General features: G+C 42.4%; 75 protein-coding genes (1 of these 75 running past the window's edge). 38 read left to right on the top strand and 37 right to left on the bottom strand.

Features of this window, described 5'->3' with window-relative positions:
- The 5 genes from DW862_RS07910 to DW862_RS07890 form a co-directional block, all read left to right on the top strand.
- Positions 1–514: the 3' portion of a PKD-like family lipoprotein gene (locus DW862_RS07910; protein ID WP_008023805.1), read on the top strand. The gene continues 1,160 nt to the left of window position 1, outside the view; only the last 514 of its 1,674 coding nucleotides appear in the window; its start codon lies beyond the left edge, outside the window; the stop codon is at positions 512–514.
- Positions 515–596: 82 nt separating this feature from the next.
- Positions 597–2,921 carry a DPP IV N-terminal domain-containing protein gene (locus DW862_RS07905; protein WP_008023807.1) on the top strand — a complete coding sequence of 775 codons (2,325 nt, stop codon included), beginning with the start codon at positions 597–599 and terminating at the stop codon, positions 2,919–2,921.
- Between the two features lie 18 nt (positions 2,922–2,939).
- Positions 2,940–5,297 carry a DPP IV N-terminal domain-containing protein gene (locus DW862_RS07900; protein WP_008023812.1) on the top strand — a complete coding sequence of 786 codons (2,358 nt, stop codon included), beginning with the start codon at positions 2,940–2,942 and terminating at the stop codon, positions 5,295–5,297.
- On the top strand, positions 5,281–7,998 hold the full coding sequence (locus tag DW862_RS07895) for a prolyl oligopeptidase family serine peptidase (RefSeq protein ID WP_117683653.1): 2,718 nt from the start codon (positions 5,281–5,283) through the stop codon (positions 7,996–7,998). Before DW862_RS07900 ends, DW862_RS07895 begins: the two co-directional genes overlap by 17 nt.
- A gap of 13 nt (positions 7,999–8,011) precedes the next feature.
- The gene (locus DW862_RS07890; protein WP_004298034.1) at positions 8,012–8,416 is read left to right on the top strand and encodes a lipocalin family protein; all 405 of its coding nucleotides are present in this window, start codon (positions 8,012–8,014) and stop codon (positions 8,414–8,416) included.
- 157 nt (positions 8,417–8,573) lie between these two features.
- On the opposite strand, the gene ybeY is transcribed toward DW862_RS07890, so the two are convergent.
- The gene (gene ybeY / locus DW862_RS07885; protein WP_008023817.1) at positions 8,574–8,990 is read right to left on the bottom strand and encodes an rRNA maturation RNase YbeY; all 417 of its coding nucleotides are present in this window, start codon (positions 8,988–8,990) and stop codon (positions 8,574–8,576) included.
- 16 nt (positions 8,991–9,006) lie between these two features.
- Positions 9,007–10,239: a nucleoside recognition domain-containing protein gene (locus DW862_RS07880; protein WP_008023819.1), complete on the bottom strand. Its 1,233-nt coding sequence runs from the start codon at positions 10,237–10,239 to the stop codon at positions 9,007–9,009.
- Positions 10,240–10,366: 127 nt separating this feature from the next.
- Between DW862_RS07880 and ruvB the strand changes: the two genes are divergently transcribed.
- The 5 genes from ruvB to DW862_RS07855 all read left to right on the top strand — a co-directional run bounded on the left by ruvB (position 10,367) and on the right by DW862_RS07855 (position 17,283).
- Complete coding sequence (gene ruvB, locus DW862_RS07875; RefSeq protein WP_004313748.1) at positions 10,367–11,398, top strand: Holliday junction branch migration DNA helicase RuvB; 1,032 nt, start codon at positions 10,367–10,369, stop codon at positions 11,396–11,398.
- A gap of 62 nt (positions 11,399–11,460) precedes the next feature.
- Positions 11,461–12,237 (top strand): dienelactone hydrolase family protein, encoded by a 777-nt coding sequence (locus DW862_RS07870; protein WP_207895138.1) that lies wholly within the window; start codon positions 11,461–11,463, stop codon positions 12,235–12,237.
- A 30-nt stretch (positions 12,238–12,267) separates the two neighbouring features.
- On the top strand, positions 12,268–13,764 hold the full coding sequence (locus DW862_RS07865) for an oligosaccharide flippase family protein (protein WP_120067676.1): 1,497 nt from the start codon (positions 12,268–12,270) through the stop codon (positions 13,762–13,764).
- A gap of 2 nt (positions 13,765–13,766) precedes the next feature.
- Entirely contained in the window at positions 13,767–15,122 is a 1,356-nt protein-coding gene (locus DW862_RS07860; RefSeq protein ID WP_004313751.1) for a TIGR00341 family protein, read from the top strand.
- A gap of 19 nt (positions 15,123–15,141) precedes the next feature.
- On the top strand, positions 15,142–17,283 hold the full coding sequence (locus tag DW862_RS07855; protein WP_120067673.1) for a S46 family peptidase: 2,142 nt from the start codon (positions 15,142–15,144) through the stop codon (positions 17,281–17,283).
- Positions 17,284–17,381: 98 nt separating this feature from the next.
- Here DW862_RS07855 and DW862_RS07850 read toward each other — a convergent pair whose 3' ends face one another.
- The 8 genes from DW862_RS07850 to DW862_RS07815 all read right to left on the bottom strand — a co-directional run bounded on the left by DW862_RS07850 (position 17,382) and on the right by DW862_RS07815 (position 27,400).
- Entirely contained in the window at positions 17,382–19,307 is a 1,926-nt protein-coding gene (locus DW862_RS07850; protein ID WP_118407498.1) for a DEAD/DEAH box helicase, read from the bottom strand.
- Positions 19,308–19,421: 114 nt separating this feature from the next.
- Positions 19,422–20,489 carry a tyrosine-protein phosphatase gene (locus DW862_RS07845; protein ID WP_120067722.1) on the bottom strand — a complete coding sequence of 356 codons (1,068 nt, stop codon included), beginning with the start codon at positions 20,487–20,489 and terminating at the stop codon, positions 19,422–19,424.
- A 162-nt stretch (positions 20,490–20,651) separates the two neighbouring features.
- Positions 20,652–22,121: a glycoside hydrolase family 125 protein gene (locus DW862_RS07840; RefSeq protein WP_120067670.1), complete on the bottom strand. Its 1,470-nt coding sequence runs from the start codon at positions 22,119–22,121 to the stop codon at positions 20,652–20,654.
- A gap of 38 nt (positions 22,122–22,159) precedes the next feature.
- Entirely contained in the window at positions 22,160–23,320 is a 1,161-nt protein-coding gene (locus DW862_RS07835; protein ID WP_120067668.1) for a glycoside hydrolase family 76 protein, read from the bottom strand.
- 268 nt (positions 23,321–23,588) lie between these two features.
- On the bottom strand, positions 23,589–25,196 hold the full coding sequence (locus DW862_RS07830) for a DUF6377 domain-containing protein (protein WP_055235641.1): 1,608 nt from the start codon (positions 25,194–25,196) through the stop codon (positions 23,589–23,591).
- Between the two features lie 152 nt (positions 25,197–25,348).
- Positions 25,349–26,269 (bottom strand): carbohydrate kinase, encoded by a 921-nt coding sequence (locus tag DW862_RS07825; protein WP_055235642.1) that lies wholly within the window; start codon positions 26,267–26,269, stop codon positions 25,349–25,351.
- Positions 26,257–26,862, bottom strand: a complete 606-nt coding sequence (locus tag DW862_RS07820; RefSeq protein ID WP_004298060.1) for an SIS domain-containing protein — start codon at positions 26,860–26,862, stop codon at positions 26,257–26,259. Before DW862_RS07820 ends, DW862_RS07825 begins: the two co-directional genes overlap by 13 nt.
- Before the next feature lie 4 nt (positions 26,863–26,866).
- A complete protein-coding gene (locus tag DW862_RS07815; protein ID WP_008023845.1) occupies positions 26,867–27,400 on the bottom strand; it encodes a TIGR00730 family Rossman fold protein in 534 nt (177 codons plus the stop codon).
- A 105-nt stretch (positions 27,401–27,505) separates the two neighbouring features.
- On the opposite strand from DW862_RS07815, the gene DW862_RS07810 reads away from it, so the two are divergent.
- Both DW862_RS07810 and DW862_RS07805 read left to right on the top strand, forming a co-directional pair.
- The gene (locus DW862_RS07810; protein WP_055235644.1) at positions 27,506–28,726 is read left to right on the top strand and encodes a pitrilysin family protein; all 1,221 of its coding nucleotides are present in this window, start codon (positions 27,506–27,508) and stop codon (positions 28,724–28,726) included.
- A 58-nt stretch (positions 28,727–28,784) separates the two neighbouring features.
- Positions 28,785–29,879: an SGNH/GDSL hydrolase family protein gene (locus DW862_RS07805; protein WP_055235645.1), complete on the top strand. Its 1,095-nt coding sequence runs from the start codon at positions 28,785–28,787 to the stop codon at positions 29,877–29,879.
- Positions 29,880–30,012: 133 nt separating this feature from the next.
- Here the strand turns inward: DW862_RS07805 and DW862_RS07800 are convergent, their stop codons facing one another.
- From DW862_RS07800 to DW862_RS07765, 8 genes are all read right to left on the bottom strand, one after another.
- Complete coding sequence (locus tag DW862_RS07800; protein ID WP_008023849.1) at positions 30,013–30,927, bottom strand: glycerophosphodiester phosphodiesterase family protein; 915 nt, start codon at positions 30,925–30,927, stop codon at positions 30,013–30,015.
- Positions 30,928–30,990: 63 nt separating this feature from the next.
- Positions 30,991–32,250, bottom strand: a complete 1,260-nt coding sequence (locus DW862_RS07795; RefSeq protein ID WP_004313817.1) for an IPT/TIG domain-containing protein — start codon at positions 32,248–32,250, stop codon at positions 30,991–30,993.
- A gap of 6 nt (positions 32,251–32,256) precedes the next feature.
- Positions 32,257–34,038 (bottom strand): IPT/TIG domain-containing protein, encoded by a 1,782-nt coding sequence (locus tag DW862_RS07790; protein ID WP_120067665.1) that lies wholly within the window; start codon positions 34,036–34,038, stop codon positions 32,257–32,259.
- Positions 34,039–34,050: 12 nt separating this feature from the next.
- The gene (locus DW862_RS07785; protein WP_225473428.1) at positions 34,051–34,992 is read right to left on the bottom strand and encodes a phosphodiester glycosidase family protein; all 942 of its coding nucleotides are present in this window, start codon (positions 34,990–34,992) and stop codon (positions 34,051–34,053) included.
- Between the two features lie 10 nt (positions 34,993–35,002).
- Positions 35,003–36,289 carry a RagB/SusD family nutrient uptake outer membrane protein gene (locus tag DW862_RS07780; protein ID WP_004313820.1) on the bottom strand — a complete coding sequence of 429 codons (1,287 nt, stop codon included), beginning with the start codon at positions 36,287–36,289 and terminating at the stop codon, positions 35,003–35,005.
- A 5-nt stretch (positions 36,290–36,294) separates the two neighbouring features.
- Positions 36,295–39,549, bottom strand: a complete 3,255-nt coding sequence (locus DW862_RS07775; RefSeq protein ID WP_009040956.1) for a TonB-dependent receptor — start codon at positions 39,547–39,549, stop codon at positions 36,295–36,297.
- Between the two features lie 222 nt (positions 39,550–39,771).
- Positions 39,772–40,719, bottom strand: coding sequence for a FecR family protein (locus tag DW862_RS07770; RefSeq protein WP_008023857.1), 948 nt, complete (start codon positions 40,717–40,719; stop codon positions 39,772–39,774).
- Between the two features lie 148 nt (positions 40,720–40,867).
- Positions 40,868–41,434: an RNA polymerase sigma factor gene (locus DW862_RS07765; RefSeq protein WP_008023858.1), complete on the bottom strand. Its 567-nt coding sequence runs from the start codon at positions 41,432–41,434 to the stop codon at positions 40,868–40,870.
- Between the two features lie 394 nt (positions 41,435–41,828).
- Here DW862_RS07765 and DW862_RS07760 point away from each other — a divergent pair, with 394 nt between their 5' ends.
- The gene (locus DW862_RS07760) at positions 41,829–42,452 is read left to right on the top strand and encodes an HU family DNA-binding protein (protein WP_008023859.1); all 624 of its coding nucleotides are present in this window, start codon (positions 41,829–41,831) and stop codon (positions 42,450–42,452) included.
- A 171-nt stretch (positions 42,453–42,623) separates the two neighbouring features.
- Positions 42,624–43,508 carry an NAD(P)-dependent oxidoreductase gene (locus DW862_RS07755; RefSeq protein ID WP_004309884.1) on the top strand — a complete coding sequence of 295 codons (885 nt, stop codon included), beginning with the start codon at positions 42,624–42,626 and terminating at the stop codon, positions 43,506–43,508.
- Here the strand turns inward: DW862_RS07755 and DW862_RS07750 are convergent.
- Entirely contained in the window at positions 43,491–44,279 is a 789-nt protein-coding gene (locus DW862_RS07750; RefSeq protein ID WP_120067663.1) for an aspartate dehydrogenase domain-containing protein, read from the bottom strand. The two genes, DW862_RS07755 and DW862_RS07750, sit on opposite strands and share 18 nt — an antisense overlap.
- 278 nt (positions 44,280–44,557) lie before the next feature.
- Between DW862_RS07750 and DW862_RS07745 the strand changes: the two genes are divergently transcribed.
- The 16 genes from DW862_RS07745 to DW862_RS07665 all read left to right on the top strand — a co-directional run bounded on the left by DW862_RS07745 (position 44,558) and on the right by DW862_RS07665 (position 74,748).
- Positions 44,558–46,207, top strand: a complete 1,650-nt coding sequence (locus tag DW862_RS07745; protein ID WP_009040959.1) for a DUF6377 domain-containing protein — start codon at positions 44,558–44,560, stop codon at positions 46,205–46,207.
- A gap of 219 nt (positions 46,208–46,426) precedes the next feature.
- The gene (locus tag DW862_RS07740; protein WP_118195100.1) at positions 46,427–47,599 is read left to right on the top strand and encodes a glycerophosphodiester phosphodiesterase family protein; all 1,173 of its coding nucleotides are present in this window, start codon (positions 46,427–46,429) and stop codon (positions 47,597–47,599) included.
- A gap of 31 nt (positions 47,600–47,630) precedes the next feature.
- Positions 47,631–50,627: a SusC/RagA family TonB-linked outer membrane protein gene (locus tag DW862_RS07735; RefSeq protein WP_120067661.1), complete on the top strand. Its 2,997-nt coding sequence runs from the start codon at positions 47,631–47,633 to the stop codon at positions 50,625–50,627.
- 13 nt (positions 50,628–50,640) lie between these two features.
- Positions 50,641–52,416, top strand: a complete 1,776-nt coding sequence (locus DW862_RS07730; RefSeq protein ID WP_120067659.1) for a RagB/SusD family nutrient uptake outer membrane protein — start codon at positions 50,641–50,643, stop codon at positions 52,414–52,416.
- A 55-nt stretch (positions 52,417–52,471) separates the two neighbouring features.
- Positions 52,472–53,923 (top strand): right-handed parallel beta-helix repeat-containing protein, encoded by a 1,452-nt coding sequence (locus DW862_RS07725; protein WP_009040961.1) that lies wholly within the window; start codon positions 52,472–52,474, stop codon positions 53,921–53,923.
- Between the two features lie 19 nt (positions 53,924–53,942).
- Positions 53,943–54,836, top strand: a complete 894-nt coding sequence (locus DW862_RS07720) for a fimbrillin family protein (RefSeq protein ID WP_120067656.1) — start codon at positions 53,943–53,945, stop codon at positions 54,834–54,836.
- Between the two features lie 18 nt (positions 54,837–54,854).
- Positions 54,855–57,005 (top strand): fimbrillin family protein, encoded by a 2,151-nt coding sequence (locus tag DW862_RS07715; RefSeq protein ID WP_032851618.1) that lies wholly within the window; start codon positions 54,855–54,857, stop codon positions 57,003–57,005.
- Positions 57,006–57,062: 57 nt separating this feature from the next.
- Entirely contained in the window at positions 57,063–57,965 is a 903-nt protein-coding gene (locus DW862_RS07710; protein ID WP_008023870.1) for a glycerophosphodiester phosphodiesterase family protein, read from the top strand.
- Positions 57,966–57,982: 17 nt separating this feature from the next.
- Entirely contained in the window at positions 57,983–60,490 is a 2,508-nt protein-coding gene (locus DW862_RS07705; protein WP_120067653.1) for a family 20 glycosylhydrolase, read from the top strand.
- A gap of 123 nt (positions 60,491–60,613) precedes the next feature.
- On the top strand, positions 60,614–62,257 hold the full coding sequence (locus tag DW862_RS07700; protein ID WP_120067651.1) for a DUF6377 domain-containing protein: 1,644 nt from the start codon (positions 60,614–60,616) through the stop codon (positions 62,255–62,257).
- Between the two features lie 210 nt (positions 62,258–62,467).
- Positions 62,468–65,473: a TonB-dependent receptor gene (locus tag DW862_RS07695; protein ID WP_120067648.1), complete on the top strand. Its 3,006-nt coding sequence runs from the start codon at positions 62,468–62,470 to the stop codon at positions 65,471–65,473.
- The gene (locus DW862_RS07690) at positions 65,473–67,008 is read left to right on the top strand and encodes a RagB/SusD family nutrient uptake outer membrane protein (RefSeq protein ID WP_165861895.1); all 1,536 of its coding nucleotides are present in this window, start codon (positions 65,473–65,475) and stop codon (positions 67,006–67,008) included. The genes DW862_RS07695 and DW862_RS07690 overlap by 1 nt, the downstream gene beginning before the upstream one ends.
- A gap of 30 nt (positions 67,009–67,038) precedes the next feature.
- On the top strand, positions 67,039–68,529 hold the full coding sequence (locus DW862_RS07685; RefSeq protein WP_009040968.1) for a glycoside hydrolase family 30 beta sandwich domain-containing protein: 1,491 nt from the start codon (positions 67,039–67,041) through the stop codon (positions 68,527–68,529).
- A gap of 22 nt (positions 68,530–68,551) precedes the next feature.
- Positions 68,552–70,549 carry a DUF5125 domain-containing protein gene (locus DW862_RS07680; RefSeq protein WP_120067646.1) on the top strand — a complete coding sequence of 666 codons (1,998 nt, stop codon included), beginning with the start codon at positions 68,552–68,554 and terminating at the stop codon, positions 70,547–70,549.
- Positions 70,550–70,740: 191 nt separating this feature from the next.
- Positions 70,741–72,987 (top strand): glycoside hydrolase family 3 C-terminal domain-containing protein, encoded by a 2,247-nt coding sequence (locus tag DW862_RS07675; RefSeq protein ID WP_165861894.1) that lies wholly within the window; start codon positions 70,741–70,743, stop codon positions 72,985–72,987.
- Positions 72,988–74,259: 1,272 nt separating this feature from the next.
- Positions 74,260–74,748 carry a hypothetical protein gene (locus DW862_RS07665; protein WP_008641706.1) on the top strand — a complete coding sequence of 163 codons (489 nt, stop codon included), beginning with the start codon at positions 74,260–74,262 and terminating at the stop codon, positions 74,746–74,748.
- Positions 74,749–74,860: 112 nt separating this feature from the next.
- Here the strand turns inward: DW862_RS07665 and DW862_RS07660 are convergent, their stop codons facing one another.
- The 6 genes from DW862_RS07660 to dapB all read right to left on the bottom strand — a co-directional run bounded on the left by DW862_RS07660 (position 74,861) and on the right by dapB (position 79,684).
- Positions 74,861–75,364: a DUF6169 family protein gene (locus DW862_RS07660; RefSeq protein WP_207895136.1), complete on the bottom strand. Its 504-nt coding sequence runs from the start codon at positions 75,362–75,364 to the stop codon at positions 74,861–74,863.
- Positions 75,364–75,516, bottom strand: a complete 153-nt coding sequence (locus DW862_RS25835; protein ID WP_165861893.1) for a hypothetical protein — start codon at positions 75,514–75,516, stop codon at positions 75,364–75,366. Before DW862_RS25835 ends, DW862_RS07660 begins: the two co-directional genes overlap by 1 nt.
- Before the next feature lie 180 nt (positions 75,517–75,696).
- A complete protein-coding gene (locus DW862_RS07650; protein ID WP_120067640.1) occupies positions 75,697–76,335 on the bottom strand; it encodes a WbqC family protein in 639 nt (212 codons plus the stop codon).
- Between the two features lie 80 nt (positions 76,336–76,415).
- Complete coding sequence (gene lepB, locus DW862_RS07645; RefSeq protein ID WP_120067637.1) at positions 76,416–77,357, bottom strand: signal peptidase I; 942 nt, start codon at positions 77,355–77,357, stop codon at positions 76,416–76,418.
- Between the two features lie 42 nt (positions 77,358–77,399).
- Positions 77,400–78,884, bottom strand: a complete 1,485-nt coding sequence (gene lepB / locus DW862_RS07640) for a signal peptidase I (protein ID WP_004324267.1) — start codon at positions 78,882–78,884, stop codon at positions 77,400–77,402.
- Between the two features lie 35 nt (positions 78,885–78,919).
- Positions 78,920–79,684 carry a 4-hydroxy-tetrahydrodipicolinate reductase gene (gene dapB, locus DW862_RS07635; RefSeq protein ID WP_120067635.1) on the bottom strand — a complete coding sequence of 255 codons (765 nt, stop codon included), beginning with the start codon at positions 79,682–79,684 and terminating at the stop codon, positions 78,920–78,922.
- Positions 79,685–79,767: 83 nt separating this feature from the next.
- Here dapB and DW862_RS07630 point away from each other — a divergent pair, with 83 nt between their 5' ends.
- Together DW862_RS07630 and DW862_RS07625 are read left to right on the top strand one after the other, a co-directional pair.
- On the top strand, positions 79,768–81,051 hold the full coding sequence (locus DW862_RS07630) for a DUF2851 family protein (protein ID WP_120067633.1): 1,284 nt from the start codon (positions 79,768–79,770) through the stop codon (positions 81,049–81,051).
- Between the two features lie 111 nt (positions 81,052–81,162).
- Positions 81,163–81,723, top strand: coding sequence for a DUF4348 domain-containing protein (locus DW862_RS07625; protein ID WP_165861892.1), 561 nt, complete (start codon positions 81,163–81,165; stop codon positions 81,721–81,723).
- Positions 81,724–81,784: 61 nt separating this feature from the next.
- On the opposite strand, the gene DW862_RS07620 is transcribed toward DW862_RS07625, so the two are convergent.
- From DW862_RS07620 to DW862_RS07600, 5 genes are read right to left on the bottom strand one after another with little or no spacing between them, the layout of a single operon-like run.
- On the bottom strand, positions 81,785–82,300 hold the full coding sequence (locus DW862_RS07620) for a DUF1573 domain-containing protein (protein ID WP_004324271.1): 516 nt from the start codon (positions 82,298–82,300) through the stop codon (positions 81,785–81,787).
- Positions 82,301–82,338: 38 nt separating this feature from the next.
- Positions 82,339–84,492: a DUF4838 domain-containing protein gene (locus DW862_RS07615; RefSeq protein ID WP_120067628.1), complete on the bottom strand. Its 2,154-nt coding sequence runs from the start codon at positions 84,490–84,492 to the stop codon at positions 82,339–82,341.
- On the bottom strand, positions 84,467–87,433 hold the full coding sequence (locus DW862_RS07610; RefSeq protein ID WP_004310345.1) for a hypothetical protein: 2,967 nt from the start codon (positions 87,431–87,433) through the stop codon (positions 84,467–84,469). The genes DW862_RS07615 and DW862_RS07610 overlap by 26 nt, the downstream gene beginning before the upstream one ends.
- A gap of 30 nt (positions 87,434–87,463) precedes the next feature.
- Positions 87,464–88,939 (bottom strand): glycosyltransferase, encoded by a 1,476-nt coding sequence (locus tag DW862_RS07605; protein WP_004324274.1) that lies wholly within the window; start codon positions 88,937–88,939, stop codon positions 87,464–87,466.
- A 5-nt stretch (positions 88,940–88,944) separates the two neighbouring features.
- Positions 88,945–90,117, bottom strand: coding sequence for a HEAT repeat domain-containing protein (locus DW862_RS07600; protein WP_008023907.1), 1,173 nt, complete (start codon positions 90,115–90,117; stop codon positions 88,945–88,947).
- A 325-nt stretch (positions 90,118–90,442) separates the two neighbouring features.
- Here DW862_RS07600 and DW862_RS07595 point away from each other — a divergent pair, with 325 nt between their 5' ends.
- The 3 genes from DW862_RS07595 (at position 90,443) to DW862_RS07585 (ending at position 95,705) form a co-directional block, all read left to right on the top strand.
- Positions 90,443–91,786, top strand: coding sequence for an LruC domain-containing protein (locus DW862_RS07595; protein WP_120067625.1), 1,344 nt, complete (start codon positions 90,443–90,445; stop codon positions 91,784–91,786).
- 115 nt (positions 91,787–91,901) lie between these two features.
- The gene (locus DW862_RS07590; protein ID WP_008641726.1) at positions 91,902–92,594 is read left to right on the top strand and encodes a DUF6250 domain-containing protein; all 693 of its coding nucleotides are present in this window, start codon (positions 91,902–91,904) and stop codon (positions 92,592–92,594) included.
- Positions 92,595–92,630: 36 nt separating this feature from the next.
- Entirely contained in the window at positions 92,631–95,705 is a 3,075-nt protein-coding gene (locus DW862_RS07585) for a chondroitinase family polysaccharide lyase (protein ID WP_120067623.1), read from the top strand.
- A gap of 427 nt (positions 95,706–96,132) precedes the next feature.
- Here the strand turns inward: DW862_RS07585 and DW862_RS07580 are convergent, their stop codons facing one another.
- The 7 genes from DW862_RS07580 to DW862_RS07550 all read right to left on the bottom strand — a co-directional run bounded on the left by DW862_RS07580 (position 96,133) and on the right by DW862_RS07550 (position 110,681).
- Positions 96,133–97,392 (bottom strand): DcaP family trimeric outer membrane transporter, encoded by a 1,260-nt coding sequence (locus DW862_RS07580; RefSeq protein WP_120067621.1) that lies wholly within the window; start codon positions 97,390–97,392, stop codon positions 96,133–96,135.
- A 55-nt stretch (positions 97,393–97,447) separates the two neighbouring features.
- Positions 97,448–98,392, bottom strand: a complete 945-nt coding sequence (locus DW862_RS07575; RefSeq protein WP_120067619.1) for a tRNA-dihydrouridine synthase family protein — start codon at positions 98,390–98,392, stop codon at positions 97,448–97,450.
- Between the two features lie 210 nt (positions 98,393–98,602).
- On the bottom strand, positions 98,603–99,646 hold the full coding sequence (locus tag DW862_RS07570; protein ID WP_004310354.1) for a DUF5017 domain-containing protein: 1,044 nt from the start codon (positions 99,644–99,646) through the stop codon (positions 98,603–98,605).
- Between the two features lie 30 nt (positions 99,647–99,676).
- Positions 99,677–101,449 (bottom strand): RagB/SusD family nutrient uptake outer membrane protein, encoded by a 1,773-nt coding sequence (locus DW862_RS07565; RefSeq protein ID WP_120067617.1) that lies wholly within the window; start codon positions 101,447–101,449, stop codon positions 99,677–99,679.
- A gap of 27 nt (positions 101,450–101,476) precedes the next feature.
- On the bottom strand, positions 101,477–104,635 hold the full coding sequence (locus tag DW862_RS07560) for a TonB-dependent receptor (RefSeq protein WP_120067615.1): 3,159 nt from the start codon (positions 104,633–104,635) through the stop codon (positions 101,477–101,479).
- A gap of 159 nt (positions 104,636–104,794) precedes the next feature.
- Entirely contained in the window at positions 104,795–106,330 is a 1,536-nt protein-coding gene (locus DW862_RS07555) for a sulfatase-like hydrolase/transferase (protein ID WP_120067612.1), read from the bottom strand.
- A gap of 292 nt (positions 106,331–106,622) precedes the next feature.
- Entirely contained in the window at positions 106,623–110,681 is a 4,059-nt protein-coding gene (locus DW862_RS07550; RefSeq protein WP_120067610.1) for a two-component regulator propeller domain-containing protein, read from the bottom strand.
- A gap of 175 nt (positions 110,682–110,856) precedes the next feature.
- Between DW862_RS07550 and DW862_RS07545 the strand changes: the two genes are divergently transcribed.
- From DW862_RS07545 to DW862_RS07540, 3 genes are all read left to right on the top strand, one after another.
- Entirely contained in the window at positions 110,857–112,650 is a 1,794-nt protein-coding gene (locus DW862_RS07545) for a site-specific integrase (protein WP_118313787.1), read from the top strand.
- 238 nt (positions 112,651–112,888) lie between these two features.
- Entirely contained in the window at positions 112,889–113,062 is a 174-nt protein-coding gene (locus DW862_RS25830) for a hypothetical protein (protein WP_165601829.1), read from the top strand.
- Positions 113,063–113,383: 321 nt separating this feature from the next.
- Entirely contained in the window at positions 113,384–115,144 is a 1,761-nt protein-coding gene (locus DW862_RS07540) for a DEAD/DEAH box helicase family protein (RefSeq protein ID WP_120067608.1), read from the top strand.
- Positions 115,145–115,343 lie beyond the last annotated feature (199 nt).

Raw genomic sequence — 115,343 nt, 5'->3', positions numbered from 1 at the left:
GATGAAGGGTAACGATATGTCTTATCAATTGCGCTATTTCAGAATGAAGAATAAAAAATGGGATATATATGATTATTATGAAAATGACTTGACGTCATTGAAAAATAAAGAGTATACAGATATGGCTGTATTTGAACAAAAGCAGTATGTTGTTATTGCAATGGGGAATGAATTGTGGTATTGCCAATATGTGAAAGGTGTGGCATCTGCTCCAAAATTGATTCATACATTTGACAAGAAGGTGATTGCTCTTTCATCTAATGATATATATTTGTATCCAAAATATGGAGTTTACAACGGTCAGTTAGGGGTTGCCTTGGAAGACGGAAGTTTCTTTATATATGGGGTGGAAGAGAAGAACAAGCAAGAATCAGGATTGGTTAATGATGTAAAAATAAAACAATTATACCCGAATGAGGAAAGTGAGAAGGAGGGAGATAATAATTTTGGAAAAATAGTGGATGTACTATATAAAATAGGAAATGCTAACCAGATTGTTCAGTATGACCTTTAAAATAACTTGATCTATATAGATTATGCGGGGAATCGCATTGAGTCTTGAATACTTTATGTGATTCTCCTTTGTTTATTTGAATATGAGAAAAAGAATATTATTTATAGTTTTATTTGCTTGGTCAGGCATTCTGCATGCTTTTTCCCAACAGCAGGCCAACTATGAATTGGCAAATGAATTTCAGGCTTTCGGTTTAGGGGGTAATTTTACTGCTAATAGTCTAAATCTCTGGCCGAATGAAATTAATGGAACAGATAAGTTTTGGTTTGAATTTCATACGACTGTCGGGAAGGATTATTATTTTGTAGATCCTGAACGTCGGTTAAAAGAACCATTGTTTGATAAAGGGAAACTGGCATCGGGAATTGCACAGATTACTAGGGGTGTAGTGGACAGGAATAAACTGGAGTTGAGTGATATAAAATTTTCTGAAAACCTGGCTTCTTTTTCTTTTTCTTATAAAGGTAGGAACTATGAATATAATCGCCTGACACACCAGATTGTAGAGAAAAAGAAAGAAAAGAGTCGGTCATTATTTGATCGTTACTCATGGATGAAATATTCGCCAGACAGAAAATATCTTGTGTATGTGAAGAAACACAATCTGTATGTGAAAGGTAATGGGGAGATGGGAATGGATACGACGGAAGTGCAGTTGACCACTGATGGAGTTCGGTATTATTCTTATGCGCATGATGGAGGAACGGACGAAGAAGGAGAAGTCATGTCTGATATCTGTTGGTGCCCCGATTCAAGGCATCTTTATTTAGTACGCGAAGATGAACGTCTGCTTAGAGATTTTTGGGTGATAAATTCGTTGGATGACAGGCCTTCCCTGACTACTTATCGTTATGAATTCCCTGGTGATAAGAATGTAACCCAGAATGAACTGGTTATAGTTGACGTGATTGGACGTACCGTAAAAAAAACTGATATAAGTAAGTGGCCGGATCAATACATAAATCCTTTGTGTGTGACAAAGGATAGTAAATACCTCTTTTTTGAACGTACGAAACGTACATGGGACGAAGTGGATTTGTGTTCTGTCAACCTCTCTACAATGGAGGTGAAAGAAATAATTCATGAAGTTGACAAACCGTATCGTGATCCGCATGCTCGTAGTGTCGCTATTTTGAATGATGGTAAAGATATTCTTTTTCGTTCGGAGCGTACGGGATGGGGGCATTACTATCATTATGATGGTAATGGAAAGTTGAAGAATGTGATGACTTCCGGTGAGTGGGTGGCAGGTCAGATAGCTTCTATTGATACTTTGGGGCGAACAGTATATCTATATGGATATGGCAGGGAAAAAGATATTAACCCATCTTATTACATGCTCTATAAAGTGCATATTGATAGGGAAGGAGTAACTCCATTAAGTACGGAAGACGGTCAGCATCAGGTTAAATTCCTGAAGTCTAATAGATACTATATTGACACTTATTCAAGAGTGGATATGGAACCTAAAATCATGTTGAAAGATAACAAAGGACAAGGGATTCTTGAATTGGCAAAGCCGGATATTGAATTAGCCTACAAAGCCGGATGGAAAAAACCGGAACGTTTTGTTGTGAAGGCTGCTGATAATATAACCGATTTACATGGAGTAATGTGGAAACCGGCAGACTTTGATTCTACTAAGGTATATCCGATTATTTCTGTGGTATATCCGGGGCCTTACTTTGGTCAAGTTCCTACTTCATTTACCTTAGAAGACAGATGTTGTACCCGTTTGGCGCAGTTAGGTTTTATCGTAATTGCTGTGTCTCACAGAGGAGATACTCCTATGCGTGGAAAGGCATACCATCGGTTTGGTTATGGTAATATGCGTGATTATCCATTAGCTGATGACAAATATGCTATTGAGCAGTTAGCTCGGAGGTATTCATTTATTAATGGTAAGAAAGTCGGTATCTACGGTCATTCCGGTGGAGGATTTATGGCTGCTGCAGCCATCTGTACTTATCCGGACTTTTATAAAGCTGCTGTCTCCTGTTCTGGAAATCATGATAACAATATCTATAATCGTGGGTGGGGAGAATGCTATAACGGTGTGAAGGAAGTGGAAAAAGTAGTAAAAGATAGTTTGGGTAATGAGACAAAAGAGTATGGATACAAGTTCAATGTGAAGCCGAATGCGGAGATTGCCAAGAATTTGAAAGGACACTTAATGCTCGTCACCGGTGATATGGACAAGAACGTGAACCCTGCCCATACTTATCGCATGGCGCAGGCATTGATTGAAGCCGGCAAGGATTTTGATATGCTGGTGATTCCGGGTGCCGGCCATGGATATGGTTCTGCTGATAAGTATTTTGAGAAGAAGATGTACCGTTTCTTTGCCAAGCATTTGCTGGGTGACACTCGTGCAGACTATTGGGGAGATATTAACCGTAACAAATAAGACAATAGATAAGATTTTATGAAAAACTCTCTCTTTAGATATGTGTGCCTGGTGGTTTCATTGTTGATATGTAGCTTTGCCGATGCACAACAGAAAGCGAATTATAAGTTAGCGGAAAAGTTCCGTTTGTTAGAACAGAATCCTATAATAAAGTATTCAACAGAAGTCAAGCCAACGTTTATTAACGGTACGGACTGTTTTTATTATTCGTTTACTACACGTGAAGGAAAGAAGTATTATTATGTAAATCCGAAGAAAAAGGAAAAACGTCTTCTGTTTGATACGGCTGAATTATTGAGTAAAATTGCAGTATATACCAAGAAAGCCTATTCTTCGGCAGATCCATATTTGTCTTTCACTTTCATGAAGGATAACGAAACTATTCGCATAAATTTCGACCGTGGATTGTATACTTACAACATCTACTCGAAAGTGTTGAAGCAGCTTAATGAAAAACCATCTTATGGAAATAGTGATCCGTATTGGATGAAGTATTCTCCAGATAGTCTTTATTTTCTTTATGCCAGCAAGGATAATTTGTATTTTGTTGGGAATCAAAAGAAAGGGCAAGATACCATTCCTATACAACTGACAACGGACGGTGAGCCGAATTATACATTTAACCGTGAAGATGAGGGTAAGCTGGAAGGACGCTTCGGAGCCGAATCTACTCATTGGATTCCAGGTAGCCATCGTTTTTATGCTGTTCGTGAGGATAACAGGAAAGTGCGTGATTTATGGTTAATCAATTCGTTGTCTACTCCATATCCGGCACTGAAAACTTATAAAGCCGAACTGGCAGGCGATAAACATGTCACCCAATATGAATTGTTGATTGGAGATGTCGATACCCGTGAAGTGAAGAAAATCGATATTAATCGCTGGCCTGATCAGTATATTGACATATTGTATATTTCAAAAGACGGGAAGCGTTTGTATTTCCAACGTTATAACCGTCCATGGAACCAGTCGGATATTTGCGAGGTAGACGTAGAAACCGGAAAAGTGCGCGTAGTGATTCATGAAGAAAACAAACCATATCTCGATTATCAGATGCGTAATGTTTCTTTCCTAAATGACGGGAAAGAAATCCTTTTCCGTTCCGAACGTAATGGTTGGGGACACTATTACCTGTATGACACAGCAACAGGAAACTTAAAGAACCAACTGACCGATGGAACATGGGTAGCTGGCCCGGTTACCAAGATTGATACTATCGGGCGTAAGATGTATTTCTATGGTTATGGTCGTGAGAAAGGCATTGACCCTTATTATTACATTCTTTATGAAGCTCAACTGGATCGTCCGAATGCTGTTCGTCTGTTGACTCCGGAGAATGCGTCACATGATGTCAGTATCTCTCCGTCTTACCGATATATGGTAGATTCTTATTCTACTGTTTCGCAGGAACCGGTGAATGTGGTTCGTAATCGGAATGGAAAGGTGATTATGACGTTGGAAAAGCCCGATTTGCAGCCTGTCTATGAGATGGGATGGAAAGCACCGGAACGCTTTAAGGTAAAAGCTGCCGATGGAGTGACCGATTTGTATGGCGTGATGTGGAAACCTGCCGACTTTGACTCGACAAAGGTTTATCCTATCATTTCGAATGTTTATCCGGGACCGTTCTTCGAATATGTGCCGACACGTTTCACTATTAATGATGTTTATAATACCCGTTTGGCTCAACTGGGGTTCATTGTAATCACTGTGGGGCACAGAGGTGGCACTCCGATGCGCGGAAAGGCTTATCATACCTATGGATACAACAATATGCGTGATTATCCGTTGGCGGATGATAAATATGCTATTGAGCAACTGGCTGCCCGTTATCCGTTTATTGATGCCACCAAAGTCGGTATTTACGGTCATTCCGGTGGAGGGTTTATGTCGGCGGCTGCCATTTGTACTTATCCTGATTTTTATTCGGCTGCTGTTTCATCGGCAGGTAATCATGATAATCGTATTTATAATAAAGGCTTTGTTGAGATTCATTTCGGTGTAGATGAGAAGGTGAAAACGACTAAAGATAGTTTGGGAGTAGAAAGTACGATGTATGATTATAGTGTCCGTGTACGTCCGAATCAAGAGTTGGTAAAGAATTACAAGCACGGCTTGTTGCTGTTTACCGGTGCGATGGATAAAACTGTGAATCCTGCTAACACATTGCGTCTGGTGGATGCATTGATTAAGGCTGATAAGGATTTCGAAATGTTTGTATTACCGAAATGTACACATGGATTCTTCGGTGAGTCTGAGGATTTCTTCGAGCATAAGATGTGGCGTCACTTTGCCCGTTTGTTATTGCATGACAACTCGGCTGATTCTGATGTCGATTTGAATAAGGATATGATTAAAGATGACAGGAGAAGATAAGATGAACCGGATATTTGTATATATAGGGATTATAGCAGGATTGTTGCTGGGCGGAAGCTTGTCTGTTGAGGCTCAAAAGAAACCGTTGGATATAGAAGCATGTACATCTTGGAAACGTATTGATGCACCGGATATTTCACCGACAGGCAGATGGGTGACTTACCGTATATCGTTGATGGAATATAATCCGGCTAGCAAGGAAGAAAAAAAACTGCATTTATTCGATTCCCGTACGCGGAAGGAAATATTGCTGAATGGCGATATAGAGCGTCTGGAGTTTTATAATAACGACCAGGGAGCTTTTTATCGGTTGGCAGACTCGGCAGGAGTAATGAAAACATTTTTGTTGTCATTGCCTTCGGGAGTAAAGACCGAATGGAAACATAAAGAGGCTTTTCGTCCTGTAGAAGGGACCCCTTACTCAATCTCTGTAACTAATGTGCCGAAAGATACGGTAAATCATGTTCCGGCTTTTAACAGGCTGGTGGTACGTCATCTGAAGACAGAAGTTGTTTTTCATATTGACAGTATCGGCTATCATACATTATATGACGGAGGACGTTCTATTCTTTTCATTCGTAAAAAGTCAGACAGGAACGAGCTATGCTATGGCCCTTTAGCTGGTCCATATAAGACTCTTTATCAGAGTTCTGTAAAGAGTGAACCCTCTTCTTATAGTTTTAATGAAAAAGAGATGATCGGGGAGTTTAGCGTAAATGATTCTTTGTGGTATGCTTTTTCATTAAGGAAGCCAGGTTGTAACTTGCTTTTTGACCGGAAAGAAATTGTTTTGCCTGATGGTATGTCTGTCGGACGTATTGACTTGTCTAAAAGCCATAATTTTTTGATACTTGAACTTCGAGACTCACAGCAGGTTTCTCGTAGAAAGAAAGAACCGGAGAAGAAACCGGACAAGAGTTTTGAATTAGAGTTGTGGACGTGGAATGAAATGGAGGTTCCGACTTTACAAAGGGACGGACGTTATAGGCAGGATAAGTCGGTGACGTATATTTATGATATTTCTTCTAAGCAACTCACTGAAGTTGCTCCATCTACCGTAGATTTACTCTTACCATCGGGAGCAGAGAATTTGAACTATGTGCTTTACACGGATGAATCTCCTTATAAGATGCAGCGTGAGTGGTTGGATCGGTTGCCGTTCGATATATATTCAGTGAATGTGCATACAGGTGCAAAACGGTTGATCGGACGTAGTTATCGTACAGCTCCCAAATGGTCGGTAAATGGCAAGTGGGCAGTAATGTATGATCCGATTGCTCAAGTCTGGAATAAGTTTGATGGTGCTACCGGTAAGGTTGTTAATATATCTGATGCTATCGGTTATCCAATGTTCGTGGAAAGTTATGATAAACCGGCTCCTGCTCCCGCTTATGGAATAGCAGGGTGGACGGCTGACGGGAATAATGTGTTTCTGTACGATGCATATGACTGGTGGAAGATTGATTTGACAGGAGAACGTCAGCCGGAGTGCCTGACTAAAGGATATGGTCGCAAGCATGGCAAATCTATTCGTAAAATGACGAGTAATATAGATAAGGATGTTTTTCAGAAAGACGAAAAAGTCATAGTTAGCCTTTGGGATAAAGACACGATGGATGAGGGTGTCTATCAGCTTGATATGAAAGGCCGTCTGAGAAAATTGATGGAGGGGAATTATGTATATACTATACATCGTTTTTCTGACAATCATGAGTATTGTGTTTGGAATCGTCAGAATGTATCGGAATTTAGGGATTTGTGGTGGAGTAAGTCCGATTTCTCCAATTCCGTTAAAGTGACAAATGCGAATCCTCAACAAGCAGATTATAAATGGGGTACAGTTAAACTGATAAAGTGGACTAATTATGAGAATAAGGAAAATAAGGGGGTGCTTTATCTTCCGGAAGATTATGATCCTCAAAAAGAATATCCGGTGTTGGTGCAGTTTTATGAAACTCATTCCGGTGAGTTGAATATTTATCATGCACCTTTGTTGAGTAGTGCGTTAGGGGATCCTATGTATTTTGCTAGCAATGGTTATATTGTGTTTATGCCGGATGTGCATTTCACGATTGGGACTCCCGGGCAGAGTTGTTATGATGCTGTAGTAAGCGGAACAAAGTATCTGATAGAGCAGGGGATAGCACATCCCGGGAAAATAGGCTTACAGGGACATAGTTGGTCTGGCTATCAAACATCATATTTGGTGACAAAGACAGATCTTTTCACTTGTGCCAATATAGCGGCTCCAATTACGGATATGGTGACCGGATATTTAGGAATACGTAATGGAAGCGGTCTGCCACGATATTTTATGTACGAGGAAACACAAAGTCGTATGGGAAAGACTTTATGGGAGGCAAAAGATAAGTATCTGGCAAGTTCTGCAATCCTGGAAGCAGACAAGATACATACGCCTTTATTGATATTACATAATGACCAGGATGAGGCCGTTGCGTATGAACAAGGCCGTGCACTTTACCTGGCTATGCGTCGCCTGCAACGTCCGGCATGGTTGTTGAATTACAAAGGTGAGGGACACTTTGTCTTGAGAAAAGGTGCGCAGAAAGACTGGACCATCCGAATGATGCAGTTTTTCGACTATTACCTGAAAGGTACAAAAGAGCCACGTTGGATGAAGGAAGGTATTCATCTGCGAGAGCGTGGAGTTGATCAGAAATACGATTTACTAAAAAAATAAATATTGATTTAAGATGAAAAAATTATTGATTACGGCTATGGCTCTGTCTTGTTTCGCTTTAAGCTACGGACAGAAAAAAGTAGAAAAACAGATTATCGGAAAATGGTGCAATCCTTATACATACAAGTCTACGGGTGAGTTGAAAGGATTTGAGTTCAAGAAAGGTGGTAAGTGTTCTGCTATCAATATTCCGTCTTTAGATTTGAAAACGTGGAAAGTGGATAATGGTTATCTGATTGTGGAAGGATTCAGCAAGGAAGATGATGGAAAGGTTGAGGTGTACAAAACTCGTGAGCGTATCGGGTACCTGACATCGGATTCATTGCAGTTGATAGTGAACGAAGGAACTCCTCGTTTGGCTTTCCTGTACCTAAATACAAAATCAATTAAGGAACTGGTTACTCCTGAAGTGAAGTAACTTCAAACTATTAATAAATTGACTAAATCTCTCTCTTAATAATTTAGTGTTAATTAGCATAAGCTAATGGAGTGCCTCGGCGTAGTGATTACGCCGGGGTTTCTTTTTTATGAAAGGCGAATTGAAAAGCAGTGTACGAATTGAAAGCAATGAGTGCTTATCGCAACATCCCCAATGCTTTATTCTCCGCAGCTTCCATAATCTCCCGTTCTCCGGGGCCTTTATCGTTGATGCCGCACAAGTGAAGAATTCCGTGGATAATCACACGATGTAGTTCGTCTTCGTATGAGGCGCCAAACTGCTCTGCATTCGTACGTATCGTATCCAGACTGATGAATAAGTCACCTGATAAACGATCGCCTTCACAATAATCGAAAGTAATAATATCCGTGTAGTAGTCATGTTGCAGATACTGACGGTTTACCTCCAGAATCTTTTCGTCCGAGCAGAAGATATAAGCGATTTCACCGAGTCTTTTCCCGTAAGAAGCAGCTACGGCCTTTATCCATTCCGTAGTCTCACGTTTCTTGATGTCAGGCATTTTTACGCCTTCTGTTTGATAAGTTACAGCCATAATTGAATGTTATGATTTAAAAGAAAAATAAATAACTGATTAAGATAGCGGCTATGATACCCGAGAAGTCTGCTATCAGACCGCAAGTCACCGCATTACGAGTCTTGGTGATCCCCACACTGCCGAAATAAACGGCCAGAATGTAGAATGTGGTGTCCGAAGCTCCGCGAACTACACAACTCATACGTCCTACAAACGAATCAGGTCCCAGTTCTTTCATCGTATCGATCATCAATCCGTTCGCACCGCTACCGCTAAGTGATTTCATCAATGCGGTAGGCAGTGCACCTACAAAGCTCGTGTCGACTCCGCATAAACCTACTATATAGCCGATGCCTCCCACCAGAAAATCCATTGCTCCCGAAGTGCGGAACACTGCAATTCCTACAAGAAAAGCAACCAGATAAGGGATGATGCGCACAGCCGTCGTAAACCCTTCTTTAGCTCCCTCTACAAATGAATCGTATACATTGATCTTTTTCCTGACTCCCGTCAAAATAAACAGGATGATGACACTGAATAGCAGAATATTCGCTATCAATGTAGAATAAGTACCCATATCCTCTCGTGAAACGCTTAGGAACAAGTAAATCAAGCCGGAAAAGAAAAGACAAATAATGCCCATTAAAATGAGAATAGGCTTATTGATTAAGTTTATCTTTTGAGCGATGCTCACTGCTATGACTCCTACTAAAGTGGAAATGAAAGTACTTAGCAGAATAGGGATAAATACATCTGTAGGCTGTGCAGCCCCCATTTGTGCACGATATACCATGATACTGATCGGAATGATGATAAGGCCGGATGTATTAATCACCAAAAACATAATCATCGGATTGGAAGCAGTGTCCTTTTTCGGATTCAGTTCCTGCAGCTCTTTCATTGCTTTCAGTCCCAATGGGGTGGCCGCATTGTCGAGGCCAAGCATATTGGCTGACATATTCATGAAGATGGACCCTAACACCGGATGTCCTTTAGGAATATCCGGAAACAGTCGGCAAAGCACCGGACTAAGAAAGCGGGCCAGTGCGTTAATCAATCCACTGTTTTCTCCGATTTTCATGATACCCAGCCAAAGAGCCAGTACGCCTGTAAGTCCCAGGGATATCTCGAAAGCTGTCTTTGAAGAATCGAATGTAGCGTTCATGATAGCCGTAAATATCTCCGTATCTCCCAGAAAAATCACTTTTACAAGGGCGATGATAAAGGCGACGACAAAGAATCCTATCCAAATGTAATTTAGAACCATAGTTGATAGCGTGTATATAGATAGTGCAAAAGTAGTTATTACGTTTCAAATAAACTAAATCTTCGTCTTTCTTATACTGAAAATGAATGTAAATCTCTATCTTTGTCTCCTACTTTTCAAGAAATAAATGGAACAGGAAGATTTTAACATACGCGAACATCAGCTTACTTCAAAAGAACGGGATTTCGAGAATGCACTCCGTCCGTTAAGCTTTGAAGACTTTAGCGGCCAGGACAAGGTGGTGGAAAACCTTCGCATTTTTGTGAAGGCGGCACGTCTGCGCGGCGAAGCACTTGACCATGTGCTGTTGCATGGCCCTCCCGGATTAGGAAAAACAACTCTTTCAAATATTATCGCCAACGAATTGGGAGTCGGCTTTAAAGTAACTTCCGGTCCGGTGCTAGATAAACCGGGTGACCTGGCTGGTGTATTGACCAGCCTCGAACCGAACGACGTGCTTTTTATTGATGAAATTCATCGTCTGTCACCCGTAGTGGAAGAATATCTTTATTCGGCCATGGAAGATTACCGCATCGATATTATGATTGATAAGGGACCTTCGGCACGCAGCATCCAGATCGATTTGAATCCTTTCACGCTGGTTGGTGCAACCACGCGTAGCGGTCTGCTGACGGCTCCGCTTCGTGCACGTTTCGGTATTAACCTTCATTTGGAGTATTATGATGATGATATTTTGAGCAATATCATCCGTCGTTCTGCGTCCATACTGGATGTGCCTTGCTCGGTACGTGCAGCCTCGGAGATTGCTTCCCGCAGTCGTGGGACGCCCCGTATTGCTAATGCTTTGCTTCGCCGGGTACGTGACTTTGCACAGGTGAAAGGCACCGGCTCTATCGATACAGAGATTGCCCAGTTTGCACTGGAAGCATTGAATATCGACAAGTACGGACTGGATGAGATAGACAACAAGATACTTTGTACCATTATAGACAAGTTTAAAGGCGGCCCTGTCGGTATAACGACCATTGCTACGGCTTTAGGAGAAGATGCGGGAACCATCGAGGAGGTTTACGAACCTTTCCTGATAAAAGAAGGATTCATGAAACGTACTCCCCGCGGACGTGAGGTAACCGAACTTGCCTATAAGCATTTGGGAAGAAGTCTTTATAATAGTCAGAAAACACTGTTTAATGACTGACATAAAGCGTCATGTGACAAGTGGTATTAACGGTATAAAAGAACTTTATAAAGCATAGTTGGATGATGAAGCAATGGATTACTTTATTTGTTTTTCTCTTTTTGAGCCTTTCTTTATCGGCTCAACAGGGATATGGAAGAGACATTTTTGTTTCTTCTAAAGGAGATTCCTTACCTTACCGGATGATTCACCCCGAATCGGTGAAACCGGGTGAGAAGTACCCCCTCGTGCTGTTTTTGCATGGAGCCGGCGAACGGGGAAATGATAATGAGAAACAGTTGACTCATGGCGGACAGATGTTTCTTAATCCGGTCAATCAAGAAAAGTATCCTGCTTTTGTGCTGATTCCGCAGTGTCCGACAGACGGTTACTGGGCTTATACGGAACGTCCGAAGTCTTTTATACCTGCTGAAATGCCGGTAGAACAGGAGATCAGTCCTATATTGCAGACACTCAAACAGTTGCTCGATTCCTATCTGGTGATGCCCGAAGTGGACACGCAACGGGTTTATATTATCGGCCTTTCAATGGGAGCGATGGGAACGTATGATTTAGTAATACGCTACCCGGAGATATTTGCTGCTGCAATTCCTATCTGTGGTATAGTCAATCCAAGCCGGTTGTCGGCTGCCAAAGATGTGAAGTTCCGTATCTTTCATGGAGATGCAGATGATGTAGTTCCAGTGAAAGGTTCTCGCGAAGCATATAAAGCACTGAAAGCTGCCGGTGCAGATGTGGAATATATTGAATTTCCCGGTTGTAATCATGGAAGCTGGAATCCGGCTTTCAATTATCCCGGATTTATGGATTGGTTGTTCAAACAAAAGAAGAAACGTTGAACCAATCTGAATGATAATCACTAATAAAACATGGCTGGACTAAAATCATTAGCTAAAGATACTGCAATTTATGGGTTAAGTAGTATTGTCGGACGATTCCTTAACTACATGCTGGTACCCTTGTATACAGCTGTATTACCGGCTTCCACCGGAGGTTACGGAGTCGTATCGAACGTGTATGCGTTTACAGCCCTGATGCTCGTACTGCTTACGTTCGGTATGGAAACGGGATTCTTCCGTTTCGCCAATAAATCGGGAGAAGACCCGATGAAAGTATATGCCAACTCCCTATTGTCAGTAGGAGGCGTATCTTTGATTTTCGTTCTCCTTTGCCTGTTATTCCTGCAACCTATTTCCAATTTGCTGGATTATGGCGATCATCCGGAATTTATAGCGATGATGGCTGTTGTGGTAGCTTTAGACTCTTTTCAATGCATTCCTTTTGCCTATTTGCGATACAAGAAACGCCCTGTCAAGTTTGCAGCTATCAAACTGCTCTCTATCATTGGCGGCATCGGTTTGAATCTGTTTTTCCTGTTGGTGTGTCCGTGGCTGAATGTACATTGTCCGGCAACCATCTCTTGGTTTTATGATCCGGACTATCTGGTGGGATATATCTTCATCAGCAACCTGATAATTTCGGTTGTCCAGATGTTCTTCTTTATCCCGGAACTGACAGGATTTGCTTATAAGTTGGACCGGGTGTTGCTGAAGCGAATGGTAGTATACTCTTTTCCGGTATTAATCTTAGGTTTGGTAGGGATTCTAAATCAGACTGTTGACAAGATGATCTATCCGTTTCTCTTTGAAGATCGACAGGAAGGGTTGGTACAACTGGGTATCTATGCGGCAACCAGCAAAATAGCGATGGTGATGGCCATGTTTACACAGGCTTTCCGTTACGCTTACGAACCGTTTGTATTTGGTAAAGACCGCGAAGGAGATAACCGAAAAATGTATGCGGCTGCGATGAAATATTTTCTTATCTTCTCATTGTTGGCTTTCCTTGCTGTAATGTTCTACCTCGATTTGCTGCGTTATCTTGTAGCAAAAGGTTACTGGGAAGGTCTTGGAGTAGTAGCTATTGTGATGCTTGCAGAAATCTGTAAAGGGATTTATTTCAATCTGTCCTTTTGGTATAAACTGACAGATAAGACCTATTGGGGAGCTTACTTCTCGGTGATCGGCTGTGTCATTATTGTTGTATTGAACATATTATTTGTGCCGGTTTATGGCTATCTTGCTTCGGCATGGGCTTCTGTTGCAGGCTATGCGGTAATCTTGCTGTTATCCTACTGGATAGGACAGAAAGAATACCCGATTCGTTATGATTTGAAAAGCCTCGGACTTTATGTTCTGCTGGCAGCGGTACTTTACGTTATTGGAGAGCGGGTGCCTATCCCTAATCTGGTGCTCCGTCTCGCTTTCCGTACCGTACTTTTATTGCTATTTATAGCTTATATTATCAAGAAGGATTTACCATTGAGTCAGATTCCTGTTATTAATCGCTTTATAAAGAAGAAATAACTATGAAGACAGATGAACGTAATAAGTTTGCTATCAAGTCCTTTCTGGGAGAATATCTGGACTTGAAAAAAGACAAGGATAACGAACTGGCTACCGTGGATTCTATCCGTAAGGGTGTAGAGTTCAAAGGTGCCAATTTATGGATCCTGATTTTTGCCATCTTTATGGCATCACTCGGATTGAATGTAAACTCTACTGCAGTAATTATCGGTGCCATGTTGATTTCTCCGCTGATGGGACCTATTATGGGAGTAGGACTCTCTGTCGGACTGAACGATTTCGAATTAATGAAACGCTCTTTAAAGAGCTTTCTCATAACGACCGCTTTCAGTGTGACGACGGCCACTATCTTCTTCCTTCTTGCCCCTATTGCCGGTTCACAGTCAGAGCTGCTGGCACGTACATCGCCCACTATTTATGATGTATTCATCGCACTTTTTGGTGGTTTGGCAGGTGTGGTAGCTCTCTCTACCAAGGAAAAAGGAAATGTGATTCCGGGCGTTGCCATTGCTACTGCATTGATGCCACCGCTTTGTACGGCAGGTTACGGACTGGCTTCCGGTAATCTTATTTATTTCCTGGGTGCTTTTTATCTTTACTTCATCAACTCTGTTTTTATCAGTCTGGCTACTTTCCTCGGAGTTCGTGTGATGCATTTCCAACGAAAAGAGTTTGTAGATAAAACCCGTGAGAAGACCGTACGTAAATACATCGTTCTGATTGTGGTGCTTACCATGTGCCCTGCGGTTTATCTGACATTTGGAATTATAAAAAGCACCTTCTATGAGGCGGCAGCCAATCGTTTTATTAGCGATCAGTTAAGCTTTGAAAATACACAGGTACTTGATAAAAAGATCAGCTATGAACATAAAGAAGTGCGGGTTGTTTTGATTGGTCCTGAAGTGCCCGATGCTTCGATTTCTATTGCCCGTAGCAAGATGAAAGAATATAAGTTGGAAGATACGAAGCTAGTTGTATTGCAGGGGATGAATAATGAAGCGGTAGATGTGACTTCTATCCGTGCCATGGTCATGGAAGACTTCTACAAAAACAGCGAGCAGCGACTTCAGCAACAGGCAGTGAAGATTTCCCAACTGGAGACAACGTTGGAACAATACAGAACGTATGACGCAATGAGTCGTACATTAGTGCCCGAACTGAAAGTGCTTTATCCTTCCATCACTACGCTCTCCATCGCTCATTCGCTCGAAGTGCGGGTTGACTCGATGAAGACCGATACGGTAACATTGGCTGTTTTGAAATTCGACAGACATCCGTCTGCTGCCGAGAAACAGAAAATCAGCGAATGGCTGAAAGCCCGTGTAGGAGCGAAGAAGTTGAGGCTGATTACCGAATAATGAATCTAAAAATAGTAATATGAAATTCAGACTAACTGTCTTGATAGTCTTTTCCCTCTGTCTGTCGAATGTATTTGCCGATGAGGGAATGTGGCTGCTGGGAAATCTCCGCAAGAACAAACAGACAGACCGGGTAATGAAAGAACTTGGTTTGCAAATGCCTGTGAATAAAATATATAATCCGAAGAAACCTTCTCTTTCTGATGCTGTTGTCAGCTTTGGAGGTTTCTGTTCGGGAGTGGTGGTTTCCGAAGACGGTCTGGTGTTTACCAATCATCATTGTGGTTTCAGCAGTATCCAGCAACACTCTTCTGTGGAACATGATTATCTGAAAGATGGCTTTTTTGCACGTAGCCTTGACGAAGAGCTGCCGAATCCGGAGTTATATGTCCGTTTTCTGCTTCGTACGGAAGACGTAACCAAACGGGTATTATCTGCCGCCCGCTATGCTAAAACGGAAACAGAACGCCGTGTAGCTGTCGATTCGATCATGAATGTAATCGGTCTGGAAGTTTCCGAAAAAGATTCTACGCTGACCGGTATTGTCGATGCTTATTATGCAGGTAATGAATTCTGGCTTTCCGTTTATCGTGATTATAACGATGTTCGTTTAGTCTTTGCGCCTCCTTCTTCTGTCGGGAAGTTCGGATGGGATACGGACAATTGGATGTGGCCGCGGCATACGGGCGATTTCAGTGTATTTCGTATCTATGCTAATACGAAGAATGGTCCGGCTGATTATTCTCCTGACAACGTCCCTTATCACCCTGAATATGTAGCGCCCATCTCTTTGGATGGATACAAGGAAGGTTCTTTCTGTATGACGCTTGGTTATCCGGGAAGTACGGAACGTTATCTTTCTTCGTATGGTATCGAAGAGATGATGAATGGAATCAACCAGGCAATGATTGATGTGCGGGGAGTAAAACAAACGGTTTGGAAACGGGAGATGGATCGTCGTCCGGATATTCGTATCAAGTATGCTTCAAAATACGATGAAAGTTCCAATTATTGGAAGAATAGCATCGGAACAAACAAGGCCATCAAGCATCTGAAGGTGTTGGAAAAGAAGCGGGCGGCTGAAGTAGCCCTTCGCGACTGGATTCAGTCTCATCCGGAAGAAAGAGAGAAACTGATTCGTTTATTCTCTTCTCTGGAGTTGAGTTATAGTAATCGTCGGGAAACAAATCGTGCGTTGGCTTATTTCGGTGAATCGTTTATCAATGGTCCCGAATTGGTGCAGCTTGCTCTTGAAATTCTCAATTTCGACTTTGAGGCCGAGGAGAAGCTGGTGATTACCCGCATGAAGAAGTTATTGGAGAAGTATGATAATCTTGATCTTTCCATTGATAAGGAGGTTTTTGCTGCCATGCTCAAAGAATATCAGTTGAAAGTGGATAAGAAGTATCTGCCTGCTATGTATGAAAAGATAGATACACTCTATAACGGGAATATTCAGGCTTATGTAGACTCTTTGTATGCAACGTCCAATATAACGTCTCCTAAGGGCCTAAAACGTTTTCTGGAGCGGGATACTACGTATAATCTGATAGAGGATCCGGCTGTTTCTTTGAGTCTGGATCTGATCGTGAAGTATTATGAGATGAATCAGAGTATTTCCGAAGCTTCCGAGCAGATAGAGCAAGGGGAACGTTTGTTTAACGCTGCCATGCGCCGTATGTATGCCGATCGTAATTTCTATCCGGATGCCAATTCCACTATGCGGCTTAGTTTCGGAACGGTTGGGGGGTATACTCCTTTTGATGGGGCCACTTACGATTATTATACCACTGTGAAAGGCATCTTTGAGAAGGTGAAGGAACATGCAGGTGATATTGACTTTGCCGTCCAGCCCGAGTTGTTGAGTTTGCTTTCTTCCGGTGATTTCGGAAGATATGCCAATGCACAGGGAGACATGAATGTTTGCTTTATTTCTAATAATGATATTACAGGCGGTAATTCCGGCAGTGCCATGTTCAATGCCAAAGGAGAATTGCTTGGGCTGGCTTTCGATGGCAACTGGGAAGCAATGAGCAGTGACATCGTATTTGAACCTGACTTGCAGCGTTGCATCGGAGTAGATGTGCGGTATATGCTCTTTATTATGGAGAAATATGGTAAGGCGGGCAATCTTGTTCAGGAGTTGAAGATAGCTCGATGAAGTAAATGTTTCGATAAAAGATATATATTTACTAAATAGAAAGGCAACTAATCTGTGGTAGTTAGTTGCCTTTCTATTTTATTTAAATGAATTCCTTTTTACTTTTTGGGTTTTCTACGTGCCCATCCTTCCTCGCTGAAGTCAGGCTCTTTGTCTTTGAAAAATTCTTGCCAGTCATCTTTCTTTTTTGGACCACGGGCATCAGAATAACCTCGTTCTGCACGACTAGGTTTATCTTTTTTAGCTGATTTAGCACCTTTTGCAGAAGCATCTCTCGATTTTCTATCCTTATTCTCATAGCGTGGTGCACGTTCGTCACTTTTGCCGCCGAATCGTTTACCTCCCTTGCGCTCATTAGAACTGCTTTCGCGTCCTTTTCCGCTTTCTTCACCGGCTATTTCAATAACGACCTTACGTCCGTTCCATTTAGCTTTGTTCAGCGCTTTAATTACATTGGTCGCTTCCTTTTCGGGTACTTCAAAGAAAGAATAGTTCTGCATCAGGTCAATGCGTCCCAATTCAATGCGCCCTCTTGTATTGCTGTTCAACAGTCCGATAAGATCACTTGGAAAGAAACTGTCCGTTTTACCCAGATTGATAAATAAGCGGTTGAAGCCTGGAGCAGCTTTTCGGCTTCTTTTCTCGAAACCTCCTTCTTTACGATCACCACGTCCGGCGCGTTCTGCACGCATATCGGTTGGTTGCTCTATTTCAGGACGGTTGCGGTAATATTCTGCAAAACGGTTGAATTCGTGAGAAACCATTCGTTTAATCAAGTCCTCTTTGCTTAGCCATTCCAGTTTGCGATAGATTTCCGGCATAAAGTCGGCAATCTCTTCTTCGTTCACTTTCACTTTTTCGAGATCATCAATTACCTTAATCAGCTGTTTCTGACAGATACCTGCCGCTGTCGGCATTTCTCCGACAATAAATTTTTTGCTGATAATCCGTTCGATTTCTCTCATCTTTCCCTTTTCGCGGAGGTTGATGATGGCAATGGAAGTTCCGGTTTTTCCGGCACGCCCTGTACGTCCGCTACGATGTGTATAGCTTTCTGTGTCGTCAGGCAATCCGTAATTGATGACATGTGTCAGATCGTCTACGTCAAGTCCACGGGCAGCCACGTCAGTTGCAACGAGCAGTTGCAGATTACGGATGCGGAATTTCTGCATAACGGCATCCCGTTGTGCTTGGGAAAGTTCGCCATGTAAAGAATCGGCATTGTAACCTTCCTGCATCAATTTGTCTGCAATTTCTTGAGTCTCTTTACGGGTACGGCAGAAAATGATACCGTATATTTGTGGGTAGTAATCGACGATACGTTTTAAAGCTTCATATTTATCTTTAGCCTGTACGGTATAAACAACGTGTTTAACGTTGTTGGTACTTTCATTCTTACGGCCAATAGTTATTTCTTTCGCGTTACGTAAGTAGTTCTTGGAGATACGTGCGATTTCCGGGCTCATTGTTGCAGAAAACAGTAGAGTGTTACGTTCCTGCGGCACATCAGCCAGGATGGCATTGATACTCTCTGTGAATCCCATATTAAGCATTTCGTCCGCTTCATCCATTACAACGTTGTGGATGGTAGATAAAGATACGGTTTTGCGCTCCATCAAGTCGAGCAGACGTCCCGGTGTGGCAACGATGATATGTACACCTCGTTTCAGGCTGCGTATTTGGCTATCAATGGAAGAACCACCATATACAGGCAGTACTTTCAGTCCGTCAATGTATTTGGAATAGTCGTTCAGATCTCCTGCTATCTGGAGACAAAGCTCGCGGGTAGGGCAGAGGATAAGCGATTGTGGAATTCTGTTTTTTACGTCAATCTGTTGGAGCAAGGGCAAACCGAATGCGGCTGTTTTACCTGTTCCTGTCTGTGCAAGAGCTACTACATCATTATTTTCTCCTAAAAGGTACGGAATCACTTCCTCTTGTACCGGCATGGGATTCTCGTATCCCATTTCTTCAATTGCTCTACGTATCTCCGGAGAAACGCCAAGCTCTTCAAATGTCTTCATTAAATCTCTGTATATCTTTTATTTCGGCTGCAAAGATAGTTAATTTAGTTGATAATAAATGGTTGATAACGGATAATTATTGTAGACGTCATCGTATTTATCATTTATCAACAATCAATTATCTGTTAATAAAATGCTGCGCAACTGTTTTAAATCTTCCGTAGAAAGTCCGATTCCTTTTTTCAGATAGGTTTGTACACTCCCATATTCAGCTTCAATCTGTTCCTTTGCGGCATTCAGGAAATCTTCTTTAGCCGAATAGATGGTAGTGATTGCTTCTTGAGAGTTGATCGGCAATTTGTAGGCGTATTTAGAGGCTTTGGGGATATTGAAATAATCGTTACTCAAACGATAATCTTCCATTATCACATCTTCATTGACGCCTAGAGCGGCGAGTAGGAGTGCGGAAACAATTCCTGTACGTCCTTTTCCGGATGTACAATGAATAACAACCGGATAATTGCTACGGTCGAGAAGAATGGTGAACAGCTCTTTGAATTCCTTTTGGTAGTTTGTAACCAGTTCCCGGTTCATTCGTTCTACGAGGCGGTAGATGGTATCAGTTTTTATTTTTTCTTCCCGAATACCTTGCAGAATTTTTTCCATGTTCCCTGTGAGGATGGGGATATGTACGATTTTAAACTTGTTATCATGTAGTTGCGGATAGTTGTGGCGTTCGCTTTCAGAACGTAAGTCTATGATTGTTCGTATTCCCATATTCTTAAGCTCTTGGCAGGAACAAGGAGGGATACTGTCTATTTGTGCGGAACGGTATATCATTCCCCAACGAAGAGATTTTCCGGTGTCGGCAGATTCGTATCCTCCTAAGTCGCGGAAGTTCTGTATACCGGGAATATTGATGTTGCGGGTAGCTACTTTGATGCGGTATTTGTTGTTAAACACCATCAAGTAGTAATAACGTTGGGACGGATCATTGGTTACGATTGTCATTTTACCACTGGAGATGCTAGCCATTGCAATGGGAGAATCTTCCGGAATAATTTCCGGAGAAGTAGAGGTGTATACTTTTACCTGTCCTTTTAATATCGGTGTTGTTTCCCATTTGATAATACAGTTTCCTATATTATTTTCCTCACACACCACAGATATAGCAGGTGATGTGCCGGAGCACGACGGGAGCACTAATAAAACAGTAAGCCAGCTTAACAGGTTTTTATACATAGTTTCTTTGTCTTGAATCGTATACTGCAAAGATAAGAATTACCCGAAGATGTGATAATTCCTTTGCGATAATTAGCCAAAGTTAATAGTAATTTACGTGTTAAAAAAGGGCGCATCTTCCGGTGGAAGAGCGCCCTGAATGAGAAGTTGCTTGAATCAGCTTTATTGGATACTGTTTAATAAATCCGTTTTTCCTTCATTGATTAACTTTAGAATAAGTTCGCCAAATAAGGTATTTTGCCATGCAAACCAAGCACGGGTGAAGTTATTGGGGTCATCTTTGTGGAAAGATTCATGCATAAAGCCTGTCCCTGCATCCGTATTGAGCAGCATCTTTACACAATCTTTGATCTCCTGATCGTCCTGACTGGTAAATGCTTTCATCATGATGCTCATCGGCCATACCATATCATAACCGATGTGAGGCCCGCCAATACCTTCTCCTGCCTTTCCTTTGAAGAAATAGGGGTTATCCTTGCTCCATACAAAACGGCGTGTATTTTGATAGATAGGATCGTTGATTTCTACATCACCAAGATAAGGCATTGCCAGCAGACTTGGTACATTAGCATCATCCATTAAGAAATGATTTCCGAAGCCATCTACCTCAAAGGCATAAATTGTACCATATTTAGGGTGATTATAAGTCGCATATTTTTTTAGTGCAGCTTCTACTTCTTTTGCCAGATCTGTGCATTGTTTTGCCAGTTCTGCATTTTGATTTACAGCATTTAGAATTTCGGCAGCTTTCTTTAGCGAAGAAACAGCGAAGAAGTTAGACGGCACGAGAAATTGCAGGGTTGTAGCATCGTCAGATGGGCGGAAAGCTGAAACAATAAGTCCGACAGGATTTACCGGAGCACCTAGGCCATTATTGTTTAATGTATCGAGTGCACGTTCTGTTTTGCGTTGAAATTTATAAGGTCCCACTCCTTCTTTGCGTTGTTGCTCCTTAAAAGTAGTCAGGATATTGGTGATGGCTTGTATCCATTCACTATCAAAAATACTGGCATCACCGGTTTCCTTCCAATATTGGTAGGCCAGACGTAGTGGATAACATAGAGAATCTATTTCCCATTTTCTTTCATGTAATTCAGGTTTCATGTCGGTCAGGTCGGACATCCATTCCCCTCCGACAGCTCCGTCATTAAAAGCATTAGCGTATGGATCAATATTGATACATTTAAATTGTCTGCGGATCACTCCTTCAAGCATTTTCTTTAATTCCGGGTCTTTATTGGCCAGTTGTACATAAGGCCAAACCTGTGCTCCCGAGTCACGTAGCCACATGGCATGAATATCGCCTGTATAAACAAAAGTATCAGGCTTGCCGTCTGTTGTGCGATAATGAACCGTTGTTTCAAGGGTATTGGGAAAACAATTCTCGAACATCCACGCCAATTTTTGGTTAGTAAGCAACTTTTTTACTCTGATAATTTCTGCTTCCACAGCTTTTGATGTAAAAAGACGCTTGTTTACAGGTGGACGGTTACTTTTATAAGCGGCCACTTCAGCTGCCTGATTGACTACATTGGTATGATCTCTAGCAAGAATAAGTTCAGTAGCATTCGCATGACTTCCCATTAATAGGGTGGTTGTAATAATGCATATTCCGATGTTTCTTTTCTTCATCTTTACAGTGTTTTTGAGAGGATTATTAAAAGTGGTTATTATAAGTTGATTCCGGCTAATCTGCCGTACATTTCTACAAAAGCTGCTTGTGTCAAAAGCCATTTTTTCTCATTTTTATCTGTTCCGCTCCAATCTGTTTGGAAGAGTCCCCGTTTATCCCTGGCATATTGCCATGCATAATCAAGGCTTTTTTGGAAGTCGGCTAGATAGGTCTTATTGTGATCTGTGTGATAAAGCTCTATAAATCCTCTTAGCATGACTGCTGTGAACCAGATATTTCCTTTTTTCAGTAATTGAAATGTTTGTCCGTTCGGCGAGGTGAAATGAGTGAAAAAGTGCTTGTGACATGCTTCGGCTATATTTTGAGCATCTTCCAGATAGTTTTTCTGTTTTGTTATTTGGTAGAGTAGGGCGGCTGCTTGCATCATTTGGCCGCTATTATAGGCAAATTTGGCACGCCCGATTTTCTTATTGAGTGCAATGTTGTCAAAGTATAAATGATCTGTTGGATCTTCTAAATTCTTTTTAGTCCATTCGTATAACTCTTTCCCTTGTTTCAAATAGGTGCTGTCTTGAGTTGCCTGAAATAGCTTGAGAGCAAAAACGGCTCCCGGTGCATTTGAACAAGTGTTTTTGGACTCTTTTTTCTGCTCACACCAGTAGATTCCTCCTCCAAGCACTTCGTCTTTACCGCTAAGAATAAACTCCCATATCAGTTCGGCTTTTTCTAGATAGGCTTGTTTTTTAGTCATACGATAAGAATCGGTGAAATCAATGCCTAACCAAACGTTGTCATCATAAAAACGATCAGAGAGAGGTTGATTACTGATATAGGATGAGTAAGCGAATGGTTCTCTTCGTGTGTCGAAATACTCTTCCAATCCAGGGAGTACTTTATTTTCCAGAAGTTTCTTATATTTTTTGTTTCCAGTGCTCTCCAACAGTGCGTTTACTGCAGAGAATGTACCCGAGTACGGCCAAAGATAAGAATATTCATTATGTCTTTTTGCTTGTTCTTCTGACGCTAGATAAGTTGCTTTGTTGTTCTGGTCAGAAGGATAATTTTCGCGCAGCAAACAAGTATTGGGTGCTGCATAGTTTTTGTAAAGGGCATCCAAGCTTTGCTGGGCTCTTTCTGCGTTAGGATTTGTGTTCGCAATGGCGAAAGCACAAATAACATTGAGCAATAGGCTATTCATAGTTTCCTTTCATTAATTGATATTTATAAAATAGTCCAATTTTGTTTTTCAATTTATTGGGGAATTAATCATTGGAGAGCAAGTCCCAGGTATCACTGCTACTGTGACTCTACAAAAATACCTTATTCCGACTACTTATAAAATGGGTAGTAAGCGAATTGTAAATGCTTGTAGGATGTATCTGTTTGATAATTAGGTATATACGTGTTGATGGATATCACATAAATGTAAATGCTATTGTGTGGCTGATAGACTATTATTCTTGAATTTATTGCCCGATTCGAGCCACTTTTTCTTCAAATTCATTCCGATCTCCATTTGCTTTGATTCGCATTTTTGAACGGTAATTATAGATAGTCGACAATGAATATTGCAGGAAGTGGGCTATTTTTACGCTATCTGTAATTCCCAGGCGGATTAGTGCGAAGATACGTAATTCAGGCGTTAAAAGTTTACCCGGACCTGGAATAATTACATTTTCCGGTAAGAGCAATGCATTAAAATCCTCAACGAAATTAGGAAAAAGATTTAGAATTGCTTTATCAAAGTTATTATAAAATTCAGCCAGATCTTCTTCTGTGTTGAGTGAAGAGTGAAGGAATGACGTCACTTTTTTAATATCTTCGCTTTTGGCTATTTTAAGCGCCCTCTTTTTTAAATTGGCTATTTTGTTAATATAACTGGTATATTGTTCCATATATAGTCCTACATATTCTTCTTTGATTTTATTATTATCTGCTAATATTGAGTTCATTTGTTGTATCTCGTAAAGATGATAGGATAAACTTTCATTGGCTTGCTCCACTTTTCTTTTTTGTTTTTTTAGTTGTATGAACAAAGCACACAATAAGATACAGACAAAACACAATGCTACAAGCAATATGGTTATGGTGATAAATTTATTTTTTTCCTTTTCCTGAAATGCCTTATCTATAAAAAGGTACATGTCTGAAGCTTCAATAGTATTGATTCTCGCATTACATAAGATAGCATCCTCCATTGCATTTTTCATATATTTATATGCCCGGTCTATGTCTCCGCTTTCAAAGATCAATTTGGCGAGTATTTTTAGAGAGAGATTCTCTCTGGCTCCATTTAATACGTCGGAGATAGCGGATATCGCGAAATATTTAATCATATTTTCAGAGTCATTTTTGCCTTGATAGGCAGAAGCTAAAGAATATGCAATTATTCCGGCATCTCGTGAATAAGGTGCATAACTTTTGTAAACGCTGTCTAATATGTGAATAGCATTATCGTATTTTTTATGGAAGAGAAGAGTCGGTGCTGACATGAATGCTCGTACGTTTGAGGGGACTTCCTTGCATTGAAGAAGTGAATCGCGATAAATTTGTGCAATCAGATCGTTCTCTTGTGCATCATTCTCATTTGAGGCAAAAGTTTTCTGATGATTATAAATTGTGACTTGTCCGAGAAAATATTCAGCTTTCAGCCGCGGAGATAATTGCTCTTGTTGTGTTGAGTTGACAATCGCTAAGGCTTCTTTAAAAAAGCCCATAGAAGATAGTATTCTTGAATAATCTAATTTCGCCTCAATTAGTAGTTCTTTGTCATTACTTTTTTGAGCAAGGTTATTCATGTGGATGGCATAAACTAAAGCAGAATCTTTCTGAAAAGATGAATATTCAAAACAAAGGGACTGGGCAATTCCTATTTTTTCTTGAATATTGTCGGATTGCCTTAATACTATTTTTAAACTGTCTATTTGCCTTTGTTTTTGTTTAGTATAGACAGATTTGTGTTGTAGAGATTTATCTAATGTTTTTAATAATGATTCGATCTCATTATTTGCTTTTGTAGGCAAACTGGTAAGAATAAGGATTATTATTAATAGAGGCAGAATAAATCTTTTCATGTGTATTAAGTAAGATTGCGTATTAATTGTGGTGTTTGCAAAGATAAGAAAATCCATATTAAGTTAAGGCTTACTGATTAACTTAATATGGATTATATAATATAAAGTCTTTGTAGGATAGGCTGCTGGCTTATAAATCTTAATCTGTAGTTTTACCTGTATTTCTTTGCAAACTCCACGGATACCGAATTACTAAAACTTCTGCAAACCTCGGCTGCGAAGTCTTTTCCGCATTGGATTATTTTATCCCATATTTCTTCATTCAAGTTATTTAAATCGCGGTATCGAACATCATATTTGAGTAATCCATAAATGAGTCCTGCATTAAAATTGTCGCCGGCTCCAATGGTGCTGACTGCCTGTAATGGTGCTACCGGATAATCTTTGTTGACCAGATTGGTGCGCAACGCTACCTTTTCTCCACCTGCAGTACAGATGAAGCGTGGGCAATAGAACTTGATTTTATCCTTGTATATCTTGTCTATATCCTGCATGTTGTACATATAGAGGAAATCCTCTAATGAACCGCGTACGATATCTGCATATTCAAGATTCTCAATAATGGTTGGAGCCAGTTTCATGGCTTCGTTTTTATGAGAAGAGCGGAAATTCGGGTCGTAATAGATGATGGCTTTCTTTTCCCGTGCCTGATCGAGTAATTCGAGAACCTTTTCCCGCAGTACCGGATTCAATGCATAATACGAACCGACCATCACAATGTCATCTTCCTCTAATTTAGGGAATAGGACGTCCAAGCGTTGTTTGGGATAATCCTTGTAAAATATATATTCTGCATCGCTTTGCTCGTTGAGAAAAGCCAGAGATACCGGTGATTTTCCGTCCGGGAATACGTTGACATGATCCGTTGGGATATTATTCTCACGCATGAATTGCAGGATAATATTGCCTACACGGTCATTCCCGGTTTCACTGATGAAGCCGACGTTTATTCCCATTCGTCCCAATGAGACGATGCCGTTGAATACAGAGCCTCCCGGTACGGCTGCGGAAGGCTGGTCACCTCGAAAGATGATATCGAGGATTGTCTCTCCGATACCGATTACTTTTCGCATAGTGATCTTGATTTTTCTCCCAGATAACCACCATGATGGCGTTTTGAATATTCGGCGATCGTAAATCCGGTTTCTTTCATGGTTTGTACCACTAATATATCTCCGATCACTGTCATGGCAGTGGTAGAGGTAGTAGGAGTCATGCCTAACACACAGACTTCAGCCGGCTTACCGGTACTAAGACAAACATCCGACTCTTTTGCCAACGGACTGTCCGGATTGCCGGTAATAACAATAAACTTCAAATCCGGATCCAGATTATGAGCCAGACGGGTTAATTCCACAATCTCCCGTGTCTTGCCCGAGTTGGAGATCAACAGGAGTAAATCATTCTTTTGTAAAATACCCAAATCCCCGTGTTGTGCTTCGCTGGGGTGCAGAAAGACAGATGGAATACCGGTGGAACAAAAAGTTGTAGCAATGTTCATGGCAATCTGTCCGGCTTTTCCCATACCGGAAGTTACCAGTTTTCCCTTTTTCTGATGTATTTGTTCTACAATCAGTTTCACTGCTTTTTCATAAGCGTCTGTTACAGGGATGTTGAGCACAGCTTGTGCTTCCTGTTGCAAAAGTTGTTTGATGGAGTCTATCATATAATCAGTTTATTTTTTCTTTTAATTCGTTCAATGTGTTTGCTACTTCGTAGTAGGTTGAGAATGGTTGTCGTGCAAAACCTTTGTCCTCCAGTGTGTGGAGTGCTTTTAATAGTTCGTCATAGAAACCATATTCGTTGTAGAAGATGACCTTTTTCCGGTGATAACCGATAGAAGCAGCAGCTATTACATGGAAAATCTCATCGAGTGTACCGACGCCTCCGGGTAGTGCGACTAACACCTCCGACTTCTCCGTTATGATGTCTTTGCGGTCACTCAAATTGCGGGTATGAATTTCTTCGTCTAACAGAATGCTTACTTTGCCGTTCTCCTCCAGTTTGGCGGGAACAACTCCGATGACCTTGCCTCCGTTTTCTTTCACGGCGCGGGCTACACATTCCATCAGTCCGAGGCTGGCCCCTCCATATATCAAGGTTTTGCCTTTCTGCCCCATCCATTCTCCTATTTGGCGGGCACTTTCGAAGTACATTTTGTCAATGTTTTCGGAGGCGGAACAGAATATTCCTATCTTTTCCATATACGTTGTTGCTGTTATAGTCCACAAATATCTGCAATTTTCTATAAACAGCAATAAGTTTTATTGTATTTTTGTGGCATTAATTCAATAAGGAAGTATAAAACAATGCAAGGTAACGAATATACATTGCCAAATGGCTTACGTATTATCCATGAACCGACCCTCTCAAAAGTAGCTTATTGTGGTTTTGCGATCGATGCCGGAACGCGCGATGAGGCAGAGAATGAGCAGGGAATGGCCCATTTTGTAGAACACCTGATTTTTAAAGGAACGGAGAAGCGTAAAGCCTGGCATATCCTCAACCGGATGGAGAATGTGGGGGGCGACCTGAATGCTTACACTAATAAGGAAGAAACGGTGGTCTATGCCGCTTTCCTGAAAGAACATCTGGAACGGGCGCTTGAACTGTTGGGGGATATTGTATTTCATTCAACCTTTCCGCAGCATGAGATAGAAAAAGAAACGGAGGTCATTATTGATGAAATCCAGTCGTATGAGGATACTCCGTCGGAACTGATCTTCGATGATTTTGAAGATATGATCTTCCGCAATCATCCATTGGGAAGAAACATTCTTGGTAAACCGGAACTGCTGCGGAGTTTTCGTACGGAAGACGTTCTATCGTTTACCCGCCGGTTTTACCAACCGGGGAATATGGTGTTTTTTGTTCAGGGACAATATGATTTCAAAAGAATCATTCGCCTGGTAGAGAAATACCTCTTGGATATTCCTGATGTAAGAGTAGAGAATCGTCGTACACCTCCGCCTCTTTATGTGCCGGAACATTTGACGGTTCCCAGAGACACACACCAGGCACATGTAATGATTGGTAGCCGTGGCTATAATGCGTATGACGACAAACGCACGGCTCTCTATTTATTGAACAATGTCCTCGGAGGTCCCGGAATGAATAGTAAACTCAATGTGTCCCTTCGTGAGCGTAGAGGACTGGTTTATAATGTAGAATCCAATCTGACCTCTTACACGGATACAGGGGCTTTCTGTATTTATTTCGGGACGGATGTAGATGATATGGATACCTGTTTGAAACTGACCTATAAGGAACTGAAGCGGATGCGTGATGTGAAAATGACTTCCTCCCAGTTGGCAGCAGCGAAAAAGCAGTTGATCGGACAAATTGGAGTGGCATCTGATAACTTTGAGAATAATGCACTGGGAATGGCGAAAACATACCTTCATTATCATAAATATGAATCATCCGAGCTTGTTTTTAAGCGTATTGAAGAGTTAACGGCACAGCAACTACTGGAGGTTGCCAATGAAATGTTTGCAGAAGAGTATTTATCAACGCTGATTTATAAGTAGCTTTTTGATACTGCTACGATATACTGACAATTAATAAACTGTTAATATTAAACTAACCATGAGAAACTTAACACGAAATGTCTGGATTTGCCTGGGTCTGATAATGTTTCCCCTTACAACATTCGGACAGCAGAAGAGCAATTTTACCTATATGCCGGCTCAAGAGCTTTTATTGGTAGGAAAAGCGACTACCGAAGGTGAATATTTCCATCGGGTAGATACAGCAAAGTATTGTACGATGCCTCCTGCAGTAAAGAAGCTATTCACCAACTCTGCGGGTTTGGCTATTTCCTTCACAACGAACAGTCCGGTGATAAAAGCTAAATGGACTGTTCCTGACAATTACCAATTGCCAAACTTGACCAGACTAGCCCAGAAAGGCTTGGATTTGTATATCAAACGGGATGGGAAATGGCAATTTGCCGGAGTAGGGATGCCGGGTGGTGTGACTACGGAAAGAGTGATTGTCGATAATATGGGAACCGAAGAGAAAGAATGTTTGTTATATCTGCCTTTATACGATGAGTTGAAGAGTCTGGAGATAGGTGTTTCTTCTGATGCTCACATACATAAAGGAGAAAATCCGTTCAAAGAGAAAATAGTAGTCTACGGATCCAGTATTTTGCAGGGAGCTTCTGCCAGCCGTCCGGGCATGGCCTATCCGGCCCGCTTATCCCGTAGCAGTGGATATAATTTCATAAATTTGGGGTTGAGTGGCAATGGAAAAATGGAGAAAGAAGTTGCCGGGATGTTAGCGGATATTGATGCAGACGCTTTTATCTTGGATTGTATTCCTAATCCTTCTCCCAAAGAGATTACCGAACGGGCTGTTGACTTTGTAATGACCTTGCGGGAAAAACATCCGGATACACCTATTATTATCATACAGACATTGATACGCGAAACGGGAAACTTTAATCAGAAAGCCCGTGAGAATGTAAAGCAACAGAATGAGGCTATCGCTGAACAAGTAGAAGTACTGCGTAAAAAAGGCGTAAAGAACCTGTATTTCATTAAAGAAGACCGTTTCTTGGGAACAGATCACGAGGGAACCATCGACGGAACTCATCCGAACGATTTGGGATTCGACCGGATGCTAAAGAAGTATAAACCTGCTATCAGCAAGATTCTGAAAATTAAGTTTAGAGACTAATAACGGAAAGAAATAAGAAGAAATAAAGGTCAATTCATGGGGGTGAATTGACCTTTTTTTTGCAAATGTGTTAAGTTGTTCCTGAAAACAAGAAGCTCGCTACTTCTTTAATAAATAAGATGTTTCGAATGACTTATAGAGAAGATTGTTCCAGATCTCTCAATCCTTTTTCCTCCAAATAATGAATAAGTTCTTGTGGACGGTCTGTTTGTATCATTGTTGCTTTATGCTTTAACATCCAGCCCCAATGTTTATCTTTACTTTCCAATAGAGCATTTTCATCATCATGTCCGCCACATAGACTATCCCATAAAGTATTCATCCATATCCGACTACCTGATTTAGCGATTTCATCTATTATTTTTAGATTCGGATTTGCATCATCTTTGAAGCATAATTCGTAAGCAATTGGGGTAAAGTTTTTGATAAAAGTTTGTATAGTGGCAACTGCTTCTTTATCCCATAAATTAACGATAGGCATATAAAGCATGCTTTCATTGGAGCCATACTCTTTTTTCACTTTCTCTACAGGATAGTATCCTTTGATGATGACCTGTTTCTCCATTCCACATTCCTGGATGATAGGCATAATTTCTTTTATGTAAGTACCTCCTTTGTCTATATTGACAAGAATACGGCCTTTACAGACATTTAATGCTTCTTTCAGTGTGGGGATTGGTTGGCGGGTCTTGATTCCGTTGCCGCTGCGTAGGACGAACTTTTTCAGTTCCTCGGTCGTATAATCTTTTATCGGTCCCTTTCCCGTAGAAGTACGGTCGAGAGTTTCGTCGTGCATACAAATAAAGTTGCCATCTTTAGTCGGTTGTATGTCAAGTTCTATCATATCAACTTTCATTGCAATTGCTTTTTCGATACTTTGCAGGGAGTTTTCCGGCGCATTGCGCCAGTCTCCTCTATGAGCGATAACAAAGATATACTTCGATTCATTATCATGTAGATTTTTCAAAAGTTTATCAGTCCTTGTTTGTGCGCTGATGGAAAATGCGGTTAGCAGAATAGGTAGTAAGAAAAAAAGTTTTTTCGTCATAACTTAATAGAATTCATTAATGATGGTAAAAGTCACCCGGGGCATCGCCCCGGGTGCTCGCTATTATTTGACAGTAATGCGGCGAATCAGGTAATTGACGGCGCCTGCCACATACATTGTTTTGCAGTCCTCCGTAATTATGATTTCATACGGTTGGTTGAAGGTAGCCTTCAGTCCTTTTCCGTCGGAGAAACCTGCTTTCCCAGAACCAGCGATGGTTTCCAGCGTTCCTTTCGAGTAGTCTCCATTTGCGTCAGGAGTTAGTTTGCGGATGCAGTTGTACGTGTTATCCGAAAGATACAGGCATCCATCTGAACCGGCAGCTACCCCGAAAGTAGCACCCACTTTTGCACTAAGCGGATTACCGGGTTCTCCGTCATAATACTCTTGTCCTTTTACTCCGTCTCCTGCAATTGTTTTTTGCGTGCCATCTGGACTGATTTGAATCAACACATACCCATTAGAAGTACCAACAATCATATTCTTGTTTTTGTCGAACACAATATAGTTGGGAGATACGTTAAGAGTGGCGAAAGTTGTTTTTGTACCTGAAGGTGTGAATTTATAAATCGCCTTATTGTCGCGTGCCGATACATATATGTTATCTTCATCATCGAATGTAACATTCATTGGACTCTTCATTTCGGATGCTATGGTTGAAACAGACATACTGCCGGTTTCTATTTTCCGTAACATTCCTTTTCCTTTGTCGATGAAATAATAGTTTCCTTTCGAATCGAATCCACCTTGCCAGATAGCACTGCTACCGTCTACTGCCACATCGAGGAGTGAAGTGACCAGGAAGTCCGGAGAGATACGTCGTATATAGTTGTATCCTCGTTCTGTAAACCATAAACTGCCATCCGGAGCAAAAGCGATACCAGTGGGAAGCTTGGTTGTGGCTTCCGTACCGACTCCGTCTGTCATTTCGAATACTCCCTTCTGTCCAACGATTGTTTGAACGATATATTCCTGATCGGGTGTTTTCAGATAATTGAGCTCGAGGCCTGTCAATTCACCCGAGGGGGATTTGACGCGGATGGAATATTTTCCCGGAGCCATTTCAGGTAATATTATTTTCAGTTCGTCCTTGAAGGCTTCTATAACGGTTGCCTGCTGGTCGTTGATGAAAACAGCATTTTCTTCCGGCACCGTGCTGAAATTACGTCCCAGTATTGTAGCTATTTCACCGGAATAAACATTGGTGGGTTTCACGAGGACCAGCCTAAGCTCTGTCACTGACGCTTTGTAGTCATTATCATTGCAGGCTACAAACAATGATAAGAGTGGGCAGGCGAGCAGTAGTATGTATATCTTTCTCATAGTCTTTTATTTATTTACTGTTATGGTACGAATCAAATGGTTTTGCTCATCAGCGATATATACTTTATCCGAAACCAGTACGCTTGCAGGGCAATTGAATGTAGCTGTCAGGGCAGAACCATCAATTTTACCTTTCGTTCCCGGAATACCGGCTATTGTTTTTAATGTTCCTTTCGTATAGTCGCCTTCTGCATCCGGTGTTAGCGTACGTATGGTATGCATTGTATAATCGGTGATATAAAGTACCTCATCCGGGCCGAATGCAATGCCGAATGTTGCCCCCATGGTTGCTTTTGACAGGTCGTTCTGTTCACCATCAGAATAAGTCGCGGCAGTGGGTACTACGCCAGTTCCGAATACAGTTTTTAGTGTACCGTCCGTATCGAACATATGCAGCTGATAAGTACCGCCGGTACCTACAAAAATTCTTCCCTTCTTATCTACCGCCATACAATTGGGACCGGCTTTGAGTGAAGACATATCGTAGTTAGTTACAGTACTGCCGGATGTTATTTTCTTTACTGCCTTATTATCGCGGTCCGCGATATACATATTACCGTTACTATCAAAAGTGACGCTCATCGGACTTTTAAAGGTTGTTTCGGTGGAGAACACAGAGCAAGTGCCTTCCTGTGTAATCTTAATAATATTATTCAAAGCTTTATTGGCTACATAATATATACCCGAGAGATCGAAACCACCTTGCCAGGGAGCATTAAATGTAACGGTGCCACTTTGGGCAACAGTTGAAACATTATATTCCTGATCCATTTTTCTGATGACGTTATTTCCTCTTTCGGCAATCCATATGTCACCATTGGGTGCGAGAGCTAGTCCCTGCGGGAATTTGAAAGAGGCAGCCGTTCCCTTACCGTCAGTAGAGGTAGTTGCGGAGTTACCTGCTACTGTTGCAACTGTGTAAGATAAATCTTCGTAGGTGAAACTTAGATTCTCTACCGTTTTATCTGCGACAGTAACTTTGACTGGATAGGTACCGGAAGGATTCTCCGGAGCAATAATGGTTAGCGTTGTTGCGGTTACAACTTTTACGGTTGCCTGCTTTCCGTTTATGGAAACCATGTTCTCTTCGACCGTTGTTCCAAATCCTTCTCCTGAAATCACCACTTCCTCTCCGGCTTTTCCACGTGCGGGGGTTAGAGAAGAGGTCGTTAATGTCACTGTGTGAAGGTAAGTAAACAGGGGGCTTTCAGCTTCTTTAGTACCAATTCTCACACGGATAGGGTAACTGCCTTCCTCGGTGTCGGGAATGATAATTTTGAGTTGGCTGGAAGTCGCCTCTTTAACTTCAGCAGTCACTCCGTTGATTGTCACCTGATTTTCTGATACCACTGTGCTGAAACACTGACCGATCAGTGTCACTAAATCTCCTGCATAGGCAGAGGAGGGCATAACCTGTAATACAGCAAGTTCAGGTGGAGCTTGAGGTGTTGCATAAGTAAATTTGAGTCCTTCTACAACTTCCCCTTTCACACTAACTTTGATTGAATAAGTACCTTCCGGATTATTGGGAAGAGCAATCACTAAACGATTCTGGGTTGCATCGATAATTTCCGCTTGTACTCCGTTAATAAATACCTCATTATCAATTGCTGTTTCAGAAAAATGAACTCCTGAAATAATTGCGGTACCTCCTGTCGATCCAGCTTTCGGAATAATGGAAATGAGTTTCGGAGGAAATTGTCGGGAATCGGATTCGTCCGATTCCGAACATCCACAGAACAAGTTGCAACAAAATAGGATAGATAAAATAAATATTGAGTTCTTCATACTTTCTGCTTTTTAAGGTTCATTGACTGTTACCATCCACGTATTTACGACAGGTCGCTCCTGTCCATCAGAAGGCCGGTTCCGTATTTGGAATATATCCGCTATCGGATGTCGTATAAGCATTTGGGTAGAACCGCCACCATCCAGGTTCACAGCCCATGAGCATCCTAATGCTTTCATTATTGAACCCATTTCCGGATAAGTAAGTCCGTATGAGTAGAACTCTACACGTCCGTCAGCCACCATGAAGTAGACATGACCATCATCTGAATATCCAAGACAAGTACGCGGATCGATACCTGGATAAGTCGCGCCGGATATTTCTCCATCCCGTAGCACGATAACTCCGCTCCCGGTCACTTCTTTGAGGTTGTACTGCATACCACGATACTCCACAGAGTCGGCAATTACCATTTTGTTGTCTTTCGTCAGCGCGATAAAACTCAAAGCTTGTTGGGGAAGTGTTTCTTTAAAGATGAATGAGTTTTTTAAGATCACTCCATTGCGATGAATGGGCCCCCTGATATCCATTGTACTGACATCCCAAAAATCAGCATTAATCATGGCAGCTACCCGGTGCCACGGACGGTCGGCGTAATCTGCCATTTCTGTTAGTGTCTGCCGCTGGAAGTTGTTGCGTACATCCGCATCATACGGCATACCTACTTCTAATGAAACCCCTGGTTCATTCAAATCAATGTCGATTATAAATATATGAGTAGAGCGGCTGTCTGCCTTTTGAAAGTGGACATCTGTTTCCGTAACTCCCAATGCAACAACAAAGCTGGTATCGGTATATACACGTGCCACTGTTTCACTACCCGCTAATAGTTTTTGACCGATTTTTGTTTGCGGGGTATAATGTACGTCTTCAATTGTATCGTTTGAGCAACTTAAGAAAGCCACTGGTAATACAAATGACAGAATCTGCATGTATTTTAATAAGTTCATCATTTTCATTGTTTTAGTTAGCCCAATATGAATTTTGATTTAAAAGTTTATTGAGAGACCTTTCTTTGGCAGGAATAGGTAATTTGTTATACTTGCGCTCAAAGCCGAGATCACTTTCCAGGCGGTTGAGGCGGACAAGGTCGAACCAACGGAAACCTTCTGCCAGTAGTTCCGTATGTCTCTCATTGAGAATTGCATCTATGAAGTCTTCTTCAGTGGCAGGGTGTACAGAAGGAAGACCACGAAAGTTCCGAAGCTCATTCAAACGGGTAAGCCCTTTGGAAAGTCCTTGTGCTTCAGCACTGATCAGGTACATTTCCCCCAAACGGGTAATAATGATCGGATCGGTAGTCACCTCTCCACCGGGATATTTATTAATGACTTCATTTGTTTCCTGCATATCAATTGATATGGCGGTTCGTTTATCATCCGGTTCGAACATATTCATCACTTTTGTCGTCGGCGCATATGTATAGCTACCTCCATTGGCAGAAGCACGTGAATAGAGGGAAGCACTCAAGTTTACGCTTGATTCATTGAGCAGATTGACAAATGAGAATATTTCTTCTCGGTTTGCTTTTCCACGGAAGATCTGGTCGAAGTCGGCAAGTGAGAAATTGGCATCACCTATCACTTCTTCAGCAAGTTTGGCAGCTTCAGTCATTTTGCCTTGTGCAAGTTTGGTTCTTGCCATTAAAGCCTTTGCCGCTTGTTTTGAGACGTAATACTTGTCGGAAAAAGTAGGAGCATAATCTATTGCTACCTGAAAATTCTTTTCTACAAAACTCCATCCTTCTGTTTCGGTAGATGCTGCGATGTCTCCCGAGAAAGGAGCTTCGAGAATGGGAACTTCTCCATAGCGGGTAACCAGGTGATAATAAATCAGACCACGGAAGAAACTGGCTACTCCCAGTATCTCGTTTCGTGACTGGCTGGCTGCTAATTTGTCAACTGCGACAATCAGTGAATTTACTTGGTAGAGAGCAGTATAAAATCCATCCCACGGTCCGCTGACGAAACCGCTTTCAGGGGTAACCAGGTCTTTTACCAATAATACCGGATCTTTCAGTCCTGTCGCTCCGCCGCGGACAAGATCTCCGCCGACAATGTCTTGTGTAAGATAACCATTGACTGTTGGTTTGTTTTGTATATAAAAGTAGAGTCCGGTAAGCAGTAATTGAGCATCCTCCTCGGTGAGGTTATCACTGGATACGGCATTATGCGGATATTGGTCCATTTCGTTGCAACTAGTGGCAAACACCAATAATACTGTTAATAACGATATAATAAAATTCTTCATATCTGTTAGAATTTAAGATTGACACCTATTGTAAACGTACGCGGTTGGGATGGGTAGAGATAATCATATCCCATATTGGTTGCAGAGAGGCTTACATTTACTTCCGGATCCAGATACGGCCACTTCGTTAATATGAAGAGGTTATCTGCCTGGAAATATATGCGTAGATTATCGATATGTATCCGGTTAATCCAACTTTTTGGGAGGGTATATCCAATAGAAGCTGTACGGCAACGGATATAAGATGCATCGTGTAACATTCGGGTATTGACAAACTTGGTTGAGTTCCACGTATAACCATAAATGGCACGCGGATTTTCGTTAGTACTGCCTGGTCCCGTCCAACGGGATTCTGCAGATGATTTCAGTATCGGCCATGTACCGTTACCCATTCGTAAACCTCCGGTCCACAGTTCATAGAGCTTGTTGCCTGACGAAAATGTAAAGAACAGGCTCAAGTCAACGCCTTTGTACTTGAATGTGTTATTGAAACCACCGGTGAACTTTGGATTAGCCGAGCCGACAAACTGTTTGTCGTTTTCGTCTATGACATCGTTACCATCCACATCTTCGTAAATACAGTCTCCTGCTCTTACGCCCTGATCGTAAATCTTGGCAGGAATTTCATCATCCGACTGGTAAATACCTTTCCACTTAATCATATAGAAGGACCCTATCGGTTCGCCGACTTTAAGGGCGTGCATCGAGCTGGTTGTCAATATCTCATTATTGTCGAGAAGCGCAGTCAGTTTATTTCTGATAAAGGAGATATTGAAATCTGAATGCCATGAGAATGAACCTTTGCTAAGGTTGGCTCCTAAGGTAAATTCGAGTCCTTTATTACGCATTGATCCGATATTACATACCTGGCTGGTATAACCCGATGTAGCAGGAGTTGGCTTTTGGTAAAGCAAGTCCTTGGTATCTTTGATAAATGCATCTGCTGTGAATGTGATCGCACCTCTGAAAAAAGAAAGGTCTACTCCGACGTCAGCTTGTTGGGCTTTTTCCCATTTAAGATCGCGGTTGCCTGCAGTAGTCAGTCCTAAACCGTTCTCACCGTTATAGTTGTACCCTCCACCGGCTAATGCTTGATAAGCATAAGAGCCGATACCTCCCTGATTACCGGTGCAACCCCAGCTTGCGCGGAACTTTACATCGGTTTGTGGATATTTCCACCAAGATTCTTCTCCCAAATTCCAACCGGCGCTGACAGACGGGAAATATCCGTAGCGATTGCTGGATATGAATTTGGAAGAACCGTCAGCACGCATGGTTCCCGTTAGTAAATAGCGGTTCTTGTAGTTCAGACTTAAACGGCCGAAGAATGATTGGAGCAGGAATGAAGAAAGTCCTGTACTTATATCCGAGTATTCGGCAGCAACAGAGTTGACGTCAAAAGAAGGAGAGGGGAATCCGATACCCGTTTGTGCGGCTGAGGAAGTTACATCCTTTTGTATAGAATGCCCCAGCATGACGTCCAGAGAGAAATCTTCTTCAAAGGAGTGTTTATAAGTGAGCACGTTTTCCCATAAAGTACTCGCATAAGATTTTCGTCCGTCAATAAGCTTTCCTACTTTATTGCCATAGGGGTGATCGGCTGTGTAATAAATGTGTTCTTCCGTATAGTTGAAATCCTCTCCGAGTGTAGTTTTGAAGTTCAAGTCTTTCGTTATGTTAAACAGCATATAGAGTGAACCGAGGGCACGGTAATTATCGATATATACATCTTCTTCGTTAAGAGCCTGTATCGGGTTATGGTTGGCCAATTCCTGTCCTCCGACAGCATATTCTCCGTCGGGACGATAAGGGGAATCCCATGGACGTTGTTCGATGGCGCGGGTAATGACACTGGTTCCTATATTATAGCCGGTGGGAACGCGGTTATTACGCGAGTAACTTAAATTCAGGGCGGTTCCTACCTTGAGCCACTTTTTGATTTCCGTGTCCAGATTAACCTTCAAATTGTAACGTTTGAGCTGATTGTTGATAATTACACCTTCGTTGTGTTTGTAATTGGCGGACAAGTAATAATTCGTTTTATCTGTTCCGCCTGACACAGACGCGGTAGTCGTGTAGGTAACAGCCGTACGAAGTACCAGATCGAGCCAGTTTGTCTGTGCTTTTCCCGGTGCAGGGTTATCAATACGTGCCTGCGTACTGTTGGTTTGCAGATTATAGTTGTCGATAGCTTCGTTCAGAACTTCCAGAAACAGATCAGTGTCGGTCATATCCAGTTTGTCTGTTCTGGTCAGGTTGGAGAAACTAACATTCGTGTCAATGTTTACTTTGGCCTGTCCCTTGCTTCCTTTTTTAGTTGTTATCAGGATAACACCATTTGTTGCACGTGAGCCATAAATAGCAGCGGAAGCTGCATCCTTCAAAATCTGTATAGATTCTACGTCGGAGGGATTGAAATCATTCAGACCGTTCATTGATTGTGCTCCCCAAGCACCAGTATCTCCTGACGTATTGTTGATAGGTACTCCGTCAATTACATATAGTGGTTCGTTACCTGCGGTAATTGAACCGATTCCACGGATACTGACCCGATTTTTACTTCCCGGTACACCGGATGCTGACGTTATATTCACTCCGGATACGCGTCCCTGCAACAGTTCGTCAACACCTAATACCTGGCGGACATTGACTTCTCCCGGTTTATAAGTTCCAATGGAAGAGGTAACATCCCGCTTGGTTTTGGAGCCATATCCGATGACGATAACTTCATCCATGACGTGTGCATCTTCTTCCAGCGCTATGTTGATTGTTGGTGAAGCACCGATGCGGATAGATTTCTTTTTGTATCCGATGTAGGATATTTCCAACGGCTTGGATAGGTCTGCTGTGACGGTGAAATTTCCTTCAACATCTGTAATTGTTCCGATGCCACCTTCCTGTATTACATTGGCTCCGATAATCGGTTCGCCTTTTCCATCTGTCACAGTACCTTTGATGGTTTTCTTTTCGTTTTTTTTCTGTTGTTGCACTTCTTGCTTCACTAATACTATGGTATTGTTATTAAGCGAATAAGAAACATTTAATGGAGTGAATACTTGTGACAGTACTTGATCAAGAGGCTTATTTTTACAGTTGACGGTCACTTTCGATTGGTCGTTGAGGACATTGTTCCGATAAACGAATGTATACCGGGTTTGTTTCTCGATCTCCTTTATGAATGTTTTCACCGTACCATTATTGATGTTTACCGACACATTTCCTTTTTGTGCCAATGCTTCTGTTGTGGATAGTAAAATCATTCCAGTGAGCAAAATGGTAAAGTTTCTAAAAATAAGGAGATTATGTCTCCTCTTTTTAAAGGAAAAAATTAACTTTGTGTAATTCATAGTTGATACTATTTTTTCATGTTTTAATGGATTAATTTTATCGACTTTCATACAACCAAAGGATTGGGCGATTCTTTGGTTGTTTTTCTTTAAATAGCTTATATTATATCTTTCATAGGCTCCTTTCTTTTGAGGTTAATAAATAATGATTTTATCTTTATGTATCTCATATTTGAATTTATACTGAAGGCTCAATGAATGGATAACATTCTGTATATTTTCATGGCGGAAAGAACCGGACAGTAAATCTTGTGCAATCTGTGGATATTTTAGTTCTATTTCTACTCCATACCACCGTTCTATTTGCTCTATAACATCAATTAAAGGCTCGGAGTCGAAAATTAGATAATCATTACACCAGCCTGTTTCTACATGCACATCAGCTTTTGTAATTTTGAGGGCTTTGTCTACACTGGAGTAGGTTGCTTTTTCACCGGGAGTAAGCGTATATTCGTGCGGGAGAGAGCCGCCGGATATTTTAATTTTTCCGGTAAGCAGAGAGGTTTCGATAACATCTTTCTTATATGTATTCACATTGAAAGAAGTTCCCAATACTTCGATCTGGAAGTCATTTACCATGACTCTGAAAGGACAGTCCGGGCTTTTGGCTACATCGAAGAAAGCTTCTCCTGATAGATGTACGAGTCGTTGTTCTGTATCATTGACGTCATATCTGATGGTAGTGGCACCATTCAGTTGCACTTTTGTTCCGTCCGGCAATATGATCTCTGATTTGCTGCCGGGTTTTACATTGGCAGTTATCATTTGTTGCGAACTTGGAGTATCGAATAAGGAATATATGCCGAAGGAAGAGGTGACGAGTAGAGCGATGACAGCGGCATATTTCGCAAATTGATACCAGCGTCTTCTCCAGATGATTTGATGAAGTTCCTTACGTATCTGCTTTTTCATCATGGGGGGCATCCCGATTTCCGGTGCAGAATCTTTTTCCATGTTTATCATGGTATTCCAAAGTTCTTCATCCGGTATGTGGTCAAGTTCTTTTTTGAACTCTCTCAAGTCAGAAGAAGGTAGTCCCTTCTCCATATATCGGCGGTATAAATCTTTAAAATGTGTAGCCATATTATAGGTGTTTCTATTGGTTATACGTGAATGGAATAAGAGAGTACTATGATTTCTTTGTGTTTTATAACATAAAAATCAGATAGAGATCTTTTTTGTGGGAGAAGATATTATTGCCTTCCCCTTGTGATGTGTTGCAGTGACGATATTATAAGAAGAAAATAAAGAGAATATTATATTTCATTATTTCGCTGCGAAGGATCTTCAGAGCGGAAGTCAGATAGTTCTTTACTGTTTGCTCGGAAAGCTCCAGTTGCTCGGCAATCTGTTTGACTGGAATATGTTTTTCTCTGCTTAGTTCATAAATCTCTCGTTCCCGTTGTGACAGAATATTCTTTGATTTCTTCAGTTGTTGCAGGAATTCATCATACAATAATAGGTCTTCTGGAGATACATCGCTCTCTTGGTTCTCGCAATACTCCATAAAGTCTTCGAATTGTAGTTCGTTGACTTGTTTGCGGAAATAATCGATTACCTGATGTTTGGCAATAGTGAAAATAAAGGCTTGCAGGTTGCCAAAGCTATTCAGTTGGCTACGGTTGTCCCATAGGCGTAAAAAGGTATCCTGAACAATATCTTGTGCCAGGGAACGATTTTTTAGTTGTTTAAGAACAAAGCTGTAAAGTCGGTCGGCGTAGGCTTCATAAATCTGGGTAAAAGCCTGGTAAGAGCCGTTGCGTAGTTCTTTTATGCACTGTATTTCGTCTATTTTCATCCTTTCTGTAATAGAAGTAGGTCAGGCAAATGTACTGAAATAATTTAGAAATAAACAAATCTATGTGAATAAATAAAGAGAAACCGATGTCCGGTAGTTGGCAGATGAATTTTATTTTGCAATCATATTACAATCATATATTGAGCTTTATTGTACCGTCTCTTGCTTTCCGCTAATTAATTTTGTATCTTTACTGTTTTTTACCCTTGCAAAGACAAGTGGTCATCTTATGCAGTGATAAATATCACTTTATAAGGTGATATTTGTTTTTCTATAAGGTGACTATTGTCCCGTTACAACTGGACAACTACCCGAGTGCATAAACTATGATAAATCTCTGCACTGAAAATCTTTATTCTCTGCACTGAAAAGTCTTAAATATAATAATAAGATTATGGCCTTTTACAATTTAAAGAAGAAGCCTGCCTTGACTACTAAGGAAGGAGAAACGGAAACAATGTATGCCGACATTGTCTACAGTGGAACGATTCCGGCAGAACGATTGATCCGTGGCGTTGCTAAGAGAACCGGATTTAAGGAAGGAGTGATAGAAGGTATCCTTATAGAACTGAAAGAGGATGTATTGCAATATCTGGGTGAAGGATACCGCGTTGAATTGGGAGAGTTCGGTTTCTTTTCAGCCAAAGTGAAAGCTTCCCGATTGGTAGCAAATAAGAATGATATTCGTTCTGAATCCGTAGCTTTCAACGGGGTGAATTTCCGTGCTTCCAAGAGTATGCGTGTAGGTATTCGCGGAGATTTGGAGCGCAGAAAGTGTGTCGATTTCAATACTTCGCGTAAGTGGGACAGGGAGAACCTGAAGAAACTCGTCCTGCAATATATCGGAGAGCATGGCTTCATCACAAGAACCACTTATACAGAACTTACCGGGCGTTTGAAGAATACTGCATTGGACGATCTTAAATCTTTTGCGGCCGAAGGCATTATCAAGCGGGAGGGACGGGGTAATCAGATGCATTTTATAGCACTGCCACGAAAGGAACCGGATGGCGAGTAGTGAACTCTGATTGGATATGTTTAACTTGCGTTCGTGTGTCTAAAACATACTGTTATCGTCCATCATTAAATGATATTATGGCTAGAAATTTGTATCTTAGCGCCCATGTTGGGTTGCTAATCCGGTAACCGTGTATGTTTGTTTTTATAATACTTCTAAAATAAAAAAACGATGTTTCAGAAACTTGTAGCTATAGAGCCGGTCAGTCTGGTTCCGTCGGCCGAAAAAGCGTTGTATTCATTTGCCGGTCAGGTGGTGATGTATCCTGATGTACCCGCGAGTGATGATGAAATCATTGCCCGTATCGGAGATGCCGATGCGGTGCTTTTGAGTTATACCTCCCGTATCAACCGGTATGTACTTGAATGTTGTCTGAATGTGAAATACATTGGAATGTGTTGCTCGCTCTATTCTCCCGAAAGTGCGAATGTCGATATTCGCTATGCCAATGAACGGGGTATCACGGTAACAGGTATCCGGGATTATGGTGATGAGGGAGTGGTAGAATATGTCGTCAGTGAGTTGGTGCGCTGTTTGCATGGCTTCGGGCAGGAATCGTGGGAGGAGTTACCTCGTGAGATCACCGGCTTAAAAGTCGGAATAGTCGGATTGGGTAAGTCGGGCGGCATGATAGCGGACGCTTTGAAGTTCTTTGGTGCTGATATTTCATATTATGCCCGCAGTGAGAAAGAAGCGGCTACTGCCAAAGGATATTGCTTTTTGCCGTTGGAGAAACTCCTTGCAGAGAGTGAAGTCATTTGCTGTTGCCTTAATAAAAATACGGTTCTGCTGCATGAAGAGGAATTCAGGCAGATGGGTAATCGGAAAATCTTATTCAATACCGGTTTGTCGCCGGCATGGGATGAGGCAGCTTTCGCTGAATGGCTGGAAGGTGACAACCTTTGTTTTTGTGACACGATAGGCGCGTTGGGGAGTGAGCAACTGCTCAATCATCCGCATGTACGTTGTATGCAGGTGTCTACTGGCCGCACGCGTCAGGCGTTTGACCGCCTGAGCGCAAAAGTATTGGCCAATCTGTCAGAATACAATGGGTGATGTGATATTAATCAGGGTGCTCACTACTGACCACCCTGCAATATCCGATGTAGCACTATAAATGTCTACTACGGCATGCACCTGGTCATTTTTGATTTCTACCCTTTGCGTATCTCCCACAAATCCGGGGGTAGATTGTATGGATACCTGCATGTTCTCCGGACCGACAGAAGCTCGTGAGGCGGCAACTGTAACATTCACTTTGGTTGGAAAGAGGCGAATAGCTTCCGCAGCACTTCCGGAGAAAACAGTACGTTGCTCCGTTTGCAAGGAATCATCATAAACGGGAGTTCCTTTGAGTCCGTTAGGACCTTTTTCATTGAAGAAGCGGGCCGTCGTATTTCCCATCAGAGAGGCAGTTCTTAAAACATCGAATCCACCGGTAGCTCCGGATGCGATATAGATTCGTGTACCATTTGCCTTGGCTGTTTCTGTCACTTCCTGATAGAATGTCTCGTCTGCCAAAGCACCGATAGACAAGGTAATGACAGAGGTTCCCTTTCTCAATGCCGGCAAAGCCAATTCCCGCATAGCGGCAGGAGAGGCCGATTCCACCAGATAATCTGGTTTTAATGCTAATAACTCTTCCAATGTGGCGCAAGCAATGCAGGGCTTGCCATGTTGCTGCATTTTATGAACGATGTGCGCTGTTTTTGAAGCCGTACGCGAATAGACACCTACCAAGTCATAATCTGGTAATAAGCCTTTGACAACTGCATCCGCAACGATTCCTGCAAGTCGTCCACATCCTACAATGACTAATTTTTTCATGCAACAAAGATAATACTTTTATTGGTAAGAGCTTGGATTGGTAATATGGTATTTATTTTCATCAGGTCTGTATCTGGGAATGGATTTGTCTGATAGAGTAAGACTCATTTTTATTAATAATAATGTAACATATACTCTGTCTGGCTTCTGTTTTTTCTTTATAATAGTCTGTTTGTTCCTTTAATTTATGAGCCATTTATAGTTAGGTTACGAAGATTTTCTCTACATTTGTCCGGTTAATCTCTATCATCTCATACTCACTAAAGTCTATCCGCCCAATGAAAAAGAACTGTCTACTCTGCTTTTTGCTCTTCTTTTCCTGTTATTCGGCTTTTGCTGGTGAAAGCCTGGATTCATTGTTGAATGTGCTTGATAAAACGATTAAGGAAGCCGATATTTATGTACAGATCAAAGAGAACAAACTCCATGAACTGAAAAAAGAAGCACGAAAGACACCTCCCGTTTCTGTCGAACGCTATCATCTGAATAATGATATTTATCTTGAATATAAAGCATACAGTTCCGATTCCGCACTCCACTATCTGAATGAAAATATGCTGCTGGCTCGCCAGTTGAATGACAAAGAGCGGGAACTTAACATTCAATTGGAACTATCCTATCTGTTATCCTCTATCGGAATGTATATGGAAGCAGCGGATATACTTAACTCGATTGATCGTCAGACATTGCCATCGTCACTTTTGGGATATTACTATACTTGTTACGAGCATGTATATTTCGAAGCAGGAGCGGCACAACCCCGATATAAGATGTTTGCTTCCCGCTATGCAAAATTGAGCCATGCCTACCGTGATTCGATGCAGGTCACTTTAGATCCGTCCTCGGCTACATACCTGTGGTTGCGTGAGACGCAATTAAGAGAAGCCGGAAAATACGATGAGGCTCTTGAATTCAGTGACCGTCGGCTTGCGGAATCTTCTTTCGGAACGCCTCAATATGCACTGGTAGCCTATCAGCGTTTCCGCCTTTTTGAGAGCATGGGCAAGAAAGACGAGCATTTGTATTATCTGGTGCTTTCAGCCATTTCAGATGTGCGTTCCGCCATTAAGGAGCAATCTTCTTTGATGGTACTGGCACAAGAACTGAATAGAAAAGGAGATTTGAAACGTGCCTATGACTATATCAATTTCTCATGGGAAATATCACAATTCTATAAAACGCGGTTGCGGAGCTGGATGAATATCACCCCGCTTTCTATGATAAACGGGAATTATCAGGATATTATCAAGCAACAGAACCGGGAATTACTGATCTATATTGCGTGCGTAGCCTTGTTGGCATTACTGTTGGTGATCGCATTAATCTATATCTACCGGCAGATGAAAGCCCTTTCCATCGCGAAAAAAGGATTGCAGGAAGTAAACGAACGGCTTTTCTCGTTAAATGAAGAACTCGAAGAAGTGAACCGTCATCTTCGTTCCACCAATCTCGAGCTTTCCGAGTCCAATCTCATTAAAGAAGCCTATATTGCCCGTTTCTTCAAACTGTGCTCTGTATATGTAGACCGTTTGCAAGCGTACAGAAAGCTGGTAAACAAGAAACTGCAACGCGGACAAGTGGCAGAATTGCTCAAGATGACACATCTTAGCAATGACATTGTAACCGTTGAAGTGCAAGAATTATATGCGAACTTTGATTCCGCTTTCCTGCATCTCTTTCCTAATTTCGTGGAATCTCTCAATGCCTTATTATTGCCGGAAGAACAAATCGTTTTGAAACCGGATGAATTACTGAATACCGAACTGCGTATTTTTGCTTTGATACGTTTGGGAATAAAAGACAGTTCGCAGATTGCGGAACTTCTGCATTACTCAGTGAATACAATCTATAATTACCGTTCGAGAGTAAAAACAAAAGCACGTGTTTCACGAGACGATTTTGAAGATTTGGTGGCAAAAATCCGTTAATAAAATCTGTGCCCAATCTACCTTTTAATGTGAGCTTATTTAGAAATAAGATATTAATAATCAAGTGGTTATTTCTTTGAGAGAATTGTAGATTTCCACTTATATTCCCTTTGCTATTTTTTATCGGGGCATTTCCCTCTATTTTTGTCATAACCGAACGGAACGAACAGGTTCCGCCTTCGGGAGTTTCTTTTTTTATTAACCTTTATAGAAATACAAATGAAAAATGAATTACTGCATTTTTTTGTTCCGGAAAAAGGAAGAAGAACAAAACGCCAGCCGATAAGCTGGTTATGCTGTTGGGCTATTCTATTGGGAATAGTTTGCAACGCTTGCTCTGACGATGATCCTGTGAAAAAGAATCCTTACCTGCAAGTAAGTACCCGTGCCCTGCTGAAAGAAGTGGTGGAGGTCAAATTCAACAACATTGATGGAAATACCGATATTACTGTCGATTTTGGTGACGGGACGGTCAAGGAAGGAAAAGCTGCTACCCCTATCACTTATGCCTATACCCAAAGTGGCGACTACACATTGCATGTTACAGCAGGTCAGTATGAGGTGCAGAAGAGAATCCGTATCTATAATCTGTTGGCACTGACGGAGGCGATGAAGCAATTCAGAGAGCCGGACAACAAAAAAGTATGGGTCATGACACACCGGGCGCACACGTCGGACAGGACTGTTCCCGAAAATTCAGTCTCTTCCGTAGAAGATGCCATTGATTCGGGCGCGGAAGTGATCGAGTGTGATACTCATGTGACAAGCGACGGAGTGGTAGTGGTATGCCATGACCAAACCATTAATGCCACTACGGATGGCACAGGCGACATCACAAAAATGACCTATGCAGAATTACAGAAGTACAACCTGAAAGACCGGAATGGCCGGGTGACTGATGAAAAAATGCCTACTCTGGAAGAGTTTCTGAAAGCAGGACGCGGTAGAATCTATTACAACCTCGACTACTCTCCGCGCACGGCTACTTCGCAGCAGGTGGTGGATATCGTGATGAAGCTGGATATGATGGAATCTGTATTCTTCTATTGTAACAGTGCGCAGAAAGCGGAAGAAGTATTGGGTATTACTCCTAAAGCACATGTGTATACATGGACAGGAAGTCATAAACCGATGATAGGGCTGCCGGGTAATTACTTTGTGCAATACAGTTACCTGACAAACGGGAAAAGCACTCCTTTGGGAAGTTCAATCAATGACGGAATGCTTGCTACGGTAAATATGCTTCCGACAAGTGGCAGTAGCGTATCCGAATGGACACTGAACGAGGATTATCTGAATGAACTCTTGCAAATCTATCCGATGGTATGTATGATACAGACGGACTTACCGGACTTGTTGATTCCGGCATTACAGGCAAGAGGGCTTCGTTAACTTTATCATCTAATATAAAAATCATCTATTTATGAGAAATATTCATTTCAAAACGTGTACCTGTCTGTTAGGTATATTGCTGATGCTGTTTTCCGGTATCCAGGCAAGAGGAGCTTCCTTAGAAGTGCAGCAGGAACGTAAAATATCCGGTACGGTGATCGACGAAAAGGGGGAACCTGTCATCGGAGCTTCGGTGGTAGTTGTAGAGACGAAACAAGGCACCATCACCAATATCGACGGTAAATTCCAGGTGAATGCTCCGCAGAACGGACGTTTAAAAATCTCTTATATCGGTTATGAGACACAAGAGGTGGCTATCAAAGACCGGCAGTCATTGAAAATCGTGTTGAAAGAAGAATCCACAGCGTTGAATGAAGTGGTAGTGGTGGGTTATGGTACGATGAAACGGAAAGAAATGACCTCGGCTATTTCGCATGTCGGTGCGAAAGACCTGAATCAAATCTCCAGTCTCGATGCTTCCATGCTGTTGCAGGGAAAAGTATCCAGTGTATCTGTTTCCAATACGGCTTTGGCCGATCCGAACAGTACGGGAAGTATCCAGATTCGTGGTATATCTTCGCGTAATGCCGGGCTGGGCCCGTTGATTGTTGTAGACGGAGTGCCGGGAGGTGATATGACGAATATCAATCCCGCCGATATTGAATCGATCGATGTGTTGAAAGACGGTGCCGCTTCCGCTATCTACGGTACACGGGGTAGCAACGGTGTGATCCTTGTGAATCTGAAAAAAGGAACCCGTGACGGGGAAGTGCATACGACTTACAGCGCTGCCGTCACCTTCAATAAAGCAAAGAAAGAGCTGGACATTATGAATGCGGAAGAATATCGTGCTTACCGCACGGTTTCTAATCCACTTTCCGATATGGGAGCCAGTACGGATTGGTTTGATGCCGTTACCCGTTTGGGAGTGACACACATGCACACGTTGACCTTCTCCGGAGGTAATGCGAGAACTAATTATCGCGTAACAGCCGATTATCGAAAAGCGCAGGGAATCGACTTGCGTTCCGACCGTCGGGAATATGGTGCGCGTGCTACCATCAGCCACACAACGAAAGACGGCCTGTTTACCTTTGCGGCTAACATGACTCCCCGTGTCATCGACCGGAATAAGTCAGCCAGTGTCTATGGCAGTGTCATCAAGAATAATCCGACAATGCCGGTTTATGATCCTGAATCAGCTAACGGATACTATCGTTTTCCGTCCGGAGGCGACAGCTCGAATATTGTTGAACAATTGAATGAGGAAGAGAATGGTACAGAGATTAAATTGCTGGAATGGAATGCTACTGCTGCCGTTAATTTGTTGCCGTTGTTCAATCCTAATAATCCGAACATGGTCTTGAAATCACAGGTTACTGTTTCACAGTATCAGGTGGATAAGTTCAACGGATGGTTCATTCCGTCTACTTATGGTCCCAATGTCAATTCGGGTGTTGCCGGAAAAGCGAGCCGTGACTTTGATAAAAACACTAACAACAATCTCGAATGGGTGACCAACTTCTCTACACGCATCAAGGATCATCAAATCCGTGCAATGGTAGGTTATAGCTACAATTATGGGGTAAGTTCGGGTATGGGAGCCGAGAACTGGGACTTCTCTTCCGACGGATTGACGTACAATAATCTGGGCTCCGGTCTGGAAGCAGCCAAAGAAGGAAAAACCATGATGAGCTCTTATAAAAATGACCATAAATTAATCAGCTTCTTCGGACGTGTCAATTACGATTGGAAAGAGCGCTATTTGTTCACTTTCTCTTTACGCCACGAAGGTTCCTCCCGCTTTGGTGAGAATCATAAATGGGGTAATTTCCCGGCGGTATCTGTCGGCTGGCGTATCTCGGATGAGAAGTTTATGAAAGGATTCTCATGGATTGACGACTTGAAAGTGCGTTATGACTATGGGGTGACAGGTAATCAGGAAATAGGTAACTACCAGTCTTTGGCAACCTATAGAGCCTATGGCTGGTATCAGTATGGCGGCAACAACTTCCATGTATGGGGACCGAGTAAGAATGTCAACTCGGAACTCCGTTGGGAGAAAGGGCACAATCAGAATATCGGTTTGGACTTCTCGCTCTTCAAACACAAAGTGACCGGTTCATTTAACTATTTCCACCGTAAACAAAGCGATTTGCTCGGTAGCTATTCCGTATCGGTTCCGCCCAATTTGTTCTCTACCATCTATGCCAATGTGGGTACATTGCGCAATACCGGTTTCGAGCTTGATATAACTGTAAATGCTGTCCGGACAAAGGATTTCACTTATAGTTTCACTTTAGTGGGAGCCACTAATAACAATAAGTTTGTCAGCTTCTCCAATGATGTGTACAAGGGGCAGAAATATTACTCCACGTGTAATATGGCGAATCCCAACAATCCAGGATATTTGCAGCGGATTGAAGAAGGCGAACGTATCGGCAACTACTTCACCTACCGTTATGCGGGAGTGGACAAAAAAGGTGACTGGCTGATTTATGACAAGAAAGGAAATGTGATTCCTGTTGCGCAGGGTACGGAAGAAGACAAGGCAGTGACCGGAAACGGTTTGCCGAAATTCACCGGTTCTATGACGCACAACTTCACTTACAAGAATTTCGACTTGACTGTTGCCCTCCGCGGTGCTGCCGGGTTTGACCTATTCAATGTGCACGATTTCTATTTTGGCTTGCAGAGTATGAGTACCAACCAGTTGACTACCGCCTATTCGAAGAATGCGCATATCACGACGGGTAAGAATGTGATAACCGACTATTTCATCGAACCGGGGGATTACCTGAAGATAGACAACATCACTTTAGGATATACGATGAACCTGAATAAGAAGTATATTGAAAAGATACGTTTGTTCGGCACAGCCAACAATCTTTATACATTCACGAAGTTCACCGGTGTAGACCCTTCTACCTACGAAGTGAACGGACTGACACCGGGTACTTTCGGAGGAGGATACAACTATTATCCGTCTGCCTTCCAGTTTATTTTAGGTTTACAAGTTAGTTTTTAAAAAAAGAACCATTATGAAAATAACAAAATATATCATAGGATTAAGTATGATGGCGGGCACAGTGTTAGGCTTACCGTCTTGTACGGATCTGTCGGAAACGGTGTATGACCAGGTGATGTCCAAGAACTATTATAACACGAAACAGGATGTTATCAACGCCGTTTTCCGTCCCTTTGAGCACATGTATTGCTGTATCTGGATACGTCATGAGAACGAGGAACTTCCCGCAGACCAGTTGATTACTCCCACTCGTGGCACTTGGTGGTACGATGGAGGTTTGTGGGAAATGTATCACCGTCATCAATATGATGATATCAATCAGGGCGACTGGTTGAGCGAATGGGAAAACTTTTATGTAGGTATTGGCCAATGCAATATGGTATTGGACGACTTGAACCAATTGAATCCGTCCAATTATGGTTTGAGTGACAGTGAATTTGAAAGTTTTAAAGCGCAGTTGCGCTGTATGCGTGCCTGGGGTTATCTCCGTCTGTTGAATACCCATCGCAACTGTATTCTCACCACTACATCAGACCAGGCTGTGAACGAACTGCCGGAAAATCGGAAGCAAGTCTCTCCGCAAATCATGTTCGATTTCATCGAGAGTGAATTGAAAGATTACTGTCTGGCGGCCTTGCCCTCCAAGAGTGGACAATCCGGGAATGGTAGCCAACAGGGACAGTTCACGAAAGCTGCTGCGGCATCATTATTGGTGCGTCTTTATCTGAATGCGGAGGTATGGATCGGTCAGGCGAAATGGCAGGAATGTATCGATATGTGTAAACGTATCACGGGAGGAGAGTTCGGATATTATGCGATTGCGGATAACTGGTATGAACCTTTCGACTGGAACAATGAAATGTGCAATGAGGTGATCTTCGGTTTTCCCGGTTCTTACGGGCTGACCAGCTGGCATCTGCAAAATGACAGAAGAACGGTTTACGGACGTGGTTTGCCTTATGGTAGTGCGTATTACCTGAAAATAGAGGGAAACGGCGAACGGAATCCGAAATACGCGCTTTCACCGAGCTATGACAATCAGCAGCCACGCGAACTGTTCGACTATGGATTAGGAATGGTTACCCGGAAGTTTGCCAAATATCAGGGAGACATACGTTATAAGCAATATGTAAACACCGGTAACAATACCCGCGAAGGTATGTTTTTTCTCGAAGGTAAGATTGCCAACTCCGCTGTCAGTGGAGGATATGCCAAGAACCCGGATAATCAATATGTGATTTATTTGCGTGACCAGGTCGGACGATTTGAGGGAAATGCAGAGTCAGGTTATATCTCTAATCCGGCTTATAAGGAATCTAAATTGGGTAATGGTGACTTCAATTCCGGACTTTACTGTGTGAAGTATCCTTTCTATCCGTTTACCGGAGGTTATTATATTGAGTCCGACTATACAGAGATTCGTTTGGCAGAGATTATTTATTCTCAAGCTGAAGCCCTTCTCCGTCTCGGACAAGCAGGTGAGGCTGGCAAATTGCTGAACAGCGTGCGTAAGCGCAACTACGAAAACTTTACAGCGAATATCGCTTACCAGCCGGAAGGCAACGTAGTACTCGATCAGAAAGAAATGCTGGATGAGTGGGGACGGGAATTTCTGGCGGAAAGCCGTCGTCGTACAGACTTAATTCGTTTCGGCAGGTATCAGGAAGCATGGTGGGACAAACCACGGGATGCGGACAATCATTATGAACTGTTCCCCTTGTCGCAGACACAACTAGAACAGAATGAATACCTGAAACAGAATCCCGGTTATCCGGATATTGCCCGGTGAAATCGGTGAATTTGTGATTATTCTTATCTAATGTACAAGTTAAAAAAGAAAGAAAATGAAAAATAGTTTATTCATAATATCGAAGCTATGTATGCTGGCTTTCATTCTCCTGTTGGCACAGGGATGCCAGGAAGACTATGAGATGATAGACCCGCCGATGATGACCGACTACGACGATGATCTGGACGAAGAAGTGATTATGCAGAAAGGACTGGAGAGTTACTTCGTGACTCAATTCGGTGAAGGGGAAATGGATGGTAGTTCCTGGGAACAGGCGTTGGATGTGGCTGGCTTCCGTAAGTTGTTGAGCGGTTCTGTCGATCTGTCCAAGAGTACGATTTACATGAGTCAGGGGAAATATGTCATGTCCGAAGAAAGTGGACTTGGTGTAATCGTTCGTAAGAATATAAAGGCGATTAAGGGCGGATATAGTCAGTTTAGCGAAGGGACCGATGTTTCGGCACGTGATATAGATGCGTATGTGACTGTTATCAGCGGCGATGTGAACGGAAATAAACAGGCGGATGCCGGTGACTGTGGTTTGCTATTGGTGAAGAAAGGGCATATTGTCATTGAGGGAGTTACTTTCCAATATGGATATGTGTCTGAAGCGGATGCCAGTACAACCGAATGTGGTAGTGGAATTTACGTGAGCGGCGGTGTTGGTGATACTTCCATCGAGTTGACCGATTGCGTGATTAGAGATTGTACGTCAGCAGTAACGACTTCTGCCAAGCAGGGTGGTCCGGCAGTCTTTGTCTTGTCGGGACAGGTGCGGCTGAATAAGGTGAACTTGCTGGATAATAAGGCTGTCGGTCGTGGAGGCGCTGTTCGTTGTAGTAGCAAGACAGCGGTGGTGTTTATGAATGGTTGTCTGTTGAAAGGCAATTCTCATAACGGTTCGTGGGGAAATGGTATTCAGATGTCGGAAGGACATATCTGTATTAACAATACCACGCTGATAGATAATATGGGGACAGGTGCCGCTCTGAACGGAGGAGGAAGTATCCTGCTGACCAATAATACAATCATTGGAAATGCGAGCGATAGTCATGGAGCGGTACGTTGTGAGACAGGTGCCGGTGGTGATACGAAGTTTATTAATAACCTGTTGATCTCTGAAAATCCTTCGGCTCCGAGCTTTAATCTGAATGGCAGTAACTTTGAAGCCTTTTCGAAGGGATATAATGTGTATCAGCGCGTGACGGGAATAACGATGAGTGCGTCCGACACGGCTTATCCCAATCCGGTGAATGGCATGCTGAATGAAAAGGGAGTGTATGTGTGGGATCTCAATCAGATTGGTTCGGTAAAAGGATATGCTACCAAACAGGCGGTGATAGAAGTTGCGAAAAGTTTTAATCCGGTGACTTCGCCTATTGCTGATTTGGGAGAAGTGTTTGTGGAATGGGTCGGTGAAGATGCTTTCGGTATAGACCAACGCGGAGTGACTCGTAATGCGAACAAGATGCAAGCCGGTGCTTATGATGCGGTTCTGACAAATTAAACTCTAAAACGACTGTAACATGAAGAAGATATTTTATATAATAGCTTTGGGTATCGCACTAGCCGGATGCTCAAACAACGAGGATGAGTTACTATCAATGGGCAGTTTCCCCGAAGATCATGTCATCCGCGTCATTACCGAAGTGAATGAACCTCTGTCGCGTGCAGGGTATGACGCCATGAATCTGGAACGTTTCGGATTAATGATCCGGAACAGCGAAAATGCTGCTTATAACTATCATAAACAAATGGTTGGTTCCGGCAGTGCATGGAGTACGTCTGACGGTCAACAGATGCTTTGGGATGCAGAAAGAACACCTGTGACGATGATAGCGTATGCGCCATTTATGAGTGAAGCCACTCCGGACGCTTCGTTGACGGTCAATGCGTTAACCAACCAGTCTACCGAAGAAAATGTGAAATCCTCTGATTTCCTGTTGATGAAAGCGACAGTTGACCCGGAGCAGGATTTAACGGCAGATGGGAAACTGAAAATCTCTTTGAATCATGCCATGAGTAAGTTGATTATAAAAATCACGGTCAATGGTACGACGGATGCTTCCATGAGTAAGTTAGGAGATATGGCTATCAATGGGGCTGTTGTCAATGCCACTTGTGATTTGTCAGCAGCGGCTCCGGTAGTTGTTCCTGCGGCGGATGCAGTAGTGGCAACTGTGGCTCCCTATAAAGGGACGGAATCTTGCGAATGTATCCTGCCTCCTCAAAAAATAGCAGAGGGCTTCTCTGTCAATTTCAGCTATGACGGGAAACTGTATATCTGGACTGCAAAAGAGCCCATTGAACTGGAAAAAGGAGTGGAACATACCTTAACTCTCAATGTAAACACAACAGTCCGACTGGCTGCTAAAATGGCCAGAAATTGGGCAACCGGGCAACTTATCGACCGGAATTAAAGAAGGAGGAGATAAACGATGAAGATTACAAAACTGATATTGGCTGCGTATTTACTGACGAGTATGGCGGCCTGTGATACAGATAAGAATATAGCTATGTACGGTGAAGATTCCGGTGCTATCCGGATTGAAGCCTCTATTAATACTGCCTTTACCCGCAGTAATCCCGGTGCGGCGGGAGATCAGCAGAAACAATTTAATGAGGGTGATGAGATTCAGTTAAGTTGTGAGGATGGGTATTTGAGTTATGTACTCTCGGAAGGAAAATGGATACCGACGGATAACTATTATTTAAGGTGGGGTGCGGAGCCGGTGACTTACTCGGCTTTCTATCCGGTGGTGAGCGGAGCCAGTACGGCCAACTTTACACTTCCCACCAACCAGCAACGTCTGGAAAACCTGGCCAAAGCCGACTATATGACATGTACTGTGGAGAATGCAACAGATGATGGTTCCCGTATTCTTCGTTTGGGTATGAACCGGAAAATGGCAAAAGTGATTATGACGCTTGCAGATGTAGGCGGACAAGGCAAGGTGCAGGGAGTAAAGATCGGTTCTTATCAGGGATACACGAATGGTGAAGTGGTATCGGGCACTTCTTTGATATCACCGTTCATTACAGTTCCCAAAGGTGGTAAGGCAGGACAGAACGGTTGTACTTATACTGCCATCGTAGCTCCCGGAAAAGCCGGAACCACCGCTACCTTTGTCTCTTTGAATTATTTGGGAGAAGATTTGGTATTACCCGGTATTCCGGAATTGAAGCCCGCAAAGTGTTATGAATTCACGTTGAAAGTGGAAGGCTCGATTATAAGTATTAGTGAACCCATTGTTTCTCCGTGGGATAGCGGTACTTTGTCGGGAGGAGATGTAGAAGAATTGCAGCTTGCGGCTTATTACGTAAAAGAACAGCCTGCCGGAAACGCAACCGGTATGGATTGGGACAATGCTATGGGAGTGGATGCGTTGCGCAACTTGTTACAAACGAATGGTAACAGTGACATCTCCAACGCTAATGCAGTCAAACTGGATGGCAAGAAGATTTATGTAGCTGCAGGCTCTTATGAGATGGCGAAAGAAAATTCCGGCGTGAAGATAGAATATAGCGGTTATAGCAAGCAAGTGGAAATAACGATTGAAGGCGGATATGATCCTTCAAGTACGGGAACGGATTTGACGAAGCGTGACATTAGTAAATATACGACTGCTTTTGTCAGAAATACCGGTAGTGGAGCGTTTGCGACATCCAACTCTTTATTAGTGCTGGGCAATCAGACAAATATTATTTTCGACGGTTGTACTTTCAACGGACAATATGGATTGAACGATGCAGGAAGTGTCCGTGCCGTATTTGTTGCGGCAGGTGGAGGTGATGCAACCCTGCAACTGAATAATTGTGTCATCAAGAACTTCAATCGCGGAAGTGATGGTGGAACAGATGGTGGAGCAGCCGTTAAAGTATCAAAGGGAAGAGTCTTGCTAAATGATGTAGAGATGGTGAATAACAAGGCGACAGGGCGGGGAGGAGCCATCACTACCACCGCAGCAAACAGCTTTCTGTTTATGAACAACTGCTTGTTGCATGAAAATTATGCACCGACCGCTTGGGGAACTGCCATTCATGCCGGAAACGGATATGTCTGCATGAATAATGTAACCGTACTTGGTACCACCGCTACTGGAGGAAATAGTATCACAGTCAATGGAGATGCCTATTTTATGCTTGCCAATACTACCATTGTTGGTAATTCAGGTAATCCGAACGGTGTGTTCCGTGCAGGGGGCAGGGCTTCTACAGTGGTAAATTCATTGTTTGCTAAAGGAGCCGGAAGCAGGACGATTTATGCAGGTAATATTACTTCCGGTGGATATAATGTATATCAGGCTGCGGATGCAGGTTGGGGAGCTGTTTCTACGGACACGGACTATTCATCCCAAACTCTTCCCGCCGCAACTTTGACCGATGGTGTTTACCAATGGACGGTAACCGGTACTATTGATGAATTTGCAACGAAACAGGCTGTAATTGATGCGGTGAAATCTTTCGACGCAACTGTGGGACAGCAATTTATCAATTGGGTGGGTGAAAACGGCTTTGGAGTAGACCAACGAGGAGTTGCCCGTAATGTCAACAAGATGCAGGCTGGTGCTTATGATGCCGGGTTGTAGCAGTGAGGCAATAGGTAGTTGAACAAAATTGAGCAGAAAGATTAAATAATGATAGATATGAAGAAAAGCAGGTTTATAGTGCTTTTGTTACTTTTCTGTTTGCAGCCAGGTTTCCTGGCTGCACAACGGGCGGAGGCCATCCGCAAGGATGTATTGAATCCGTGCCTGGACAAAGTATTGGTGGTGGCGCACCGTGGAAATTGGAGTATTGCCCCCGAAAACTCCCTGGCGGCTATCGATAGTGCTATTCGGATGAAAGTGGACATTGTAGAGATTGATATCCGTAAGACGAAAGATGGTCAGCTGGTACTGATGCATGATGATACGGTAGATCGCACCACCAATGGTACAGGAAAAGTAAAAGATAAGACATTGGCTGAAATAAAGCAACTTCGGTTGAAAGATAAAGACGGCCGGCTGACGGAACATACTGTCCCTACTTTGGAAGAAGCTTTGCTGGCTGCCAAAGGCCAGATAATGGTTAACCTGGATAAGGCTTACAGCATTTTTGATGATGTATATGTGATATTGAAGAAAACCGATACTGCAGATTTAGTGATAATGAAAGGTGCCCAACCCGTGGAGACGGTGAAGCGGGAGTTCGGTTCTTATCTGGATAAGGTAATCTATATGCCCGTCGTAACGATTGATGAGGAGAAATCGATGAAGGTGGTCGAGGACTATATGGAACAGTTGCATCCGGTTGCTTTTGAGTTGTGTTACCGGAATGTTGCAAGTCCGGTGCCTGCCCGGATGGAACGCAGGCTGGCAGGGAAAAGTCTGATTTGGTATAACACTTTGTGGGCTTCTCTGGCAGGAGGACATGATGATGAGGCTGCTAGGAAAGATCCGGACGCAAGTTATGGGTATCTGATAAACAAGTTGGGGGCAAGAATCCTCCAAACAGACAGTCCGGCTTTTATGCTCGATTATTTGAGAAGTAAAGGATGGCATGACTAATCACTAAGACTAAATTTATGAACGATATAAAGTTTTCTTTATGGGCAGCGGGATGGTTGTTCATCCTGCTCCTTGCAGGCAGTTGTAAGTCGGCGAATGAGTCGAGAGCTCCGGTTGCTTTAACCTGGGAAATGGGAAGCTACGATGGAAATGGTAAATATTATGAGAATTCTTTTCTACTGAAGAATGTTTCGGATGCTCCTATTGGAAAGGACTGGGAGATTTATTATTCGCAGTTTCCCCGTTCGATCCGGCAGGATGCTTCGTCGCCGGTTAGGGTAGAGGAAGTAAATGCGACTCTATTTAAAATATATCCGGGAGAAGGATTTAGTTCACTGGCTCCGGGAGATTCATTGAGAGTGATATTCCAGTGTGACGGGAAAGTGCCGAAGAATTCACATGCGCCCGAAGGGAGCTATTGGGTAAGTCAGTCGGGGACATCGAAAGGTAAGCCGCTGCCTGTGACGTTACATGCCATTCCATTGCCTGTTACTGAATGGCAAAGGACGGCTGCACGGAAGACGTATGAAACCAATCTTCGTTTACTAAATGCAGATACTCCGGAGTTCCGGATGACGGATATCATACCTTCCGTAAAAAAGGTGCTTGCTACCGGAGGGGAAACGGTGTTGGAGAAACAACTTGCTTTGACTTTCCATGAGGATTTTGCCAATGAAGGAAAACTGTTGAAAGAGAAGCTCACTGCATGGCATGGATTGGAAATTGTGCCGGAAGCCTCGGTAACCATTGTCTTGGACTATCTTTCTGACAGGAAAAAAGCAGTCAATGAGGAATATTATGAACTGTGCATTGACGGTCAGCAAATAAGGATTAGTGCCGCTACTCCACATGGAGTTTTTAATGGTACACAGACCCTGTTAGGATTGCTGAAAGGGCAGGAAAGCCCGTTCCGGTTGGAAGCAATGTCTATACAGGATTATCCGGACTTATTATATCGGGGACAGATGCTCGATATTGCCCGGAATTATACAACGGTGGATAACTTAAAGAAGCTGATTGATATGCTCTCTTCTTACAAACTGAATGTGCTCCAGTTCCATTTCTCGGATGATGAAGGCTGGCGGCTGGAAATTCCGGGATTGGAGGAGTTGACTGCAATCAGTTCGCGGCGGGGACATACAACCGATGAAAAGGACTGGTTGTATCCGGCTTATGATGGCGGATATGATCCGTATGCTGCAACATCGGGAAATGGTTATTATACCCGGGAGGAATTCATTGATTTATTACGATATGCGGCGGAAAGACATGTGCAGGTCATCCCGGAAATAGAATCCCCCGGCCATGCACGTGCGGCGATTGTGGCAATGAATGTACGTTATAAGAAATACATCGATACCGATCCGGAGAAAGCGGAAGAATATCTTTTGAGTGACTTGCAGGATACTTCCCGATATGTTTCGGCACAAGCCTATACGGATAATGTTATGAATGTAGCCTTGCCCTCCACTTATCGTTTTATGGAAAAGGTGATTCAGGAAATAGTGGCTATGTATAAGGAAGCCGGTACACCGCTGGCTACCATCCATTTGGGAGGTGATGAAGTGGCTAAGGGCGCATGGATGGGTTCCCCTTTATGTAGGGCGTTAATGGAAGAGCAAGGCATGGAAAAGGCGCATGATCTGGCCGAATATTTCATCACCCGGGTAGCTGATTGCCTGCAACAGCATCATTTGTCTTTTAATGGCTGGCAGGAAGTGGCTTTGGGGCATCAAAAAGACACTCATACTTATTTATCTCAACGGGCAGCCGGTATCAATTCGTGGAAGACTGTTCCGGAATGGAAAGAGGATGAAATACCTTATCAGATAGCCAATAACGGTTATCCGGTCATCCTCTGCAATGTGAATAATTTCTATCTGGATTTGGCTTATGATGCTCATCCTGATGAACCGGGACATTTCTGGGGAGGATATGTGGATGAATCCAAAGCATTCTCCATGCTTCCGTTCGATGTCTATCGTTCTTCACGTACGGATATGGCGGGCAATCCGGTGGAAATTGGTTCCGCAGGAAAAGGAAAAACGACATTGACTGCCTCCGGCAGGAAACAAATAAAAGGGGTACAGGCACAACTGTTTGCCGAAACAATTCGAGGATTTCAATGGGTAGAATATTATATGTTCCCTAAAGTGATGGGACTGGTAGAGCGTGGCTGGAATGCGCATCCGGATTGGGAAACCCTTTCCGGTGCAGCCGAGCAGCAAACCTTTGACCGGGATCTGGCACTGTTCTATGAAAAAATCAGTGTAAAGGAAATGCCTTATTGGAGCCGGATAGGGGTAAACTTCCGTTTGCCTCATCCCGGACTCACCATCCGGGACGGACTTCTGTATGCAAATACTTCTATCGAAGGAGCACAGATACGCTATACGACGGATGGGACTGAACCGACGGTTGAGTCGGAGCTATGGGAGACTCCCGTAGCCTGTCAGGCTGCTGTTGTAAAAGCAAAGTTGTTTTATAGGGATAAGCAAAGTGTGACCAGCTGTTATTGGCAGTAATTAGTGGAATAGTAGAATAGATGTACTTTTAATTTCTAGCCGTTTTATTCTTTAAAATACGAAGATTTTCTCTACATTTGTCTTTATTAGTCTTGTAATCTTCTATTAAAGTTTAATACTCCGATGAAAAAAAGGTATTTGTTGTTTCTTCTACTTCTCTCTTTTCCACTATATACCCGGGCCGATAAGACCTTGGACTCACTGTTGAATGTGCTTGATTTGACGATTCAAGAACATGAGACTTATGTCGCTCAACGTGAATCACGTATCAAGCACCTTAAAGAACTGACACACGGAATAGAACCTAATTCCGCGGAACAGTATAATCTGAACAGTCAGATATACAAAGAATATAAAGCCTTTATCTGCGACTCTGCAATCCACTATTTGAATGAAAATATCCGGATTGCAGAGCGCTTGCGTGATACGGACCGGAAGATAGAAAGTCAGTTGCAGCTTTCGCTATTATTATCATCAACTGGAATGTATAAAGAGTCTCTTGATGTGCTGGAATCGGTAGACAGTCGGAAAATCATTCCTCGTTTAATAGCCGATTATTACACCTGCTTTGACCATGTGTATGGCGAGTTGGGCGTTTATACACAGGATAAAACCCTTTCGGGACGTTATTGGAGTATTTCACAGGCATATAGAGATTCATTATATGCTATATTGCCTCCGGAATCGGAAGAATACCTGCTGATGCGTGAAGCATCATTTCGCGATCAACGCCAGTATGAGGAAGCCCTGAAAGTGAATGATCTCCGGTTGACGAAAATAGAACCATATACTCCCCAATATGCGATGGCTACTTACCATCGTTCTTTGATTTACAAGTACAGTAATGATAGTTTGGGAGAGAAACGGAATCTTTGTCTTTCTGCTATATCGGATATTCGTTCTGCCATTAAGGACCATGCTTCGTTGTGGATGCTTGCCCAGCTACTTTACGAAGATGGTGATATGGAACGTGCGTACCAATATATGCGCTTTTCGTGGAATGCGACCAAGTTCTACAATGCCCGTCTGCGTAGTTGGCAGAGTGCTGACGTGCTTTCATTGATTGATAAAACCTATCAGGCAATGATTGAAAAGCAGAACGACCGTCTTCAACAGAACCTGCTGCTTATCACTGCACTGTTGGTGTTGTTGATTGTAGCTTTGGGATATATCTACCGTCAGATGAAAAAGCTGGCAGATGCAAGAAATCATCTTCAGGTAGCTAATAAGCAGTTAAACGGATTGAATGAGGAGTTGAGGCAAATGAATAGTTGCCTGTCTTCTACCAATATCGAACTCTCGGAGTCCAATCAGATCAAGGAAGAGTATATTGCCCGTTTCATCAAGTTGTGTTCTACTTATATCAACCGTTTAGACGCTTACCGGCGGATGGTGAATAAGAAAGTGTCTGCCGGACAAATTGCGGAATTATTAAAGATAACGCGTTCCCAAGATGCTCTTGACGAAGAGCTGGAAGAATTGTATGCAAACTTTGATACAGCCTTTTTGCATCTCTTCCCTAACTTTGTGGGAAAATTCAATGACTTATTACAGGAAAATGAACAGATTTTACCGAAGAAAGGCGAGTTATTGAATACTGAACTGCGCATCTTTGCTTTGATACGTCTGGGTATTGAAGACAGTTCACAAATTGCGGAGTTTCTTCGTTATTCGGTGAATACAATTTATAATTATCGGGCGAAAGTAAGGAATAAAGCCCGTGGATCGAGAGAGGATTTTGACGATTTAGTGCGAAAAATTCGCTAATTCGGACTGTAAATCAACCACTTTTTTAGGTATACGTTTTGAATGTAAATGGGTGAAAATAAGTGGATTATCGTTTTGTATGATCCACTTATTGCCCCCTTCTTGTTAGCTCACTTTAATTTCTTTATACTTTTGACCTGTGCTTCGAAAGTAATGAGAGTAGCCCATTGCTGACGAGCGTCTTATTATTAACTTTAAAACTTAGTACGCATGAAAAAAAACAGGCGAAAAATCCTTTCGGGGAGTCGCAAGATTTTCTTTGCTATCTTGGCAATGTTTTTATCTTTGAGTGCATCCGCACAGCAAATTACTGCATCCGGTCAGGTCCTGGATGCTCAAAAAGAACCGCTAATCGGTGTTAGTGTACAAGAGAAAGGTACGTCTAACGGAGCAATTACCGATTTAGATGGCAACTTCACATTAAACGTTAAGCAAAACGCCATTTTGATATTCTCTTATGTGGGTTATAAGTCGCAGGAGGTAAAGGCAGCCCACCAGATGAAGATCACACTTCAGGAAGATAATGAAGTGCTTGATGAAGTGGTGGTCATCGGTTATGGTTCGGTGAAACGGAAAGATGTGACTACCGCTATCTCTTCCGTATCTACCAAGGATTTGGATATGCGGCCTATCGTTTCGGCAGGGCAGGCCATTCAAGGTAAGGCAGCTGGTGTCTCGGTGATTCAGCCTAACGGTACGCCGGGCGGTGAAATGTCTATCCGTGTTCGTGGTACTACTTCAATGAATGGTAGTAATGATCCGCTGTATGTAGTAGATGGAGTGCCTGTAGACAATATCAAATTCCTTTCTCCGAATGATATTGAGAGTATGCAGATATTGAAAGATGCTTCATCGGCATCTATCTACGGTTCGCGTGCCGCTAACGGAGTCATTCTAATTACTACGAAGGCCGGTGCATCCGGTAATGCCAAAGTTTCTTTGACAGCCCAGTTCGGTTTGAACAAAGTGGCTGATAAAGTAGAATCCCTGAATGCAGCACAATATAAAGAATTGCAGGATGAAATCGGACTAGTGTCTTTGCCGGACGGATTACCCGATCGCACCGACTGGTTTGATGAAACGTATACGACCGGAAAGACTCAAAATTATCAGGTAGCTGTATCCAATGGTAATGAGAAAATGAAATATTACCTTTCTGCGGGTTACCTCAAAGAACAAGGAGTGTTGGACATCTCTTATTATAAGCGTTACAATTTCCGGGTAAATCTGGAAAATCAGGTTCGTAAATGGCTGACAGTAAGTGCTAATATCTCTTATTCAGATTATACAAGCAATGGAGGCGGAGCAATGGGAACAGGCTCGAATCGGGGTGGTGTTATTCTGGCTGTTATCAATACACCGACTTATGCGCCGGTGTGGGATGCTTTGAACCCTAATCAGTATTACAATAACTTCTATGGAGTGGGTAATATCACCAATCCATTAGAAAATATGGCCCGCGCGAAGAATAACAAAGACAAAGAAAACCGCTTGTTGGCATCGGGTAATATATTGCTGACTCCATTTCCGGAACTGAAGTTTAAGTCTACTCTTACTCTTGACCGTCGCAACGCCGTTAATACCACTTTTCTTGATCCGATTTCTACTGCTTGGGGCCGCAATCAGTATGGTGAGGCTTCGGACAATCGGAATATGAACACAGTGCTGACATTTGATAATGTATTGACTTATAATAAAAACTTCAAGAAACATGGCTTGGAAGTAATGGCCGGTTCGTCATGGACGGATTCAGACTATTCAAATAGCTGGATCAACGGTTCACACTATCGTAGCGATCAGATTCAAACATTGAATGCTGCCAATAAAATATCTTGGGATAATACAGGTACGGGTGCATCTCAATGGGGGATTATGTCATTCTTCGGACGTGTAGCTTATAACTTCGACAGTAAATACCTGGTAACGGCTAATCTTCGTGCCGATGGTTCTTCTAAATTGCATCCCGATCATCGTTGGGGCGTATTTCCTTCATTCTCTGCAGCCTGGCGTATTTCTTCGGAGAAGTTCATGGAGAACCTGACATGGATTGACGATTTAAAATTGCGCGGTGGCTGGGGACAAACCGGTAACCAGTCGGGTATTGGTGACTATGCATATTTGCAGCGTTACAATATCGGTCGTATCGAATGGTTTAAGAAAGGCGGCGAAGGTGATTCTACTGATTATGCAAATGCTGTTCCTACCATTAGCCAGGCCAACTTGCGTACATCTGATTTAACATGGGAAACCACGACACAGACCAATATAGGTCTGGATCTGACCATATTGAATGGACGGTTGACGTTTAATGCCGACTATTATTATAAGAAGACCAAAAACATGTTGATGAATGTGTCATTACCTGCCGGTGCCGCAGCTGCTACGTCTATTGCCCGTAACGAGGGTGAAATGGTAAATAAGGGTTTTGAGCTTTCTATTAGTTCGAAAAATCTTCGTGGAGGAGCATTTACATGGGATACAGACTTCAATATCTCTTTTAACCGGAATAAATTGACAAAACTGGAATTACAGAAAGTTTATTACGATGCTAAAACTGCGGATGTGGTGAATGACTATGTGGTACGTAATGAGCCGGGCCGTGCTTTGGGAGGTTTCTACGGTTATATAAGTGATGGGGTAGATCCTGAAACCGGTGAATTGATGTATCGTGATTTGAACAATGACGGTAAAATATCATCTTCCGACCGTACCTATATCGGTGATCCGAATCCGGATTTCACCTATGGTATGACTAATACCTTTTCATGGAAAGGCTTTAATTTGAGTATCTTTATCCAAGGTTCTTATGGAAACGATATTTATAATGCTTCACGTATTGAAACGGAAGGTATGTATGATGGTAAGAATCAGTCGGCCCGTGTACTGAATCGTTGGAAAATACCCGGACAGATAACAGACGTGCCTAAGGCTAATTTCAAATTGCTCAATTCTACCTATTTTGTAGAAGATGGCAGTTATCTAAGATTGAAGGATGTTTCCTTATCCTACAACGTTAAAGGTAAACTGTTGAAGAAATGGGGAATTACCCGTTTGCAACCTTACTTCACGGCTACTAACCTGCTGACATGGACCAGCTATTCGGGAATGGACCCGGAAGTAAACCAATGGGGTAACAGCGGTACGGTACAAGGTATCGATTGGGGTACTTACCCGCATTGCAGATCATACGTGTTTGGTATTAATGTTGAATTCTAATGAAAGGAAAGATTATGAAACTAAGAATTATATTTTACGGATTAACCTCCGGCTTGCTATTGGGACTTTCTTCCTGCTCGCTGAATTATGAGCCATTAGACACTTATTCGGATGTGACGGAAGGAGTGACAAGTGATGGTACAAAAATCGTATTCAAGGATAAAGCTGCAGTTGAAAGTCATCTGACAACGCTTTATAATCAAATGCGTGACCGTCAGGAACATTGGTATGTGGATTTACTTTTGATTGCAGACTCCCATTCGGATAATGCTTATGCCGGTACTACCGGAGCGGAAGTTGTCCCGTTTGAGAATAACTCGATTGAAGGTTCCAATTCTGTGTTGGAACGTGACTGGAACCGTTATTTGGAGGATGTGGCCCGTGCCAATAAACTCATTTGTAATATTGACCTGGTGACAGATAATTCGTTGACTACTGCCGAACGGGCGCAATACAAAGCAGAAGCGAAGATATTCCGTGCCATGGTAATGTTTGACATGGTACGTCTGTGGGGTGATTTCCCTGTGATTACAACGGTGGCTGATGATATTACTTCTGAAAACATTGATGAGGTATATCCACAATATTTCCCCAAACAAAATACGGAACTTGAAGCTTATCAGCAGATTGAAAAGGATTTGTTGGATGCAGTATTGTATGCTCCGGACAATACGCCGGGGAATAAGACGTTGTTTTCCAAATCTGTAGCTCGTACCTTATTGGCTAAAATATATGCCGAGAAACCTTTGCGTGATTATACGAAAGTTATCCAATATTGTGATGAGGTGAAAGCAGACGGTTTTGATCTGGTAGATGATTTCAGTGATTTGTTTGGAATGAATGCTGCGGGAACAGATGCAAAGATGCGTAATACAAAAGAATCGATTCTTGAAGCACAATTTACATCCGGAGCAGGTAACTGGTGTACATGGATGTTCGGGCGTGATCTCGTGAATTGGAATAACAATTTCACGTGGGCGAAATGGGTGACTCCGTCACGTGACCTGATTAGTGCTTTCAAACAGGAAGGGGATGAAGTCCGTTTCAAAGAATCAATAGTCTATTACGATTGTAATTGGAGCAACTATTATCCGTCTGATAATTATCCGTTCATGTATAAATGCCGCTCTGCCAACAGCAGTATCATCAAGTACCGTTATGCCGATGTCCTGTTGCTGAAAGCAGAAGCGCTGATTATGCAGGATACGCCGGATTTGGAAGGAGCCGCCGATATAATAGATGAAGTGCGCGACCGTGCCAAATTGGGAGCACTTCCCACCTCTGTCCGTTCAAACAAAAACGTCCTGCTGAATGCTTTGCTTAAAGAACGTCGGTTAGAACTGGCTTTTGAGGGACAACGATGGTTTGATCTGGTCCGTCTGGACAAGGTAGAAGAGGTGATGAATGCAGTGTATGCTAAGGATTCAGGACGCAAAGCGCAGATTTACACTTTTGATAAGAACTCTTATCGTTTGCCAATTCCGCAGTCGGTAATCGACGCGAATGATAAGATTCACCAGAATCCGGGTTATTAATTCAACTAAAAACATAGAAAACTTAAGATTATGATAGACATGAGAAATATAGCATTGACCTTTTTAGGATGCTTCACCATATTAGCTGCATGCAGCAACAGTGACGATGCGGAGAAACCGGTTACACCTGTTCCGACCGGAGATGTGACTATTTATGCGACCACTAGCAGCCTGACTCGCGATTTGACCCGTGATGCCGTTAATTTCAGCTCGAAAGATAATTTGGCACCTACTTCAATCACATTGAATCCGACTGAACAATATCAGACAATGGATGGCTTCGGAGCTGCTATCACAGGCGCCACTTGTTTTAATCTTCTGCAAATGAAACCGGAAGATCGTCACGCCTTCCTTACGGAAACATTCTCTGACGACAAAGGCTTCGGATTTAGCTATATCCGTATCTCCATCGGCTGCTCCGACTTTTCATTGAGCGAATATACCTGCTGTGATACGAAAGGTATTGAACATTTTGCTTTGCAAAGTGAAGAGAAAGACTATATCCTTCCGATTCTGAAAGAGATTTTGAGCATCAATCCTTCTATTAAAGTCATTGCCGCCCCTTGGACTTGTCCAAAATGGATGAAAGTAAAGAGTCTCACAGACCTTACTCCGCTGGATTCATGGACAAACGGTCAACTGAATCCAGCCTATTATCAGGACTATGCCACTTATTTTGTGAAATGGGTACAAGCATTCAACGCCGAAGGCATTGATATTTATGCTGTAACTCCCCAGAACGAACCGTTGAACCGTGGTAATTCCGCTTCGCTTTATATGAGTTGGGAAGAACAGAGGGACTTTGTGAAAACAGCACTCGGACCTAAATTCAAGGCAGCCGGACTGGCTACGAAAATTTATGCATACGATCATAACTATGATTATAGTGATATTGCAACAGAAAAGAACTACCCCGGTAAGATGTATGAAGACGCAGCAGCTTCCCAATACCTGGCCGGAGCTGCTTATCACAACTATGGCGGGAATCGCGAAGAGCTTTTAAATATACATAAAGCCTATCCTGAAAAGGAACTTCTTTTCACGGAGACTTCTATCGGAACATGGAATAGCGGACGTGATTTGTCGAAACGATTGCTGGAAGATATGAAAGAAGTAGCATTGGGTACGATCAACAACTGGTGTCGGGGAGTTATAGTGTGGAACCTGATGCTTGATAATGACCGTGCTCCTAACCGTGAAGGCGGTTGCCAGACTTGCTACGGAGCGGTGGATATCAGTAATAGCGACTATAAGACAATTATCCGCAACTCACATTATTATATCATCGCCCATCTCTCAAGTGTGGTGAAACCGGGAGCGGTACGTATCGGTGCATCCGGCTATGCTGATAGCAATATCATGTATTCTGCTTTCGAGAATCCGGATGGAACATACGCTTTTGTACTGATGAATAATAATGAAAAGACTAAAAAGATAACCTTAAGTGATGGTAAGCGTCATTTTGCTTATGATGTTCCGGGCAAATCTGTGACTTCCTATCGTTGGGCAAAGTCGGAATAAGAACTTTAAAACGATCAAGACAATGAAAAAAAACAGTTATATTATAGTGGCTTTGGCAGGAATGTTATCCATGAATTCCTGTAATGATGACGAATTCTTGCCCGGTAATCCGAGTATGGAAATCAAAGCAGAGAATGCAGATGCTCTTTTTGGTGACAGTCTTCCGTTTACGATTAAAGCCTCGGATGTGGATGTGCCTCTTTCTACGTTGAAAGCACAGCTTTTTTATGGAGAAGAACAAGTGTCTGAAACGGTCATCCGTACAAAGACAAGCGGAAATGACTATACTGGTAAAATCTTTGTTCCTTATTATGCTAATATTCCTAATGGAAAGGCAACTTTGAAATATATTCTTCAGAACATTCATTTTACTACCACAGAAATGACGAAAGAACTCGCTCTGGCACGACCGGACTTCCCCTACCTGACATTAGTGGATGAGGAAGGAAAAGAGTACCGGATGGAACGTCAATCCATGTACAAGTATAGTGTGACAGGAGACTTCTCGCAAAAGATGAAAGCGTATATCAAGACTCCGAAAGTGGGAGAGAATGGGAACGAATTGACCTTCGGCTGGGAGAATGGAACGATTGAAGCCGGTTCTACTAATGCTATCTCATTTTCTAATACGGAACCGGGAAATTATGCTATCAAGTTTAATACGTTGACTTACGAGGCAGAACCATTTGCCAAGTTAAAGGTGAACGGTGAAGATATGGAATTGGTAGAGAATGATATTTATGCAATCAAGTTGACTTTGAAGAAGAATGACATTCTAGCGTTTGAAGGGGTGCCTGATTATGATAATTGGTGGATAGACCAGGATTATTTTGAAAAGCAGGAAGATGGAACATTGAAATTCCTGCCGATTGACGGAAGTTACCAAATAACAGCCAATGGTAAAATGAAGTATTTCTCTGTCATTGCTTTGAAGAATGGTGAGGCAGCCAAGTTGCAGGATGATGGAACAGGTGCTATCTGGGCTATTGGAACAGGAATCGGTAAACCGTCGGTGGCACTTTCTGAAGTCGGATGGACTCCGGAAAACGGTCTGTGTATGCCACAGCTTACTGCGAAGAAGTATCAACTGACATTTATAGCTGGCGTTACCATGAAAGTGGATGATATTAACTTTAAGTTCTTCCATATCAATAAATGGGACAACGGCGAGTTTAAGGGTGATGCTATTTCTACAACGAGTGAATTGGTTAAAATCTCATCGGACGGAAACTTGGGACTGGAAGAAGGTCAGAAGTTCGAAAGAGGAGGAATTTACAGGTTTACAGTTGATGTGACGAAAGGCAATACCAAGGCTGTGTTGACAGTGGAGAAAGTAGGGAAGGTAGATTTACCTGCACCGGATATTTTCTTTGGTAATGATAAGATGGAGGTGACAGATACTGATATATATAAGTCGGATCAGGCGTTTACACAAGGACAAATGATAACTGTTACAGGCATTGATAATTTGAATGAATGGTGGATCGATCCTGACTTCTTTGAGAAACAAAGTGATGGTGCATTGAAGTTCCTGCCGATTAACGGAGATTATCGGGTGACAGCTAATGCTGTTTTGAAGTATTTTTCTGTAATGGCTTTGAAAGATGGTAAACCGGCCAAATTGCAAGATGACGGAACGGGTGCAATCTGGGCTATCGGGAAAGGAATCGGTAAGCCTTCTGTTACGTCTTCCGAAGTAGGTTGGGAGCCAGGTAAAGCGCTCTGTCTGGCGCAAGTTGCTCCTAAAAAGTATCAGCTAACCTTGAAAGCCGGGGAAACGTTGAAGACTAGTGGTGACTGGGAGGCGATTAGCTTTAAGTTCTTCTATCAAAATGATTGGGGAGGAGAATTCGGCAATTATGCAAGCTCTATTTTAGTGGAACAGCTTAAACTTGCAGATTCCGGAAATTTGGAAATGCAGGATAATAAAGCATTTGAAGAAGGAGCTGTCTATCGATTTACCATTGATGTAACGAATGGCAATGCAAATGCTGATCTGAAGGTTGAGAAAATAAATTGATCTGAAGATTGATGCCGGATTTTTATTGAAACTATCCTGAAAGGGTATGATGAATTGTACCCTTTCAGGATTCATCTTTGGTCGGAATAATGTAAAAAACATTAATAAACCCGTCCGCAACTAGGAAATATCCCCTGTTTGGGAGTCTATATAAATAAAGTATTAATTCATTTCTTATATCATCAATAAACATGAAACTCAAAGCAATGTTACTTGGCTTGTCTGTGATGACTGCGTTTCCTGCCTTTGCGCAGAAGCCCGTGTATCTGGATACTGGTAAGCCTATCGAAGAGCGAGTGAAAGATGCATTGAACCGGATGACCCTTGAAGAAAAGGTGAAGATGATTCATGCACAGTCTAAATTTAGTTCGGCAGGCGTTCCTCGCCTCGGAATCCCCGAAGTATGGGCTACCGACGGTCCTCACGGTATCCGTCCGGAAGTGTTGTGGGATGAATGGGATCAGGCGGGATGGACAAACGACTCCTGTATTGCCTATCCGGCACTGACGTGTCTTGCTGCTACATGGAACCCCGAAATGTCGCATCTTTATGGGAAAAGTATCGGTGAAGAGGCGCGTTATCGCAAGAAAGACATCTTGTTGGGTCCCGGTGTGAATATCTACCGTACTCCCTTGAACGGACGTAACTTCGAGTATATGGGAGAAGACCCGTATCTGTCCGCAACTATGGTGGTTCCTTACATTAAAGGTGTACAAGAGAATGGGGTAGCTGCCTGTGTGAAGCATTATGCATTGAACAATCAGGAGTTCAACCGTCATACCACCAATGTGCAATTGAGTGATCGTGCTCTTTATGAAATATACCTGCCTGCTTTTAAAGCGGCTGTTCAGGAAGGTGGAACATGGTCGATTATGGGCTCTTATAATCTTTATCAGGGACAGCACGCTTGTCACAACAAGCGTCTGCTTAAAGATATTCTTCGTGATGAATGGGGCTTTGATGGTGTTGTAGTGTCCGACTGGGGTGGTGTGCACAACACCGAACAGGCTATTCACAACGGCATGGACTTGGAATTTGGTTCCTGGACGAACGGACTGTCTGCCGGAACGAGAAATGCGTATGATAATTACTATCTTGCTTTCCCTTACCTGAAACTGATAAAAGAGGGTAAAGTAGGAACAAAGGAACTGGACGAAAAGGTTAGCAATGTCCTTCGTCTGATATTCCGTACTTCAATGGATCCGCACAAACCGTTCGGCTCTTTAGGTTCTCCCGAGCACGGACAAGCCGGACGTCAGATTGGAGAAGAAGGCATTGTATTGTTGCAGAACAACGGTAACGTATTGCCTATCGATTTGAATAAAACGAAGAAAATAGCAGTAATCGGTGAAAATGCGATAAAGATGATGACTGTGGGCGGTGGTAGTTCTTCTTTGAAAGTGAAATATGAGATTTCTCCGTTGGATGGACTGAAAAGCCGTGTGGGCTCAAAAGCGGAAGTGGTATATGCCCGTGGGTATGTAGGCGATCCGACAGGAGAGTATAACGGTGTGAAAACCGGTCAGGATTTGAAGGACAACCGTTCGGAAGATGAACTGCTCGCAGAGGCTTTGCAAGCGGCTAAAGATGCCGACTATGTTATCTTCTTCGGTGGCTTGAACAAGAGTAATCATCAGGATTGTGAAGATTCGGACCGTGCCTCTTTGGGTTTGCCATACGCGCAGGATAGAGTGATAAGCGAACTGGCAAAGGTGAATAAAAACCTGATTGTTGTCAATATCTCCGGCAATGCAGTGGCTATGCCTTGGGTGAATGAAGTGCCTGCTATTGTTCAGGGGTGGTTCTTGGGTTCGGAAGCCGGAACAGCTCTTGCTTCCGTATTGGTGGGAGACGCTAATCCTTCAGGAAAACTTCCTTTCACTTTCCCTGCAAAACTGGAAGATGTAGGTGCTCATAAACTGGGAGAATATCCGGGTAATAAAGAAGAACTGGCACAGTCTAAACATAGAGGGGACACCATTAATGAAATCTATCGGGAGGATATTTTCGTAGGTTATCGCTGGGCGGATAAAGAGAAAATCAAACCGCTGTTCCCGTTCGGACACGGATTGAGCTACACTACTTTCGCCTATGGAAAACCCTCGGCCGACAAGAAAACAATGACAGCAGATGATACCATTTCTTTCACAGTCAATGTGAAGAATACAGGCACTCGTGAAGGTCAGGAGGTTGTTCAGCTTTATATCAGTGATAAGAAATCCTCTCTCCCTCGTCCGGTAAAAGAGTTGAAAGGTTTCCAAAAAGTGAAATTGGCTCCGGGAGAAGAGAAAGCGGTAACGCTGACGATTGATAAGAAAGCATTGAGCTTCTTTGATGATGCCAAACACGAATGGGTGGCCGAACCGGGCAAGTTTGAGGCAATCATTGGTAGTTCATCCAGAGATATTAAAGGTATTGTGCCATTTGAGTTGAAATAGGTAGATGTTTGGTTAGAGATCTTTTTTAGGAGATGAAGGCGGTTCCGGGTACAGGAGCCGCCTTCTTTGTTTATAGTCAGGATAGAACTTACTACCATTCACCCTTAATTTGTATTATCTTCCCATATAGGAAAAAGTAGCTTTAAGTTCGATGAGAAAAGGATAAAATCGAATTTGTCCACAAAATGTGGACGATTTGCCTGTTCCGTACAGAATCGAATAATTTTTTCCACTGGATATTTATTTCCCACCTTTTCAACTCCCCTTTCACCTTTTCTCTGTTTCCTCGATGAATAAGGAGTTTACGGGTGAAGGGCAACAACTTCACTATCTCTTCACCAGTAGCGATTAGTTTCAAGAATTGTTTCAAGGCTTGAAACAATCCGTTTCTCGGTGCGAAACACTTCGTTTCCCTGCTTGAAACACTTTGTTTCAAGCAGGGAAACGAAGTGTTTCAAATAGGGTTGAAACTAATTGCGAAATAGCTTTATAAATCTTGCTCAATGGTCTACGAGTTTGAGGCAGTCATCGGTAGTGCATCCAGAGATGTGAAAGGTACTGTGCCGTTGTTTTAAGTATTAATACTTGAGTTATAGGCTATTAATACTTTGTATCTAGGTTATTAATACTTGAGTTGTTGGATGTATATACCCAAGACGCAGGATATATATATCCAACGTGTAGGATATATATGCCCAATACATTGGATATATATACCCAACAAATTGGATGTATACACTCATTAATTTATATGATGTAAGCATTTCCACAGTGCTATCTTGTCATTTATCCCTCGGCTTTTTATCTTTGTGAAGGAGGTGAAGGATGGTTCTTTCTGTATTTTGCATCCTCTTTCACCATAAGGTTTTGATTTATAGTCATTCAGCTAAAGGTGAAACCGGTGAACCTTCAAAATGAATCTTATAGTTGCAAGTAGTCTTTAGACGGTTCTGTCTTAAGCTTATTGCTGTAAACTTCAATTAATACTGATTTTCTTTTCTCTTTTCTGATTTTATATTCTATCTTTGTAGTGCATTCCATTTTAAACCACGGCAGAGAACCTGCCGTATCAGTGTGGCGGGCTTTTTTATGTCCGTCTCATTAATCCTATATGGCGGTTTCGCACCCCCATGTAGGATGTTAGTGCACCTACTGCTGTCGTGGATAGTGGAATGCAATGGGACAGGCGGAACCGCTTCTTTTATTCCTTAAAACTACCTTTCTGTATCGCCCCATTAAACTTAATTTATTCACCATTTAATTAAAATTCTTATGGAAGAAGTTTTAAGCAACCAGGAGGCCCGTCCGGGGGACGCGACGCAACTCATGCACGCTATCTTTTCATCCGATGATGAAATGATGTCTTTTTATCTGACCCTCAATTGTTTTATGAATCCTGAAAGCTATCTAGTGGAACGAACAGATCGAAAGAGACTGGAGGATTTAGCTAATACGCTTTATAGTAATGTGGCGGCCTTTGAAGCCATCCGTACTTATAAGTCGATAAGTGTGAAAGAGGTGATTAGAGGATTCGGCGCGCACATGATGAATACGCAAATCTCCAATACCAATCGTTTCCAGAGTGCTGATGCAGTGGGAACGTTAATGAATTGTATACTGAATACCACTAAAAACAGTTGGCAGTTTAAGAAAATGGATCGGAATAACAATATACATCTTCAGAATGTACGATACTTATTGAATCGGTTGGATGCGGCAGAATCTAATGAAGAGAAGAATCGTGAAGAAGTAGCGGTATAAACAGCTTTATAGAGCTCATTTAGTGATTATGGTTTAGTTGAGAGTATGATACGGGTTATAGCATTATGATGTATGATGCTATCGCTAAACCCTGATCACTTAGTCATCTGCTCTATTGGGGCTTTTGACTAAGCAACTGAATCGATTCTGTAAATTCCGTAATGACTTCAGACAGATGCGGATTGTCATTACGAAGAATGATTGTTGCGAAGTTCACAATGCCATCTGCATCCACAATAGAAGATGACATCATTGTGAAAAGGGCTTTACGGTTGTAAGTCGAGAACCAATATTCAAATAGGCGACTACGCATACGTTGTTTGTCATCACCTGTTTCACAGATATAAAGCAATGTAGAATTGTTGCGATTGAAGAATTCGTCAACGATAGAAACAATGGTATCACGTACTTTGCTATCACGGGGGGATTTGTGATTATTAAGATTGGCAATAATTAATTGATATGAATTTTTCACGAACAGAACATCATCTTCCATGAAACCAATGAAATAATGTACACCTCCATCGGTAAAGAACTGGTAGAATCCAACTTTGTCGGTCGGTTCTACCTGATAAGACGATTTCTCGTTAATATGTTCGAGTGAAAGAGATTGCATTATAGTGCAAAAAAGTTTTCAACCTCCTTGCCTGTACGTTTCTTGTATTCCTCTTTCATCGACTTTTCCAATTGGACAAGACATTCCTTTTTCTTCTCCTTTGCAGTCTGAAATTTGGTGAGGACTTCTTCTCTTGTTTTCTTTGCTTTCATATCATATACTTTCTTTGCTTTCTGCAAAAATAACAAATTCTCACTGATAATCAATTACATTCGAGCATTTATTTATTAGTTGTAGAGAATTTGACATTTAATGCATGTACCTATTTCCGTAGAACATATACATTCCTTGTATCAGAAAGTTGATGTATGGATAATGATAGATTGAAGCGGTCATTGCTTACCCAGTACCAACAGACTTTCCGGTCCCATATTGAATAACAGGTCTATGATACTTAAATTAGGCAGGAAACCCAGTTTGGACTCGAAAACCTGATAGTAAGGTTGCGGAACAAATTCTTTATCCACTTCCCTGAAATCCTTTTTCGGATGAATCACTTCCCGAAAATCGGATTCTCCGGGAGCAAACTCCATCTTATATTCGGAAGTACGCTCAATGGTGGGGTGAATATCAATCAGTTCACAGACCATCCGGCAGAGTTCTTCGTTGAAATCGATTAAAAACTCGTATTTCTTTTCATAAAAAGGGCGGAAGTCATCCTTGTAGTACTCGAAGAAAGGAGTATTGTTGTAGGCCGATTCGATGGCGTTCCAATGTAGATGTCTCCAGTTGCCGTGATCGGAGATGCGGATATCCTTCATTGGGCACTTCAATGTATCGGGCTTTACGGTTGGGATGGAAAGAGCTAACTCACCCGATGGGCCGGCAATGGTGCACCGGTTGCGGTAGGTTTGTTTTATATAGTGGTCGTATTGTTCTACAAATACCTTGTCATAAGCCAGTAGTTTGGTATAATATTCAACGGGAGCGAGATAGGCTGAAGATAAATAAGCGATATTCATTTCTTTCATTTTAATTCGTTTAGGAGGCTCTGTTATTAAGGATATTATGAGATATTATGAAGGGGTTGTTTCTTTTATGATCCGGAAGATTATTTCACTGTTCTGAAGAAACGGTTCCATCGATATCCGTCAAACAACCCTGTATCTTTTTCTTTGGAGAACCAAATGATGGAGGCTTTTCCGATGATATGGTCTTGCGGGACAAATCCGAAGAGCCGTGAGTCGGAGAAGTTGACGGTATTGTTAGACCCCATCCAATAGTAATCTTTGGTGAAATAACAGTGTTGTGTGGGTTTTCCGTCCACGTAGAGAGTGTCGTTCTTTATTTCTGCCTGTTTGCCTTCGTGCATCACGAGGGTATTCCGCAGCAAGGTCATGTTCCAGGGATAGACCCGGATAAATTTCCCTTTTCCGGGGACAATCAGCGGATTTGGTTCGGCATCTTCTTTGTTTGACAAAGGTTGAACGAAACTCTCTTTCCCATTCATGGCCTGTTCCAGCAGATAATATTCGTAGCGGCTGAAACTACGCACATGGGTGCTGTCATTACTTCCCATCAATCCGTCGTTGGTGATGGAAAGGGTATGCATGAGTGACGTAATCAGATTTTCTTTTGAAGCGGGGTACGAATAAAGTCTTTTCTTATCCGGGTTAAACTGTGCCTCCGGAGAAATAACGGAGAAAAGAGAATCGACCAATAACGTATCTCCCGGAACTCCGAGACAGCGGCTGATATAGATTTCCCGACGGTCGATGACAGGTTGCCGGATTCCGGCAGGATTATTGAATACTACGATGTCTTGCCGACGCACAGGACTCTCGCACCAGCGGTGATAAGAAAAAAGCGACATGAAAGGAACCCGCAGCCCGTAACTCCATTTGTTGACCAGGATACGTTCACCCTGAAAAATGGAATTCTCCATGCCGGTGGAAGGGATAAGGCAGGATGTGAAAGCAAATCCCCGGAGCAGAAGCACTACGGCTACTGCTCCGGCAAATGCTAGTATCCATTTGAATTTACGAATGTTCATCAACTTTTATCACCTTATCACTCTATTCTATCCGTACACTTATCAGTCTACCCACTTGAAGAGCCGGTTCCAGCGAATCTTGCCGTCGAACCATCCACGGTCTTTGTCAAGCGATAGCCATACAACAATCGGTTTGCCCACTACGTGATCTTCGGGTACAAAACCCCAATAACGGGAGTCGGCGGAGTTGTGACGGTTGTCACCCATCATCCAGTAATAATCCATTTTGAAGGTGTACTCGTTGGTCTTTTCACCGTTGATGTAGATACCGTCCGGTTTCACTTCCAGCTTATTGCCTTCGTAGGCTACGATGCAACGCTCATAGATAGGCAGGTTGTCTTCTGTGAGGGTAATAGTAGCTCCTTTGGCAGGAATCCAGATCGGACCGTAATTGTTGCGGTTCCATTTGGTATAAAGATTGAGCGGATACATCTGTCCGGCATAATCTTCGGGTTCCATTACTATTTTGCTGATTAGCTTTTTGTTGCCCAAAAGCGTTTCATACATCTTCTTGGTTAGCGGGAAATGATATACCGGATTCAGTTTGCCTTGTGCATTCCGGCTGTCCAGTCCCATTTCCAGCAGTCCGCTTTCCCAGCCGGAGTCTTCTATCAGCATGGTGTCGTCCTTGCTGATACCCAGTTCACGAAGCATATCTTCGGGAATGTACGGACCAGTGGTCTGTACGAAATAGTTGAATTGCAGGTTTTCGGGGTTCTCAATCGCTTTACCGTCAATCATCACCTGTCCGTCTACAATCTGAAGGGTATCACCGGGCAGGCCGACACAACGCTTCACATAATTCTCGCGACGGTCTACCGGACGCCAGAGGACTTCTCCGTAAGTGCGCGGGTTGTTCATTATCTGTTTACGTCCGGCAGCATAGTACAAATCATAGATGGCACGTTGCTGGGCGCGTGTCAGACTATCCATTTCAATCTGTTTGGAATAGATGCGTTGTCCTTCGCCGTAAGCCAGCGTATAGAAGTCCGTTGTCTGTTGGTAGTTCACTGCTACGGTATCTCCTGCGGGGAAATTGAAGACAACAATGTCATTCAGTTTCACTTTGCCGAAGCCCGGTACCCGTTTGTACTTCCATTGTGGCCACTCGATATATGATTTAGTATTGAAGACAGGTAATGTATGCTGCGCCAACGGCATGGAAAGGGGAGTGTTCGGTACGCGGGGACCGTAACTCATCTTGCTCACATACAGGAAGTCGCCTACCAGCAATGATTTTTCCAGCGAAGAAGAAGGAATCTGATAATTCTGGAAGATGTAGATATTGACGAAGTAGACAGCAACCAACGCAAACACGATGGCGTCTACCCAGCTCATGATACTGCGGACAGCCGGATTCTTCGACTTCTTCCAAAAAGACCAGGGAATTTTCTTTGTGATATAAATATCGAAAATGAAAGGAACAACAATTAAGCCCCACCAACTCCGTACCCAGATTAGGAAGATGAGGTAAAGTAGAATAGCAGTGGCACATTTGATCCATTGTGCGCGTGTGGCTTGTCTCATAATGTTATATTTGTTTAGAACTAGCTTCTGATATTTTAGTCATTTAAGAACGGGAATAAATCACTCATACCCAAAAAACCTTCGTGTGTAGCAGTATATTCGGCTGCCAATACGGCTCCCAATACAAACCCGCCGCGGCTCTTGGCATCGTGGGTGATAGAAATGGTGTCTACATCGGACTCATAACGGATGGTATGAAGTCCGAAAACTTCGCCCTCACGGATCGAGCTGATAGGAAGTTCGTTAGGAGCATAATCGTTGGTTCCGCTAATGGCTCCGTCCGGCGCAAGGAAAGTCCCTTTCACCCATTTGTCCTTACGGTCTATCTTTTCCAGAATACCTTCCGCCAGTGTAATAGCTGTTCCGCTGGGGGCATCCAGCTTGTGGATATGATGTGTCTCGCTCATGGTGACATCGTATGCAGGGAACTGATTCATGATTTTAGCCAGATACTTGTTGAGAGCGGAGAAGATGCTGACTCCCAGGCTGAAGTTGGACGACCAGAAGAGTGTTTTGCCCCCTTCCGTGCAGAGCTTCTTGATTTCTTCGCCGTGCTCGGCCATCCATCCGGTACTGCCCGATACCAGTTTCACACCGGCTTTGAACGCTTTCATATAATTGCTGTAAGCTACCATCGGATTGGTAAACTCAATGGCCACATCGGCCGATTTGAATGCTTCCGATTCGAAGTCATCCTGATTATTGATGTCAATGATGCAGACGATTTCATGTCCGCGACTACGGGCAACCTTTTCTATCTCTTTGCCCATCTTTCCGTAACCGATCAGTGCTATTTTCATTGTTTTCTGACTTATATTCAAAATAATAGTCGCAAAGATAAGATTTTTATTACATTTGCAGTGCACATTAACGTCTTGTTAACATGGAACATCTTCTCCACTACGTGTGGAAACATAAATTATTTCCCCTGAAACTACTGCAAACCACCAACGGCTTACCGGTAGAAGTGATTGACCCCGGTCTGCAAAACCCCAACGCCGGTCCCGACTTTTTCAACGCGAAACTAAAGATTGACGGCGCCTTATGGGTGGGAAACATCGAAATACATACACATTCTTCCGACTGGTTTCGCCACGGACATCATTCTGACAAAACATACGATTCTGTGATTCTTCATGTAGTAAGCGAAGCAGATACGGAAATAACCCGTTCCAACGGTGAACAGATACCGCAACTGTTACTTACCTGTCCGGAAAATGTGCAATTGCATTACCACGAACTTTGTGTCGCGGATCATTATCCGGCTTGTTATTCCATCCTTGCCTCTCTTCCCAAACTTACCATTCATTCTTGGCTGACCGCTTTGCAAACGGAACGTTTGGAGCAGAAAGCGCAATTAATCACACAGCGTCTCAAACATTGTAACAGTAATTGGGAAGATGCTTTCTTTATCACCCTTGCCCGTAATTTCGGTTTTGGCTTGAATGGAGATGCTTTTGAAACGTGGGCGGGATTATTACCGTTTCGTGCGATGGATAAGCACCGGAATGATTTGTTTCAGATAGAGGCTTTTTTCTATGGTTTGGCTGGATTGTTGGAAGAAACGTTTCTGAAAAAGGAACAGGAAGACGAGTATAGTCTCCGTCTTTGCAAGGAGTTTCGTTATTTGCAGCGGAAGTTTGAAATCGGGCAGGGGATGGACGCTACGTTATGGCGTTTTCTACGGCTTCGTCCGGAAAACTTTCCGCATATTCGCCTGGCGCAGTTGGCTTATCTCTATCAGAAAGGGGATAAGTTGTTTTCACGTTTGCTGGAAGCGGAAACTCTGGCGGATGTGAGAAACTTACTGGATGCCCGTACGTCTCCTTATTGGGAAAATCATTATTTATTCGGACGACTTTCTTCACAAAAGGAGAAGGCGATGGGAGAGCGTTCCAAGGATTTGATAATCATAAATACAGTGGTTCCTTTTCTTTATACATACGGCTTGCATAAGGCAGATGAACGAATGTGTGAACGTGCCGGACGTTTTCTGGAAGAATTGAAGGCGGAGAGCAATCATATTATCCGTTCGTGGAGCGATGCCGGGCTTCCGGTTGTCAGTGCGGCGGATAGTCAGGCGTTGATACAGTTGCAAAAAGAGTATTGTGATAAGCGAAAGTGTCTGTACTGTCGCTTCGGTTATGAATATCTGAAACATACATAGATTTGGGAAATTGATTATATAGGCGCAAATATTTAGTTCTTAAAATAACCAAGATGCCAAACTTGTCATTATCTTTGCGCCGTCAATTAAACTCTTAATTTGTATAGTGTTATGAGAGCTAAAAAGTTTGTATGCTGCTTGCTGGCTATGCTGCTGCTCGCCGGTGTTTCGTTTATCTCCTGCGGTAATAGTTCCAAGGCAAAAGCCGATAGTGAACTGACTACGCAAAACGGTGAAGATTTCAAATCGTTTCTGGATAAATTTACTTCCAGTGCAGCCTTCCAGTATACTCGTATCAAGTTCCCATTAAAGACTCCGATTACTTTATTGGCAGACGATGGTGAAACCGAAAAAACGTTCCCTTTCACCAAGGAAAAATGGCCGTTGCTGGATAGTGAAACCATGAAAGAAGAACGTATCACTCAGGAAGAAGGGGGAATCTATGTCTCCAAGTTTACGCTGAATGAACCGAAACACAAAATCTTTGAAGCGGGCTATGAAGAGTCCGAAGTGGATTTGCGTGTTGAGTTCGAATTGCAGGCTGACGGGAAATGGTATGTGGTGGATTGCTATACAGGCTGGTATAGATATGACTTGCCGATTGGGGAGTTAAAACAGACTATTCAGAATGTGAAAGAAGAGAATGCTGCTTTCAAAGAAATACATCCGTAGAGATAAGTATCAATATCAAGTATTAAGTATTAGCCAGTCGTTTAATACTTAATACTTATTATTAGGGTTCTCCTACATAATATCCTAGTTCGGATTCTTTTCCGTCTACCATCTCCCTGACAATGCCGTTTTTAGTGTTGAAATCCTGATAGAGTTCTTCATAATCACGTGTATAATCTGCGTCGGGGACTACGTTAACATCAAATTTTAGTTCTGCTTTTCCATTTGGGAGCATATTGCCGAAAATCCGGATGCGGTGAACCACTTCGCCTACATTCTTGATGCTGTTGTAGGTTGCCTTGAATTGCCTGATACCGTCTTCGGGAATGATGATATGCGAACTTTTATCCAGAATGATACAGCCACAGGAAGGTTGCATTTCTGAAATGATTAACGGAGCGTCTCCCGTGTTGGTGATGGTAAACATGATATCGAGTTGCTGACCTTGCTTGATAGGGTAATAGTGCCTGACGGAATCTTTTATCGTCATGCTGGTGGGACGTACTTCCTTCCTGCACCCTGTAAAGCAGAGCGGAAGTGCCGTCAGTAGTAAAATATAGAATATAGATTTATTCATTGTTGCCATTTATTTTTGTTATATCACTTTTTCAGCATTTAAGGGATGAATGCAATTTCATCGATACCCATTTGCGTTCCCGGTTTCTTTAAACAACTGATTTTTATGCTTAATTGTTCTGTTCCGTTCAAGTCTGCCGGAACGGTGGCTTTCATCATTTCTCCTTTTTCTTGGGAGTCTTCCGGTTTCAAGTCTATTGTTTTATAGGCTACTCCGTCTTTCAACAGTTGAACTTGCTGTGGAGCATAGATACGGTGGCGGGGAAGATTCAGAAAACTGATATAGAATGTTCCTGATGCATTGAGTCCTTTAACCGGCAGGTCGATGGTACATTCTTCTCCCGGAATGATAACCCAACCGCAATGATAGTCTCCGGGTAAACCGTGAGTGCCGTCGGTCAGTTTCTTTGAATCATTTTTATTTAGTTTAGGGGTTGCGGAAGGATTCATTCCTAGAAACAAACTTTTCTTTATGTCGGAAGCAAGTATATATTGTTCCCATTCCTTTATATAATAGTCAATCTCATAGGCTGACTCGTTATAATATTCCATTCCGGCAAATGCTTGATGCTCTTTGAGTTGGGCGATCCATTCACGGGTTTGGGGGAGCGGCTGAATATCCTTTCCATTCCGCTTGGCATATCCGTAAGCGTCGAAACCGTGGTCACGTGCTAATTCCATGCGCGTGAAAGACAAAGCGGTCTGAAGTTCGTGCAGCTTTTTGCGCTCTTTCCCTTTTGCTTCGGAAACAAAATCTCCCATTTCATCATAGAATTTGATAAACTTCTCCGGATAGAGGAATCCTTTTTCCGATTCTCTGATACCGGCGTAAAGTCCGAGCCGCTTTCCGGATTGGGCGTTGTTTTCTAGCTCTGTGTAGTAATCGTACAGCCATTTTTTGGATGCCGGGTATTCCTGATTGAAATAGCTTTTAATTAACTCATCAACCGGAAGTTCCGGGTTGATAAGAAGGGCTGATAATACAAAAGTCCTCATTTCATCGAAGGAAGAATAGCTGTAACCGCTTCCGTTGAAAAATATGCCGCTGGCTCCGTGTTGTTTGAAAAGTTGGAGTCTTTGCTGGGCTATCTTTAATATGGGGAAAGGAGTGAGGTAGTCGTCGAAGTTGTTGATATAGTCCCATATATAGATGTTATTCGTTACTTTCTTCCAGTTGTCGAGTTGTTCCGCAAATTTCTTGTCTTGCTCGTCCTTGCCGTCTGTCCGGCGGAGCGGGTAGTTGATAGCGCTGACAATTACCCCGACGTTAGGCGGAAGTTGCTTGTCTGTGACTTGTTGCGTAGTCAGGTAGGAAGTCGTAAAGAACGTGTGCTTGGGAAAACGCTGCGACAGGCGGAGGATCAGTTCCGTAACGGCGGGAGTTGCGTTCTTCTCTGTATTTCCCAATGCGGTACAGGTGGCACACGTACAGGCATACGGAGTATCATCCGGTGCGATTACAAAACGGAAATTCCCCTTTTCACCGAAGTTATCTACGATATAACTTTCTATCTGGTGATACATGTCCTCGGAAGAGAAACACAGTTGTGAGTCATCTGTTTTCCCGTGAATGGTGGCATATACTTTCTCTGCATCTTTTCCCAATACTTTTCGCAGGTTGTGTCCCCATATTCCCCAGCTGTCGTCAAAGTTGTTCAGACCGATAACGCCTGTATGATCGGCGTTCAGGCCGTATGGAGAATAAATACTTTGATAGTCAAATGCAAAAGCTCCGCAAGTATCATTAAGGTTGATAAGGGCGGGAGGAAGATCCGAACCGTCTATGCGCGGGTCTTCTTTACTGATCTTCTTTATCAGCTGGTATTGCAGCCATAACATTTGTTTGTCGTCACTTGCGGTCAGTCTGATATCCGAACCTTTGCAGGCTACTTTGAATCCTCTCTGCAATGTCGGGTCTATCTGTATGATGATACGCCACATATCCATCTCGGAGACACCGAAAGCGACCATTTCATCGTCGTTTGCACGTTTCTTGAGGTGCTCGTACAGGTATTTGGCCCATCGGGTATCTCTGTCCGTCGGATCTTCGCCGATTGTGATGAGGTATCCTTCTTTAGATGGGAACATCTCCGTGCGTGCCTGCATGCGGCAGCCGGATAAAAGGCAGCAAATACATATCATTCCTGCCAATATGGGGCAAAGCGTGTCAGAATGAAATATAGACTTGTGCATAGATGTTATATAAGTTTTTATAGCGTGTCGATATGGATTCTATCGGGTTGAGCGGACTGCTCCCTCGCACGGTGTTGGTCTGGTTATAATAGGTATTCCAGGTACCCATCAGACCTATGGTAATATTAGGACTGACCATGTATTGGCCTCCCAGTCCTACCATTGTATTGGTGTGTGAGAAAGAGCCGGGCAGCGCGTAATCCAATACAGCCGTTTCCGGGGCCGATCCGATACTTGCCATGGCGTTGATATTCGTCTTTCCGTCATTAGCCGGGAAGTATTTGGCACCAATCTGTGCATTGTAGTAGAAGTTGGAATTGAAGAAATGCATATCCAGCTTCGTGTTGAGGCGAACGACTTCGATAGTTTTGGCTAATTCTCCACCTACGGTGAGCAGGTTGGTCTTTGACTCATTCCAGCCGGTAAATAGATAACCGTTATCTCCGGTGCCTCCTGCAAAGAATTCGTCGTTCCATTCATAACGTTTCGTATAGGCAGCTACACGTCTGTATCCCACATGTGCTCCTATTTCCCAGTCATTCTTGAGATAATGCCGTATGGCAACATCGGCGGTAATATCCGGGAAGTATTTGGTAGCAAAGGCGGCATTGACCGTAGTGCTCCACTTCGGTGAGAAGTGATGCGTCCATTCTCCCTGTACCTGGATGCCGACCCCTCCCGGTGTCTGTTCTTCAGCCTCCATGCTGTCGCTTGCCGAGCCGCTTCGTCCTGCATAGTTGAGACGTCCCGTGTAGCTGTTCTTCTGGCCTTTTCGGGTGTATTCGGCGGTGGCAACGGAGGTAATGATGTCTTCTTCTCCGTAGCGTGCACGCAGGTAGGTCAAAGCGATCTCATTCTTGAGCATCATGCTTCTAAGGCCCGATAAGTGCCGTTGGAAAGAACGGTATTCCATGATGGAAGGCTCGTAATACTTTTGATAATAATAGGCTGAATCCGCTTGTCTGTTGGCTTCATATACCACGCCTTTGGTGTATTTCAACGACTTGTTCTGGCTGTCGTAAAGCAAAGCTGTATCAAGAACAGCGAGAGCTTTTTCGGGTTCTTTCGCCTTTGTCAGTTGCAGGGCACGATATTCGCTGCTTTGTGAGAATGCGCCTATAATCTCTTTGTTGCTCGGGTATTTATTGAGTATCGGTTTCAGGAATTCCAAAGAAGCTTCGTATCTCTTGTCGCGTTCAAGAACAGTAGCCCTCTTTGCCTGATAGAACGGTTCTTCAGGATAGTAATTGATTCCTTGCGCTGTATATTTCTCGAATTCATCGTATTTTCCGAGTAAACCGGACGAGTTAATGGCATACCGTAATCCAAGATCGCTCGATGGATTCAGGCTGACCAGTTTGATGGCTTCTTCGTATGCTTTCTTCGTAGCTCCGGCTTCCATGCACTTTTTGATGTAGGGCACTGCCAGTTCCTCGTATCCGATGACGTAGAAGATACGCATATCCTCGTCGCTCTGCTCGATGGCAGACAAATATAGTTGCAAAGCCTCCTCGGTTTTGTCCATTTTATCGAGAATAAAGGCCCTTTTCAACGTACCGTTCTCGTAATCCGGGAAGTGAAGGGTGATGGTATCCAATGTGGCAAGTGCTTCATTGTAACGTTTCATATTGATATAGCAACTCAAGGCTTTTTCCCATGCGGCACCGTTCACGTCGTTGTCTACATGTTTTTGAGATACAAACAATACGTGCGGCAATGCTTCCGCATACAGACCGAGTTCCATCAGTTTTTCAGCTTTCTTCATGTGCTGCGCGCTCATGGCAAGCGTAATGTCATAATCATCAGGATACATCTCGTACATCTTTTTCAGCGTTGAATAGGCAAGATCATCCTCATTCATCTGGCGATAAAGCATATATTCTTTATAGAGAATTCCTTTATCATTGTTGCCATATTGTTTTTTAGCCTCTCTGATATAGAAGAGGGCATCGTCGGTATATCCGCGGGTGACGGAAGTGTTCAATAAATAGTCTAATGCTTCCTTGTTCTTGTTGCCTCCTTCATAGGCCATGCCATATAATACATAAGGGTCCCGCTGTTTCTCTGCACGGGCAGCTTCCATCAATAAGTCGTTGTACATACGCCGTATGGCAGGACTATTGTTTCTCTTCATTTGCTCGCGTATAAATGCCAGTGCTTCCGGATAACGCGCCAATTCACTGAGGATACTTGCCCTTTTGACGATGAGGGCGCCGCTTCCCGGTATGGCAGCCAAACCATTGGAGGACCAGCCTAGAGCAGCCTCCCGGTTTCCTTCCTGCAGATGCAGGTTGATGATGTCCAGGTAATATTCTTCGTTTTGCGGAGATACCTTGATTAGCTCCGTCAGTCTCTCGATCGCTTCTTTCCGGTTACCGCCTTTTTTCATTTGTTGGTAGCCTACTTCCATGCTGTAGATGTAATCCTTCCTTAGAATGGTATCGTTCGGGTAAATCTGATTGATTCGTTTCAACAGGCGATCCGCTTCCACATCGTTGTTCTGCTTGCGGTATAGTTCAATCTTCCTTCGCCATAAGCCTCTCCAATACGGATTCACTTCCAGCAACTCATTAACGTAGCAAATGGCACTGGAGTAGTTTTCGGTAATATCTTCCACGTCTACCAGCAGGTGTTTGGCATTGACGTTGTTATAATTGTCGTCTATTGCTTTAACAAGATGATAACGCGACTGGTCATAATTCTTTTCGTGAAACCAGTATTTGCCCATGAGCCATTCAAGGTCAGAAACATTCGGGTATTTCTGAAGGCCCTCCTCCAACAGCTCTTTTCCTGCTTCCCATTCCTCGTTCGCAAAATGCTCCTGCACAATTTGGGCATATTGCTCCGGCGTCTGGAATCCATTATCGGTTCCGGAGGAAGAGGTTATCAGCAAAAACAGACAACCTAATAAGGTGATCTTATGGAGAAATTCTCTGTTCATTCTATCTTGTCTTTAATCTTTCTTTCTTGTTTAAATCGTAGCCGGTTCAGGCTTCATAGCCGCTGTTTCAGCATCATCCGTATTTTCTTCTTTCTGCTTGAATCCTTTACGTTCCATATTCTTCCACTTGAAGTCTCTATTGGTCAGATAGCTAAGGTATCCTCTCAATGAACAGAAAGTGATGATGGGATGATAGAAGATGGGCTCCAATATGGACGCTATGATAATCCACAGATATTCGTATCCTCTTTTATAAAGCATCCCGACGTAATAGTCGTAGGTAATAACGACGATGGAAAGGAACTGGCAGAACGTATAGATCGTCAGGTAAATCATCCACGCCGTATTCCAGTTGACCGCTCCTGTAAAGGCCAGATAGATAAATACGATCAAACCGGTAAGCTCGATGATGGGTGCCAGAAACTCAAATACGAACATATAAGGCAGAGTCAGCAATCCCATCTGTTTATATGTTTTCTTGAAGATCATCTTATGGTGGATACTAAGTGTCTGGAACAATCCTCGTGCCCAACGGGTACGTTGACGGTAAAGCATCGCCAAGTTGGGAGGTCCTTCTGTCCAACAGCAAGTATCAGGAATCTGAATAATCTTATAAGGACGGGAGAAGTCGCACATATATCCTACCATGCGGGTAATGAGGTCCATATCTTCTGCAAAGGAAGTACCGTCGTATCCTCCGGCTGCAATGGCTACGGAACGGTCGAAAAGACCGAATCCACCGGAAACATTCGGCATACCATTGATTGCAGACCATCCCATCTTACCAATCAGGTAGGAACGCATGTATTCGAGGTTCTGGAAAAGCGGAATCGGAGTACGCGGAGTTCTCACGTCTACTATCTGCCCGTCTTTCACTACGCATCCGTTTGCCATCAACATCGTTCCGCTGACTGCGATTACCTGTTTATCGGAAGATATGATGGGCGATATACAGCGGTAAAGAGCATATTTCTCTAAGATACAGTCTACGTCCGTACAGATGAAATAAGGATATGAAGAAACATTGATACCTGCATTGGATGCATCCGCCTTGGTTCCTCCATTCTCTTTGTCTACAACGATGAGCCGACTGTATTTCGGACTGGTAGATTTGAAGAGTCTTCTGAACGGTTTGGTTTTGATTCGCTCAATATAGGCATAGGGAACTTCTATCAGTTCGTAATGTTCAATCATCTTCTTCAACGTACTGTCCGTGCTTCCGTCATTTACAATCACCACCTCGAAAAGTGGGTATTCCAATGCGAGCATAGAGTTCACGTTATCAATGATTGTCTTTTCTTCATTGAAAGCAGGGGCAATTACCGAAATACCCGGTGTATAGGGAGATTCTTTAATTGTTTTCCGCATATAACTTTCCACATAGTAATCTTTTCTCCGTTTCAGAGAAATGAAAGAGAGGAAGGCGAATGTGACGAAGAATATCGCCAGCATACTCGTATAAAAGAATACGAAATAATTGAAGAATGTAAATATTATATCTCTCATATTCTCTAAATTAACTGGTTGATTAACGGATGCTTGGTATGGGCAAACAATATAGCTGTGTGGGAATCAGCTTTTCTCTCCAATTGATCGAATGTTTTTCTTCCCATTGCACTGTATTCATAGAGGGCTTTCAGGATGATACGTTTTGTCCCCCAGTTGTCTGCTTCATCATAAGCATTGTAAAGAAATCCTAATGCTTTATCTGTTTTCAGGTCTGCAACAGCCGAAATGATTTGTCGTTTGACTTCTTCCGGTTGCACATGATACATTTCAATCAGCTTGGGCTCGATCTCTTTATATTTTAGTTTTCCTAAAGTTCTGATCGCTTCGCCCCGGATTTCGGTAGAGCGTGCGTTGATTTGTTTAGCCAGAATGGGAGCACTATCGGTTTCATTATATAACCGGATTTCGTTGATAAAGAATATCTTAACATTCTCTTCGGCCGAAGTATTCACCCATTTTATAAAGCTCGGTGTGTTATATCCCACCTTCTTGCGGTGTTCCAAGATGGCATGCAATTCCATCATATCCCATTGTCTCAACTTCATGCCGATGTCTTCGTCGAAGAAACGGAACGGATCTCCCTGGCTTAGCCACATATAAGTGTAGCGTGCAGAGTTCCTCAATTCTATTTCACGATGATAGAGGAAGCGCACCAATACCGCTTCAGAGGCATATCCGTTGATGGATTGAATAAGTTTCAGCGCTTGTATCTTTGCTCTTTTGGAGCCGAATTGAAGTTCGCGTTCAAGGAAACGCGTGATCTGGAATACGGTTTGAATCGTTTGATAGTTTAGTTCATGGATGTCATCTTCATGTACACTCTTGATTTCTGTTAATAGTTGAGTGATAATACGTAATTCATTAGGCTTGGGACGTTTTTTCGTATCATACTGTAATCTGTCTGCGATTTCCTCTTCACTTAATGTGTTAGAATCTAGCGAGATAGATTTCATTTCCTCGTAATATTTGTCGAAAGCTTTGTTGTATCTTCGCTTCTCTTTCCGCCTTTTGAATATACCATATATAATATGGAATAGGAGAAACAAGTACGCAATAATACAAAACATTACCGCAATTGAGCATATTCTTATGATTAAAGGATAGCCAATAAACTTGTAATATATCCAATAGAAATAATATTCTATGTAATCTATACCATACAGTACTTGATCCATTTCCCTTGATATTTAATCTATAAAACTTGTATATTCAAAACAAAAGTTCTATATTTGTTGTATTGAATGTTCTGTCTGATGCAAATATACTAAATAACTTGTATATATTATCCATTGTTTATGAACAGGGCTTTTGAGCTATATTTGAGCTCTTGTGATTATTTTCGATGGAAAGGATTGAAATTACGAATAAGGACGTCTAAAATACTATTAAGCGTTAATTATATTTTCGATAAGTTAACATATAGGGTTCGGATATGGGTGTGATAAGGTAGAGCTTTCATGGGAAACTAAAACAAACAATAAATTTAAAAATTAGATTAAGATGAAAATTAAAAGTTTGATGTATGTCCTTATGGGGACGATGTTGGTTGTTGCTTGTACAGACAGTAACAATGAAGAGGGGATAGTGGATAATGGAGGAGGAGATGATTACCCACAGTATGTTATTCCGGCAGGGTTTGATTTTGCAACTAGTCGTACTGTCTCTGCTAAAGTTTATTCAAGTAAGCCTGTAGCGGTTGATTTGTATTGGGATTCAGAAAATCAGGAAAGAAGTTTGTTGGTGAGTGGCCTGCTTGTTGATGGAGAGAAAGACTTGGAATTGAATGTGCCTATTCACTGTGCCAATATTTATTTGAAGTATTCTGATGGAACAGATAAAACAGCATCATTTCCGATAAATAGCGTGACTCGGAGTGGCGAGACTGTAGCAATAACTGTACCTGAAGATGCGGTGGCGGTAACTAGTGAGGAAGATGATGGATGGTTTTTCTATCATAATACAGGCGTTGCTATGTTTGAAGACAATTGGCCGATTGAACCAGGTCAAGACAATGATTTGAACGATGTTGTTTTTGAGTACGATTTGAAAGTAACCGAATGTCAGGCTGAAAAATGGTTCGAAGCTGGTCAGGGATATAAAGAAGGATTGAAGTTGACTTTGGATATTCGTGCTAAAGGCGGTAGATATCCTATTAAATTAGGTGTAGTATTAGGTGGCTTGGATAAAAAGTATATAGAGACTGTTGCAACCCGTATTCTTTTGAAAGAAGGACAAGGAAAAGAAACCGAACTTGCTACTGGGGAAATGAAAGCAGAAATGCCTCAACAGCAACTCTTTGGAAAATCGCAATTTTGTAAAGTTACGGTAGACACGGAACACGGTAGTCCGGTTATCATAATGGATGGTTTGAGTGCTTTGGGTGATAATACTAATTTCTTCCAGACTACAAAAGGTTTTATAAATCCGGGACAAGGCATGTTGCGTGCAGAAATTATTTTGGGAGCTAAGGTTCGTACTAGTCTTACTGAAGATTTGGATCAATTGAAAGCTTATCGTGCTCTTATTACTGATACTCATAATCAGAATTTCTTTATTGTGACAAATACGAATAAAGAGATTCACATGAAAGGCTATAGACCTTCTTATCTTTATACTAATTACGAAGCTGATTCAGCCGGTGAAATGATGGAAGGTGTTCCATATTGTAATAAGAATGGTTTTGTTTGGGGAATTAAAGTTCCTGTTGGCGTAAAACATGCTTATGAAAAGGTGCTTTTTGATAACGCTTATCCTGAATTCCGTGCTTGGGTGACTAGCAATGGAGCTGATAACAAGGATTGGTATTTGCATCCGGCTGCTGAAAAAGTGGTAGAAGCTTGGTAATACAAAATCCCGGTCAATACATTATTTGAGATATTTTGTACAATTTGAGCCCCTCTTTTTTCGAAAAGAGGGGTTTCTTTGTATCCGGAAGAATTATCTTTAAACTAATACCGTAATGACGAAGCGATTTTTTATTAGCTACAGTTTGATTACTTTATTTCTCTTGGATAGTGTAGTGCTGTTTGCACAATGCGAAAATGCGTTTGCACAACAATGGAAGATAGAAGATGCATCCCATGCCTTGCAGGTGATAGAACGTACAGATACGTTAGAATTGATCGTGCCGGATGGATTGACTATGTGGTATCAGCAGCGATTGGCGGGGAATTATGAGGTTAGTTACCGCACTTGTATGGTGATGCAAGGAGGGAAGTACGATCGCTTGAGTGACTTGAATTGTTTTTGGGCTGCCAATGACCCTAAATACCCAGATGATCTTTTCACTCGTAGTCAGTGGCGCGACGGCATCTTTAAAAACTACAACACATTAAACCTTTTCTACGTTGGATACGGGGGAAATGATAACTCGACGACTCGTTTCCGTCGTTACAGAGGAGAATATTATGGAGTAGCAGATGACAAGGTGAAACCCTTATTGAAAGAATATACTGATGCCTCTCACTTGCTTGTTCCCAATCAGTGGTATCAGATTCGCATTAAAGTGGAAAAAGGAATCACGACTTATTCTGTGAATGGTGAAGAACTGTTCCGCTATGTTCTTACAGGCGGCGAAGGTGACGGACACTTCGGTCTTCGTCTCTTGCAGAATCATGTCCTGTTTACAGATTTTAAAGTGACTACTCTCTGACTTATATACTGAAAAACCTAATAAGACGATATATCCATGATGAAACAACCTTTTATTAAATTTGGAGTGACAACTCTATTTTCTCTTTTGTGTTCAACATTCCTTCATGCGCAAGTCGTAACAGATGAGCGGATGTTTTCTTTTGAAAAACCGCAAATACCGGATTGTATCACCGCTACCCATTCCCGCCTGTCGGTATCAGATCTGCATTATAAAGATGGAAAACATTCGTTGGAATGGACATTTGAACCGGGTGGTATATTGGAATTCAAGAAAGACCTGAAGTTTGAGAAGAAAGATCCGACCGGCAAGGATTTATATCTTTCGGCTTTTATTGTGTGGGTTTATAATGAAGTGCCTCAGAATGCGACTATTGAGTTTCAGTTTCTGAAAGACGGCAAACGATGCACATCTTTCCCTTTTGGTATTAATTTCAGTGGTTGGCGCGCTGCATGGGTCTGCTATGAACGTGATATGCAAGGCACACCGGAAGAAGGCATGAATGAACTCCGAATTATTGCTCCAAATTCAAAAGGAACCCTTTTCATCGATCATTTGATTACGGCTACTAAGGTTGATGCACGTCAACAGACGGCCGATCTGCAAGTCCCTTTTGTCAATGCCGGAACCACCAACCATTGGCTGGTGATTTATAAACATTCTCTTTTAAAGCCGGATATTGAACTAACTCCTGTAGGCAACAAGCAACGGGAAGAGATGCAACTGTTAGAGAAGCGTTTTCGTGATATGATCTACACGAAGGGCAAGATCACAGATAAAGAGGTTGAGAATATTCGCAAGAAATATGATTTCTATCAGATCACTTACAAAAACGGTCAGGTTTCGGGAGTACCTATCTATATGGTACGTGCCGCCGAAGCTTATGAACGAATCATTCCGGATTGGAACAAGGATATGCTCACTAAGATGGGTGTGGAAATGCGTGCTTATTTCGATCTGATGAGAAAAATAGCTGTTGCATATAATAATAGTACGGCGAAACCGGTGATTCGGGAAGAAATGAAGAAGAAGTTCTTGGCAATGTACGATCACATAACCGATCAGGGCGTGGCTTATGGTAGTTGTTGGGGAAATATCCATCATTACGGGTATAGTGTTCGCGGCCTGTATCTGGCATATTTCTTGATGAAAGATGTGCTTAGAGAAGCAGGCAAACTCCAAGAAGCCGAACGGACATTACGCTGGTATGCGATTACTAACGAAGTGTATCCCAAACCGGAAGTTGACGGAATTGATATGGACTCTTTCAATACGCAGACCACAGGGCGTATTGCCAGTATTCTAATGATGGAAGATACACCGGAGAAATTGCAATACTTACGGTCTTTCTCTCGTTGGATTGATTATGGTTGCCGTCCTGCACTGGGGTTGTCCGGTTCATTTAAAGTGGACGGAGGTGCTTTCCATCATCGCAATAACTATCCGGCTTATGCCGTAGGCGGACTGGATGGGGCAACAAACATGATTTATCTTCTTAGCCGGACGGAATTTGCTGTTTCCAAGTTGGCTCATGAAACGGTGAAGAATGTATTGCTGACCATGCGCTTTTATTGCAATAAACTGAATTTCCCTCTTTCTATGTCCGGTCGTCATCCGGATGGAAAAGGTAAACTGGTTCCTATGCATTTTGCCATGATGGCTTTAGCCGGTTCTCCCGATGGAAAGGCGGAATATGATAGTGAAATGGCTTCTTCTTATCTTCGTTTGATTTCAAATTCGGGCGTTGAGAATGATGCTCCCGAATATATGCCCAAAGTTTCAAATGCTGAAGAACGCAAAGCGGCAAAGCTTCTGATAGAGAAAGGTTTCCGTCCGGAACCGGATCCGCAGGGGAATATAGCAATGGGCTATGGTTGTATCTCTGTTCAACGTCGCAGTAACTGGTCTGCCGTGGCCCGTGGACATTCCCGTTATTTATGGGCGGCTGAACATTATTTGGGAGCGAATTTATATGGTCGCTATCTGGCACACGGCAGTTTGCAGATATTGACTGCTGCACCGGGGCAGACAGTGACTCCGGCCACTAGTGGTTGGCAGCAGGAAGGTTTTGACTGGAACCGTATCCCGGGAGTTACATCTATTCATTTGCCGTTGGAACAATTGCAGGCTAAAGTACTCAATGTAGACCGTTATTCGGGAATGGAAGAAATGCTTTATTCGGATGAAGCTTTTGCAGGCGGATTGTCTCAACAGAAGATGAATGGTAACTTCGGAATGAAGTTGCACGAGCACGACAAGTATAACGGATCGCACCGGGCACGTAAATCTTACCATTTCATCGATGGAATGATTGTCTGCCTTGGATCGGATATTGAAAATACAAATACGGAATTCCCCACTGAAACGACTATCTTCCAATTGGCAGTCACAGATAAGGCGGGACATGACTATTGGAGAAATTATCAGGGAGATAAGAAAGTATGGGTAGATCATTTGGGAACAGGTTATTATGTTCCGACAGCCATTCGGTTTGAGAAGAACTTCCCTCAACATTCGCGAATGCAGAATACGGGAAAGGAAACAAAGGGTGATTGGGTTTCTTTGGTTGTAGATCATGGAAAGGCACCAAAAAACGGAAGGTATGAATACGCTGTTTTGCCTCAAACGAATGAAACCGCGATGAAGAAGTTTGCAAAAAAGCCAGCTTATAAAGTATTACAGCAAGATCGGAAGGCGCATATTGTAGAGTCCGCTTCTGAGCAGATTGTTTCTTATGTATTGTTTGAAACTCCTGAAACAACGTTGCCGGGTGGTCTGTTGCAACGTGTGGATACTTCCTGCCTGGTTATGACTCATCAAGAATCTGCTGATAAGATTAAACTGACGGTAGCACAACCTGATTTGGCTTTGTATCGCGGTCCAAGTGACGAAGCGTTTGACAAAGACGGGAAGCGGATTGAACGTAGTATCTACTCTCGTCCGTGGATTAATAATGGAAGTAGTGAAATACCAGTGACTGTGACCATAAAAGGCCGATGGAATGTGGAAGAAACTCCCTATTGTAAAGTAGTCTCTTCCAATGAAAAGCAAACAATCTTGCGATTCAGTTGCAAAGATGGCGCTAGCTTTGAAGTGGAACTGAAGAAATAAGAGTTATACAGTTAGGAGATATCCTGTTTGCCTTTGTAGAAACAATAGTTTCAAAGCTTTGAAACTGTTGTTTCCAGCCGCGGAAACTTTGGTTTCTACAAGGAGAAACTTTGGTTTCAAGCGTATGAAACTTTAGTTTCAAGGCTTGAAAACAAAAGTTACGTGCCTTGAAACAAAGGTTGTATATTAATGAAATAAATATAACTGCTTGAACTCTCGGAATGAATGTCTCCGGTTTATGAAATGTAGTTAGTCTGTTTGTAAGCGTCTCCGCAATGCCGTCTTGCCTTTATTTCCAGTGACAGCAATATTGCTGTCATAATGCTGTCACCGATTGCTGTCACAATGTTAATCGTTTATAATCAAATTATTAGGCAGTGATCGGTGACAGGTGACAGATATATAATCAAAATATTTGTGTAGAGGGTTAGAACATAAACATGGCAACAGCAACAATACGGTTGTTGCATACGGCATGAGTATCTCTGATTTTTCCATTGGAGGCATTAAGTGAACCATACCATGCAGAGCTTAAGGTATATTCCAATCCGAATTTCCAATGGGGAACATTGTAGGTCAGTTCAGCGCCTGCTGTTACTAACTGGTCGAGGTTTGTTCCCGTTCCATACACTTGAGCGTCAGTTCCGTTCGGGGCATATAGTGCATCGCTTGTTCCCAGATTTTTAGCATATCCTACAAAAATACCAGGTTTCCATTTCTGTCCGTAGACAACATTCAACCAAGAGCTGGAGAAACGTATTGGAGTATATTTCTGTTCTCCGGTGTGCTCGTTGACTGACTTAATGCCGAATCCGCCTAATCCGGAAGCTTGTGTAAGATTGGAACCCAATACACTTTTTGCGGCAATGAACCAGGCTTTATGGGTGTATTTCGCATGGGCCTCGTAAGAAAGGGTAGTTATGCGTTCGTCTATTTTATATTTATCTCCGTTTGCTCCCAAGGCATTTGTGCGTGGCTTTAATGATAACAATTCAATGCCGACACCTGCCAATAAACCGTCTTTCTTGTAGTCAGCTCCTACATATATCTCCGGAATGCAACCATTTTTCAAGTATTCATGACTTTTTTTGCTTTCTTTCGGTTTGTCAGGATTGATACCTTGTGAGGTGTATTGTGATTGCCACACTGCTGCTCCGGTAAGTTGGAAATTTTTGTTTGTATAGCGATAACGAATTTGTGGCGCACGGCTGAAAGGTTGGAACGGTGCTCCTACGGAAAGATTAAGAATCTGCGGCGATACATCTCCAAATAACGGATGCCAAGTTTGCCCGAGCAATACAGCCGATTTTCCCCAATCCAGATTCAAATAAGCATGGCGGAGTCTAATGACCGAATAAGAAGTCCCTGTACCACGGAAGTCGACCTCTACTTTGGCAGATGTCTTGGCTGTTCCCAGCTTCGGACCGGCAACGTCTACTCCGAGACGTGAATACAAGGTATAGAAGTTACTGTTAGGAGTTGAGTTCAAATCATTCCCGTCCGGATCACGTACCTTATCTTTCGGGTACATATAGAACAACCCGTCTACGGTCTCTTCATTGGCACGACTATTGTAATAGAAATCAGTACGAATTTGTCCGTAGAATTTGAACTTGAAATCCTTCATTTGTGCGAAACTGCCTGATACAGTTATCAGACAAAGAAATAATAGAATGTATTTTTTCATAATGTGCTTGTTTATAAACGGGCGCAAAATTACATAAAATTACCGGTTTATCAGTTTATCGTTGATTAAAAAAGGCTAGAATCGCCTGATTATATTTATTGAGACTTCCGCTTTTATGAATTGCTTTCAGTAATTTTCTGTCTGCTTGTGGCGTCAGATATTCCCAGAAAGTTTTCATCTTGTTTAGAAGCTGTTCGTCTCCTCCTTCCAACTGTTCTGCATATTGAGTGTATACAGATGTATGCATCGAATGAAATTTTTCCCTCATTTCATCGGCGGTTAAGATTCGATTCTCTTTATACTCCAAAGCCAGAGCCGGATTGGCAAGCAGTCCCCGCCCAATCATAATGCCTGCCAATGCCGGAAATTGTTTCTGGATACGTTGGATATCCTCCAAAGAATGAATGTCTCCGTTATAGATAAGCGGATGCTTGCATACCTCCTGGAAGGCGGAGAATCCTTCCAGGTTTACTTCCCCTTTATATTGCTGTTTCCCTAATCGGGGATGCATGGTTACTTGCCGCAAAGGTAAGTCGTTGATGATAGGTGCCAAGTGAAGACATTCATCCGGATTTTCCCATCCTAATCTCATCTTTATTGAAAAGCTGATTTCCGGATACTTCAAAACAAGATTGAGCAATTCCTTCACTTCTTCCGGATAAGGAAGAATGCCGGAACCATTGTGGCGTTTGGTTAATATGGGAAAAGGACATCCCATATTAATGTCGGCTTCCTTATATCCCTTTTCAATGAATAGGGATAAAATCTTCTCAGCCTTTTCAGTAGAAGGGGCTATCAGCTGGGGAATCAGATGCGAAACCTGATTATTCCCGGGTTCGATTCCCCGGATGTCTCTATGGCGGAAGCTGCCTTTTTCGAGTCGTACAAATGGAGTGTAATAAGTGTCTATACCTCCAAAGCAGGCAGCATGAGCATTACGGTAAATTACGTCGGTGTAACCTTGTAATGGGGCAAAATGAATAGGAAGAGTCTTTTGCATTGTTTTTATTTTTGTGCAAACTTATATATAAATGTTGATTTATACGCCAGTTGAATAAAGAAAAATATTTCTCTGTGAAGAATGAAGATATGGAAAAAGTAAAAGAGAGGAACCTCGCGGACCCTCTCTTTTTAATGTTAAATTGATTAAAGTCTGATTTTTATAAACGTTTTCTATGATTGAAGGTTAGAAAAATTGGGGGATATACTATTATTCTACAACGTTTATAGTCAGTTCACGTACTACTTGACCACCTTGATGGACGTAGTTTGCATTGTTGGCTACGAAGGTAGCGGTGTATGTTCCGGCCTCCTCGTAGGTATGTGAGTATATCTCTAATGATTGCGAGATATTCTTGATGGCTACACCGGCGTCAGGATCGCAGGAACCATTGAGTAAGAGTGGTTCGGAGATTAGCCAACTATTTTTTAGTGTAGTTCCAGCCGCAGAGCTGGATACTATTATTTCCGTCGGTATAACTGTTTTCCAAAATCCGGGTACACCACCATCAACTGCTCCATACTCTCTGTCTTTAACTTTGTCCGATTGCTGGTCACTTTCATTATTTACAATGTTTAGTGGTGTGAAACCTAGATTTTTTGCATAGACAGTTTCTGATTTATTATTATTAAAAGCCAGTTCTATGCGTATATTGTTAAAAGTAAATTTAGGTTGTCTAACAGTACCGTCCTGACCGCCTTTGTAATGGAAAGCAATGGTGATTTGTTTTCCAAGATAAGACGCTAGATTTTTAGTGTATGGATATGATTTAGTATTGCTTTCTACTTTCACCGGCAATTCGTCTGTTGGTATTAAATATGTCCAGTCAAATCCTTCTACAAGTTGCTTATCTGCTTCAAAGTTATTCTTGGCCATTCCCGGAAAATTATCGGAAATGAAAATGTCTAATGCAGTTTGCGGGGTGTTTTTGGGTGGTGCGTCATATTGGGCGATCATATCGAAATTAATTTCACATTTTTCAATATCCTCTATTTGCATCTCTGTCCGATTGCGGAATCTATATTCATGGTCAATTTCTCCACTGAAGAATGTTATAAAATCAGGGTCACCATCAAAGCTGAACGTTACAGGGCTTCCTTTCTTTACAGTCACAGTTTTGCCATCGAAGCTGACATTGCTGTCTGTCACCACACCCACTTCCATTGCTGTTTCTTCTTTTAATTCCTTGTCGCATGAAGCCAGGGATAGTCCGGCAAAAGCGATAGTCATCAAACTTTTATATATTGTTTTCATGTCCTTTTCTTTTTAAAGTTATTAAGAGAATTACCAACCCGGATTATTCGTCTTGATAGCACCGTTTGATCCTATTTCATTGGCAGGAATCGGGAAATAATTGTAAGACTTCGGAATATTGAAGTAAGTATATACATTGATTCCGAACTTCCAGGATTCGTCAGCCTGTGCCTTGTCCACTTGTTCTTGCATCAGTTTGTAATAGTCTCCCCAACGGATCAGGTCGAAACGGCGTGTGTACTCGAAACAGAGTTCCATTGCACGTTCGTCTTTGATAGCTTTGCGGAAGCTCTCTTCATCCAGATTTGCTGCAAGTTTTTTGATTCCTGCACGTTCTCTTACTGTATTGATACATTCATAAGCCAGATCATTAGGACCATGGTTGACTTCATTTTCAGCTTCTGCAATCATCAGCAAAATGTCAGAGTAGCGGAGAAGAGGGAAGTTGATGGAAGTATCGTTTTTGCTCTTCTTGTCTGCTTCATATTCTCTACGATATTTGGCGGCAGCCCTGTTGCGGTTCTTATTGGCATCGTTCTTCGATTCACGATCACCGTAAGTAGAACCCGGCTCTGTTTTACCATAGCTGAAGGATTTGTCCCAGTATTGTTGTTCCACCTCATCTCTTTTTCCTTTTACAAATTCACGACCGTCTACCGGAGTACCTTCTCCTGCTGACTGGGTGTAAGTGAATGGAGCGATGTTCCAGTTGCAACGGTCAATGTCACCGTTTGCTTCATACAATTCGAGCAGTTTAGGAGTATTCCAGATAAAAGCGTATGCATAACCCGGGTCACCTTTACCGGTGATGGATGCTTTGGAAGAAAGATCTTTACCCTGAATACCAATGATATTACCGATTCTACCTTCTGCACGTACATCCGTTGAACGGTTACCTGCAAATTCTACTTCCCAAATACTTTCATTAGCCTTGGCACCATCCTTATTGAGAGCTGTGTTATACTTATCAGAGCAAATGTCGATAAAGAAATCCCAATATTTGGCAGTCAGTGAATGTCCTTCGTTTCTGACTAACTGTGCATAGTAACTCGCTTTCTTGAAGTATTCTGTAATCTCTGCACTTGTCGTACTGTTGGCTAAACCTACTTCCTTGTCGCGCTTAGGTTCGCCGGCTCTGAACATATATACCCGTGCCAACATACCCCAAGCTGCCGATTTGGAAACACGTCCCGGCAAGTAGTTCAAATCTTGGGCGGATTTGAGATCCTCGGCAGAACCGTACATCTCTCTGATGATGAAATCATAGATCGTCTGTTTGTCTGTACGCGGGATGGCGAGGTTATAAGCATCTTCTGTAGAATTAGTTTTGAAAGGTACATCTCCCCAACATTCTACCAAAGTGAAATAATAGAATGCGCGTAAGAAACGGGCTTCGGCTTTGTACTGCTTGCGGGTATCGTCGTTCATATCGGGCACTGCATCAATATTTTCCAGGAAAATATTGGCTCTGTTGATGCCGGAGTATAATGTGTACCACAATGCTGCAACGGCCGGATCACTTGTATTGGCATTGTTACAGATCAACCCACTTTTGTTAGGTCCGCGGTTGGCACCACCATAGTGTCCCAGATCGTCACCTCCTACAAGGTATAAGAATTCATTTCCGTAGAAGGAACTTTGTCCCAGAATGGCATAGGTTCCTGTCAGCCAAGAGGTAGCGTCCGCTTCATTTTTGAAGAAGTTTTCAGGAGTGGTGTATGTCGGGTCTTTTTCCAGGAAATCGCAGGAAGTCAAGTTAAGTCCGACAAGAAGTGATATGATGATTATTTTTATTGTTTTCATATACGTAATTGTTTGAAGGATGATTGATTAAAAACCTAAGTTTATACCAAAACTGATAGAGTAGGCTCTCGGATAAGCGGAGAAGTCCAGTCCCGGAGTCAGTGCGCCTTCACGGATAGATACTTCCGGGTCATAACCGGAATACCCTGTACATGTCCATAGATTTTGACCGGCAACGAATACACGTGCATTGTCTATCTTCCATTTCTTGGTCAGCTGTTTCGGCAGTGTATATCCTAAAGATACGGTTTTCAGACGAAGGAAAGAACCATCTTCGATAATGCGTGTAGAGAACACTTTGTTGGAACCGGAGTCGGTAGCTCTCGGAATATTACTTTCCGGGTTTTCCGGTGTCCAACGGTCTGCATAACTTGCGTACTGGTTCAAGTCACGTGTCTTATTGCTGTTCTCGAAGAACAGGCGGTTGGCATTCAATACATCGTTTCCATACGACCATTGGAAGAAGATGCTTAAGTCAAATCCTTTGTATTCGAAATTGTTGGTAAATCCGCCCGTATGTTTCGGCATACCGTTACCGATCATAGTACGGTCGTTATCGTCGATGATACCGTCATCATTCAGGTCTGCGTATTTCGGCATACCCGGTTGTGTATTACTTTCGGAAGAGAAATACGGAACATTGCGTTTCAGTGTATATGTATCACCTGCTTTGTCGAAATCTTCGTATTTGTATGTACCTTCGTAGATGAATCCGTACATCATTCCCATCGGATAACCCACTTTGGCAATGTAGCTGTATTGGGAGTTATAGTTCTGGTCAAATTTGGCTGCACTCAATAGAGAAGATTGGTTTTCGGCCAGTTCTAATACTTTGTTCTTGTTGAATGCAATGTTAAAGTTAGTGGTCCATGAGAAATGACGGTTCTTGATATTGGTCGTGTTCAATGTGAACTCGATACCTTGATTGCGTACCTTTCCTACATTCTTCATGGCACTGAAATAACCGGAAGAGGTGGGGAGTGCAGTATTCAGCAACAGGTCACGAGTCGTTTTACGATACCAGTCTACGGTTAATCCGATGCGTTCGTCCAGGAAACCTAAATCCAGACCCAGGTTCCACTGTTCGGTAGTCTCCCATTTCAGTTTTCTGTTTCTTAAGGAAGTGGGCACTGTACCTACACTTGTCAGACTGTTTTCGAACGGATATACGCCACTGGGGAGGCTACCGATCGAAATAAAATCTCCGACTTTATCCTTCAATATCTGATATAAAGCATACGTATCATACTCGCCTACACGGTTGTTACCGGTCAATCCCCAGCTTGCTCTTAATTTACCTGAAGAAACAACAGACTTCAATGGTTTCATAAAATCTTCCTCCATGAATCCCCATGCCAATGAACCGGAAGGGAAGTAGCCGAAACGGTTATCACCACGGAATTTGGAAGAACCGTCGGAACGGAAAGAGACCGTTGCATAATACAATGATTTATAGTTATAGTTCAAACGGCCTAGGAAAGAAAGCATAGACCAGGAACTCTTTAATGATTTAGTCGTACTGGGAGTTCCTTCACTCATTCCCGCCATGCCGAGTGCTTCGTTCGGAATCTGTACCGTTTTGTATGAATAGTATTCATAGTCGGAATTCTGCAGGGTTACACCTACCATGCTATTGAAGAAATGCTTCCGTTTGATATTGGTCTGATAGGTCAGAATATTTTCATTCAACCATGTTGCACGTTGAGAATGGTAGATTTCTGCATTTACCTTATCGGATGATTTCGGATTACCATAACGGGTCTTTGAGTTGTTGAATGTTTCCCCTTTGCGGGTATCGAATGTGTAACCGCCTGAAACTTTCAACTTCAATCCTTTGATAAATTCATATTCTGCAAATCCGTTGAACTGGATATAGTTCGCATACGTCTTGCGATATTCGTTTTTCAAGGACATGATAGGATTGAAACGATAATCGTTGGTATTGTTTATCGCGTCGTCCATGATGTTATCCATCAACGAGTTTAATGGTCTGTCCGGTTCGGTCACGGGGCGATATCCCCATACACTATAGAACAGGTTATTCATACCACTGTATGAGTTCTGGGAAGGAGAACCACCAGTGGTTGTAGTGCTTGAATAGTTGGTTGTCAGATAGATTTTCAGTTTCTTCTTTTGGATGGTAGTACCCATACGGCCTTGTACACGTTTGTAGTTTGATTCCAATAAGATACCGTCCTGGTCATAATAAGATAAAGAAGCATTGTAGCGAACTCCTTCCGAACCACCGGTCAGGCTAACATTGTGGCTTTGCATCCATGCGCTGCGGAAGATTTCATCCTGCCAGTTATATTGCGGGATATTCCTATAATCTTCCAGTCCCCATTTCTTACCGTCATAATTCATGAAGTAGGTAGTTTCCATATCTTTGGGACTACGTTCTGCCTGTAGTTTGACGAACTCGTATGCATCCATCATCGGAATCGTTTTGGTGATATGCTGAATACCGAAACTTCCGTCATATTTAATTTTAGGCTGACCGATTGTTCCTTTCTTGGTTGTAATCATCACGACACCATTGGCACCACGGGCACCGTAGATAGCGGTAGCAGAGGCATCCTTCAGGAAATCGAGTGACTCAATATCGTTCTGATTGATGGCTGCGGCTATGGAGGGGTCTTCCACCGGGAAACCGTCAATGACATAAAGAGGAGAGTTGTCCTGTGTCAAAGAGTTGTTACCACGGATGACGATGTTCATCTGTCCACCCGGCATACCTTCGCCCGAACTTACGTTGACGCCGGCAATACGTCCGCCTAATGTCTCGCCGAAAGAAGCAGTCGGAGTGCTAAGAAGTTCTGCCATGCTGGCTTTGGCAACAGAACCCGTCAGGTCTCTCTTGCGTATTTCCTGATAGCCGACTACTACCACTTCGTCCAATGTCTTTGTGTCTTCCTTCAATGTGATAACCATTGGCTTTTGAGTATCCGCCTTTATTTCTACAGTGACATAACCAATGAAAGAAATAACCAATATTGAATTCTTATTGGGCACGTTAAAAGCAAATTTACCGTCAAGGTCAGTGATTGTTCCTTGCGAAGTACCTTTTACCTGAACACTGGCTCCCGGCACTCCTTCTCCTAAGTTATCCTTCACTGTACCTTTAACAAGTACCTGTGCAAGTACAAAAGAAACAGAAAACAAGATCAGTCCGATGGAGGAGAGCATCCTTTTTCTAGTTTGAGTGGATAAATGTTTTTTCATATATTAAAAATTAAGTGATTTTATTGAATCTACGCTTGCAAAGATAGACGGATTGAATATTCTAATATGGATAGAATTATTCAAGATTGGTGCAAAATCATACAATTTTTCTGTTCTCATAAACTATTTCTCTTTTACGGATTCTAATAATTCGGATAACTCTTTCACTATGTCGGGATGTTGTTTTGATACATTCGTTTTCTCCGATGGATCGGAGGATAAATCGTAAAGTTGAGGCTGTTTGTCGTTGCCTAACTCCATTTTCGTCCAATGTTCGATAGCAGGGCCGTCGCTCGGTTCGATGTATTTCCATTGACCTTTTATGATGGCAAGTGTGTTATTGAGATTCTGTTGAACGACATACTCACGGTTTGTATTATTTTTGCCGAGGAGAACGTTCAGATGCTCCTGACTGTCGGGGGCCGCTCCCTTGCGTAAAGGTTGCTCCAAAAGTGAGGCGAGCGATGCATACACATCTATTTGAGAGAAAAGAGCTTGTTGCTTGTTCGGCTTCACCCGGGCAGGCCAACGGACAATAAATGGAACGCGTGTACCCGCTTCGTAAGCGCTGTATTTTCCACCACGGTAGATCCCCATCGGAGTATGTCCGTTGAGAAGTTCATAAGCTTGGTCTTGATAGCCGTCGTCGATAACAGGACCGTTATCGCTGGTAAAGATCAGGATGGTGTTGTCTGCGATGTGGAGGCTGTCCAGTGTGTGCATGATTTCACCGATGGTCCAGTCCAGTTGCAGGATGACGTCGCCACGAGTGCCGAGTCCGCTTTTGCCTGCGAAACGTGGGTGGGGGATGCGCGGTACATGTACGTCTTGCGTACCCATATATAAGAAGAAGGGTTCTTCCTGATGGGATGCAATGAAATTCTTAGCCTTATGAGTGATGATATCGGCTATGTTTTCATCTTTCCAAAGGGCGGATTTTCCTCCGGTCATCCAGCCAATGCGGGGAATACCATTGATAATTGTATTATTGTGTCCCTGGCTGGGTTTTAAGGTTACGAGCTCCGGGTTTTCTTCTCCTGTGGGCCAGTTGCCTACTTTGTGGTTGTAGCTTACGGTGATAGGGTCATTGGGGTCAAGTCCTACGACATGTCCGTTTTCTACAAATACACAAGGTACACGGTCTACAGTAGCCGGAATAATAAATTCGTAGTCGAAACCGATGCTTTGCGCGTTAGGGGTAATTGGGTTGTTAAAGTCGGTTCCACCTTTCGGACCGAGTCCCAGATGCCATTTCCCTACTGCACCGGTTGCGTATCCTGCATCTTTCAGCATATCTGCCATGGTGACGCAGGTAGTGTCGATAATGAGTTCGGAGTTACCGGGAGCGATTCCTGTGTTTTCCTGTCTCCAGGGATACATACCTGTCAGGAGTCCGAAACGGGAAGGGGTGCTGGTGGCAGAAGTTGCATAAGCATTGGTGAATTGTACTCCTTGTCCTGCCAACCGGTCAATGTTGGGAGTGCTCACTTTCGTTGCTCCATAACAACTTAAATCACCAATGCCGAGATCATCTGCAAATATATAAATAATGTTAGGCTTTTGGCTATTCTGCCCATTGCTCTTTTGGGGTGCATGATTGCATCCTGACAGCGTGACGATGCCGGACAATAGGGGAAGTAGACGCGAAACGTTTTTCATAATGCTGAATGTTTTAGGAAATAATGTAATGAACACAAAGATAAGCGAATGGAAGAAAAAGAATGAGTAGGAATGTACAAGTGAAGTACAAAATAGTACACTTAAGAAGTTACCTTCTTTATTCGGGCGAAGATGTCCGGACTAAGAAACCGTTTATATCATAAATTTAGGCACGGATTACACGGATTAACGCTGTTGTTTTCATACTCATCGTTTTTTAATCCGTGAAATCCGTGTGATCCGTGCCTAATAATATAAGATTATTTTGCAAGAGTGCTTGTATAGTTGCCTGCTAATCTGTTTCTTCTCCGTCCCCTTCTTCTTCGCTCTCTTCTCCTTTACGATAAGCCAGCGGACTGACGTGATAAATCTCCTTGAAACATTTACTGAAATAGCGGGAGGAGGAGAACCCAATCCGGTCAGAGATCTCCGTGATATTCAGCTCCGGGTTATTCCTTAACATGACAGCGCCTTTTTTGAGACGTATGCTTAGGATGAAATCATTCGGGGTCTGGCCTGTAACTGCTTTCAGTTTAGTGAATAGGTTCGTACGTGCCATACCCATTTCGCGGGCGAAGATATTAACGTTGAAATCCGTATTGTCCAGATGACGTTCGATAATGGCCATCGCGCGGTCGAGCATCTCCTTATCCATCGGGTTGGTAGCCAACATTTGGGCAAAAGCCTGTGGTTGTTTGCTGAACTTCTCTTGCAATAGCCGGCGGGAATTAACCAGGTTATTGCAGCGGGAAATCAGAAGATTGGTATTAAACGGTTTCGTGATATAATCATCCGCACCAATCTTCAAACCTTCGATATTGTGCTCTATAGCAGTACGTGCGGTTAATAATACCACCGGAATATGGCAAGTGTTAAAGTCCGTCTTGATCTGTTTGCAAAGTTCCGTACCCGACATGCGTGGCATTACGACATCACTTAAAATGATGCTCGGCATATCCTTCTGTATCATCTCTAATGCTTCTACTCCGTCGGAAGCCGTACTAACTTGATAGAATGTTTCGAAAATACCGACTAACATCTGCTTGATAGATTCATTGTCTTCCACTATCAGCATTTTGGCGTCTTCGATACGCTTGTTATCTTCTTCTTTCCATTCCGAATCAGGGATTATTTCTACTGAAGGAACAATAGTCTCTGTTTGCTGGATGGTTTCCGTATCATCTTTCGCTATTTGCTCTTCTGTGAAGTGTTCCTTGCCTAGTTTGAGGGTGATAATGAAACTGCTTCCTTTGCCCGGCTCGCTTTCCACCCGGATTGTGCCGTGATGAAGTTCCACAATACCTTTCGTCAGTGCCAGTCCGATGCCTGTACCGGCTCCGGTATTCAGCGAGTTGAGATGCTCGGTCTGATAGAAACGGTCGAATATCTTATCAATTTCGGCTGCGGCGATACCTGTACCGGTATCTTTTATTTCAATGATGACATGGTCTTTCTCCTGCGATACATTAATCGAAATCGTATCTTCGGCCTTGGTATGCTTCACTGCATTAGACAGCAGGTTGTTTATTACTTTCTGCATCTGCTTTTGGTCATACCACACTTCAATGTCATCCTTTTGTTTGTTGAACTTGAAGTTGATTTGTTTACTGCTGGCGTATTCGAGGAAGAGCAGATAATTCTCATACAGGAAGTTAACCAGGTTGTGCTGGCTTACTTTGATCTTCATGTGTCCCTGTTCCTGTTTACGGAAATCAAGAAGTTCCGTAATCAGTTCCCGTAATTGGAGACTGTTCTTGTAGATTCCCAACACCTTATTATATATATTAGGCGTAAATGTCTGCACCTGCAACAAAGTTTCCACTTGTCCCACGATCAGCGTTAACGGTGTGCGGAATTCGTGCGAGATGTTAGTGAAGAAACGGAGTTTTGACTGGTTCAATGCTTCAAGGTCTTCAATATGCTTCTTTTCGTACTTCAAAGACTCACGGAGTTTGATGCGCGAATTATAGTTCTGAATAAGATACCATAACAGACTGATAGTGACAATGGTATAAATCAGGTAAGCCCACCATGTCTCATACCATGAAGGGAGTACGATAATCAGCAGTCTGGCCTCTTTTATTCCTTCCCTCTGTGATTTGATGACAAGGGTATATTTACCCGGATTCAGGTTTGTATAAGTAATCAGCGTTTGCTTCCGGTAAGTATGGTTCCATTCGTCCGAGAAACCCTCCAGGCGATAGAGAATTTCATCTCTGTTGGCAGGGATGAAGTTGGAAGTGGCATATTCGATGCTAAACATCGATTGATTCGCTTTCAGACTGATTTCCGGAGTATGACAGATCGACTGTTCCAGGATGCCGCTTTCATCTCCCGGAACTACTTCTTTTCCGTTGACAAGCAGGCGGGAAAGAATGATATTATACGATTTAGGAGTGAAATGTAATTTCTTCTCCCAGAAAGAAATCATTCCCTGAATACCGCCAAGGAATACTTCTCCGTCATGTGTCACAAATAGTGCGTTTTCATTGACGGCAGTCAACGGGAATCCATTTTCCGTACCGTAATTATAGAATTTCTTGCTTGGATAGTTGAACTGTGAGAATCCCTGATTGGTAATCAGCAATAAGTCTCCTTGCTGTATGGACGATTCGCATACTTCGTAGATGCAGTCACTGGATAAACCGTCTTTCTGTACGTCAAAGTTCTCGAAGTCATCACTTTCCTTGCGGTAACGGTCGAGACCACTTCCGGAGGTACAGAACCACAAATTGCCGTCGCTGTCCTGCATGATGCTGTTGACATTGTTGTTGCTTAGACTGTTCGGATTGGCAGGATTATGCGGGTAATTAGTTAGTTTATTGCTATCGAACTGATAGGAGTAAACGCCCTCTCCGGTGGCTGCAATCCATAATGTGCCGTCTTTATCAATGCAAAGGCTGGCTACCATGCCAATGCCTCTCCCTTCTTTTGTCTCTTTGAAGAGTTGCTGACAAGTCCCTGTTGCCGGATTGAAAAGACAGACACCATTTTGTGTGGCAACGACCAGTTTATTTTTATATGGCACAATGTCGCGGACAATATCTGAAGGCAGTGAGGTTGGATCTCCCGCTTTCATTCGGTAGGCTGTGAAACGATTGGTACGCAAGTCGAGTTTGTTCAGACCTCCCAAATGTGTACCTACCCACATAATTTCATTATCCTGGTCATAATAGATCGCTTTTACATTATTATGGGAAATACTATTCTTTCCTTCTTCGTGGCGATACCACCGATAGGTGTTATCCTTCCGGTTATACACATTCACGCCGCCGCCTTCGGTACAAATCCACAGGTTCCCGTCCTTATCTTCAGTCATTCTGCCGACGATCGGGCTACTTAAACCTTCTTTTTCTGTATCTCCCGTTTTGTAACGGGTATAGATTTCATATTCCGGGTTGAAGTAATTGACGCCTCCGAAGTAAGTTCCCAGCCAGATTGTACCTTGTTCGTCTTTCACGATGCACCAGATAGAAGAGTGGGTGAGGCCGTCGGGTTTGTCATTATTGGCGGTATAAAGATGGAATTTACCTGTGCTTTTGTCGTATCGGTTCAGACCGTGAAATGTTCCTATCCACAGGTTACCTGCGTTGTCTTCGCAACAACTTCTCACAAAGTCGGAGCAGAGGCTGTTCGGGCTTTTCGGATCGTGGCGGAAGTTTTCGATGCTTCCGTCTTTCTTTATGTGGTAAAGTCCTTCTTCCCAACTGCCGATCCATAACTCCTTGGCAGAATCTTCATAGATGCTGGCGATATTTCCTTTAGTAATAGGTTGTGAAAGCTCCTTGCCCTCCGACAGGCAATAAAGCCCGTTTCTTGTCGTTCCCATCCAGAGGTTCTTCTTTTTGTCCAGATGGATGCAGGATAAAGAGATATTCTTTCCGGCGAGATGGTAGTAAAGATCAAAGTTGCCTGTGCTTTCGTTCAACACGAACACATCTTCTCTTTTACTTATATATAATCTCTCATTATAATAAATAGCATCCACATTGCCTTGCAGCAACGTCTTGAATTTTTGTGTCGTCAGATCAAATTCTGCCACCCCGTCCGTACAGAGCAAGTATACTTTCCCGTTTTTGTTTCCGGTGATGCGCAACACAGTATTGCTGAACAAGCTGTTCGGGTCGTTCTTATTGAGTTTGAAACTTTTAATATCGTTACCGTTATATCGGTTAAGTCCTTCACGCGTACCGATCCATATAATTCCCCGTTCGTCAATATAAAGGCTATTAACAGAGAACTGGGAAAGCCCGTCGTCCGTGGTCAAATGACTGAAAGTGATGTTTTGACCTTGTGTGCGGACTGCGGCTACGCTTAAAAATAGCAGAAATAAAAGGATTGCTTTTCTCACTAATTTATTTTTTAAGGTGTTTACATCTATGCAAATATATTGTTTTTATTCGAAACCACATACCTGCACGCCAGAATATTTAATGAGGGGGCTAATTAATACTTATCAGAAAGAATTGCCTTAAAAGAACACATTCAAAGAACCGAATTAAAGAACAACTTTAAAGAACAAGATTATGGAAAGGCAGATTTTTATTAATGAGATGCAAGCTCGTTTCAATTTAAGAAAACCACGTAGCGAGAAGCCAACCAATCTCTATTTAGTATGCAGAATAAACAACAAACAAGTTAAACTATCTACAGGGGTAAAGATATATCCAGACCACTGGAATGAAAAAAGACAAGAAGCATATATCAGCGTACGCCTATCAGAGTTAGATAATATAAATAACACTATAGTGAACAAGAAAATCACAAAACTAAAAGAATATTTCATCGAATTTAAGCATTATCTTTGTATGCATCCAGACGAGATTGGAGAAAGTATGAAACTATTAAAACAACACATATATAAAGATAGGATGAAGAAAGAATTACAGAAACCCGCAACTTTTATAATGAAACAAATTATAGAAGCAAAGACTTGTGCAGAAAGCAGTAAGAAACAATATCGTTCTAACATAGACAAATTCGAGCGTTTTCTCAAAGAGAATGAAATCCCCAATACATGGGAGAGCATGAATTTAGATACTATCAATCGCTACCAAAAGCAAATCATAAAAGAAAACCCATTGCATCCTCATAACACTTTGCGTAACATAATTAAAGGAACTATATTTAATTTACTAGGGATAGCAGATAAAAGACTGGATATTCCTTTCAAATGGTCTGACAGCAATTTAAACAGTTTTGAGTTCGTGAAAGATAAATCCAACAAAGAATTAGCAGATAACAAAAAAGTTTCATTAACAGAAGAGCAACTGAATAAATTCTACAAGCATATCATCACGGGAACAGAAAGACAAATAAAGAAATATACAGAAATCAGAGACTTATTCATATTACAATGCTTAGTTGGGCAACGAATTGGAGATATGCAAAAATTCTTTAATGGAGATAATGAAATGGATGAAGAAGCAGGAACCATCTCTATTATACAACAAAAGACAAAAGCCAGAGCTATAATTCCACTATTGCCATTAGCCAAAGAAATTATATCTAAATATGAGAATAAAGAATTATTATATTATAAAGAAAGAAAGTCCATTGTCAATGAAGCCTTAAAAGAAGTAGCAGAACAAGCAGGATTAGACGAGCCTATCACTTATGAAGAAAACGGGATTAAACAAACCCAACCTCTTTATAAATTACTGCATACACATACAGCAAGGCATACTTTTATCACAATATTGTGTAGAAAAGGCATCCCCAAGGAAACTGTTATTATAGCGACAGGACATGAAGATACAAAAATGATAGACAAAGTTTATTCTCATTTAAACAGTAAAGATAAAGCAAAGAAAGTCTCTAATGCTTTCAAAAGTTTAAATAATGGCATTTTTAATATGGGCAAGATGGAGACAAATTCTCTCAATGAAGCAAAGCCTACGAACGATGCAACTAATAATATCACCTTCGATACTCTGTTAGATACTCAATTTTTTGCATCTAAAATCAATAAGGCTGTTGAACTACAATCACAGGTAGGGCATTTGAAAAATGGGAAACTGTGTAGTTATGACAATGAAATCACGTCCCTTATAAGCGAGATAGAAAAATTCTCCCAATCTTCCACTTCTGATTCTGATGTGGCAAAACAATATGTGAAACAGTTATCTGTTGGGAAGCAGTCAGATTTGTATGACAGTTTTAGAGAAATGATTATCAAGTGCGTTAAGATTGGTATCAGTAAGGATGCAATTATGCAGTTTATCAATAAGGCTTTGGAAATAGGCTTGTTGGATAATGAAAGATTCACTCATATAAAAGAAATCACTACAGCCTTATTGGATAAAAGGAATCAGGGCTGACAAGTTTTCGAGGAAATCAAGGCTTCTGGTAAGCCTGAACATCATATTCTCCCCGAACAGTTACGACTATGGGGAGAATTTTTGCTTTATCGCATCCTCTACTCGAATATTCCACAATTTCGACTTGTTGTTTGGTGATGCGGTCGGGACTTTATACCTTTGCAATGTGATTGAAAGTCAGAAATGACCGAGTTTCTCATCACCCAGATTCACCACTACAAACCTAAATCTACTTCAAATGAAAGAACTGACCTACGCAGACATTCGTAAAATGGCACTGGAGCACGGTATTAAGGACACAAGGCTTCACATCGGGCTTTGGGCTACTGACCGATACATCAAAAAGCGCAAAATGGTTCAAGGCAAGACCTACACAATCTACCTACCGCATCATAAACAGGAACAGGAATGATTTTTTAGTTCTAACCCTGTTGCCAAGCTAACATAATAAGAGGTATTTTCTTCATAAAACTTTTAAACTAAAGTTTTAAAAGACGCTTCCGCCATAAACTATATAATACAAGACATAACATTTAGATTGCTTGACTATGCTAAGTCAGCGGTAAAGTAATAGGCGTAGTAATACGCTTATTATTTTATTCTTATGGACGAGTTTTTCTTCAAAGCGTCCCTATATAGGAAGAAAAAAATAACCCTACTTAAACTTAATCTAAAGTCAGATATTTCAAATACACAGATTACAATTTTATAAATCTAAGTTAATCTAAACACAATGAAACAAGAAATCATTAATGGTGGCAATGCCCGATATTTGGGCGAATTAGAAAGATTTAAAGATGGTATTCCTTTTGGCATCGTAAACAAGACAAAGACAGATGTAGGTGGCACTTATGTGGCTGCAAATTGCAGTAGCAACTATATTATCGTATGTCCGTTCAAGGACTTGGTGGATAGCATAGCAGCAGATAAGAATAACAGGTATGAAATATTCAAATGTTATGGTGGTGTAAGAGAATACCAGTTCAGGAAATATATCAAAAACAATACCACATATAAGATAGCCGTGACCTATGACAGTCTGCCCAAATTAATTGGATGGTTGAGCAGTACAGAAGGGTGGAAAGTCTTGGTAGATGAATACCATTTAATTTTGGAAGACATGGATTTCAGATATGATGCAATTAATGGCTTGATGGAAGAAATACAGAAGTTCAGGCATTATTCTTTTCTGTCTGCCACTCCAATTGACCTTGACTTTGAGATAGATTTCCTGAAACGGCTTCCACATTACAAAGTCCAATGGAATGGAGTGACGAAAATAACTCCTATTAGATACAAGGTCACGCAATTAACCAAAGGACTGGCTAGATTCATACAGATATTTTTGGATGAAGGCATATCACTCCCAGACATAAACGGCAATGTCAGCAAGGTGGAAGAACTATATATTTTCATCAATTCTGTAACCAGTATCAAGCAGATAGCAGATACGTTGAAGCTGAATCCAGATGATGTGAAGATATGCTGTGCTGACAGGATTAGAAATAACAAACTGTTGGGCGAATACCAGATTGAATCAGTCAGTAGTCCCAATAAGAAGATTAATTTCTTTACAAAGAAATGCTTTCAGGGATGCAACCTTTTCACCAATAACGGGCTGATAATAGTAGCCAGTGACGCATACAGAACACAGACTTTGGTGGATATAAGTACTACTATGGAACAGATAGCAGGCAGAATCAGAATCAATGATGAATACCAGAACATCTTTAGGAATGTGATAGTCCATCTGTTCTCCACCAATAAGAATGTTATGAGCGATGAAGAGTTTGAAATGATGATGCAGGATAAGGAGAAGGAAGCTGACAAGTTGTTAAGCGGATGGAGTAAGTTGGATAAGGAAGAGAGACAGACCTATATTAAGAGGATGAACCTAGACACTGAACTAGTCTCCATCATTAATGGCAAGATGGTGTATAACAATCTGAAAAAGCAATCCTTCATTTATAAGCAGGAACTAAGGAAGACATACAAGGATGGAATCAGCATCAGGGACAGTTTTATGCAATCAGAGAAATTTGAGCTTACCAACCAGAATGAATGGGAGGATTTCAATATAAAACTGGCAAAGGCTATGACTGTCAGTTATGAGCAATTACTAAAAGATTATCTGGATTCCCCTTCTGAATCTTATGAACAGGAATATCCAGAATTTCCACTAATCAAAAGGTATTTGAAGGAATCTGAAATGAATACTCTTAGATGGAACAGGGAGAAGATGCTAAAAGCTGTAGAGGACAAGAAACAGGTAAATAAAGCTCTTTTGGCTATATATCAGCCTGGCTTTATCAGCAATCAGGAATTGAAAGGCAAGTTGAAGGATGAGTTTGGCAGATTGGGAATCAAGTTGTCCCCCAAAGCTACCCTGATAGAGAATTGTACTCTTTACAGTGTGGAGAAGGCAAGCAGGAAGATAGATGGAAAAACTGTTAGTGGGTATGAACTTGGCAAGATGATATTTACCTTTGAATAAGAATCTACCAATATGACAGAACAGGACAAGAATAAAGCTCCAGACCATTAATCAGGTTTGGGGCTTTTTATGTATATCCCCCACCCAAGAATATAGGTACCTGAAATTCATCCCCCCCCTTTTATTGAGGAAGTGTTTTTTATTTAGAGTTTATGCTTTGATAAAGTGAAATATTTAATCTATTAATCCCCTAAAATAA

Origin of the sequence: Bacteroides sp. AM37-9 (genome assembly GCF_003603455.1) — a bacterium.
In the GTDB taxonomy this organism is placed as follows: domain Bacteria; phylum Bacteroidota; class Bacteroidia; order Bacteroidales; family Bacteroidaceae; genus Bacteroides; species Bacteroides xylanisolvens.
Note: the sequence above shows the minus strand (reverse complement) of the source record. Positions and strands in the feature narration are given on the sequence as shown.

Coding starts and splice junctions, on each gene's coding strand:
- DW862_RS07755 (WP_004309884.1), top strand. CDS start 42,624: ATGTTTCAGAAACTTGTAGCTATAGAGCCGGTCAGTCTGGTTCCGTCG.
- DW862_RS07730 (WP_120067659.1), top strand. CDS start 50,641: ATGAAAATAACAAAATATATCATAGGATTAAGTATGATGGCGGGCACA.
- DW862_RS07905 (WP_008023807.1), top strand. CDS start 597: ATGAGAAAAAGAATATTATTTATAGTTTTATTTGCTTGGTCAGGCATT.
- DW862_RS07845 (WP_120067722.1), bottom strand. CDS start 20,489: ATGTATAAAAACCTGTTAAGCTGGCTTACTGTTTTATTAGTGCTCCCG.
- DW862_RS07680 (WP_120067646.1), top strand. CDS start 68,552: ATGAAAAAAAACAGTTATATTATAGTGGCTTTGGCAGGAATGTTATCC.
- DW862_RS07810 (WP_055235644.1), top strand. CDS start 27,506: ATGCAAGGTAACGAATATACATTGCCAAATGGCTTACGTATTATCCAT.
- DW862_RS07815 (WP_008023845.1), bottom strand. CDS start 27,400: ATGGAAAAGATAGGAATATTCTGTTCCGCCTCCGAAAACATTGACAAA.
- DW862_RS07620 (WP_004324271.1), bottom strand. CDS start 82,300: ATGAATAAATCTATATTCTATATTTTACTACTGACGGCACTTCCGCTC.
- DW862_RS07865 (WP_120067676.1), top strand. CDS start 12,268: ATGGCTGGACTAAAATCATTAGCTAAAGATACTGCAATTTATGGGTTA.
- DW862_RS07855 (WP_120067673.1), top strand. CDS start 15,142: ATGAAATTCAGACTAACTGTCTTGATAGTCTTTTCCCTCTGTCTGTCG.
- DW862_RS07610 (WP_004310345.1), bottom strand. CDS start 87,433: ATGAACAGAGAATTTCTCCATAAGATCACCTTATTAGGTTGTCTGTTT.
- DW862_RS07615 (WP_120067628.1), bottom strand. CDS start 84,492: ATGCACAAGTCTATATTTCATTCTGACACGCTTTGCCCCATATTGGCA.
- DW862_RS07800 (WP_008023849.1), bottom strand. CDS start 30,927: ATGACGAAAAAACTTTTTTTCTTACTACCTATTCTGCTAACCGCATTT.
- DW862_RS07780 (WP_004313820.1), bottom strand. CDS start 36,289: ATGAAGAATTTTATTATATCGTTATTAACAGTATTATTGGTGTTTGCC.
- DW862_RS07745 (WP_009040959.1), top strand. CDS start 44,558: ATGAAAAAGAACTGTCTACTCTGCTTTTTGCTCTTCTTTTCCTGTTAT.
- DW862_RS07795 (WP_004313817.1), bottom strand. CDS start 32,250: ATGAGAAAGATATACATACTACTGCTCGCCTGCCCACTCTTATCATTG.
- DW862_RS07605 (WP_004324274.1), bottom strand. CDS start 88,939: ATGAGAGATATAATATTTACATTCTTCAATTATTTCGTATTCTTTTAT.
- DW862_RS07790 (WP_120067665.1), bottom strand. CDS start 34,038: ATGAAGAACTCAATATTTATTTTATCTATCCTATTTTGTTGCAACTTG.
- DW862_RS07820 (WP_004298060.1), bottom strand. CDS start 26,862: ATGATAGACTCCATCAAACAACTTTTGCAACAGGAAGCACAAGCTGTG.
- DW862_RS07870 (WP_207895138.1), top strand. CDS start 11,461: ATGATGAAGCAATGGATTACTTTATTTGTTTTTCTCTTTTTGAGCCTT.
- DW862_RS07660 (WP_207895136.1), bottom strand. CDS start 75,364: ATGCAATCTCTTTCACTCGAACATATTAACGAGAAATCGTCTTATCAG.
- DW862_RS07665 (WP_008641706.1), top strand. CDS start 74,260: ATGGAAGAAGTTTTAAGCAACCAGGAGGCCCGTCCGGGGGACGCGACG.
- DW862_RS07685 (WP_009040968.1), top strand. CDS start 67,039: ATGATAGACATGAGAAATATAGCATTGACCTTTTTAGGATGCTTCACC.
- DW862_RS07580 (WP_120067621.1), bottom strand. CDS start 97,392: ATGAAAAAATACATTCTATTATTTCTTTGTCTGATAACTGTATCAGGC.
- DW862_RS07900 (WP_008023812.1), top strand. CDS start 2,940: ATGAAAAACTCTCTCTTTAGATATGTGTGCCTGGTGGTTTCATTGTTG.
- DW862_RS07555 (WP_120067612.1), bottom strand. CDS start 106,330: ATGAAAAACGTTTCGCGTCTACTTCCCCTATTGTCCGGCATCGTCACG.
- DW862_RS07675 (WP_165861894.1), top strand. CDS start 70,741: ATGAAACTCAAAGCAATGTTACTTGGCTTGTCTGTGATGACTGCGTTT.
- DW862_RS07765 (WP_008023858.1), bottom strand. CDS start 41,434: ATGAAAATAGACGAAATACAGTGCATAAAAGAACTACGCAACGGCTCT.
- DW862_RS07740 (WP_118195100.1), top strand. CDS start 46,427: ATGAAAAATGAATTACTGCATTTTTTTGTTCCGGAAAAAGGAAGAAGA.
- DW862_RS07860 (WP_004313751.1), top strand. CDS start 13,767: ATGAAGACAGATGAACGTAATAAGTTTGCTATCAAGTCCTTTCTGGGA.
- DW862_RS07575 (WP_120067619.1), bottom strand. CDS start 98,392: ATGCAAAAGACTCTTCCTATTCATTTTGCCCCATTACAAGGTTACACC.
- DW862_RS07805 (WP_055235645.1), top strand. CDS start 28,785: ATGAGAAACTTAACACGAAATGTCTGGATTTGCCTGGGTCTGATAATG.
- DW862_RS07830 (WP_055235641.1), bottom strand. CDS start 25,196: ATGAAAAGATTTATTCTGCCTCTATTAATAATAATCCTTATTCTTACC.
- dapB (WP_120067635.1), bottom strand. CDS start 79,684: ATGAAAATAGCACTGATCGGTTACGGAAAGATGGGCAAAGAGATAGAA.
- DW862_RS07850 (WP_118407498.1), bottom strand. CDS start 19,307: ATGAAGACATTTGAAGAGCTTGGCGTTTCTCCGGAGATACGTAGAGCA.
- DW862_RS07710 (WP_008023870.1), top strand. CDS start 57,063: ATGAAGAAAAGCAGGTTTATAGTGCTTTTGTTACTTTTCTGTTTGCAG.
- DW862_RS07835 (WP_120067668.1), bottom strand. CDS start 23,320: ATGAATAGCCTATTGCTCAATGTTATTTGTGCTTTCGCCATTGCGAAC.
- DW862_RS07725 (WP_009040961.1), top strand. CDS start 52,472: ATGAAAAATAGTTTATTCATAATATCGAAGCTATGTATGCTGGCTTTC.
- lepB (WP_120067637.1), bottom strand. CDS start 77,357: ATGAACATTCGTAAATTCAAATGGATACTAGCATTTGCCGGAGCAGTA.
- DW862_RS07840 (WP_120067670.1), bottom strand. CDS start 22,121: ATGAAGAAAAGAAACATCGGAATATGCATTATTACAACCACCCTATTA.
- DW862_RS07735 (WP_120067661.1), top strand. CDS start 47,631: ATGAGAAATATTCATTTCAAAACGTGTACCTGTCTGTTAGGTATATTG.
- DW862_RS25835 (WP_165861893.1), bottom strand. CDS start 75,516: ATGAAAGCAAAGAAAACAAGAGAAGAAGTCCTCACCAAATTTCAGACT.
- DW862_RS07720 (WP_120067656.1), top strand. CDS start 53,943: ATGAAGAAGATATTTTATATAATAGCTTTGGGTATCGCACTAGCCGGA.
- DW862_RS07770 (WP_008023857.1), bottom strand. CDS start 40,719: ATGGCTACACATTTTAAAGATTTATACCGCCGATATATGGAGAAGGGA.
- DW862_RS07785 (WP_225473428.1), bottom strand. CDS start 34,992: ATGATGAACTTATTAAAATACATGCAGATTCTGTCATTTGTATTACCA.
- DW862_RS25830 (WP_165601829.1), top strand. CDS start 112,889: ATGAAAGAACTGACCTACGCAGACATTCGTAAAATGGCACTGGAGCAC.
- DW862_RS07650 (WP_120067640.1), bottom strand. CDS start 76,335: ATGAAAGAAATGAATATCGCTTATTTATCTTCAGCCTATCTCGCTCCC.
- DW862_RS07540 (WP_120067608.1), top strand. CDS start 113,384: ATGAAACAAGAAATCATTAATGGTGGCAATGCCCGATATTTGGGCGAA.
- DW862_RS07625 (WP_165861892.1), top strand. CDS start 81,163: ATGAGAGCTAAAAAGTTTGTATGCTGCTTGCTGGCTATGCTGCTGCTC.
- DW862_RS07880 (WP_008023819.1), bottom strand. CDS start 10,239: ATGGTTCTAAATTACATTTGGATAGGATTCTTTGTCGTCGCCTTTATC.
- DW862_RS07825 (WP_055235642.1), bottom strand. CDS start 26,269: ATGCGAAAAGTAATCGGTATCGGAGAGACAATCCTCGATATCATCTTT.
- DW862_RS07630 (WP_120067633.1), top strand. CDS start 79,768: ATGGAACATCTTCTCCACTACGTGTGGAAACATAAATTATTTCCCCTG.
- ybeY (WP_008023817.1), bottom strand. CDS start 8,990: ATGGCTGTAACTTATCAAACAGAAGGCGTAAAAATGCCTGACATCAAG.
- DW862_RS07695 (WP_120067648.1), top strand. CDS start 62,468: ATGAAAAAAAACAGGCGAAAAATCCTTTCGGGGAGTCGCAAGATTTTC.
- DW862_RS07690 (WP_165861895.1), top strand. CDS start 65,473: ATGAAAGGAAAGATTATGAAACTAAGAATTATATTTTACGGATTAACC.
- DW862_RS07700 (WP_120067651.1), top strand. CDS start 60,614: ATGAAAAAAAGGTATTTGTTGTTTCTTCTACTTCTCTCTTTTCCACTA.
- DW862_RS07590 (WP_008641726.1), top strand. CDS start 91,902: ATGACGAAGCGATTTTTTATTAGCTACAGTTTGATTACTTTATTTCTC.
- DW862_RS07705 (WP_120067653.1), top strand. CDS start 57,983: ATGAACGATATAAAGTTTTCTTTATGGGCAGCGGGATGGTTGTTCATC.
- DW862_RS07545 (WP_118313787.1), top strand. CDS start 110,857: ATGGAAAGGCAGATTTTTATTAATGAGATGCAAGCTCGTTTCAATTTA.
- ruvB (WP_004313748.1), top strand. CDS start 10,367: ATGGAACAGGAAGATTTTAACATACGCGAACATCAGCTTACTTCAAAA.
- DW862_RS07565 (WP_120067617.1), bottom strand. CDS start 101,449: ATGAAAACAATAAAAATAATCATCATATCACTTCTTGTCGGACTTAAC.
- DW862_RS07560 (WP_120067615.1), bottom strand. CDS start 104,635: ATGCTCTCCTCCATCGGACTGATCTTGTTTTCTGTTTCTTTTGTACTT.
- DW862_RS07595 (WP_120067625.1), top strand. CDS start 90,443: ATGAAAATTAAAAGTTTGATGTATGTCCTTATGGGGACGATGTTGGTT.
- DW862_RS07895 (WP_117683653.1), top strand. CDS start 5,281: ATGACAGGAGAAGATAAGATGAACCGGATATTTGTATATATAGGGATT.
- DW862_RS07750 (WP_120067663.1), bottom strand. CDS start 44,279: ATGAAAAAATTAGTCATTGTAGGATGTGGACGACTTGCAGGAATCGTT.
- DW862_RS07600 (WP_008023907.1), bottom strand. CDS start 90,117: ATGGATCAAGTACTGTATGGTATAGATTACATAGAATATTATTTCTAT.
- DW862_RS07775 (WP_009040956.1), bottom strand. CDS start 39,549: ATGATTTTACTATCCACAACAGAAGCATTGGCACAAAAAGGAAATGTG.
- DW862_RS07890 (WP_004298034.1), top strand. CDS start 8,012: ATGAAAAAATTATTGATTACGGCTATGGCTCTGTCTTGTTTCGCTTTA.
- DW862_RS07715 (WP_032851618.1), top strand. CDS start 54,855: ATGAAGATTACAAAACTGATATTGGCTGCGTATTTACTGACGAGTATG.
- lepB (WP_004324267.1), bottom strand. CDS start 78,884: ATGAGACAAGCCACACGCGCACAATGGATCAAATGTGCCACTGCTATT.
- DW862_RS07760 (WP_008023859.1), top strand. CDS start 41,829: ATGGCCTTTTACAATTTAAAGAAGAAGCCTGCCTTGACTACTAAGGAA.
- DW862_RS07570 (WP_004310354.1), bottom strand. CDS start 99,646: ATGAAAACAATATATAAAAGTTTGATGACTATCGCTTTTGCCGGACTA.
- DW862_RS07585 (WP_120067623.1), top strand. CDS start 92,631: ATGATGAAACAACCTTTTATTAAATTTGGAGTGACAACTCTATTTTCT.